Origin of the sequence: Methylocystis iwaonis, assembly GCF_027925385.1 — a bacterium.
Taxonomy (GTDB): domain Bacteria; phylum Pseudomonadota; class Alphaproteobacteria; order Rhizobiales; family Beijerinckiaceae; genus Methylocystis; species Methylocystis iwaonis.
The window spans coordinates 115343-230685 of the sequence record NZ_AP027144.1; the positions used below are offsets into that span (position 1 = coordinate 115343).

Genomic DNA, 115343 nt, shown 5'->3' on the forward strand with positions numbered 1-115343 from the left:
CGACCATACATCGTCCGCTTGAGCGCTTTCAGGCGATTGATCTGTCCTTCCGTCTGGCCGTTGCTCCAGGGCTCAGTGATCGCATTTCTAACCGCGTCGATATCTCTCTGCGCCGTGCGCGCGAACCGTTGCATCGCGTACAAGCCCGACTTCTGTGCGTCCTTCAGCCAGGCGCCAAGTTTGCCGACGTTTTTGCTTTTTAGCATGCCCCTAAATCGCATAGCCAGTCGACGCATCGTCGCAAATTCTGGCCAGTCCTTTTTCATCGCTTCGACTTTTGCAGCTTGGTTGGCAGTCAACAACCCTCGCGGCTTGATGCAGAGCGCCGCAGCCACAATTGGCGAGATAGAACGTCCTGTCACGGGATCGACAGGCCGCGGATTCGGAACAGTCGGTGTGGCCGTCACCTTCTTGCATTTCGGATTTCGCCATTTCGCCAAAAGTCGCTCGAGGTTTGAAAAACTTCCAGTGTAACCGCGCGCTTTGATTTCCTGGAAGAGGCGAGGTCCGCGCACGCAACCTTCTGACCAGCGGCGCGATAAATAATCTTCAAAATGTCGCGGCGACGTCGTCTTTGGCGCGGCAGCGCAACGTTCGGGAAGCTTATCGGCTCGAATCCATTTGGTGATCGTGCGGCGATCGAACCCGGTTTGTTGCACGATCTCACGGACATTTCTGCCTTCGTTCCAGAGGGCGCGAACATGGTTGAAAGCCGCTTGCCTCGAATGCTGGTTCGCCATTCTGGATAAGCGGCGATGCTCGGCGCCGCCGTGCTTATCTCTCACGCTGGCGACCTCGTCGCCGTCCGTCGGCAACAATGGACGCGCAGAAAATCCAGCCGCGCGGCCGAGTTGCACCTGGACTGCTTCGCGCAAATTCTGCACGATATGAAAGCGGTCGGCAATTTGCCGCGCCTGCGGCGCGCCTTCTTGCGCGCCTTGGGCGAACAATCCGCAGCGATCGCGGCTGATGATCTCAACGTCAGGATGTTGCCTGAGCCAATCAGCAGTCATGCCAGCGGCGCGCTCCGGAAAGAGATCGAGCACCTGCCGTCGCTCCAGGTCCACGATTATGGTCCCGTAAGTGGAGCCCTTGCGCCATGCCCAGTCATCGACACCGACGACCCGTGTTTTCCCTTCGGAGCTGCGCTCCTTTACCCGTCGTTTGACACACCGCAGGATCGTATCATCGCTCGTCGGCATCCCCATTCGCTTGATCAAGCGCTCTCCGGGACGCCCGCCGACGCCATGGCCGAAAAGGTAAACGAGCTCGGCCGCTCGATCGGTTCGTCGCGCTCGAGAAGCCGCCACCTCGGGCAGTCGCGTCGCAAATGTCTTACGCTCGCTGGCTTCGTTTCGACACTGCCAGCGCTGGAGACGGAGCTTTACGGTTACAGAGGCGCCTTGCGCCGGCAAATCTTGTAGATGGCGCTCATGCCAGCCATGCCGGCGTGTCGATCGTGCCCCACAGTCTGGACAGACACCAGACCCGATAGCAATCGCCGAAATCAGCCATTGGCCATCGAGCCGCTCCGCGTCCAAAATTCTTACGCCCTTTCCCAGGGACCAAATCGATTTTCTTTCCACACGGCCAAGTTATGGCTCACCGCTCAGATCGGTCAAGCGAGCAACAGAAAGTGAGGAAGACCCATATTGATTGAGCATTGGCGCGCGGATCGGTGACTTTGATGAGATTGTCGTTGTTGTCGTAGACGAATTGGTAGCTTTGCGAGCCCGCGCCGATCGCGCTCACTACGCGCCCCAGCTGATCGAAGGTCTGCGAGCGGGTAGAAGTGCTGAACTTTCATCATGCGGCCAGGCGGGGCTCACCACCCGGCCATTACTTTGCGACAGTGGACACGTCGAAGCGCGAATTGCAATCGCGGGCGCTTCAAGCGCTCCAACATGAAGGCTACGCCGGGCGAGGTGAATTGACGGTGATTTCGGACAGCGCCGAGATCATAAAACGACTGCCAAAAGAGTTGCCGAAGCCCACGACGCACATCATCGATTGGTTTCACATCGTCATGAAAATCCAACCGCTGCGGTAAGTGGCTGACCACATTGACCGAACGAACGCCAGTCGAAATGGTCGGGCCATTTTGATCGGCGACGACATCCGCTTGGCGAACTGGAAACTGTGGCACGGTCAGACAGATCGAGCCATTGATCGCCTTGAAAAGATAGTGGCTGATTTAGCGATCCAACGTAGCCGTGCAGACGCATCATACGGTAACCGGTTGATTACTTCGGCTTGGCGATTTTGGGCCACCAATGGAAACCGGCTCGGCTTTTGATGATGTCGCGCTCGTTCGTGAGCGCGGCGCATCTTTCGCCGATGATTGCGTCGAGTTCGTCGATCGTTCCGACATGTTTGTTGACGATGGGCTCGTCGACGAGCGCCCATAAGGTCTCGGCGGGTTGCAGCTCCGGCGTATAGGGCGGGAGATAGATCAGCCGCACGCCGTCTGGCACGTTCAAGCCCGCCTCGCCATGCCAGCCGGCGTTGTCGAGGACGAGCACGATGGTGCGATCGACGCCGGCCCGAGCTTCGCGCGCGAAGGCTTGGAGCAGCGCCGCGAAAAAAGGTTTCGAGACGCCGTCGTGCACATACCAGAAGGTCTCGCCGCTCGCCGGCGAGACGAAGGCGGTCACGTAAAGCCAGTCGAAGCGGTGATGGCCATGCGCCGTCGGCCGTTCGCCTCTTGCGGCGAGGCGGACTTCGGATTTTTGGGGCGTGGAGCCTGGATCGACATGCCGCAGGCTTTCAACGCCTCCCAGCCGCGTTGAGCCGCGACCTTCTCCAATCCCAATTCGCGCGCGAGGAAAGCCGCGACTTTCCCGCTCGTCCACAAGCCGCCGTCGTCGGGCGGCTCCTTCAGCCGAAGCCGCAATTTGTCGAGCAACTCGGGTTTCAACACCCTCGCCGACGAGCCGTTGCGCCGGCGCAAGTCGCCAAGAGACTCCGGGCCTTCTGCGTTGTAGCGCGCCGCAAGCTGTTCGATCCAGCGCTGGCCAAAGGATGTCATCTCGGCGACGTCGCCGAGCGTGTGGCCCTTGGCGAGCAGCCAGATCGCATGGAAATGCCGCGCCTCGCGCGCGTTCGAACTCGAAACATACCGCTCACGCAACGCATCGACGCTCAAATGCGCAGCTATCGTCGCCATGATCCGCCTCCAGCGATTCATGACGACGCAGCCTAGCTGCTTCGATGCCAAACGGGAATCCCCGCCGCCGACTCAATCAGCCGGAAACCGTATCAGACAAGCGTCGCCTCGATCTTGCGCAGCCCTTGCTCACCTACGTTCGTTCAAACCGAAACGCTATCGTCAATTACGGCGCACGCTACCGATCGGGCCAACGGATTGCGTCCTCGCTCGCTGAATCCGCTGTCAATTCCCTTGTCGCCCAGCGAATGGTCAAAAAGCAGCAGATGCAATGGACGCTCAAAGGCGCGCATCACATGTTGCAAGTTCGCGCTGCCGTTCTCAACGGCGACTTGCGCGAGCGTTTGGCTTGGCGACCTCCAAAGCCGACGCATCGATATCGCTTGGCCTGGATGTTCGAGCCGACACCGCCATTGCTAAAAGCCGCATGAAACCCAGTTAATTTATCGGTCCCTGATCAGCGCGCTTCTGGAGCGATCGCAAGCGAACACGATAGCACGCTACGCCGTTCGAAATTTGTCCAGGCCATAGTCTCGTCCGCTTCGACGAGGCTACCGCTCGCCCATCCCTCGAGGCGCTCTCGCGCTCGATTCCGCTGCATTCATCGGCGCATCCGTCCGAGCCCGCCCTCGAAGATTTGGCGCACGGTGACGAACAGCAGGGGAACGAAGAAGATGGCGAGCCCCGTCGCGGCGATCATGCCGCCCATGACGCCGACGCCGATCGAGTTTTGCGCGGCCGATCCGGCGCCGCCGGCGAAAGCGAGCGGCGCGACGCCGAGGATGAAGGCGAAGGACGTCATGACGATCGGGCGCAGCCGCTGGCGCGTCGCGAGCAGCGTCGCCTCGATCACCGCCATGCCCGCCCGTTGATGGTCGATGGCGAATTCCACGATCAAAATGGCGTTCTTGGCGACGAGCCCGATCGTCGTCAGCAGGCCGACCTTGAAATAGACGTCGTTGGCCTGTCCGAACGACAGCGCCGCGACGAGCGCGCCGAGCACGCCGATCGGCACGCACAGCATGACGGCGAGTGGGACCGTCCAACTTTCGTAGAGCGCGGCGAGGCACAGGAAGACGACGAGGACAGAGATCGCATAGAGCGCCGTGGCCTGACTGCCGGAAAGCCGCTCCTGCCGCGAGAGGCTGGTCCATTCATGGGCGAATCCGGGTGGCAGGCCGGCGACGAGATGGTCGATCTCCGTCATGGCGTCGCCGGAGCTGGCGCCGATTGCAGCCTCGCCCAGGATCTGGACGGCGGGCGATCCGTTGTAACGTTCGAGGCGCGGTGAGCCGAACGCCCAGCGGCCGGTCGCAAAGGACGAGAAGGGCGCCATTTCACCCGAAGCGCCACGGACACGCCAGCGATCGAGATCGTCGGGCTGCATCCGGAAATCGGCCGCCGATTGCAGATAGACCTTCTTGACGCGGCCACGATCGACGAAGTCGTTCACATAGGCGCCGCCCCAGGCCGTCGATAGCGTTGCGTTGACGTCGGAAAGGCCGATCCCTAGGGCGCTCGCTTTTTCCTGGTCGATGTCGATCGCAAATTGTGGCGTGTCGTCCTGGCCGTTCGGGCGCACGCCGTTCAAGAGCCTGCTTCGCGCCGCCGCGGCGAGCAAACGGTCTCGCGCGGCCAAGAGCTTTTCGTGGCCGGCGCCCGTCAAGTCCTGGAGATAGAAATCGAAGCCGCTGCTCGTCCCCAATCCCTCGATCGCCGGCGGCGCCAGCACGAAGACTTGGGCGTCGCGGATTCCCGCGAGCGCCGCCGTCGCGCGCTCCGTCACCGCGGCCGCGGACAGGTCGGACGCCTTGCGCTCCGCGAAGTCGCGCAGGCCGACGAAGGCCATGCCGACATTCTGGCCGAGGCCGCTGAAGGCGAAGCCTCTCACCGTCATGACGCCATCGACAGCCTTGCTCTCCTGGTCGAGGAAATATCGCGTCACCCGATCGAGCGCGCGTTCCGTGCGGTCGCTGGTCGCGCCGACGGGCAGCTGCACGCTGACCATGAGATAGCCCTGGTCCTCCTGCGGCAGGAACGAGCTCGGCAGGCGCGTGAACAGCGCGGCGGCCGCGATTATCATCACGGCCAGAGCAGCAAAGCCTCGTCGCGGGCGCTGCAAAGCGGCGCTCGCGCCGTCTCGATAGGCGCCGGCGCCGCGCTCGACTGCGCGATCGAACCAACGGAACAAGCCGGCCTTCTCGGCGTCCGGCCTCGGCGGACGAAGAAGCGTCGCGCAGAGCGCTGGCGTCAGTATCAGCGCGACGCCGACCGACAGCGCCATGGCCGAAACGATGGTGACCGAGAACTGACGGTAGATGACGCCGACCGAACCGCCGAAGAACGCCATCGGCACGAAGACCGCGGACAATACCGTCGTGATGCCGATGAGCGCGCCGGTGATCTCGCTCATGGATTTGACGGTGGCCTCGCGTGGCGACAGCCCTTCCTCGCGCATGATGCGCTCGACATTCTCGACCACGACGATGGCGTCGTCGACCAGGAGTCCGATCGCCAGCACCATGGCGAACATGGTGAGCGTGTTGATCGAATATCCGGCGACCGCCAGAACGCCGAAGGTTCCGAGCAGCACCACCGGCACGGCGAGCGTCGGAATGAGCGTGGCGCGGATATTGTGCAGAAAGGCCAGCATGACCAGGAAGACGAGCGCGATCGCTTCGATCAGCGTGTGGGTCACCTGCTCGATCGAGATTTTGACGAAAGGCGTCGTGTCGTAGGGAAAGACGACTTTCAATCCTTTCGGAAACATCGGCGCGAGCCGATCGATCGCCGCCTTGACCGCGGTGGCCGTGCGGACTGCATTCGCGCCCGTCGCCAGATTGACGGCGAGGCCGGTCGCCGGCGCGCCATTATAGGTCGATGCGCTAACGTAATCCTCGGCGCCCAGCTCGACGGTCGCGATATCGCCGATGCGAACCAGCGAGCCGTCGGCCGTGCTCTTGAGAATGACCTCGCGGAATTGCTCCGGCGTCTGCAGGCGGCTCTGCGCCGTGACGGTGGCGTTGAGCTGCTGCCCTCTGCGCGCAGGCAGACCGCCGAGCTGTCCTGCCGACACTTGCGCGTTCTGCGCTTGAATCGCGCTCGCGACGTCGCTCGGGATCAGCGCATATTTGGCGAGCTTGTCCGGATCGAGCCATATGCGCATCGCATAGCCGGCGCCGAAGAGCTGCGTGTTTCCGACGCCTTCGACCCGCTTCAGCGTGTCGTTGAGGGCGCTTTTGACGTAATCCGACAGATCCGTGGCGGTCATCTTGCCGTCGGTCGAGACGAAGCCGACGACCATCAGGAAGGCGTTCGACGATTTGGTGACGGTGAGGCCATTGGACTGGACCATGGTCGGCAGCAGCGCGGTGACGAGCTGCAGTTTGTTCTGCACCTGCATCTGCGCCACATCCGGATTGGCGGCGTTGGTGAAGGTGAGGGTGATGTCGGCCTGGCCGGTCGATGTCGACGTCGAGGTCATGTAGTCGAGATGGTCGAGGCCGGTCATGCCTTGCTCGATGATCTTGGTGACCGAATTCTCGACCGTCCGCGCATCGGCTCCGGGATAGTTGGCGGTGATCTGGATCGTCGGCGGTGCGATCTCTGGATATTGCGAAACCGGCAGGCCGGCGAGCGCCAGCAGGCCGCCGAGCATGACGACGATCGCGATCACCGAGGCGAAGATCGGGCGGTCGATGAAAAACGCCGAAATCACGCGCGTCAGCCTTTTGCCTGGGCTTTGGCCGTCGTCGGCTCGCGCTCGCGCAGCTCGCCGGTGGCCCCGTCGATCACGACCTCGACGCCTCTGGCCTGCTGCCCGGCGCGCACGAGCTGCAGGCCTTCGACGACCACACGGTCGCCGTCGCCGACTCCCGCCGTGACCAGCCAATTATTGCCGATCGTCCTGCCAACCGCGAGCACGCGCTCCTCGATCTTGCCGTCCTTGTCGAGCACCAGAGCCGTCGCTTCGCCCCTGATGTTGCGGGCGACTGCGCGCTGAGGGATGAGGAAGCTGCCCGGCGCGACGCCTTCCTCGACGAACGCCCGGACATACATCCCCGGCAGCAGCAGGCGCGACGGATTGGGGAACGCCGCGCGCACCGTCACGGTTCCGGTCGTCTGGCTGACTTTCGCCTCCGTGAATTCGAGCCGGCCCGTCATCGGATAGACCCTGCCGTTCTCGACCTCGAGCCTCACATCGACATTGTGCCCCGACAGACTGACGCGGCCCTCGTCGATGGCCCGCCTCAGATCGAGCATTCCGGCGCTCGATCGGGTGAGGTCGACATAGATCGGATCGAGCGTGCGGATTGTGGTGAGCGTGTCGGCCTGACCGGCCGTCACCAGCGCGCCTTGTGTCAGCGAGGATTTGTCGACGCGGCCGCCGATGGGCGCCTTGATCGTCGTATAGTCGAGATTGATCTTCGCGCTCGCGACATTCGCCTCTGCCGTCGTCACATCGGCTCGCGCCTGGGCCAGCGCGGCGACGGCCTCCTCGAGATCCTGCGTGCTGACGGCGTTCTTCTTGATCAATCCCTGATAGCGGTCGACCTTGGCTTGCGCGCTGGGCACGGCGGCCTCGGCCTTCCGCAAGGCGGCGACGGCGCTGTCGTGAGCGGCTCGATAGGGGGCGGGATCGATCTGATAGAGCGGCGCTCCCTCGGCGACCTCGCCACCCTCCTGGAACAGCCGCTTCTGAATGATCCCCGCGACCTGCGGCCGGACTTCCACCACGAGCGAAGCGACGATGCGGCCAGGCAGCTCGGACGTGATGGCGACATTTCGAGGATGCAAGGTGACGACGCCGACCTCGGGACGCGCGGGCGACGCCTCGCTTCGGTCGCGCGATTGAAAATCGCAGCCGGTGAGCGCGACGGCGGCGGTGACGGCGACGATCGTCGGGCGAATATCCATGGGGCGCGCTTTCGAGGACGTGGCTGGATCGCCTCGGCCGGAGCCGGGGCGAGAGGTGTTTGTCTTCGATCGTGACCTACCCCGCCGCTGTTCGTGGATCGTGCAGATTCGATGGAGATTTGATGGACACCCTGGAGCCTGACCGGACAAATGATTGCTGCGATGTCTATGTTTCATTACTGACAGTTGAAGTTGATCCTTCATTGACTCGTAGTTGGGTCGAACCGCGGACGCAGCCTGCCTGTGAAGCCGTACCAAAACGGTCATTTGTCTGGAGGCGTGGTGCAAGAAGCGATACGGACGATATGGCGGCGCGTCTGCGTGATCGCAGCAAACGAATCGACATTTCAGGCAGGAATATTCTTCCTATCGTCGTTGCAGGATATGCGCGCCGCGGCGGCCTGGCTGAACTTTCTCGAGTATCTCAAAGACAAACATCCGTTTGGAGCAGCTCCGACGCAATGTATCAGAAAGCCATTTTTCAATTACGCCATGTATCGTCTCTCACACTCCCAGCGCGTGTCGATTTTAAGAGATCACTATAGCCTGATCTGCGATGCTATTCCATCTCTGATCGCCGTTTCTTGGGGAGTATGTAGTGCAGAGCTCGGCCTCCTATGCGGCAAGAACGGTGAAATTTATCGGTTGTCGCTACGCAGCGCAGAATATTGCTACAAAGAGGGGGAACTGAGTTTCGTATTGACCGACACGGCGGACGGTCTCGAACTCGCGACTCTGACCTTTGTGCTCGGCAACGGAGACGAGGGAGCGCCCTCCGTTTTGATCGGGGGACTGCAAGGACCATCGTCGCATTGCGGCCCTGACGCCAAGGCGCGGATCGTGAAAGCGACGCGGGCTCTCTGGGGGTTGCGTCCCAAAATGGCGGTCTTTCTGGCGGCGGCGGCCTTCGCCCGAGCCTTGGGCGCCCGGCAGATCCACGCGGTATCTAATGACACGCATTCGATCAACGCCGACGCCTGGTGGCAGCGCCGGCGAATGCGCGCCGATTACGACGCTTTTTGGCTCGAACGCGGCGGATTACGCGCACGTGAGGGCTTCGTCTTACCCGTAATATCGGCGACGAAATCGCAGAACAAGCGACGTGAAGAGCAGCGGGCGCATATCGACGAGTTGGTGGGTCGACTTTTCACGGAAGAGCCGTGCCTGGGTATCGACATTCGTGACAACTCGTCGATACCGGCAAACGGAAACTTACGGGTTATCAATCAAACATTTCCACAGACCCATTTCTTGGCGGGATATTCAGGGGCGTCTCCAGCAGCCGGAAATTCGGCCATATATCGACGCGGGTGACCAAAGTCGTTCCGCGAAACGACATTGTCCGATGTGCGGGGGAACGATATGAGGCCAGCCAGCAAAACGCCGAGAGCTCGACAATGAACGAACTCGTTCTCATCGCCGATGACGAGCCGGAAATCACCGCGATTCTGGAAGCCTATCTAGCGCGGGAAGGACTGCGAACGGTGAGCGCGGCGGATGGGCGGATCGCTCTCGATCAACATGCGATTCTGAAGCCGGACATCGTCTTGCTGGATGTGAACATGCCGAATGTCGACGGCTGGGAGACGCTGGCCGAGCTGCGACGCCGCGGCGACACGCCCGTCATCATGATCACCGCGCTCGACGAGGACATCGAGCGTCTTCAGGGATTGCGTCTCGGCGCCGACGATTATGTGGTGAAACCGTTCAATCCAGCGGAAATCGTCGCGCGCGTGAAAGCGGTTCTACGGCGAACCAATGCTCGCGCCGGCAACCCCGTCTTGCGGATCGGCAAGCTCGAGATCGATCTCGAAAGCTTTCTCGCCAAGGTGCGAGACGGCGATGCGACGGCGCCGCTGCCCCTGACGCTGACAGAATTCCGGCTCCTCGCCCATATGGCGCAGTCGCCTTCGCGGGCGTTCAGCCGCAGCGAGTTGGTCGACGCCTGCCTACCTGGCGGCGACGCGCTCGAGCGGACCGTCGACAGTCATATGAGCAATCTGCGCCGCAAGCTCGACGAGGCCGGCGCGACCGGCCTGATGAACGTCGTGCGCGGCATCGGCTATCGGCTGACGGCGCCATGACCCGCCATCGTTTGAGCCGACAGATCACGCTGTCGATGAGCGCGGTCGTCGCCGTCGCCGTCATGATCGTTTTCGTCGGCTCCTTCACCTTCTACGGCATCTATCTGACCTACTACCCGCCGCCGCCGGGGCCGCCGCCGCTTCTTCCCGAGGCGCCCGACTTCGTCTTGATCGCAGTCCTGCTGCTCTTCACTCTCGTCATCGCAATCTTCGCGGCGCTTCGCTTGACGAAGCGGATTCTCGTGCCTCTCAATTCGCTCGCCGAAGGCGCGCGCAGGATCGCCGCCGGCGATCTCACGGCGCGGGCCTCGCCCGGCGACAGATCGCTCGGCGAAACGGCTCGACTGGTGGACGACTTCAATGCGATGGCGCAACGCCTCGAGGATAGCGTCGCGGCGATGGCCTCCTGGAACGCCGCGATCGCGCATGAGCTCAGGACGCCATTGACGATCCTACGGGGCCGGCTGCACGGCCTCACCGACGGCGTGTTCGAGCCGAGCGACGAATTGTTCCGCAATCTCCTGTCGCAAGCGGAAGGCCTCTCCCGCCTCGTCGACGATTTGCGGATCGTCACTTTGTCGGAGAGCCACCGGCTGGAGATGCGTTTCGAGCCGACCGATCTCGAGCAGGAGATTCGGCAGGCCGTCGACGCTATGCGGCCCGGCCTCGTCGAGGCCGGCTTCACGATCGAGCTTGATGTCCGCCGCGTCATTCTGACCTGCGACGGGGTTCGTTTGCGGCAGGCGCTGCTCGCCCTTCTCGAGAACGCAAAACGCTATGCGGCGCCGGGACTCTTGCGCGTTTGGACGAAAGCGGAGGAGGACGAACTCGCGATCGCAGTCGAGGATCGAGGGCCGGGCCTCAGTCCCGACTTCGCGCCCTATGCGTTCGATACATTCAGCCGGGCGGAAGCCTCGCGCTCGCGGCGCCACGGCGGCGCCGGCCTCGGGCTCTCAGTGGTGCGCGCCATAGCGGAGGCGCATCGTGGCCGCGCGCAATACAGAACATCCACGGCCGGCGGAGCGATCTTCGAGCTCGTTCTGCCGCTCCCCCGTGCGCACGATCGTATCGGCGGCGACGAGCCCGCCGAATGACGGCGCGCCACGATGCTAATCGAACAAACACGGACGATCGAATGACCGCCTCAGCTGCAATGGACCGGCCCGAGAACAATTACGAGAAAGTCGCCGCAACGCATGTGTCTCTGCGCCGCGTTCTCGAACTATTCAGGCCTTACCGCGCCAAGATCGCCATTGTCGTTCTGTTGATGCTCCTCGGCGCGGGCGCGGGCATGTCGTCGCCATTTCTCCTGCGCGCGATCATCGACGAGGCTCTGCCCAGTTCCGATCTGCGCCAGCTCGTCGCGCTGGTCGTCGGCCTGCTGCTCATCGTTGTCCTATCGACCTGCCTCAACACGGCTCAGGTGATTCTGTCCGTCCAGATCGGGCAAGCGATCATGCATGATCTGCGGGTGAGGGTCTATTCGCACCTTCAATCCTTGTCTCTCGGCTTCTTCACGGCGACGCGGGCGGGGGAGATTCAGTCGCGCATCGCCAGCGATATTTCCGGGCTGCAATCGCTCGTGACCACCAGCGCCAACGAGCTGGCGCGGTCTTCGGCCACAGTGGTCATGACCGCCGCGGCGATCCTGCTGCTCGAATGGCGATTGGCTCTCTTCGTCTTGCTGATCGTTCCCGGAACGGTCGCGATCAGCAATCGCGTCGCGCGAATGCGCGAAAAGCTTCTTTTCGAGCGGCAGGAGCGCATCGCCGACATGTCGTCGGCCATCCAGGAAACGCTTTCGATTTCCGGGGTGATCCTCGCCAGAACGATGAACCGCGGCGAGCATCTGTCGCACCGCTTCTCGAGACTTTCTGGAGAGGTGGCGAAGCTCGAAGCCCGCGCGCATACGGCGGGCGAAGGGCAATGGGCGCTCATCAACCTCGCGCTCTCGGCGCTTCCGGCGCTGACGCTGCTCATCGGCGGACTGCTGATACAGGCCGACACGCCAATCAGCATCGGCACGCTCGTCGCCATGATCGCACTGCAGGAGCAGTTGCTGTGGCCGCTCGAGCAGCTTCTGGAAATCGGGCGGGAGATGCGAACGACTCGCGCGCTCTTTACGCGAATCTTCGCTTATCTCGACAGGCCGGTCGAGATCACACAACAGGCAAACACGGTCACTCTCGACCGCGCGAATATGCGCGGCGCGGTCAGGGTGGAAAATGTCTCCTTTTTCTATCCTGGCGCCACGACTCCGGCTCTGCGCGACATCTCCATCGACATTCCGGCCGGCAGCCATGTAGCCATCGTCGGCGCGACCGGTTCCAGTAAGACCACGCTCGGCTATCTCCTCGCCCGACTCTATGATGTGGACACGGGCGTCATCTCCTTCGACGGCGTCGATATTCGCGCGCTTCGCTTCGAGACGCTCGCCGACATGCTGGGCGTGGTGACGCAGGAGCCTTATCTGCTCAATGCGACCGTCGCCGAGAATCTGCGCTTCGGCTGTCCGGAGGCGTCCGACGATCAGCTCGCAAGGGCCGCGCGCATCGCCCAGATCCATGAGACGATCATGGCCTTGCCCGAGCGCTATGACACGCTTGTCGGGGAGAGAGGCTACCGCTTTTCCGGCGGCGAAAAGCAAAGGCTGGCGCTCGCGCGCGTCATTCTCCGCGATCCGCCGATCCTGCTGCTCGACGAAGCGACCAGCGCCCTCGACGCCAAGACGGAACACGCGATGGCGTCCGCGCTGGCCGCGCTGTCGCAGGGGCGCACGACCATCACGATCGCCCACCGCCTCTCGACGGTGCGGCAGGCCGATCAAATCATCGTCCTGCAAAAGGGCCGGATCGTCGAGCGCGGCACGCATGACGAGCTCGTTTCGCGGGGACGAGCTTATTTCGAACTCGTGATGCGATCGCATCTCGATCGACAAGAGGTATGACTTCTTAGCCAGTCGCAAATCCTCGGCGAGCGCTGCGAACACGCCTACCGCCATCCAGAGGCGCCCTGCTGATACCCAGCGGACCATGGCGGAAGATCATTGAGCATGGCGCGCTAGACCATACGGTTTGCGAATAGCAGCCACCCCATTCCATTAATGCAATCAATTACAGAAGTACCTAACGCCCTCTAGACGACCTACCGGAACCAAACATTATTCCCTGCTCCCGCTCGCACCAAATCCGAAGCGGAATCGTGAGGAAACGCCGCCCTCTCACTGTGAGAGCCGGCAACGGCATGTAGACGCGCGACGGCGGTTATACCTTGCACGAAATCGAAAACCGATTCTGGCGGCCGGCCCCTCTTCCGCCAACTCCGTTTAGATGATCTTGCTGCTCTTCGCTTTCGGAAGCGGTATTTGCGGCATTTCGATCGAGGGCCCCCGCAGACGCGATCGACGTGTGAAACCTGTGCTCCTTTTGCAGAGAGAGAGAGAGACGGTTAGGCGCGATGGCCATTTCCGCTGTCGGGAGCTATTTTGGTGTAAGAATAGGCTCTTAGGGAAATCAAACACTTAATCAGAGCCAGCATGCTTGGGGAATATGCATTAAATTCAACAATATCGCTGGGTTCGACCTGATCTTAGGTTCCCATTCGCAGTTGCGCGCGCTGGCTGAGGTCTACGCATGCGCTGGCTCGGCAGCGAAATTCGTGAAAGAATTCGTAGCCGCATGGACAAAGGTGATGAATCTCGATCGATTCGAATTGGCGTGAGTCGTTCGGACTTTGGCGGCGATATAAGCAGCCATGTCGGAAGACTCGTTTCGACATGGCGCACATGACCGAGAATGTGGAGGACAGAACATGGCGAAGAAAAAGGACTCGATCGACATAGGCATCGCGGAAGACCAACGCGCACGTATCGCGGACGGCCTGTCGCGTCTGTTGGCGGATTCCTATTCCCTCTACCTGATGACGCACAATTTCCATTGGAACGTGACAGGACCGATGTTCAACACGCTGCATCTCATGTTCATGCAACAGTACACGGAGCAGTGGGCGGCTCTCGATTTGATTGCGGAGCGCATCCGTTCCCTCGGATTCCACGCCCCCGGCACCTACAAGGAACTCTCGAAGCTCGCCTCAATACAGGAAGTTGAGGGAACTCCGAAGGCTATGGATATGGTTCGTCATCTCGTGAGCGCGCAGGAAGCGACTGCGCGCACGGCCCGCGGGCTGTTCCCGTTAGTGGAAGAGGCGAGCGACGAGCCAACATCCGATCTCCTGACGCAGCGCCTGATGGTTCACGAAAAAACCGCGTGGATGTTGCGCAGTCTACTGGATGAATAAGGGTCGCTAGTTGTGAACCCGTAACGTCGATGACTCAATGCTTCCGACTTTGACCTGCCCCCGAACTTTCATCCAGCAGCAATTAGAGTCCCTGCATTTGATACGCCCGAGGGCGCAGATGTAGCAACAGGCGATCGGCGGAGCTGGTCGGGGTTGCGCAGCCGATCGCCTGTTGCGGTGAGATTGGCCGCATAGTCCGCTGGCGTCGCGTAGCCGAGCGAAGAATGCGGGCGTCGATGATTATAGTCGCTTACCCATTCGCCGATCTTCGCCCGCGCGTGGTCGAGGCCGAAAAACAGCGTCTCATTCAGAAGCTCATCGCGCATGCGCCCGTTGAAGCTCTCGCAAAAGCCGTTCTGCATCGGTTTGCCCGGCGCGATGTAATGCCATTCGATCCTGCTTTCGCTTGCCCAGGAGAGAATGGCGTTTGAGGTGAACTCCGTCCTGTGATCGGAAACGATCATGCCCGGCTTGCCGCGCCGCCGGATCAGCGCCGACAGCTCACGGGCGACGCGCTTGCCGGAGATCGACGTGTCGGGGATCGCCGCCAGACATTCCCGCGTCACGTCGTCGACGATATTGAGGATGCGGAAACGCCGGCCGTAGGCGAACTGGTCATGCACGAAGTCCAGAGACCCAGCGCGCATTCGGCTTCGCCTCTGCGAGGATCGTCGCCCGCGTTCCGACAGCGCGGCGGCGGGCGCGGCGCTTGCGCACCGTGAGCCCTTCCCCACGATAGAGCCGGTAGATGCGGTTCTTGCCCGAGCGCTCGCCTTCCTGACGCAGCAGGACGAACAGCCGCCGGTAGCCGAAGCGGCGGCGCGCGTTGGCGAGTTCCCGAAGCTTTTCGCGCAATGTCGCATCGGCTTGACGCTTCGCGACATAACGAACCGTCGTGCGGTCGACGGCGACGATGCAGCAGGCCCGACGCTCCGACAGGCCCATCACGGCCCGCAGGTGCGCGACGGTTTCGCGCTTGACGGCGGGCCCTACCATTTTTTTCCCAGAAGCTCCCGGAGCGCTGCCGCCTCGAGCATCTGATCCGCCAGGAGCTTCTTCAGCTTTGCGTTCTCCTCCTCCAGCGCCTTCAGCCGCTTCGCTTCCGAAACGTCCATGCCCCCGAATTTGGCTTTCCAATTGTAGAGCGTCGCTTCCGAAACCCCGTAACCTGCTCCCGACTTTCATACAGCGGCGAGTTGAGTCCTTTGGGTTGTTGAAGCGCATGGGAATGGAACCGCGCCGTAAAAACGCCGATGCTCAATATTTCGGCGAAGTGCTTTATATATGTAATTGAAATACATAACGCGTAGACTTCAGATGCGCCGGCCGCCGGTCGAGATCTTCCGTTCCCGGATCGGCGACGATAAGGGGTGAACACAATGGGCCGAACAGCCGGCATTTCGATCGAAGGCCCCCGCATACGCGATCGACGTGTGACGCCTGTGCTCCTTTTGCCGAGAGAGGGACGGTTTGGCGCGATTGGTATTTCCGCCATCGGCGTGAGTCTCGCGACGCTTTCGATCTCGGCGGTTCGTGCGCAGGTCGCACCGACCGAGCTCCCGACCCTCGATGTCGCCGCGGAAGGTGCACCGACCAACACCCCGACGGATGTCGCCGCGGGAGACGCGCCGACCAACACCGCGACCGTCGAGGGCGGTTATCGAGTCAAAAACGCCTATGTCGGGCCATTCGGCGAGAGGGCCCTGGTCGACACGCCGTTCTCGATCAACGTCGTGCCGCTCGATCTCATGAAGAACCAGCAATTGCTCAGTCTGCGCGAAGCCTTTCGACTCATTCCCTCGGTGCAGGGCGAAAATATCCGTCCGCAGACGCGCGGCATGCAGGCGGGAGTGGTGCAGAACACGCGCATCGACGGGCTGAATATTGCAGCGACGACCGATTATCCCCTCGAGCAATTCGAGCGCATCGAAGTGCTGAACGGTTTGTCGAGCGCGATCTATGGCCCGTTCAATCCGGCAGGCACCTTCAACTACGTCCTCAAGCGGCCGACGGAAGCGCCGTTGCGCGAAGTAACTTTATCCTATCTGTCGCGAAGCGCCTGGTTCGGTCACGCCGATCTCGGCGGCTTTCTCGACCCCGAACGCCGTTTCGGCTACAGGCTGAATCTGCTCCAGCAAAATGGCGAGACCTATGTCGACGGCAGCCAGTCGAAGCGCCAACTGGCGAGTCTCGCCTTCGACATTCATGCGACGCCAAACACCGTGCTCGAAACCAATGCGAGCTTCTACAATTTCGTGACCAAAAATCTGCCGGGCACATTCACGCTCGGTCGCAAAGCCACGATATTTCCTGCGGCGCCCGATCCTACTCGGCAGGGCTATGGACAGACCTTCGGGGGCGACGACAATCAGACGGCGATCTTCAGCGGCAGGCTGCGTCATGATTTCGATCAGGACTGGCGTCTGACATTGGGCCTCTTGCGTCAATCTAACGATCGCGCCTCGACTGTTCCGACCAATACGCTGACCGACAATTTCGGGAACTATACGACGACGGCCGCGACGACCACATTCTCCTTGGACACGGTGCTCAGCAATCAGGCCGCCCTAAACGGGCGTTTCTTCACTGGCCCTGTCTCTCATGATGTCGTCTTCGCCAATAATGGCTTCCTCTGGGACCGCTATAGTCCCTATGTGCTCGGCCCCGTCACGCTCGGCAGCGCCAATCTCGCCAATCCGGCCCTGTTTGCAGCCCGTTCCTTTCCCGATTTCAAGAGTCGCTTTCTTTCGGTCGAGACCTTGCAGCAATCGTTCACCGTCGGCGACGTCATCGGCTTCGGCGAACATTGGGGCGCGCAATTCGCGCTATCACAGAGTTGGATCAATGCGCGGAACCTGAACAGCGCCGGCGTGACGACCAGCGCCTTTAACACGAGCGGCGTGAGTCCGACGGCGAGCCTATTATTCAAGCCGCTGCGCAATCAAACCGCTTATCTGACCTATTCGGAAAACCTGCAGCAAGGCGACACGGCGCCAAATGGCGTCGCCAACGCCGGGGCCGTTCTCGCCCCCTTCCGCGCCAAACAATGGGAGCTCGGCTATAAGATCGATCTCGAGCGCATCGATCTGCGAGCGGCTCTGTTCCAGATCGAGCGGCCCTTTGCCTATACAGTCAACAATGTCTATGGCGTCAATGGTAAGCAGATCAATCGCGGCGTCGAGTTGACGGCGTCAGGAAAGGCGACCGACGACCTCACCGTCTTCGCCGGTCTCTCCCTGCTCGACCCGAAACTCTATGACACCGGCTCGGCGCTAACAAGCAACAAGCAGATCCTCGGCCTGTCCCACATAGTATTCAATATTCTGATGGATTATAGGATCCCGTTCGGGCCCGGACTCGCAGCCAACGCTAATATCAATTTCGCCAGCAACCGGCCCGGCAATTACGCGAACACGACCTTCGTCGACGGCTACACCGTCGCCGATCTCGGTCTACGTTACAGCACGCGTCTGATGGACCGCGAGGTGACGTGGCGCCTAAATGTCTACAATATTACGAACGCGCATTATTGGGCCAATGTCGCCCCGACTGGCCAGAATGGTTACAACAGCACGGATTTCGGCACCGGTACGCTCGGCGCGCCACGCACGTTGCGTTTTTCCATGCAGATGGAGTTCTGATCATGCGGATCTCACGAGTCCGGCACATCGTCGCGATGTCACTCCTTCTTTCGCCACTCCCGCCATGCGCCGCGGAGGAGGTTCCTGGCGACCCCTCGCTTCACATTCATGCCGCAGGCAGCCTCGGCGGCGCCCTGCGCGCCATCGCCGCGCAGTACCAACTGGAGACGGGCGAGAAAATCACCATGGTTTTCGGCCCTTCAGGCCTGCTGCGCGAGGGCATAGAAAAGGGGAATGAGGCCCATCTCTTCCTCTCCGCGGACCGACAGCATCCCGAGAGGCTCGCCGCTGAAGGAAAGGCGGCGGCGCCGGTTATTTTCGTCCGCAACACACTCTGCGCCACGGCGCGCGCCGACCACACGCTGACTACGGACGGGCTTCTCGATTATATGCTCGATCCGGCAACAAAGATCGGCACATCGACTCCCAAAGCTGATCCCGGGGGTGATTACGCGATGGCTCTGTTCGCCAAGGCCGAGACCGTGCATAAGGGCGCAGAGCAAATCTTGCGAGAGAAGGCGCGAGCGCTCGTGGGCGGAGCCCTGCCGAAGCCATCGGATATGCAGCCAAAGGCGGGAGGCGAACAAGGCGCCCCGGCGCCGACAAAACAATTTCTGCTCAACGGAACGGTCGATCTCTTCATCGGCTATTGCAGCCGGCGGGAGACGCGTCGCGATCCAGATCTCATCAGCGTGCCGGCGCCGAAAGCGCTTGCCGTACGCGCCGATTACGCCTTGGCGTTGCTGCGCGACAAATCGCCAGAACGGCAGGCAGCGGCGGCTCGTTTTGCTCTGTATCTGATGACGCCGCGCGCGCAGGCGATCTTCGCCGACTACAATTTCACTCCAATCGTCGCGCCGTCGCACCTCGACTAAGGCGTGATCCACGCTTCCGAAATGGGCGCGCGGATCTCCAACAATAAAATGGGTGTCGGGGCGCGTCATCGAGCGGAATTCGCCAACCCCCGAAGCCCAAAAATGTTGCCCCACGAAATTGCGGCGACGTTCCGCATAAACTCGCGCCAAATGGATCGCGCTCTTACCCTTGATGTAACCCACGACCTGAAAAACCGCGTATTTCGGCGGGATCGCGATCATCATGTTCACTGATCGGGTGAAACGGACCGATCGATAACGCGCAGCCCATGATCTCATGGCTATTCGCGGAGACAGTTTGAATTATATCGTTTGAGTCTTTTAAGCCGAACAATTGGACATATTTGCATTTCCTAAGATGGAAACGGCGATCGAAATTGACCATGGAATCGACCATCGATAGTGAGTTACCTGGGCCGTAGACTCATAAGCGATGGAGCCACAACCGCATTGAGGCGAGTTGGACCATAGCAAGGAAGTTCTCGGCCAATTTGTCGTATCGGGTCGCGACCCTACGGAAGTGCTTCAATTTGGAGAAGAAGCGCTCGATCAGATTTCGCTCGCGGTAAAGCCAGGTGCTGAAATATGGTTTCGACCGTCGGTTGGCCTTGGGCGGGATATAGGCGAAGGCTCCTTTTTCGCGGAGGGAGGCCCGGATGCGATCGGCATCATATGCCTTATCGGCCAGCACGTTCCGGCGGCAACATGATCGAGCTCGCCAGCAGCTTGGCCGTCATGGTTTTGCTGGCGGTCAGGCTCAGGCGGATCGGGAGGCCTTGCCCGTAGACGACCGCATGGATTTTGGTCGTGTGCCCGCCTCGGGAGCGACCGACACAAAGATCTCGATCCCCCTTTTTGCCGTCGCGGCCTGCTGGTGAGCGCGAACAGAAGTGCTGTCGATCATGTGGATGTCGCCATCGTGCGGGGCGGGGATGGCATCCATCATTCGATCCCGCACGCCTGCTTTCCGCCATCGCACAAAGCGGTTGTAGCAGGTTGTGCGCGGTCCCTAGCGTTCCGGCAGGTCGCGCCACGGCGCACCGGATCGCAGAAGATGCCATTCAGCACGCGACGGTCATCAACGCGCGGCACGTCTCGCGGTTTGTTAGGCAACAGCGGTTCGATCACGTGTCATTCGAAGTCTGTTAGGTCCTATCGGCTCATTCCGCGGCTGAGTCAGAGTTTCGGGCGAAGGGAAGACGTCCTCTGCCGTCCTGATTGTTAAACCCCTCAGCCCCATCTAAGCTTACCATATGAGTACCTCTGACGCCGAATTGCTGATCACCAAAATTGTGGCGAGAGTCGAATCAGCCATCGAACTGGCACGCCATCGCCTCGAGACCGAGACGGTGGATTGGCGGAGCAATTGCTACCGGAATCTCGCAACCATCCTGGAAACACACAAAACATCGTTGCAGCAAGGGCAGCTCAGTACTCCCGGCGCTGGGGTAGGCTGGGGGGCTGGCAAAGCCATTTCCGAATGGGGACTGGATGATGCCGAGATCAGCGCGGCCGTTGAGGCGGCAGAAGGACTCTATCGCGAGGGCCGTTGACATTCCCGCATGCGCCTGCCGATTACTTTAATGAGTTCACGGCCTAGATCCTTCGCCCCCTTTATATTTGTTTATTAGGCCCCTCTCCCCATTTCTGACGCTCGGCGCCGGCCAGCCCGGCGCAACCCTCGATTAGGACATCCTATGGAGCGGGCACCATTGCTTTTACCCGGCGGACATAGGGTCTAGCGCGGTAGAAGATGCCCTATGCTGCGCTCTACCGCCAAAGCAATGCGCGCCTCGAGTCCCTCGTTGCTGACCTCGTAATTTGTGAAATCGCCGTCATTTGCAAAAACGCCGATCGGCAGTGTCAAGGACTGGAAGAAGCTGAACAGCGGTCGAAGCTGATGATCAATGACCAACGCATGGCGATCGCTGCCCCCGCAAGCCGAGAGCAAGACGGGCTTACCGATCAAGGCTTCGTGGTCTATGAGATCGAAGAGATGCTTGAAAAGCCCAGTGTAGGATCCCCGATAGACCGGCGTCGAAACCACGAGCGCGTCTGCCGACTCAATTCTACGGATTGCTTCGGCGATGAGCGGGGGCGCGCCTTTCGGAGAGAGGACGCCGCCTAGTTCGGGGGCCAGATCGGCGATCTCTACGGAATGGATGTCGAAAGGTCCGTGACTGGCGAGCTTTCTCGCAATGGTGGCGGCGAGGGCAGCCGAGCGTGAAGGCCGACTCAAGCCGCCCGAGACTGTGACAAGTTTCACTATGCTCATCTCTATCCTTGGTCTGTTTCAGTTTCAGGCGTTTTGGAGTTGAGCCAAGGCGGAAGAGGCGACTCGAGTGAGGTCGAGTTGATGACGCATCCGTCGGCTCTTGGTTTCCAAATAGCGGATGTTTTCATGCGTTGCCGCCGCATGGAGAGACACAACCTCCTTGACTGCGACGCCCAGCGACGTCAGCGCTTCTGTCTTGGCGGGATTGTTGGTCATCAGGCGGACGCTGGTCACGCCAAGGAGACTCAGGATTCCCGCCGCGGCGGCATAGCTTCTGCCGTCGACCGGCAAACCGAGCATCAAATTCGCATCGACTGTGTCCGCTCCTTGATCCTGTAGCTCGTACGCGCGTAATTTTTGCGTCAGTCCAATCCCCCGCCCCTCGTGGCCTCGGAGATATATCAAGACTCCTCTGCCCTCCTGCGCGATACGCTCCAACGCGAGATTAAGCTGGGATCCGCAATCGCATCGCAGGGAGCCAAGAAGGTCGCCCGTCAGGCACTCTGAATGCATTCTGACCAACGTACCGTCCCCTTCGACTGGCCCCATGACAATCGAAAGGTGTTCTGCCCCGTCCGCAGCTCTGAAAATATGGGCGGTAAAATCGCCATGACGCGTCGGCAAACGTGAAACGGATATGCGCTTGGGCAGCTCATTTTGCTTTTGCCGATAGGCGATGAGATCACCAACTGTGATTATTGGAAGTTCATGACGTTTCGCGAATTCGATTAGCTCCGGCCGCCGCGCCATTTCGCCGTCGTCGCGAACGATTTCACAGAGTGCGCCAACGGGCGCGAATCCGGCGAGGGAGGCGAGTTCGCTGGCCGCCTCAGTATGCCCAGGGCGACCGAGGATACCATCAGGGTGTCGCCGCAGAGGAAAGACATGGCCTGGACGCAGGAAACTGTCAGCCCCTCTCGCCGAGGAGCCAAGCGCGCGCACGGTGGCGCTCCTTTCGCTCGCGGAGATGCCGGTGGTAGAGCCCTGAAGATCGACCGAGACTGTAAAGGCGGTGCCATACGCGTCGTCGCTCCGAGGAACCATCAATGGAAGCTCCAAGCGGTCCGCCCATTCATTCGGCATGGCGACGCAGACGACGCCACTCGAATGACGAACGAGAAACGCCATTGCTTCCGCCGTCATTTTCTCCGCGGGGAGAATGAGGTCGCCCTCGTTCTCCCGGCTCTCGTCGTCAACGACGACGACAAATCGCCCGAGCCGTTGCGCCTCGATCGCCTGCTCAATTGTCGAAAAACTCATGCCTTCGTCCTTAGGAATAAAAGGAAGGCGTTGGATAGACGCCATTCAGCGCCCAATCGCCGATTTCTTTGAGTTTGTGATCGAGCGGATCATGCAGCGTATGCGTTCGCGCATTTCGCCAGAAACGGTCCAGCCGAAGGCGCGCCGTCGTCGCTCTAGCCCCCATCACATCGAACACACGGCTACCGACCTCGAGCGCTGCACGCGACCCAACGACTTTCGCGCTGGCGATCTCAATCGCCAAGGCGCCCCGCTCATCGGCCGAGATGGCGTCGCGCCTCGACCATGCATGTTGAAAGGCGGCTACTGCGTTGCTAGCAAGAGCTTCCGCAGCTTTAACCTGCGCCGTGAGTTCACCGAGCGTATGTAGGTTGAATGGATCCGAGCCGATGCGAGCGGCGCCGTCCGCGGGCAGGCCAAGGATATATGCAATTGCTTCACTGAGCGCGCCACGCGCGAGTCCCGTGTAGATGTTGACGAGAATGAGCTGGGCTAGACAGGGCCGCAAGGCGCCAAAGGGTGAACCGAGCGGCCCGGGCGAAAGGAGGAGCTCGTCCGAAGTCACGCTGACATTCGAGAAGGAAACCGAGCCGCTATCGGTCTGCCGTTGTCCCATATTGTCCCAATCATGATGAACGGTAACTCCCGCTCGCCGCGTCGGGAAGGCGGCGACTTTGAGTTTGCCATCTACATCATGCGCGGAAACGATGAGCATGTCAGAATCAGTTGCGCCCGAGCAGAAGCTCTTTTCGCCGTCGAGTCGAAATCCGTCTGCGTCAGCCCACAACTTGAGGCGCGCATCCTTCGGATTGAGCGCGTTGCCCCAAAACCAATTCTCGCGCGCGCTGCACGCCATCAGATTGCGGGACTGTTCGGCAGAGCCGAAAAATTGTAGCGTCGCGATCATGAGATGATGAAACGCAAAGAGATGCGCGAGCGAACTATCAACCGCGGCGATCTTTCTGACGATCTCGAAAATGTTGATCCAGTCGGCCCCAGCCCCCCCGAGTTCCTTCGGAATCGACAGTTGCAGCAACCCGCTCTCACGAATGAAATCGCGTTCGCGCTTCGCCGTCCCGCCTTCACGATCGCGCTCGGCGGCCGTCTTCGCTAAAGCGAAGAGAAGCTTGTCGAGAACCGCTGCTTCGTCGCGAGCGTCGCGGCTTGAAGATCTCGTCATCTCTTTTCTCCGCTTATACGGCCGATGGCGCCGCGGCGGACGAGGTCTTCGCGGTCGCGGCGATGCTTCCGAACGGGCCGGTAATTTTGCGACCCGGCAGAACCCCACGGGGACCAATCCCAAACCTCGGGAAAAGTAATTCGGCAAAGCGATAGGCTTCTTCCAAATGAGGATAGCCCGACAGCACAAAGCTATCGACGCCGAGCGCTTGATATTCGCGCAGCCGGGCCTCAATTTGATCGGGATTTCCGACGAGGGCCGTCCCGGCGCCGCCGCGCTTCAGGCCTACGCCGGCCCAGAGGTTTGGACTGACCTCGAGATCCTCCCGCGCGCGGCCTGCGCCTTTCCGCAATTGCAACATGCGTTGCTGGCCCACGGAGTCCATGCGTTCGAAGGTCGAGAGCGCGTCTTTAACCGCCGCGTCATCAAGCCGGCTGATCAACTGCTCTGCGGCATGCCAGGCTTCTTCTTCCGTTTCCCTTACAATCACATGCAGGCGAACCCCGAAGCGCAAGGTGCGCCCATATTGCGCGGCGCGCGCCTTGACGTCGGCAATTTTTTCAGCAACCGCGGCCGGCGGCTCGCCCCATGTGAGATAAGCGTCCACCGATCGGGCGGCGAGATCATGCGCCGGCGCCGACGAACCCCCGAAGTAAAGCGGCGGCCTTGGCTGCTGTACCGGCGGGAATAGAAGCTTACCTCCTTCAATCGAGAAGAACTCGCCCTGAAAGTTCACGCTACCTTCCACGTGGCTCGCGCGTAAAATTTCATCCCAAGCGTCGACGAATTCAGCGGAGAGGGCGTAGCGTTGCGCATGATCCAAAAACAGACCGTCTCCTGCGAGTTCCTCCGGATCGCCGCCAGCCACGAGATTGATTAGCAGCCGACCCTGCGAAAGACGATCTAGCGTCGCCGTCATACGCGCGGCGAGCGCTGCTTGCATGAGGCCAGGTCGCAGCGCGACAAGGAACCGAAGGTTTCGAGTCGAGCTGATGAGGCTAGAGGCTACAATCCATGGATCTTCACATGAGCGACCACTCGGGATCAAAACGCCATAGTAGCCCAGATTATCCGCAGCGATTGCGATTTGCTGATTATATTCAAAGTTCGCCGTACGGGCGCCTTCCTCCGCGCCGAGATACCGAGAGTCGCCATGCGTCGGAATGTACCACAATATTTCCATGATGCGTTCCATGATCGAGGGGAAGGCCTGCAGCCGCCGCGATTGTTGCCTGAGCATTCCAGGCTATTGGCGCAAGACTTGGGCCAGCATCGAAACCTTGCAATTGCGGGAGGAATCAATATGCGCTGCTGCAAATGCAGCAGCGCATATCGGGCCTCTGCGGCGCCTGCAACAGTAGCGCCTATGCGATATCGAGGCCCAAGACTCTGACCGCGTTGCGCCATGCAACCTTCTCCGCAATTTCATCTGGCAGACGAAGCCCCGCGAACTCCGTGATGCTCTGCCCGATCGGTCGGAACGGGTAAGACGAACCGAACAGAAGCTGGTCGCTCAGAAATCCCTTTGCAGCCTCGGCATAACGCTTGCCGCCCGGCGCAAAGAGATACATGTCGGGGGAAACGAAAACATTTTCATGCCGGAACGCCACGCCAAGCATGGCATCGATCTGCGGATAGAAGGCATGACAGCAGATGAGCGAGAGATTGGGAAAAGCCCTCGCGACCCGGTCGACAGCAAGCGGGTCATTGTGCCGCAAATCGGGTGTGGTCGGACCTGACATCAAAAACACCGGCGCATTCTCCTTTTCGCAAGCCGCATAGATCGGAAAGAGCGTTTCGTCGTCATGAGCGATCGGCCGACCGTAAAAACCGGGATCCACATTGATGCCGATCAACTGCAGGGAATCCAAGCAACGGTGAACCTCTCGAACCGCCTCGTCGCCTGGAAGCGCCTGAGGATCAACCGAACCAACGCCGAGAAGACGCCCCGCGGAGCGTTGAGATAATCCCGAAAGCGCATCGTTCGAAATTCGCACCTGCGGCGTGCTTCGGCCGACCATGATCGCGACGTCGATCGACGCCTGCTCGATCTCTTTTATGAACGACGGCAAATCAGGCGACCGCGTGAAGTGGTCTATATCCCTCGAGCCCAAGCGCCGATTGACCCAGCGAACTGTCTCAAATTCCGGGGAAGACGGATCCGCCCCGAAGAATGGATGAAGAAAAGAGGGCCGCGCGCGCATGTCCACGACATGCCGCGTCAATTTTTGTGAAGTCATTTCGCCTCTTGATCTTTCCCGTTGATTTTAGCGCGACGCGCGCTCTGCGGGCCGACCAACTCAGCAAGCATGGCGCCGCGCGAACGACGCCGCAATTTTCGGGTCGCAACAGACTTCTCCGAAGCGCTGCTGCTGCAAATGCAGCAGCATAACCGGCGCCCGTTGTTGCAATTGCAAATTACGCCGCTCGAAGGTCGGGGTCATCCCATTGATTTTACGCAGTCATAAGCTTTGGCACGCCGCCTGCTGTTACCGACTGACACACAGGCCGCTCCTCCTCAAGCGCGTAGCGCATGAAGCCGCGGTACGGATTCCATGCGGCTCTCACGAAAGGAGACGGTTATGACTGGCGCGTCCTCGCCTTCATCGCAGCAGGATACACAACCCATTAAATTCGCCTATTGGGTTCCCAATGTTTCCGGCGGTCTCGTGATCAGCAAGATCGAACAGCGGACAAGTTGGGATATCGACTACAACCGAAAGCTTGCTCAGATCGCGGAAGCCTCCGGCTTCGAATATGCTCTAACGCAAATTCGCTTCACTGCGGGATATGGAGCAGAGTATCAACACGAATCTGTAAGTTTCTCCCATGCTCTGCTTGCCGCGACGGAAAAACTCAACGTCATCGCCGCAATTTTGCCGGGTCCTTGGCATCCCGCGGTGATCGCGAAGCAAGTGGCGTCGATCAGCCAATTTACCGGTGGTCGGCTTGCGGTGAATATAGTTTCAGGATGGTTTCGCGGTGAGTTTCAGGCGATCGGCGAACCTTGGCTAGATCATGACGAGCGTTATCGCCGTTCAGAGGAATTCATCCGAGTCCTTCGTGGCGTCTGGTCCGAGGATAATTTCACCTTCGCGGGGGACTTTTATCGCTTCCGCAATTACACATTGAAACCCAAACCTTCATCCCCGCCGGAAGTCTTCCAGGGCGGCAGCTCCCGCGCCGCCCGCGACATGGCGTCGCGTGTGTCCGATTGGTATTTCACCAACGGCAACACGGTCGAGGGCGTCAAGAAGCAGGTCGACGACATCCGCGCCAAGGCGGCTCAGAGCGGCCATCATGTAAAGATCGGCGTCAACGCTTTCGCAATCGTAAGGGCGACGAAGGAAGAGGCGAACGAGGTCCTCGACGAGATCTTGTCTGGCGCTGATCCTGAGGCCGTGCGCGCGTTCCAACACGAAGTGCAGAACGCCGGCAATGCTTCCCCCGAGCGCGAGGGCAACTGGGCGAAATCGTCATTCGAAGATCTGGTGCAATACAACGACGGCTTCAGGACAAATCTCATCGGCGCGCCTGACGAAGTGGCGCAACGCATAGTCGAACTGAAATCCGTCGGCGTCGATCTCGTTCTCCTTGGCTTCCTGCACTTCCAAGAGGAAGTCGAGTTTTTTGGCAAGCACGTGATCCCCTTGGTGCGTGCCTTGGAAGCAAAAGAAGCGGCGCGGACCGCCGCCTGAACCCGGCAAGCATGCCGGGCAAAGCGCATATCTCCCTAGGAAGGCGTGAAAACATGTCGGACAATAAAAAAGAGGCTTTCGCGAAACTCGACGACGTCATCGAGAAGGTCGTGGCAGCCAATGCGGAACGCAACGATGAGCAATCCATCTTTCCTAGGGAAAACCTGGATGCGCTCGCGGTCGCAGGTTGGACGCGTGTCTTGATCCCCGAGGAATATGACGGACTGGGCTTCGATCACCTGGCCTTTTCCGAGGCGGCATACCGTATCGGACAAAAGGACGCCTCGACCGGGCTCGTCTATGTCATGCATGTCGGCGCCGCTCAGACGCTCAATCTCTATGGCACGCATGATCAGAAGTTGCGCTGGTTGAAACCGCAAAATGGCAAGCATTTGCTCGGCACCTATTCGACGAGCGAACGCGCCTCAGGTGGCCATTGGTGGTATAATTTTTCGGAAGCATCCCGCGATGGCAGTGACTATATCGTCAACGCGGAAAAGTCCTTCACCACCTCCGCGGGCAAGGCGGATTACTACATCACGCAAACGCGCACGCCTGGCGCACGTGACCAATCCGACATCTCTTTCTTCATCGTGGATAGCGCGACGCCTGGAATCACGCCTGGTCCGTGGAACGCGTTGGGCGTGCGTGGCAATCACTCTGGCCCCATTCGATATGACGGCGTGAAAGTGCCGCAACGGGATCGGCTTGGCGCGGAAAACCAGGGAAAAGACATTATCTACAACGGCGTTTCGCCGGTCTATCTGATCGGACTCGGCGCTGTTTGGGAGGGCGTCGCCCGCGGCGCCTATGATACGGCGGTCGCGCACATCAAGAACTCGATCCATAGGGACACCAACAAGCGTCTCGCGGATTATCAGGCGGTCAGACAAGAACTCGCAAAAGCGAAAGTCCAGATCGAGTCGCTTGGCCCCTGGCGCCGCGAGCTCGCCGCGCGGCTCGACGCGCTGTGGCGCGCCAACGCTCCACAAGCCGAGCTGTTGATAGCTCTGACGGAATTCAAAGTCCACGCTTCGGAAATCGCGAATCTTTCCGCTGGCGCGGCCCTCACTGTCACTGGAGGATATGGGTACAAGAAGGGCGCCTTGGAGCGCTATTTCCGCGACGCCCGGGCCGGCATCGGAATGGGACCCTCCAACATCATCGCGCGGGACTGGATCGGCAAGGCATCCGTGGGGCTGCCCTTGGAGTTGTTCTACGAAAACGGTGAATAAGGCTTCCCCAACATCCACAATTTTACATCAAGGAATGGAGGCGGATTCCTTCATTCCATGACCTCCAAGGAAAGAGTCCATGAAAGAACTCGCGTTCTTATCGTTCGCGGTATACGCTCTCGCATCCAACGTTGCGTCGGGAGCGGATCTGCCGAGCAAGAAGCTTGCGCCCCCGCTACCTGCCGTCGCCGTCGATGATTATCAACCGTTCCAAATTCGCTTGCGTGCGACGGCGCTCATCCCCGACGGCTCCTTTACGATTTTCGATCGTTACGGAATTGTGCCCAGCGGCACAGGCATCGTGTCGGGCGTGCCTGGCGGAAAGATTTTTGGGGCCGGCGTGGATGTATCGAACTCGGTTATTCCGGAGATCGATCTCAGCTATTATTTCAATAAGAATTTCGCCGTCGAAACCATCGCGGGATATACGCGGCATAAGCTGACGGCGACAGGTCCGCTCGCCAATATCCCCGTTGGCTCGACAAACCTGCTCCCGGTGTCCTTACTCGCGCAATATCACTTCACTAATCTCGGCGCGTTTCAACCCTATATCGGCGTCGGCGTCACTTGGGCCGTGCCTTACGCTTATGGGCCCGGAAACGGCTGGACCCCGCTCGTCACCGCGCTTGGCTTCACCGGATTCAATTCTGTGCGAGATTTGCAAATCGGCCAATCCGTCGGTGTGGCCGGTCAAATTGGGTTCGATTATATGATCACGCCAAATATTGGCATAAACGTCGATCTTAAACGCATCATGGCTCAGCCCACAGCCTACGCGACGATTTACAACACTGCGCTTAATCAGAATATTTATGTCCGGGTGCAATCCAATCTTGACCCATGGCTCGCGAGCGTCGGCGCGACCTTCCGTTTCGGGGGCGCCTCTCCGGCGCCCGTGCTGGCAAAATATTAAGGAGGCGTCGCGGCTCGCTCTACGAGCCGCGCCACACCGCATCGGCAATAGCGGCTCGGGCGGGCAATTGGCCCGAGCTGAGGTAAGCGTCAGCGATTGCTTGCTGCTCCTCGATGATCTCATCGTCGAGAGGCTGCGGTCGGAACTCTAGCCGATTCAAATGACGCTCTGCGGCAGAGTGGTCGAGGTTCAAGCAACGGGCAATCGCCCTGAGATCGTTTGGCTGGCGGTCCGCTCGGCTCGCGCCCAGGGCACGAATCTCCGTGAAGATCGCTTCGATAATTTGTGGATGCCCGACGGCGAATAAGCGGCGCGCAACATAGAATTGTCGATTTACGACATGTTCTGAGCCATCGAGGAGAATTCGCGCGGCGTCATTGTCCCGCGCCACACTCAGGAGGGGCTCCCAAATCCCCCAGGCGTGGATAGCGCCGCCTTTGAGGTCGTCGAGCAAATCGAGACTGGGAGGGATGTATATTGGTTCAATATCCGCGCGCGAAAGCCCCCTCCTCTTCAGGGCCGTCATCAGGAAATAATCCGCATTCGACCAGCGGCTGAACGCGACTTTTTTTCCTCTCAAATCGTCGACGGTGCGGATGTTTCGATCTGCGACGACAATCGCGACGTCGCTGGGCGCCGGTGGCTCGAATCCTACGTAGAAGAATGACACCCCCATAGCGACGGCGAACACGGTTGCTGCTTCGCCGGTAACGCCAAAATCAATCTCACCGCGGCCTATTGCATCGAGTATGTCGGGCCCGGAATTGAACTCCCGCCATTCAGCGTGAAAGCCCAAGGACGCCAATCTGGCGTCGAGAGAGCCTAATGCTTTCAGGGCCGCGAGAGTGCCGAATTTCTGATAGCCCAGCCGGGTGACATTTACGTCTCTATCTCGGAATGAGCCCGTTTTCCCGGTCGGCGCACGGAATTTCTTGCGTGGTGCTATCATGCCCATATGAGCAAGATGCGTGCGCAATGCGTTGCGTGTCAGTCCGAGCTTTTCAGCGGCGTGCACTTGATTTCCGCCCTCGCGTTGGAGTGCGGTTGAGACAAGCGACCGAGTAACGAGCTCGAAAAGATTTGTTTCACCCCGAGAAATGGCCCCCTCGAAGAGTTGGCGAAGTTGTTCTTCGAAATCTATCGATGGTTCGAATTGAGCAGCCGCCGACTCGACGATCGGCACGTGCTGAACGAGCGAGCCATTCGTTAGTAGAAGTGCGTTGTGTAGAACGTTCTCAAGTTCGCGAATATTCCCAGGCCAACTATAATTCATCAGCTTTCGTAGCGCGTCAGGGGTCAGCTCGACATCACGTCGACCAAGCTTCTCTCCGTAAAGCTTTAGAAAGTATTCAGCTAGCGGCTTGACGTCCCCTTTTCGCGCGCGTAATGGCGGCAAATGAATCGTCGCGACATTCAACCGGTAGAATAGGTCGTTGCGAAAGGTCTTCGCTTGCACGGCCGCATCAAGATTGACGTTGGTCGCAGCGATGAGCCGAACATCAATTGGACGCGGGCGACGTGAACCGACACGAACGATTTCTCGCTCTTGCAAGACGCGCAACAACTTCACTTGCATGGGCGGCGGGAGGTCTCCGATCTCGTCAAGAAGCAGCGTGCCTCCGTTGGCGGCCTCGAACCAACCCATCTCTGTCTTCAAGGCGCCCGTGAACGCTCCTTTCTCATGCCCGAATAGTTCGGCTTCGATGAGCGTTTCACTGAACCCCCCGCAATTCACGGCAAGGAATGGTCCGTTTTTACGCTTGCTGTGGGCATGAATGTAACGTGCGACCAGCTCCTTTCCGGTCCCAGTCTCTCCGATGACCAAAACGGTGGCGTCACTTGGCGCGACTCGGAGGATGTCATCCTTCATCTGCAGCGACAATGGATCTTCGAACACAATCGCAGTGGCGCGACTTGTGGCGCCGCGTGGCACGCCGGAGACGGTCTCCACGCCCGCCCGGCTCTTGTCCTGAACCACAACAGAGAGGGACGAGGGGTCGCAAGCCATTTTTCACGCTCCGAATTGTTTATAATTCCTATAAACTAACTTTGCATCTATTTCAAACGGTTCTGTCGCAAATTTCCCATTCGGCAGGGCGCGAGGCACCAGTGCTCTCGAGGCCTACGCCGCAACAGCGTAGAATTGCCTCGTTCGGCTCATGTCCATGAGCTCGACGCAGGCGAGCGTCGTCGCGGCTGAGCGGCAGATCGGACGATGGGCGCGGCCTCTCAAGCGCAAGATCAAACACGCAGCCGTTGCGGCGCTGCCCCTCTCTTTCCTTCCGGCGCTTCTGGCGGGCCGTGGCGCAGCCGAATACGAATCGACGCCGATTTCGAGGCTACGCGGCCCGGACGCCGCTAGCGGCGCCCGACATTAGCGCCGAGCTTCGGGGTGCAGATGTCTTTCGTCCGTGCGCCCAAGGCACTTCGTTCGGTTCGTTACCACACCCCGCACGCGGCTTCGCACGCGCGCTCACAATTCGCCGCGCAGCGTCACCATGAAGTTCCGTGGATCGCCCGGCGTGTTGTAAGTGTTGGCGCCGCCGACGCGCATGTAATATTTCTGGTCGGTTATGTTGTTGAGATTGAACTGCAGCGTCAGATGGTCGTTGATCTTGTACGACGTCATCGCATTGATGACGGCATAGGCCGGCCCATGGCGGGCCTCGTTCAATGTATTGATCGCGCCGGACAGCCCGCTCTCCGCGACGACGCCTGCGCCGATCGTCAGCCCTTTCCACTCCCCCTCGAAATCATATTTGCCCCAGATCTTGAACATATGGGTCGGATACCACGAACTGATCGGACGCCCTGGACTGTTTTTGTCTACGAGGAGCTTCGTGCGCAGATAGGTATAGCCTCCGACGACGTCGAGCCCTGGCAACGGACTTTGGATGATTGGCAGTTCGATATCCGCAAGAGGCTTCCCGGAGAATTCTACTTCGACGCCAGTGGATTCTGCCTTGCCGGCTTGGAGATAGTAGCCCGGGTTGGCGGGATCCGCGTAAGGACGATTTCGGTCGTTGATCTCGAACCACGCGGCCGAGGCGTTGAGCTTCTTGTTCAGGAACTCGCCTTTGACGCCGGCTTCGAACTGTCCGCCGACCTCCGGATCGAGTGTCGCTCCGTCAGCTTTCTGTTTCGTCTGCGGAATAAAAATATCCGAGTAGCTGCCATAGATATTGATTTCATCAGTCACCCGGAAAATGCCGGCGAGATAGGGAGAGAAGCGGTGGTTGGACTTCGCGCCATATGACCAATTTGTAGGCGCACTCGGAAAAACGTTGCGGTTCTTGGCAAAGAAATTCGTCAATCGACCGCCGAAGACGAAAGTCAATGGCTCGATCGGCGTCAAGCGGAGTTGGCTATAGGCTCCGTGCTGCAAAGTTTGATTCTGACCGCCCGCCGTAAAGGGGTTGAGATTCGGACCGATTGCATTCGGCCAAAAGACGGGGATGTTGTTCACATAGACGCGCGGGGCACCCTTATATTCATAAGTGAACCGGTCGTAGTTATAGCCGATGGTCAATGTGTTCTTGATCATCGCCCAAGGCAGCGTGCCGGACAGATAGGAGTCGAGACCCGTACGATGATAATAATACATGTAATGGCGGCGCGCATATTGCGCCGTCCAATTGGAAGGATTGACACCGCTGCTTGGATAGGCGTCCGCGAATTCGTCGTTTATGTCGCGTCGATTGAAATTCACCTTCGCCACCCAGTCGTCACCGAACCGATGTTCTAGACGGACATTCTTGTCCTCCGTGTCCCATTTGACTTGGGTCCAATCTGGATAGGGATTCCAGGACCTGGGCACATTGAGGAAATAGGGGCTCGTCCCGCCGAAATAAGAAAGCGAAGCGACCGGTTGCCCGCTGTAGGCGGGGTCACTGGTGCGCTGGCGTGTGTAGGCGACGTTCAGCAGCGTATTGGGCGTGATGTCATATTCGAGCGAGCCATAGCCCAGCCATTTGTCTTCAGGCTGCGACGGCGTGAAGAAGAAGTGCTTGTCCTGGTGGAGCACCAGCGCGCGATAGCGAAGGGTCCGCTCTTCGTTTATCGGGCCTGTCACATCGATTACGCCACGATAATTATCCCACGAACCGGCGCTGAATTCCGATCTGAGCTTGAATTCGTCCTGCGGCCGTTTTCTCACAATATTGACGACTCCCCCTGGATTTCCTGATCCAGAGAGCAGGCCCGACGGACCTTTCAACACTTCGATGCGATCGTAGACAGCGAGATCCAGCTGCTGATAGCCGGCAAGACCATCGTAGGTCGGGACGCCGTCATAAGCGACGTCGAGCGTGTAGCCCCGTGAGGCCGGCCATCCTTGCGTAGCGTCGTTAGCAATCGTCGAGACACCGGGCACCCAGAACATCGCATCCTGCACGGTGGTGAGCTGCATGTCAGTCATCTGTCCCCTCGTCATCACCGAGACAGACTGCGGTATCTCCTTTCTGGGCAGCGGCACCTTGCCGGCGACCGTCACGAGCGGCGTCGTGTAGGTCCGCGTTCCTTCGGTGATAGCGCCGCGGTCGGCGCTATAGGCCTTCTTGTCGTCCGGGCTCGTCGCATCGACGTCGGTCCGCTTCGTCGCGCCCACGTCGATCGGCGGCAGCGCCTGGAATCCCGCGTCACTGCGCGCGCCCCTATCGTTCTGGGCGAGAATGATCGACACCGCCTTTTCGTCCGGCCCCCCGAAGCGATAGGACAGACCGGTTCCCTCGAGCAGCCTATCGAGCCCTTCGCGCATCGAGAAAGCTCCAGAAAGCCCCGTCGTGCGTAGCATCCGCGTCACGCGCGCATCGTAGAGCAGATGCAGCCCGTTCTTCACGGCGAAGGCGTTCAAAGCCGTCGCCACCGATCCTGCGGGAATGTCGTAGACCATTACGACGCCGCTACGCTCTTGCGGCGAGAGGGACGCCTCCGCAGGTGTTCCTCCCAACGCGAAGGCGCCGAAGGTCATTGCCGCAATTGTCGAACCCAACGCCGCACCCTCGTAACACAGACCTTTTTTCGTCATCGCCGCTTTCCACCGAATGTGCCCCGGCCGTCTCCGCCCGTGACCAACTCGACGCTCTCATGACGATTTCGGAATGTGGGTTGACAAAAAAGATTTCGGGAAATGCGGGCGGCTCTTGGTCCGGTGCGTCACTCGGTTAGAAAAATCAGGTAATTCGTGAGATGGATCGCGCGCAGGCCGAGGAAAAATTCGATCTCGCGCAGCGTCGTGAGCGGCTCGGCGGTCGAGAAGACGCCGCTCACCCGTCGCGCGCAGGTCGAGGCGCGCAGGCAAAACACATATCCATAGCGATAGCGGCCGAGGATCGTGAGCGCCTCGCCGAGCGAACGGTCCTCGACGACAAGCGCGCCGCGCCGCCAGGCTGCGACATTCTCGGCGGCGACGCTCACGGGCGCCCGCGCCGGCGTATCCGCCTCGTATGAGGTCTCCTGTCTCGTCTCGACGATCAGCCGCTCGCCGCCGCTCGCGACCGCCACCGCATGTTCGCTCACAGCGACACGCGCGCCGTTTTTCTGGAGCGCGACGTCGAAGGCAGTGCCGAGCGCCGTGACCGTGCCGCCCGCCGCCTCCACGACAAAGGGACGCGAGGCGATGGGCGCGACCTCGAACCAGGCCTCTCCCGAGAGCAGCGTCACGCGCCGCAATCCCGCCTCGAAGCGCACGGCGATCGCCGAATGGGAGTCGAGCTCGACACGCGAGCCATCAGTGAGCGTCACCGTCCTGCGTTCCCCGACGCCGGTCGAATAATCAGCCGGATGACGGTTCGCGAATTCGGCGAGCCAACCGAAAAAAGCGAGAGAGGCGGCGAGCGCAACGCCGGCCGCCGCACGCCAGGTCCGTCGCACGCCGTGTACCTGCCGATAGCGGGCGCGCCGCAGCCCCTGCGCCTTCGAGAACATTTCAGTAATGTCCGTATAGGCCTGAGCATGGGCGGGATCGGCTGCGAGCCAGGCCTCAAAGGCAATACGGCGCTCGCCGTCGATTTCGCCGGCCTTTTCCTGCAACCACCATTCGATCGCCGCGTCATGGCCGTCGTCACGGTCGGAGGCGTCATCGTCCATTCTCTTCATCATGCCGACGTCGTCCCCCGCTCTCGGACAACCTCCACCCATCGCCCAATACGACGCGCGGATGCGAAAAAAGGAAGGTCGAACCGTAAATCTGTCATCTGATCGCCGCCCAGCAACGCTGCATGGCTATCCTCATATGTTGGCGCACCATGCGCTCTGTGACGCCGAGCCGCCTCGCGACATCCGGGAACGGCATATCCTCGAAGGCGCAGAGCTCGAAGACCTCGCGGCAGCGTGGCGGCAGCGCCTCGATCGCCGCGGCGAGACGTTGCGCCCGCCGGTCACGATCGGCGATCTCGTCCTGGGGCGCGTCCCAGCTCGGCGGATCGCCGAGGATTCGGTCGAAGCTCAGATATTTCGCTTCTGTCCTACGGCGACGCCCGAAGTCGCGCGTCAGATTTGACGCGATCCTCTGGAGAAAGGCCGGCGGATCGGCGACGTCATCGAACCGGTCGTGGCGCAGCGCGCGCACGAAAGTCTCCTGCAACAAGTCGTGAGCGGCCTCGGAGCCGACGCGACGCGCCAGATAAGCCGTTAGCGCGTGTCTGTTACGCACGAACAGCTCGTGAATGAGATGGGATTTCTTTTCCGACATACGCCGCCGCCTGCAGCGGTCGTCGACATCTGCTCGAGGCGGATATCGAGACCAGCGAAGAGATCAATAGAGTCGAGAGCTCGATCAGGCGGCCGGCGGCGGCGCACGGGACGAAAAGACGCGCGACCCGCCGGTCCCCTCCGGCGGCGGCAGGCGGTTGCGGGAGAAAACCGGCTCGCCGGAGGCGCCCGGATAGAGGAAGGCGATCACATAATGAAAAAACGCAATCGGATCGGCGTCGGCCGTGTCTTGGTGCGGGCAGATCCGGCACAAGACGCAATGGCCATGGCCGTCAGCATGGTTCCGCGGCTCGCGATCGCCGGAAGGCGCGCTGCAATCCTGTCCCGCCGCCGCGACGGCGACATCCGCCGAGCCGATGCGCAAAGCATGCGCCTCCGCCACAACGGCAAGGAAGAGCTGGAGGAGCAGCAGCCAAGCCGCGGCGCCCGCGGCGAGCGCGCTCCTCAGCCGGCCGTGATGCGCCCAAAACGAAGCCATGCCGCCAGTGGAAACAGGCGCGACCTCGGCCGTCAAGGGGGCATCGCAGAATCTGCGGGTCGGTCGCGAGATTTTTCGACTTACCCTAGCGGCGCTTCATGAAGCGCTCGCAAGAGGAGCCCGAATATGACCCCTGAACGTCGTGGCGAGCACCGCTAGCAAGATGATTTCAAAGGGCTGCATTCCAAAGCACCATTCAGGCGATAACGTGGTATCTGCCCTATCCATCGAGCTGCCGTGATCTCGAAAAGATAAGTCAAAAGGCAGCGTCTAAGCCTGGGGTTTGCGCTCCGATAATCCACCGTCGAAGCTGGCGTCGGAGTGACAACACCCTCAAAGAGCGGGAGGTGCTTTCTCAAGCCTCGATGTCGGGTTCGTAAAGCTCATTTTCCGCTGGCTCGTCGTCCGCTTCTGCCCCGATGTCCACCCCCAGCATGTCATCGAGCGCCGCATCGACGTCTTCATCCGGCTCGGAGCGCGTGAGCCCGCCCGCCTCCAGCGCTTCGAGATCGGGCAGATCGCGCAGGCTATCGAGCGCGAAGATTTCAAGGAAGCGCTTGGTCGTCACCCAGGCGATCGGCGCGCCTGGCGCCGGGGCGCGCGGGCCGGCGTCGATGACCCCGCAGCTCTTCAGCCGGCCGATGACGTCGCGGCTGATCTCGCGCCCGGCAAAGCGGGAAAGGTCGGCCCTTGTGACCGGCTGCAGATAGGCGATGGCCGAGAGCGCGATCATCTCGAGCCTGGTGAATTCCGGCGCCCCGACATGCTTGGCGCCGTCGAGCGCGCGCAGCGCCGCGGCGTGGCGCGGCCGCGTGCGGAATTGCCAGCCCCCCGCGACGCGAACGATCTCATAGGGCCGCGGGCGGAGCTCGGCGTCGATGTCGGCGAGAAGATCGTCGAGCCGGCAAGCGGCGCCGACGAGCTGCGCGAGCGTCTCGCGCGGGACGGGCGTCGGGGAGGCGAAGATCGCCGCCTCGACGCGCCCCATCCACTCCCGCCAGCGCAATGCCTCGGGAAGCTCGGCGAGCTCGCGATCGAATGCGGCGGGCGAGCTGCTGCGGCGGCTCATGCGTGCTTGCTCGGAAGGAAAGCGGGCAGACGGACTCTTTGTGGATTCTGGCCCGCGCGCGTCCGTCGTGGTTTGCTCATCACAGTCCGTAGATCCTAAAAGTTTCGCGCCCGGTCAGCTCGCGCGCGCCGCCGAGGTCAACGAGCCGGTCGAACAGCCGCCGGGCGGCGCGATCGGACATGCCGGTGGCCCGGGCCGCGGCGGCGGGCGTGACGCCGTCGTCGGCCAGCAGCAGCGCGACGACGCGGCCGGCGCGCTTGGCGCGCAGCTTCGGCAGGAGGGCGAGCAAGGCTGAGGCGCGGCGCGCGAGGTCGACGGCGGCCAAATGCGCGTCCGCGGCGGCGCGCGCATAGGCGCGCAGCGCCGCGCTCGGCCATCCTGCATCGCCGGGACGCAGGCGGCGCCCCGTCGCATCGCGCATCTCACCGACCCGCGGGGCGAGCAAGGCGAGCGGTCGGTCCCAGCCGAGTCGTTTTGCCAGCACGAGATCGGCCGCCCAGAGCGCCAGGAGCTCGACGGTCTCGGCGCGCGCGCCGTCCGCGCCCGCCCAGCGCGCGATCGCCTGCGCCGCGGCGAGCGCTTGCCCCAGCGGGTCGCCAGTGGTGGCGGCATGGGCGCCAATGATCTCGGCATAGCCGGCCGTGTCGCCGGTGAGGCCGAGCAGCTCCCCGGCGAATTGGATATCGCCGGCGTCGCCTTTGAACCGCGGCGTTCCGAACAAGCGAAACAGCGCGTGCAGGCGCCCGGCGGGGCTAAGCGCCGCCCCAGGGGCGGCGAGCAACAGCGCGTCGCGCAGCGCGGCGTCATCCTCGCGCAGACGCGCCGCCTGCGCGCAATGCGCCGCTGCGGCGCGCGCCTGGCGGGCGCGCAAGACGCCGAGGAACGGCGGCGCTTCCCCCTTGCCCGCTCGTGACGACGGCGTGGAGCGCCGCGAGGCTGGCGCCGGCGAGGACGGCGGCCGCGACGTCGGACAGGCTGTCGAGCGCGGGGAGGGGGGCGCGCGCCCATTTCGGAAAGCCGTTTGCCGGCAAAGCGTCGCGGCCCGCCTCATCTGCGGCGGCGGCGGTTTTTTTGCGGAGACGGTGAGCGAATGGCGCAAGGGCGGTCATGGGAGCGGCGCGGCGAATCGACGCTCACGAGACTAGCCAACTGCGGCGCTTCTGCAAGCAATTTCGAACAAAAACCGCCGCGCTTGTCGTCTGCTATCTATGTCCGATAATGTGCGCTTATCGGACACAAATCGAGAGGCGCGGATTTCTGGGCGGTAAGCCCGCTTTTCGACCTTCCAAAGCCCGCCGAGGCGTCGGATTTTTCCGCCCGAAACCACGCCCAGCGCCCCAAAAGGGCGCTAAAACGAGGACGAGATGGCCAAGAACGACGACACTCCAGACGCCGACGACCCCAGCGGCGCGCCGCTCACCGAGCAGGCCCCCTCGCCCCATCTCGCCGCGCTCTCGGAAAAAGCCCGCGACTACGCCCGCGCCGCGCGCTCGGAAAACACCCAGCGCGCCTATGACGCCGACTGGCGACACTTCGCCTCCTGGCTGCGCCGCCAGGGGCTCGATCCCCTGCCCCCGGACCCGCAAACCGTCGGGCTCTATCTCGCCGCCTGCATGGAAGCGGCCCCAGGCCGCAATCCGTTGAGCGTCTCCTCGCTCGAGCGCCGGCTCTCGGGCGTCTGCTGGCGCTATCGCCAGCTTGGGCTCCCCCTCGACGCCTCGGATCGCCATATTGCAACGGTGCTCGCCGGCATTCGCCGGACCCACGGCCGCCCGCCGGTCCAGAAAGAAGCGATCTTCGCCGAGGAGCTGCTCGCCATGCTGGCGACGCTCCCCAACGATCTGCGCGGCCTACGCGACAAGGCCATTCTCGCCATTGGCTTCGCCGGCGGCCTGCGCCGTTCGGAAATCGTCGGACTCGATTGCGGCGCCGGCCAAAGCGAGGACGGGACCGGCTGGATCGAAATTTTCCGCCCCGCGAACGGCGGCGAGGCGGGCGCTCCAGAAGCCTCCGGCGAAGGCGGCCTGCTGCTCACGATCAATGGCAAGACCGGCTGGCGCGAGGTCGAGATCGGCCGCGGCTCCTCGCCCCTCACCTGCCCGGTCGCCATGCTGGAGACCTGGCTACGGCTCGGGCGGATCAGTCACGGGCCGGTGTTTCGCCCCGTCGCGCGCAAGAATGGCGGCGTCGCGCCGGAGCGCCTGACCGACAAACATGTCGCGCGCCTCGTGCAAAAAACCGCGCTTGCCGCCGGCCTGCGCGGCGACCTCCCAGAAGGCGAGCGCCGCCTGGCCTTCTCCGGCCATTCCTTGCGCGCCGGCCTCGCCTCCTCGGCGAGGATCGAGGAAGCGCATGTGCAAAAACACCTCGGCCACGCTTCGCCGGAGATGACCCGGCGCTACCAACGTAAGCGCGATCGCTTCAGGGTCAATCTCACCAAAGCCGCGGGGTTGTGAACGACGCGGACCAATCAGCTCGTCGAATGTTTCCCGATGGCGGCCGGCACAGCCGCGCACGGGATGCTCGACCCGCTCGGATCCGCCGAAAGCCTTCTAACCGGCCTTGGACAGGCCCCTACCGGCCGCCGGGACAGCCGCAACTTAGCCGGGTCGGCCGGCCTATCTTGGCCGTCAGCCGCGGCGACGTCCTTGCCGAGCGGCGCTCCTTGGCGCAAATCATCCACCATCACCCCGCCCTTCTCCGCTCGCGCGCCTTGCCGCGCAGCAGCGCCATCAGCACTGGCCCGAGCGAAAACTCCCCTGCCCGCGCCTTGGCGGTCAGAACGCGCAAATAGCCGCCGGCCGATTTGATTTCATCGCCGCGCTGCAGGATCGCCGCAACGACAATCGAGGCGTCATGTTCGCCCAACGCCTTCAGCGCCTGCGACCAGGCGTCTGGCGAGACGCCGAGCGCCGAGCGGACGGTCGCCGCGGTCGAAACCAAGTCGCGCCAACATGAAATCTCGCCGCCCTTGGCGTAATCCAAGATATCCGGACAGGCTTGCAGCACCATCCCCAGCGGATAGGTTTTCGGCGCCGTGGTCGAAGAAGCGGCTTTTGGATTTGAGCTCGAGGTTTCGGGAACGCCGGTCGGGCCGGTGTCCCTTTCCCCGGGTCTTGTCCCCAACGGTTCAGCCCTGCCTTCTTGGAGGCTAGGTTCAAGGTCAGAAATGTTTGTGATTTGATTCTGTATGTGGCGCTCAGTTTGAGACTCATTGGCGCTCTTTTGTTGGCCATTCACGTGAATTTCCAGCGCCTTCTGGATTTCCGCCGCAAACGCAGAAAGATCCCCCGCCAAAATGACAAGATTGGCGCGCGAGAGATTGCGCGCGTAACGGCTAGACAGCGTCACATAACGTTTGTGGAGCCCAGCCCAATCCCGGATTTGGACGCCGTCCCAATCGATCCCGGGGACGGCGACCCCCTCCTCCATCCCCGTTTCGATCATTTTGACAATGTCGCGCCGGACGATCGTGATCTTCTCGCGCAGCAACGCGATGGCGCGGTTCTCGGCGCGCACCTCTTCGGCGAGATTTTCAATCTCTTGCGCGCGCGCGACAAGCGGCGTCAGATCGAAGCCATAGGCCTCGTCGATTTCGCCGCCCTCTCCACGCCGCGCGAAGCGTTTGCCGTTGGGCGAGTCGCGCCGGATGATCAGGCCAGCCTCGACCAACGACGCCAGATGTCGGCGCAAAGTCGCCGGCGCCATCCCATGGGCGCGGATCGACAGTTCTTTGTTGGAGGGGAACACCACAAGGCCGGGGGGCGGCCCATCGTCGCCCTTCCCTTCGGCCTTTGAGTTGCTCTCAGGGAGAGTCAGCGCCGTCTCCTGATGGAAACTCAAGAGCGCATGCAGCACCGATAGCGCGCGGTCGGTGACGCCGAGCGCTGCTTTGGCTTCGGTGAGGGCGCGAAACAGCCGCCATTTATGGACGACGGTCTCGGATGCCTCGGCCTTCGCTCGGAAATCGCGCGTGACCGTCTGCGCCTGCACCATGGCAAGCGACAGCGATCGCCGCCCGAAGGGCGTCGTTGGATATGTGCGCATGATCCTTTGCCTCGTTCAGGCAAAAGAAATCCGCTCGCCGAAACGGCGCCGACCCTTGACAGAAATTTGCGGAAGTGATTCTCTTTAGCTGCTACACTTACAGAGAGGCTTCCGGGCGGGAACGTTTCGGGGGCCTTTTTCTTTTGCGAAAACACCTCGCTTGGTTGATAAGAGAACTAATTACCCTCGACCGGGTAGACGCTTACGAGAAACCGGTCACGCATCGGGTAAGACAGGGATCCTGTTTTCACTCGGCCCCATGTCTCTCCTGATATTCGCGGTAGATATTCGGCAGTTCGTTGAGCAGGAACTCTCCGAAGTCGGGGGCGGCTTTTTCATCGACAACGAAGGTCGTGCGGCCGGGTGAACGGTGGTACGTCGCGATTCGCCGCCCTTCCTGATCGCTCCAGATTTTTTTCTCTGCGATGACTCGAGGTTTTGCATCGAGCGCCGCCAATAAGGATACGAATCGCGCGTCACTATCAGCCGCCATAAAAGCTTGATCGTCGGCGAGTTTTATTAGGAGCGGCCTTATGTCTTGTAAGGCAAGCTTCTCAGCCAACAATGCCCAGCGAGGGCGCCCGGTCCTCGGGGCGGGACCAATCAAACGGACAACTTCGGAAGGGATCGCGCGGCCTATCGAAATCAGCCGGGAAAGTTGCGTTTTTTCCACGCTGAGAGCAGCCATTATGACTTCACGCTCGAACCCACGATCTTCGATTGTCACAGCGAACATCGCGCGTTCAATATAACTAAGTTCCAGGCGCGCCGAGTTCTCCTGTCCCTGCGCAACGACAAGTTCAGAGTCAGAGAGTTCTCGCACAACAGCGCGCACTGGCTTGCCGATTTCGGCCGCCGCTCGCACGCGCCGATGGCCGTAGGCTACTTGATATCGGCCTGCCTTCTCGGAGTGGGGTCGGACCAAGATCGGAACTTGCTGGCCGTGTTCGCGAATCGATGCGACCAAAGCTGCATGCTCATCAGACGGCATTCCCAGCCTGTCTGTTATGAAAGATGACTCAATAAGTGCGGGATCTATCTCTACTACCGTGTCGCCGGCAGCTATAAGCGCTCGGGCTTCCTCGGCAGCATGGGCTAGCTTCCCTAGGGAGCGGCCCATCGCGCCGACGGCACCTGACCGAACCAATTGCTTCGGGGAGTCATCGATGCTTGTGACGCTCGGTTCAGGGGAGCTCGCGGAGTTGCCATCTGGCAACCGCCGTTCCTTGGTCATCAACAGAGTGCGAAGAGTGTCTTTGCGGCTCACGGCTCACGCCTCCACGCTCGTTGCATCAAATTTTCGATTTCCGTATTGACCGCATCCAGCGATTCCAGGGCCCGGTCGTACGTAGCCCGTGTAAAGTTCTCGCGTCCGACTTCGTAAAGCGTCTGTTTAGAAAGGCCGGCATCCGAAATCGCGGTGGATTTCAGCATTGTGTTGGTGAGGACTCGCTCGCGAAACAGCGAACGCATAAATCCCACCATTTGTGTTTGCGGACCATCGGACGGCTCGAAGCGCGTCACGACATAGCGGATAAAGTCGTAGTCTAGGTCAGCACCGGCCTCCTGGACGACTGATAGCAAGTCGGACGCCATCAATAGAAACTGGCACATCGACATCACGTCCAACATTTGGGGATGAACCGTGATGAGGATCGATGAGGCGGCACACAATGCCCCCAACGTCAAAAATCCCAACTGAGGAGGACAGTCTAAAACCATCACGTCATAGCGATCTTCGACCTCCCCCAAAGCGGTCGCGATCCGGCCAAAAAACGTTTCACTTTCACCTTCAACGAGCGCTTTGGGCGTATCGTGCTCAAACTCCATGAGTTCGAGATTCGCAGGGACAAGATCGAGCCCTGAAAAATACGTCGACCGCACCACCTGGGCGAGAGGTCTTCTTTCTCGATCGTAGCGGATTGCGCCGTATAAGGTCTCATTGGGTCCGATGTCGAATTCAGGCTGATAGCCGTGCAAGGCGGTGAGCGACGCCTGCGGATCGAGATCGACCGCGAGCACTCGGTAACCCTTCAATGCAAGGAATTGCGCAAGATGCGCCGCAGTTGTGGTCTTCCCCGAGCCGCCTTTGAAATTAACGACCGAAAGTACTTGGCACCCCTCACCATTGGCCCTCCGGGGGAGATATCGTTTTCCCTTCCCGCCCTCTTCCAAGAGCTTTCGCAATTCGTTGATTTGCTCGAGAGTATAAGAGCGCCGTCCGCCCGGGCCGATATCTGGCTGCGGCCCCTTGCCGCCCAAAGATAGTTGGCGCAGATAGCCGTCTGCGACACCTATCAGTTTCGCAGCTTCGCCCGACGAAAAGCTTCTGAGTGCCTTTTTCGACTCTGGCGGAAACAACGTTTTGCGTAACTCATTAAGCTCTTGCGACAATGCGCTGCCGTCCCCCGCAATGACCGAGGTCATTTTTGGCTTGGTAGCTTCCATGGTCGATCGTTTCTCCGCTTTGGCAACATATCTACGCCGAAATAGCAAATCGCGCGTGTGGTGCGTAACTATGACAACCTGATTCTTTGATTCTTGCAACATTTAAAGGGTTAATAGATCCTTACCGTCTTACCCCGCCTCTTGAGTTGCCAGCTGGCAACAAAATTGATACGCGGGTCGATCAGGACACAGGCGCGGCTCGCGAAGAAGGCGCGGCCAAACCTAAGAGCCTATCATCGTCCTTCGGCCCGGGGGGCTCATACGCCACCCTTCGCAAACCTCCACGCCGGAACCCACATCTTCCGCGCCTTGTCGGTGAGGTTCTCGACGATCCCCGATCCGAGAAAGACGATAACCCCGATGGGAAGCGCTTCGAGCATCGCGTCGTTGCGCTTGAATGGCGCCGCGCTCTTGTGGAGTCCATTCCAGTTTGGAGGCGACCTGCGGAGCTTTGCGGTTGTCCGCCCAGCGAGCGGCGATCCGCTCCGCGCCCCTCGGGTCGGCTTCTTGAAGGAGGATGTCCGTGTGCTACGCACGCACCTTGTCGAGCGCATCCCAGATCCGACGAGATCGTTGCAATCTGCTCCCGCCGGCGAAAACAATGCGAAGACCGGGGGGCAGTAGCACCTGCATGTCTGCAAGCTTTCTGGCGTTCAGGAAATCTCGGCTGTCGGCCGCCGACAGGGCGCGGTGATTGGCTTGCGACCCTGAGCGCGGGCACCGGGAGGAGCCAATCGCGGTCGCGTAGAGCTCCGCGAGATGGTCGCGGAAGAATTCGAAGGCGTTGCGACGCTCGACCAGCGTCAGCCCTTGCGCGATTAATCGCTCCAGTTCGACCGATCCGGATTTCCGAGCCGTCTTGTTCGGCCTGCGAGGCCGTTGCGCGGTTTCATTGTCGTCGAGTTCGCGTTCAATGCGCTCGGCCTTGCGATGGAAGAGATTGACGAAGGATCACAGGAAGTGGGTAGATCGGCCTCGAGGCGGGGTGTCGAGAAGGAGGCCGGACAGAGCGTCGACGGCGGATTCGAGCGCAAGAGACGCGGCATCCGAAGAGGGCAGGGGACGCGGATCAGGCTGGTCGTCCAGGGGGCGGTAGCCATGCAAAGCCAGTTCATCGAGAAGGTGCGACCAAGGCGATTGGACTTCGTGATCCGAAGCGAGCGTCCCGAAGGGCAGGGAGGCGACTTCTTCGTCCATGGCGTGGCTCTTTCGCTTGAGGCCGCGCCGATCCGCGCCCTGACAGCGATTCGGAGCCACGGGCGGATCGCGCCGCACCCGAAGGGTCGAAGCAAAGCGAAGAACGCTCCCCGCCGACTTCTCTGGGTCGCGAGGAATGCCCGAAGCGCTAGCGTAGGGCAGGGGAAAGAAGTCGGCGGGGAGCGTTGCGGTAAGCGAGCCGTTTGTGGCGACATCGCTGCTCTCTCAGGCCGGCGCGCGGCCCTCTCGAAGAAGTCATGCCGAGACGTTGGGTAGAGCACATCCGCCAGCGAGCCATCGCGCGGTCAGGGTAGGTTGAAGCGTTCGCGCCCAGAGAACAACTGCTTCGCGCTGAGCGCCCACTTGGCTCAAGGCTCGATCATCCCCGCAGCGGAGCCGTCCCTTCGCCCAGAATGTCGAGATAAGCGCGGTAGCTGAAAACGCGTCCACGCCGACGGCCGGTTATCTCATCGACGACGCCAAGACGCTCGAGATCGGCCAGCGCGGCATTGACGGTAGGCGCGGTCAACCCCGTGCGCATGACGAGGTCGTTTGCGGTGGCGAATGGATGCTGCTGGAGGAGATCGTGAATTCGCAGCGCGGAACCCGCCCGGTCGCTCTCCATCGCAATGCGCTCCCGATCCTTCGCGAAGAGATCGGCGATGCGCACGGCCGCTTCGAAAGCTTGGTTCGCCGTCTGAGCGACGCCGTCGAGAAAGAATTCGAGCCACGCCTCCCAGGCCCCATTCTCGCGGACCTCCTGCAAGAGCCGGTAATAGTCCGCGCGATGCGTCTTCAGATAAAGGCTGAGATAGAGGAGCGGGTTGCGCAACACGCCATTGGCGCAAAGAAAGAGCGTCACCAAGAGACGCCCCACGCGACCGTTGCCGTCGAGGAACGGATGAATGGTCTCGAATTGGACGTGAAGCAGGCCGGCTTTGATCAGCGGCGGCAGCTGCGATTGGGTTTCATGGATGAAACGCTCGAAAGCGTCCAGGCAGGCGTCGAGTTCGCTCACAGGCGGCGGAACGAAGAGCGCATTGCCCGGCCGGGTGCCCCCGATCCAATTTTGGGAGCGACGAAATTCGCCGGGATCTTTCTTCTCCCCGCGACCGCTTTGCAGAAGACGAGCATGGAGCTCACGGATCAATCGAAGCGACAGCGGAAATTCCTTGAGTCGCTCCAAACCGTACATCATCGCGTCGACGTAATTCGAGACTTCTCGAATGTCGTCGATCAGCTGACCGGACTGAGCCTCCGTCTCGAAACGCAGGAGGTCGGCGAGGGTCGACTGCGTGCCCTCGATTTGCGACGAAAGCACCGCCTCCTTACGGACATACATATAGAGAAAGAGCTCCTGCCGCGGCAGCAAGACCGCGGCGCCGTCGAGCCGGCCGAGCGCGCGCTCCGCGGCGCTCAATCGACCGAGCAAGGGGAGGAGGTCGATTTCCGGGTTTGGCGGCAACGGAGGGGGAACGAAGGCGCGTACTATTTCGCCGCCGACGGGCGTCTCCACGTGGCGGCCGAGGCGGGTGATTTCAGGGGCTTGAGCGCTCATAGTTGGAACATGCCCGAGTCGCGTTATTTAAGCAAATACCATTTCGATTAAATAAAGAGCCGCCATATTTAACGCTCCTTACTTTGGCGCCTCGCCGCTCAGTTTCTCCAGCCTTCGCCGAGGTTGTCCGGCTCTGGTGCAAAATTCCATGAAAGAGACGAAGTGGTGTTTGGTCGTTCCATTTAATCAGGCGGCAAGCACGGCGGTCCAAATTTCCGGCACCGTCTTGCCTGCTACTCGGAGCTTACCCAACGCGAACTGACATTTACGAGTCCGATGCATGAGCTCGACGCCTGCGATTGTGATTGTGATTGTGATTGACGCATTACGAAATCTCTCACGAGCGCTGGGTCGAACTTAAGCAAAAAGCTCTTCACGTCATCTCTGTTGACGCTGGTTAAAAGCGCCTTCTGATGAAAGGGCCTCTGAAAATATCTCTTACGCGCTCCATTTTAAGGGAAGGCGCGGAGAGTACGATGGCAAATGAAGTGACGCTGAGTCTAAGTCAGACGGATGCGGCTGAGCTTTTACGGGTTTTGCAGCTGCTGGCGGAAAGACTTTCCGATATTCGACAACCACTCTGCGAGACGGAGCCAGCCGACGAAATGGAACGCGAGGAGGCCGGCTTTTTCAAGGTCGAAAGCGCAGTCGTAGAGCGCACGATGGTGGTGTTAAAGGATATCTTGAAAAAGAGAGGCGTTGAGAGTTAGCCCAAGGCGGCGGGCCTGGTTGCCAAGAACGAATTCAAAGTTCCCAGCTGTGAGGCCCTTGGGTAAAAGCCAGTGATGTCGGAGTTACGCTAGGCCCATCGCCTTTGCGTATCAGACGAGGATGAAATGGCGCTTGGATCGCGCCGAGAAGCGGCTAGCGCCAGAGCCACGGAACTCTCCGGGCCCGACCTGCCACTGTTTCCCTTAATCGGCTTCAAAGGCCTTTAGGGAAACCCCGCTCAGGGGGCGCATTGCAAAAACGGCACGCTCAAAGACGCGGGCCGTTTAGCGTTCATGACAACCCGGGTAATTTAGCGGTCCCCCGAGTAGAAACCATAGAGCGCGCGCGCGTCCGGAAGGGACTCCGCGCGAGACAGGCTTTCCCGTTACCTCTGGCATCTGTCTCGCGCCGCTGCAGGCATATGCGTCAACAGCGCACAAACACAAGGGTGCCGAGCAGGCACGGGAACGGCTTCGTTCTCATTCTCTCTCGCTCGGCAGAATGCTCGCGAAGACCTGTCGCGCCGCGCCGACGATGAGCGCGCCCTCCTTGGGGTCACCCTTAAAGAGCGTGGTCGCGAAATTGCGCGCCTGCTCGAAAGAGATATGCGCGGGCAGCGGCGGTACCTCGGGGTCCGTCTTCACTTCGAGCACAACGGGCCGATCCGAGGCCAGCGCTTCCTCCCAGGCGCTCGCAACACGCGAAGGATCGTCGACGAAAATGCCCTTCAAACCGATCAGCTCGGCGAAGCGGTGATAGGGAACGTCCGGAATGCTCTGCGTCGCCTCGTATTTAGGATTTCCCTCCATGATGCGCTGCTCCCAGGTAACTTGATTAAGGTCTTCATTGTTGAAGACGCAACAGACCCATTTCGGGCTCTCCCAGTCGCGCCAATATTTCGAAACCGTGATCAGTTCGGCCATATTATTCATCTGCATGGCGCCGTCGCCCACGAGCGCGATCACCGGCCGTCCGGGATGGGCGAATTTCGCGGCGATGGCGTAAGGCACGGCGGCGCCCATGGAGGCGAGGCCGCCTGAAAGCGAGCACATCATTTCGCCCCTAATCCTGAGATCGCGCGCATACCAGTTGGCGCAGGAGCCGGAGTCGCAGGTAATGATCGCGTCCTCCGGCAGGCGGGGCGAAAGCTCCCACGCAACCTTCTGCGGATTGACCGGATTGGCCGGAGCCAACGCGCGGTCTTCGAGCAACTCCCACCAGTCGCTGACTTTGCGCTCGATCCAGTCGCGCCAGCTCGCATCGGTCTTTTCGTCGAGGCGAAGCAGCAGTTCGCGCAATGTGACGGCGGCGTCTCCTTGAAGATTTACCTCCATGGGATAGCGCATGCTGAGCATGGATGCGTCTATGTCAATCTGAACGCCACGCGCCTGTCCGTCCAGCGGGAGGAACTCCGAATAAGGGAAGCCCGAACCGATCATTAAAAGCGTGTCGCACGCCATCATCATGTCATAGCTCGGCTTGGTGCCGAGAAGCCCGATGGAGCCCGTGACCCATGGCAGCGTGTCAGGCGCCGCCGCCTTGCCTAGAAGGGCCTTGGCGACGCCTGCTTTCAGCTTCTCCGCGACGGCGATGACTTCTTCTCTGGCGCCAAGAGCGCCGGCGCCGATCAGAATCGCCACCTTTCGCCCGGCGTTCAGCACGTCAGCGGCACGACGGATATCCTGAGAACAGGGAACCACCAGCGGACGCGAATAGCCCACACCCGTTTGCACGGCGCCATGTTTGCGGGGGGGCTCGTCATATTCGAGATCCTGCAAATCGCCCGGCAGGACGATGACGGAAACGGCGTTTTGCGCCTTTGCTATCCGGACCGCGCGGTCGGTGAGCATCCGCACTTGCGAGGGCGTCTCCGCCTCTTGCACAAAGGCCGCGACATCGGAGAACATGCGATCGAGATTGAGTTCCTGCTGATAATGCGCTCCTCTCGATGCACGCGGTGCCTGGCCTGTGATGGCGAGGACCGGCATGTGATCGCATTTGGCGTCGTAGAGTCCAGTGATGAGGTGAGAGGCGCCTGGGCCGCCGGTCGAGAGGCATACGCCGATCTCGCCCGTGAATTTCGCGTGGGCTGAAGCCATGAAGGCGGCCATTTCTTCATGACGCACCTGAACGAATTCAATCTTCTCCGTCGCTCGCTGCAAGGCTCCGAGCACGCCATTGATGCCGTCGCCCGGATATCCGAAGATGCGGCGGACGCCCCATTCATAGAGCCGGTGCACAAAGAAATCGCCGACGGTACTGCTCATGGTGAAGCTCTCGACAGGCGGGGATAAGCGCGACCACTTTACTGAAATAACAGGCGGGATAGCCCCTCGTTCCAACTGCGAAGGCCGTCAGTCATTGGCTTTGGCGCCCCGCCGCCCGCAAAGTTGCAAGCCTGTCCCGGACGATGCGGAACCATGAGGTCCGAATGTCAGCAGGCCAACAACGGAACGCAAAGAAAAAGACACGCTGCGACGCTCGCGATCTCCCACTCGAACGACCTTGCAAACGCCCCATCGGCAAAGACTTGTGTTTTGCGCCTCATGGAGTTTAGCCAGCGCTGCCTCACGGGCGGCGACTGGTATCGAGCTCATTCATCAAATTCGGAAACGTCAGTTCGTATTAGCTTCGAGTAGCAGGCAAGACTGGGTCCGAGATTTGGACCGGCTGCTTGCTGCCTGATTAAATTGAACCGCCCAGATACCACTTTGTGTCTATGCGTGGAATTTTACACCAGAGCTGTCGGGAGCCATCTTGGCTTGAGAATACGCGATGTCAGGCTAACTCCAACGTAGGTAATTCCGGGCGATACGGTCTCGAATGAGCGACTCAGCTCCTACGGCGCCGCCCGGCGCAAGGTCATGCCGAAAGTAGAGCATCGCCAACACAAGGGCCTCAACAATCGCGCGGAAACCTCGCATGTTCCCATCCGAAAACGCGAGCGGGCGATGCAAGGTTTTCGTTCACGGAGCGGACTCCAGAGATCCGTCGAAACCTTTTCCGCCGTTCGCAGTCACCGCCCCGCAGGGCTCCTTCCTTATGAAGAGGTAGGGGTGGCTGCAAGAAGTTGAACGACATCCGGATACGCGACGCGGGAGCAGACTAGTCTTCGAAGCGCTGCCGTCGCTAACTTTACCGCCAAACACCAGCTTTAGTCTTTTGATCCCCCGGAGCGCCACAGCACCCCGAATACGAAGCCGGCGCCCACCGCCACAAGAATTGTCATTAAGGGGTTCTCGCGCGCGGACGTTTCCACGGCTTGACGGATATTGCCGGCCACGTTTGTCGCCTGATCGACTGCCTACCCGCCAATTTCTTTGGCCGATGTGACAGCCGCGTTAGCGGTCTGCATCGCGGCTTTCGTACCTTTGCCGATTTGCTCGGCTGCATCACCGGCACGCTCTGCTACAATTGAGCCCGCTTCGTTGATCGGATTCTCAGCACGTCGGACTCGTTCGTGCCTGTACTGGTTGCCATTGGTTGGTTTCCCTTGACCCGGTTCCGTTCGATCGCCGCGGCGCGAGAACGTCGCGCCACCTGAATTTCACGCGAAGTATGCGGTTACATTATCCGGGCCTCTAACTGACGTAGCCCGGTGGCCGCACCCACGTGCAATTACAGCGCTGGGCCAAGCGGTCGTTTTTATCAGCAGCGCCACACCCAGCCGGCGATGGAGTCCCACTGATAGCACGGCCCGCCGCCATACGGGGCGCCAGAGCCAAAGCCCCCAGCGCCGTAGCTAGGATAGCCGCTGCCGTAGCCCGAGGCGCCCGCGATCCCGGCGCCGAGAAGACCAGCTGCGGCGCCAGCGACGGCCGCCCCGGGGCTATATCCATAGCCTCGCTGATAATAGCCGCCGTAACCTGGATAATAACCGCGGCGATTGCCCCGATAGTATGCTCTTTCGACCGGCGTGGTTATTCCCAGGCTCCCTGGGGGCGCCGCGGTCATGGGTCCAGCCAAAACTTCAGTTGGTAAGACAGCCAGCGCGGTCGCCCCGCACAAAGCGGCAGCCAGGGCAGATTTCACATTCTTCTGCATTTTAAACCTCCGATTCAGAGAATCGTGCATTATCGTTGTCATGAGTGATCCGTTCGGGTTTCCTGATTAGCTGCTTCGAATTTCTCTAAAGGACGCCGTGCGCAAAGGATCAGTAAACGAGCGACGCATCGCCCGCCGACATTCCGTATGAGTTAACGGTTCTTTTTGATCGCATCGGCAACCTTGTCGGCTCCAGCCTCAACGGCTGCCTTAGCCTCGCCAATCCCCTTCTGCACAGCGCCCTTCGCTTCTTGCGCCACACCTTCCGCTTCCAACTTGTCGGATCCGACGAGCTTGCCCGCCTCCTGCTTCACATTGCCAATCGCCTCATTGGCCACGCCCTTGGACTTCTCGGTCATACTGTTCATGTGAGCTCCTGAGTCGTATGCAAACGAGAGGGAAAGAACCACTCGCACGGTGACACTCAACGAGTTTCGAGTCCGGGATTTTCTTCGGAAGTGGAAGGCTCAAGCCTCGAAGTCGCCGACTTGCACGTCGCTGTCCCACCTTTAAGCATTTGAGAAGCAAATTGTTCCGTATCCGTTTTGCACGAAGCGCTCTATGCCTAGGAAGCCGAGCAGCAGCACGTTGGGGTCTTTGCCTTGCGCCTAGATTGAACCCAGCCTTCAACGCTCGTCGACGGACCTCTTCTTGACCCCAGTCACTGAGGGCGATCAGAACGAGATTCGGGCCGTTAGGAAGCTTCCGGATTTCGCGCGCCAGCTCGTAACCGTTCATTCCTGGCAACCCGAGGTCCATGATGACTTTCTGGGGCTTTGTCGCAAATTTTGTTTATGGAATGAGGATGACGTGGGCTCGCGCGGCCAAGGCGCAGAACTGCTGTGCTGGACGCAATATTCCCCTGGCCCGCGACTGTCCCTTTCGGATCATATGCATGAGCTCAATCCCAGAAAGTGTCGCAGCAGCCGATCGAAATGATTTGAAACCCAACATCGGTCGCGTCACTCGCTTCACCGCTGGATGGTCCTGTTCGACAATATTATTGAGGTATTTGATGCGGCGGATTTCAATCGCCGTTTCATGCTCCGCACTGTAGCTTTCGATCGCCGCGGTGTTGGCGCCGCTCTTGTCGAACGTGATCTTCTCCGGCGCATCGTGCTGGCCGATCACCTTGCGCAAAAAGCGCAACGCGGCTTTGCAGTCCCTCTTGGCCGTCAACAAGAAATCGACTGTCGTGCCGGCCTGGTCCACCGCCCGATAGAGATATTTCCAGCAGCCTTTGACTTTCACATAGGTCTCATCGAGACACCAGCTCGACCCGACCCCACGCTTGCATGCTCGAAACTGTTTCTCCAGCATAGGCGCATATTTGACGGCCCAGCGGTTGAGCGTGGAATGGTCGACTTCGACGCCTCGCTCTTCCATCATTTCTCGAGTTGACGATAGCTCAGCGGATACGCCACATACCAACGGACGCCCCACAGGATCACCTCGCGTTCAAAATGGCTCCCCTTGAAATCGATCATCGCACTATTCCGCCTGCCCCACGCCCGGCGAGCATAGCCCATACCGACCTGCGAAAAAATTGCGACAAAGCTGACCGAGCATATAGGCCTTGTCTCGCGAGCGCTTCGGCGGGTGGACCAAGTCCGTGATCGCGCACTATCATGGAAGATGCTTTCCCGCCGCGAATTCACCGCCGCCGACGCCAACGCGATCGTCGTCGATCCCAAGCCGCTGTTCGAGATCTCGCCGTGGCTCTACATGCAATTCATGGAGCCACTTGGCGCTACTGATGGCTCGGTCGAAGCCTGTTGGGACTATGATGCCGATGACTGGCGCGAGGATTTCGTCGAAGCTATGCGCGATCTCGCTCCCGGCGCCATCCGCTTCGGGGGGCTCTTCAGCCGTTACTATAAGTGGCGCGAAGGGATCGGCCCGGCTACCAAGCGACCGCCAATGCGCAACTATGTCTGGGGCGGGTGGGAGAGGAACCGCATCGGCACGGACGAGTTTGTCGATCTCTGCCGCCGCGTCAACGCGGAGCCGTTCTTCTGCGTGAACTTCCTCAGCGACGGGGAGAAGCGCTATGCCGCGCGCACCGGCGGCGCTAAAGAGGCGGCGGAGTGGGTGCGGTACTCGAAGCTGAAACTCTGGCAGATCGGCAACGAGACTTCGTACGGAACGGGGTGCTTCACCAGAGAGGAGGCGATCGCACACACAATCGAGTTCGCCAGGGCGATGCGGCAGGTCGATTCGTCGATCAAGCTCATCGGGTGGGGCGACCGGGGCCGTGACGGAAAGCTCTGGGCGACGGACATGGAGAAGCAGGCGGGCGAGCTCCTCGACTTCGCCGCCATCCACATGATGGGGCAGAGCCCGACGCGGCCGGATACGGTGCTCAAGGGGCTCCGCTATGAGCAGGACCCGGCGCGCGCGTGGGAAGAGCTCGTGGAGCTATCCGATGCGGTGGAGCGGCGCGTGGTCGAGATCGAGCAGGCGACGAAGAAGCCGATCGCGATCACAGAGGGGCACCTCAGCCTGAGCCCGCACAACACGAACCCGATCCTCTATGAGTGGCTCTCGGCGGCGTACCACGCGCGGTCGATGAATATTTATCAGCGTCACGGCGAGCGCATCCGCATCGCCACCGCGGCCGACCTGCAAGGCAATCGCTGGACGACCACGGCGGTGATGACGCCGACGCCGCGCGGCAGGAGCTATTTGATGCCAGCCGGGTCGATCGCGCGGCTGTTCCGCAAGCACAATGGCACGCACGGAGTGGCGGTGACGTCCGCGCCGGCGGGGCTGGACATCGCGGCGAGCCGCGCGGGCGACAAGCTGTTCCTGCATGTCGTTAACGTCCAATACAACCGGGCGGTGGAGGCGAGCTTCCCGGGAATGAAGAGCGGCCGCGTGATCGAGATCGCGCCGGAGAACCTCAGGAGCTATGTCAATCAGGATCAGCCGGACGTGTTCTGCCCGCGGGAGACGGAGTTGAAGGCGGCGTCCTGGCGATTCTCCGCAGGCTCGGTTTCAGCCGTCGAGTTGGAGCTATCGGCGGCGGGCTAACGGGCTCTGGTGCAAATTGTGGAAACGGCCATGCGATGTAGGATGCGTCATAGCGTTGGGATCAGGCAGCGAGCACCGCGCTCCAGATTTCCGGCGAGGCTTTTCCCGCGGTTCCAATTTGAATTGACCTTTCCTGATGCGATGCATGAGTTCGACGCCCGCGATGGTGATCGCGGCGTGTCTGAAGCGCTTGAACCCGAGCATCGGGCTCAAACGCAGCTTGACGGAGTGGTGATCCTGTTCAATGAGATTGTTCAGATATTTGGAAGATCGAATACGCATGCGCTGGCCGCCTTGACGCTGCGCCAGTAGTTCACGCGCCGCGCGATGCGACGCCTGATATGCGTCGAGCGTGATTTTCTGCGGCAAGCGTCCGTGCTTCGCGAAGGCGCGACGGAAAAACGCTTTGGCGGCGGCGACGGCTCGCTTGGCGCGCAGCAAAAAATCCACGGTCTTTCCCGCTTTGTCGACGGCGCGGTAGAGATAGGTCCAACGGCCCTTGATCTTGACGTAGGTCTCGTCGACGCGCCAGGAGCCGCCGGCCGGGCGCGCGAAGCGGTTCCAGCGCTTTTCGAACTCGGGGACATAGCGCTGAACCCAGCGCATGATGGTCGTATGAGCAAGCGACAAGCTACGTTCGGCCATCATTTCCATGAGATCTCGGAAACTGAGCTTGTATCGCAGATACCAGCGCACGCAGAGAATGATGATCTCGCGCTCGAAATGGCGGCCCTTGAAAAGCTCGTCGACGCTCAGCATCAAAATCACCCGGCCCAGCTAACCCTGCCGACTATGCCCCGTTCACTCCCTTCGCACCAGAGCCGGCGACAGCGCGGATTTCTCAATTTAAATGTGCTACTAGATCCTGTTCACAGGGGCGCATAGGGAGACGCATGTCTGATATAGTGACTGAACCTTTGCTGTTCGTCGGCATCGGCGCTTCCGCGGGTGGTCTCGATGCGCTCAAGACGCTCCTTCCCGCATTGCCAGGCGACAGCGGCATCGTTTTTGTTATCGTCGTTCATTTGAGCCCTGACCAGCCGAGCCTCATGGCGGAGGTCCTGACTCCCTTTTCTCCCATGCCGATCACTCAGGTAGCCGAGGAACTCGTCGTCGAGCCGAACCATATCTACGTTATTCCGCCCGGAAAGGATCTCTCTTTCGTAGACGGTCGCCTTCGACCTTCGAAAATCGATCGGCGCAAGCAGGAGCGATCGGCGATTGATCATTTTTTCGAAACGATGGCGAAGGTCCACAGCGACCGTTGCGTCGGCGTCATTCTCTCGGGAACCGGGGCGGACGGCAGTTACGGGGTGCGGATCATCAAGGAATTCGGGGGGTTCACAATCGCACAGGAGCCGAGCGAATCGCAATTCGGTTCCATGCCCCAGAGCGCGATCGCAACCGGACTCGTGGATCTCGTTCTGCCGGTCGAAGAGATGCCGGCGCACATTATGCGTCTCGCGACAACGCGACCGCGAATCGAGCTTCCAGACAGTCCAGACGCGATAGAAAAACACAGTGATCGCCAATTCCTTCAGGAGATTCTCACCGAAGTTCGAGCGCGCACAAATATCGATTTCTCCCAGTACAAGCATTCGACCGTGGCCCGCAGGATACGACGTCGAATGCAGCTCAATCAGAAAGAGCTTCTCGAAGACTATCTCCAATTCCTGCGCAGCGATCCATACGAAGCCAGCTTGCTCGCGGAGGAGTTTCTTATCACCGTTACGCAATTTTTTCGTGACGCCGACGTTTTCGTCTATCTCCAGAAAGAGATCGTTCCCGAACTGTTCAAGGGGAAGACATCCGCCGACACTATCCGCGTGTGGTCGGTCGGATGCGCAACGGGTGAGGAAGCCTACAGTCTCGCGATGCTGCTGCTCGAGCATGCAGGACTCGTCACCGATCCGCCCCGTATCGAGATTTTCGCGACAGATCTTCACGAGCCGTCGCTACGCCTTGCGCGTGATGGCTATTATCCCGAATCGATCGACGTGGAGATCCCTCCGGAGCGTCTGCGACGGTTCTTCGTCAAGGAAGACAGCGGCTATCGAATCCGGAAAGAAGTGCGGGAAGTCGTCGTCTTTGCGGTTCACAATCTGCTGCGTGATCCCCCTTTTTCGCGGCTACACCTTATCGTTTGCCGTAACCTCTTGATCTATCTTCAACGTAATTTGCAACACGACGTCATCGACCTTTTTCATTACGCGCTCAGGCCTGAAGGGTTACTTCTTCTCGGTCCGTCCGAATCCATGGATCGAGGCGGGCTTTTCCATCTGGAGAGCAAACAGCATTGTCTGTACCGCCGCCGTAATGTGCCGGCGCCGGAGCCGAAGCTACCAGTGTTTCCGCAGACGTTGCGACGCTACGGCTCCGTCGAGGCTGCAAACTCGCGAGTCGAAGGAGCCGGAAGCTACGGCGTGCTACACCAGAAAATTGTCGAGCGTTTTGCGCCGCCGAGCATCCTTGTCGATCAGGATTTTCGTCTTGTGCATGCGTCTGAACGCGCCGGCCGATATTTGCGTATCCCCGGAGGCGAACTTTCGGGGAGCGTTTTCAGGCTCGCGCGCGAGGAATTATGCGTAGAATTGCGCGCGGCGTTACACGCCGCGGTCGAACACGGCGAAAGCCGTAGGACAGGGCCTATTCCGATCCAGATTGAAGGCAGGCCAAAACAAGTCGTTCTCTATGTTCAGCCCTCTACGGGCGCCGACCTCGGCAACCTGAATATGGTCATTTTCCTCGAGTCCGAAGCGTCCGAAGGAGTGCCAGCCGTCCCATTAAGTCAAGACGCAGCGGAGGCGCGCGCCGAACTCGAAGAAACCAAAGACCGTCTGCATACGGTCATTGAGCAATATGAGACCTCTCAAGAGGAAATGCGGGCGACCAACGAAGAGCTGCAATCCGTCAATGAGGAGCTACGCTCCACGATGGAGGAGTTGGAGACCAGCAAGGAAGAACTGCAGTCGATGAACGAGGAGCTGCAGACGGTCAATCAGGAGAACCGAGACAAAGTTGAAGCGCTGAGCCAGCTCACCAGCGATCTGCAGAACCTGATGGCGGCGACGGAGATCGCAACTCTCTTTCTAGACAAGGATTTGCGCATTATGCGCGCGACGCCGCGAGCGCAGGGGCTGCTCAATATTCGCACGAGCGACCAGGGGCGTCCGTTCGCGGAATTGCGCCATGGCTTTGGATACGACGTTCTCGACCAGGATGCGATGCGAGTCCTCGAAACGCTGACGCCCGTTGAGCGCGAGATCCAGAGTCGGGGGGGCGAATGGTATCTTAGCCGGGTCAATCCTTACCGATCCTCCTCCGACGAGGCGCAAGGAGTCGTCATCACTCTGGTGGACATCACTCAGCTCAAGAAAGTGGAGTTCGACGCGCGGAACAGCGAGGAAATCTTCCGGGTCCTCGTGGCTGCTTACGCCCAGACAGTCTGGACCGCCGACGCCGAGGGCAAGGTTGTCGAGGACTCGCCGAGCTGGCGAGCGTTCACCGGTCAATCTGCAATGGAAAGACGGGGAGAAGGGTGGCTCGACGCGGTGCACCCCGACGACCGGACGGCATTCCTCTCTGAATGGCGCCGCCGCATGAAGACGCACCAGCCACTTGAAGCCGAATTTCGCATGCGACAGAAAAGCGGCGATTGGCGCTGGACCCAGATACGCGCCGCACCTTTGAGTTCGGAGACCGGCGCCCTTCGCGGCTGGGTCTGCATGAACACGGATATCACGGAAAAGCGACTTGCGGAGAACTCCCGGCGTGAGGCGGAGATGTTGCGCGAGGCAGACAGGCGGAAAGACGAATTTCTGGCGATGCTTGGACACGAGCTGCGCAATCCGCTCACGCCGCTTCGCAACGCGTTGGCGATCATCGAAAGACGGCTGCCGCAAGACCCAGAGTTTCGGCGCCTGGAGGAGATCTGCGAACGTCAGTTGACGCATCTCGCGCGACTTGTGGACGACCTGTTGGACATCGCCAAGATCAGGTCGGGCGAGGGGATGAATCTCACAAAGGAGCGGGTCGATCTTGGCGAAGTCCTCAAGGCGGCGCTGTCCACGGTCAAATCTTCGATCGATCAGCGCGGCCAGGAACTTGCCATTGAACAAGATTCGCAGCCGCTCTTCGTCGATGGCGACGAAGTGCGGCTCGTTCAGATTCTTACGAACCTGCTCGACAACGCGAATAAATACACGCAGGAAAAGGGTCGAATTTGGGTAGCCTTGCGGCGGGACGGCGGCGACGCGTTCTTGTCGGTGGCGGATAATGGGATCGGGATCGCGGCGGAGACTTTGCCTCAAGTCTTCAACTTCTTCATGCGAGCTGATCCTTCTTCTCAAAACCGGATCGGCGGCCTCGGCCTCGGCCTCTCATTGGTGCAGCGTCTCGTCGAACTGCACGGAGGCTCCGTCATCGCGAGAAGCGAGGGGCCCGGTAAAGGAGCGGAGTTCATCGTACGACTGCCGCTCTCAAATTCGGGTGAAGAGAAGGTCGAGCCTCCGCGCGGAGGCTCGATTGCCGACAAGCCTGGCGTAGCTCGACGCATCCTTCTCGTTGAAGACAATTCCGACGTGGCAGAGACGTTGAAGTGCGTGCTGGAGCTTGATGGCCATCAGGTCTTCCTGGCGCGTGACGGACAAAGCGCCTTGAAGACCGCGGCCGAGAAGCGTCCTGATATTGTCCTGCTCGATATCGGCCTGCCTGATATCACGGGATACGAAGTCGCAAGACATCTGCGCGCTGATCCCGCGACGGCGAATGCCACGCTGATGGCCATCACCGGACATGGTACGCCCTCGGACGTCACTCATGCAAAGGAAGCGGGAATCGATCACCATCTGGTGAAGCCGGTGGAGATATCGGCCCTCCTGGCGCTCATTAACGATGTTCAGCCAACCCGCCGATAGATAAGAGCGTCGCGAGACTTTTTCGCTCGGTTAGCGCGGCGCTACCGTTAGCAGCCTGACGTCCGCGTAGCAGCCTTGCTAAGCACAGTCCCCAATAGAGAAGGACCAGCCTTTCCATTATCGTGCACAAATCGATGGGCTGCATAGAATAAGCCCCGGGCAACTCCCCAACTTGGCGCCGCGGGATGCAGCGGTCTCTGTTCTCCATGAAGGGACAAAACGATGCCTACGAATCCAGCGTGGCGCTATTACGAAGGTGACGACGTCCTACAGCAGCTGATCAGGGACGGCGTGCCGATCACGGTCGAAAATTACATATCGGCGGTATGGCGGTCGGAGCTGCCTGAAAGCCTCACCCCTGAAAGCGCGGAGTTTCTCGCTGATTTGTCCAAATATGAGAAGAGTATGCGCGAGCACGTTTAAATCCGACGGGCGCGGGCAAGCGACCCCTTCCGCCCAATCGGGAATGGAGACGGGCGCAAAGACGCCCGCCTGAAGTTCAGCTGAAACTCGACCAGGAAGAGGCAGCCTCCTGCTTGCGATCGGTCGTCGCCGGCTTCCTCCCCTGGCTCCCCACACGATCGACCGCTGACACGACCTGGTCTGGCGCGGTATGGTGCGCCATGTGGCCGGCGCCAGGGATCACGATAAGTTCGCTTTGCGGCACCTCATCGTGGAAGCGCTTCGACTGGCGATCGATATCGACCATCTTGTCGCCATCTCCCACCAGGATGATGATCGGGAGCTTCAGCTCGCCATAGCGCGCTTCCAGCTTCATCGCCGAGGCCACCATCAGAACGCTGTCCTCCGCTTCCGCGCCAATTTGGACCGGGCGCGCAGCGAAGGAATTGGGGAAACCCTTCTCAAATCGCTGCGTAACCGGCGCTGGCGAAAAGAGCCACCTCAAAACGCCCGGCAGGAAAAGCCGCGTGAGCGGCGGCGTGATCGTGTAGCGCATGATGTCGCCAAGTCCGGGGATAGCCGCAAAGGACATGAAGAACACATCCGCTCGCGCCGTCGGATAGTAATAGCCCGCGATCAGCACCAGCCCTTCGACCAGCGCCGGATATTGGAGCGCGAGGTCCAGGGCGATGAGCGACGCGAAAGAATGGGCGACGACCGTCACATGTTCGACTGCGAGCTGCGAAAACGCCTTCTGCAACAACTCCGCATAGGCGCTCGGCGTCCAAACACGATGGGGTCTCTCGCTGTACCCAAAGCCTGGCCTGTCGAAGACGATGACCCTGTAGCGCTCCGCAAGCTTGTCGACGATGCCGCTCAGCAGGAAATCCTCCGCCAGCGTGAGATTGCCGTGTACGAGAGTCACGACATCGCCCTTGCCCTTGTCGATGTAGTGCAGGCGCATGCCGTCGACGTTGATAAACTGACCAATTGGCGGATGCTCCATTTCGTCCTGGCGCGTTTTGCGGATATTGTAATAGGCGAGCGCGCCCATCGCAGCCGCGACACCAAGCGCGGCCGAACCGAGGACAGAAGGACGACTCCAACTCGGCCGGGCTCCTCCAGTAAGCGCGGACCCGGCGCGCGCTACCGCGTTCTTGACAGGCCCACGTCGATCGAACCACTCCGAAACACCGGCCCCGACTGCGGACGCTGAGTCGGTCACGTCTTTTTGAATCGATTTCATTAAGCCCATGATTTTCTCCTCTGCTCGAATGCGCTTAACGCGCCCGGCCCGACGTAGTTTCAAACTACCGTTGTGAAATGGGCGCCGCGCGTCATTAGGCTCGATGACGATGTTCGACGAACTCGTGCTCGGAGTTTGCTGATCGTGCTCGCGTTCCATAGACCGTGAAGGGAGCCGCGCGGCTGTCAAGCATAAGAACGGGTCAGCTATACGCGAAGCGGAACAATCGGTATCAAGCGAGAGGAGCGCGCATGAGCCGGCATTGGTGGACTTGGCTTGGGTACACTGTGATTTTCCTGTTGATATGTACAGGGCATGTCGCGTGGTTCCTCGCTACTTATGAACCTGAGATCGGGTCGCGTTTTGGTGCAGCCGTGACATGCTTGGGAGTCATTGTGACCGCACGGCCATTCTTTCGGACGGGCCTCCAGGAAACCGTCGATCGCCAGTTGCCAACTGGCTTGCTCGACGCCGTCAGCCCTTCGCCTCAGGCTCCCTCGTCGGGTTACTCTTCACGTCAATTTTTGCAGCGGAAGCGAGCGGAACACAAACTTGTGCGCCGGGGCGTTGTGCATGACGTTATTGCCGAGAGGGTCGTCGGCGTCGCCGTCATCCTACTTGGGACACTGACGCACGGTTATGGTGACTTGGCGCTGAAGTGGATGGTCGAAAGGTAGGCCAGCTCTGATCTTCATGCCCGCTCCCATCCTTCGTAATCGCCTATAGAAGCGTATAGTCGTGCTTTGCGCCACCGAGCGGCGTTTGGCGTATGGACGAGAACCTCGGCATTTAATGGCCCTTGTCAAAGGGGCAAAGTTTCTCAAGCATATTAGGTCCGGAGTGTAGCAACGTAAATGTATTTATGCCCGCCTCTCCGGGAGAGGCTTTGGCCAAGTCGACGAGTATATCAGGTATTTTTTTGATAGCATCCTGTTGAATCTCTCGCAGCCCCTCATCTTTCGAGGGCCAAGGCTCCATTCCAGTTGGCAAACGCCACCCCGGGTGCGGGTCGTAGACGATCGCGCTCACAGCTGCCACAAGGATTTGTTGCACTTGCTCGGGCACCCTGACGCCGCTTTGCTTCTGCCACTCCCTAATTTCTTTTCGTATTTGTTCTGTGATGTCAGACATGCCTGCACCCAAGCATTGGCGGTTGGCCTCATTATCGCGGCGGTGTCGTCTAAAGCAGAGATTGGTCGCTTGAATTTCCGTAGGATAGATATAGGTTTCAACCTTGCTCGCGCCAAGTGCGGGGAGGGCGCATCCCTCGAACGCTGAAGTGGTCCGCAGCGAAGTCCGCGCTGCCTTCTTTGGCTGTAATCGGGAATGCAATTTGACGGCTCCGCGAGAGGACGAGTCTTCACGCGTCTCCTAATCGCCGAATGCTGCGGTTCTTTTGACGAGTGCTGCGCGGACATCGACTGGTCGAACGCTCGTTTCAGCAGATCCGCAGTGGGCGCTGGTAAGACGTTTCGGAAAGTGCCCCACAGATGCCGCGGTGGCCTGGCTCTCTCCTCATCTGCCGGGGGCGAGGGCGGTTCTCTTCGGCAATGCTTTCTTTAGGAACGGCGCTAATCGAGAGCACTTTGCGCAGCCCCGAACGCGGTCGTCCTGAATCTCATGAATTTCAACGGCGATCTCAGATTCGCCGATCCGGAAGTTCATAATCCTAGGCGTAGCCGAACGGATTCGGCCAACTCCTCGGCAAAGCGAAGCGTAGATCGCAGGGCAGCTACTTCATTCCGCTCCGCACTTCCTTCATCCTGCACCGCGATCGGAAATTCCATCCTACCCCCGCTAGCCTGCGCCCGAACGCTAAAAAGCAATCTTCCGTTTGGATGCTGCTCGATATTCGCTATTTGGATATCGGCCATGGGTCACCTCTTAGGGATATTTGTCGGCGTGCGCACGCTCGCCTTAATGAGACACTACCAGCCGGGCCCTTTCAGCGTCTAGACGTGTTTGTGCCGAAAGCCCTTATGGCCGGCCTTGAGGTAAAACGGATTGCGCCTCAATATGTAGCACCTTGACGCATATGAACAAATGCCCGTCGACTCACGGGGCTTCTGTGAGGGATTTATTCGCGCGTCGGCGGGGATCGCCGGCGTCTCCAGGCCAGGCTGCGGCGTATCCAGAAATGGGGCTCTAATGACTCTCACCAGTTTCGCCGTCGTGCCGATCCACGCGGGCTTGATCGTGCCTCGATTCCTCTATTACTTTGTTGGCGTATATTTCGTAGCCTTCGTTGCCTTGTGGGTGACTCATCGACTCCTTCTCTGGAAGAAATCCAGCGCAACATCCAAGGTCCAGCCTGAGGAAGCTGCTTGGTGGCTGAAGCCACTTGCGAACCACGAGGCCGAATTGGCTACCGACGCGGCTGGCTTGACGAGCGCAGAGGCGCGTTCGCGTCTCGCCGAGTTTGGCTCCAACCTATTTCGCGACCGTCAACAACAGTCACTGCTTCTGCAATTTCTCTCTCGCTTCAAGAACCCTCTCGTCGTTCTTTTGCTCGTGGCCAGCGCGATTTCAGCGCTGACCGGCGAAGTCGCCAACTTTCTAATCATCTCGGCGATGGTGCTGTTCAGCGTGACGCTAGATTTCGTTCAGGAGCACCGCGCCGGTAAAGCAGCAGAAAGCTTGCGTCAGTCCGTATCGCTGCGGGCCACGGTGATACGCGACGGCAAACCATTGGATACGCTGGTGACCGATGTGGTTCCAGGCGACCTCGCCGTGCTCTCCGCCGGCGATATGATCCCGGCGGATGGCTTGGTCCTGGAAGCGCGCGATTTATACGTCAAGCAGGCGCTGTTGACCGGGGAGCCCTATCCTGTCGAAAAGCGTTCCGGAATTCTATCGGGTGATGCGGTCGATCTGCAAGACGCCGCCAATGCTGTGTTCATGGGCACAAGCGTCATCAGTGGCAGCGGCAGAATGCGCGTGGTGAAGACAGGCGCCAACACGGCCATTGGGGCCATTGCGGACAGCATTAGTCGCCGGCCGCCGCCCACCGCCTTCGAGATCGGCACGCATCGTTTCGGCCTGCTCATCATGCGCCTCACGATCTTGTTGGTGCTGTTTGTGCTGCTGGTTAATGCGCTACTGCACAAGCCTTGGCTTGAATCCTTTCTGTTTGCAGTCGCGCTTGCGGTGGGCTTGACCCCGGAACTCCTGCCAATGGTGGTGTCCGTCACCTTGTCGCGGGGCGCGCTGCACATGGCGAGGAAGCGCGTCATCGTCAAACGCTTGGCCTCCATCCAAAATCTTGGGTCGATGGATGTCCTTTGCACGGACAAGACCGGCACCTTGACTGAGGCGAAGATAAAGCTCGAACAGCATGTGGATGGGGAAGGGAAGTCTAGCGACCGTGTTTTGGAACTTGCCTATCTCAACAGCTTTTTCGAGACCGGCCTGAAAAGCCCCCTCGACGACGCGATCCTCGACCACCACGACATCGACGTGAGCGCGTGGAAAAAGATCGACGAAGTTCCCTTCGACTTCGAGCGGCGCCGCATCTCTGTTTTAGTTGAGAAAGGCGACGACCGATTGCTGGTGGTCAAGGGCGCTTCCGAGGAGATAGTGGCTCTTTGTAATCGGTATGAAGAACAGGGGAATAAGACCCAGCCTCCACTCGATGCTACCGGAATTGGACGGATTCAGGGACTACGCATCGCCCTCGAAAAAGAAGGCTTTCGCCTCTTGGGCATCGCTTGGCGGCAGGTCCCGAAGGACCATCCTCATGCCGTTGTCGGCGACGAGGCGGAGTTGGTATTCGCGGGGTTCGCGGGATTTCTAGACCCGCCAAAGGAAAGCGCCGGCGCGGCGCTCTCGGCGCTGGCCCAAAGCGGCGTAACGGTGAAGATCGTCACCGGCGATAGCGAATTGGTCACCCAACACGTCTGCACGACCTTGAACATCCCCGTTACGGGAGTTCTGACGGGGAAAGAGATCGGAGAGATGGATGATTCCGCCTTGCGTGTCCGGGTCGGACAAGCCAATTTGTTTTGTCGGGTCAATCCATCGCAGAAAGATCGAGTAATCCTCGCGCTCAAAGCCCGCGGTCATGTCGTCGGGTATCTGGGCGACGGCATCAACGATGCTCCGTCCTTGCACTCGGCCGATGTAGGCCTGTCGGTGGATTCAGCCGTCGACGTCGCTAAAGAAGCAGCCGATATGATCCTGCTGGATCAGGATCTGCATGTCGTCCACGACGGCGTGTTGGAAGGTCGTCGCACCTTCGCAAATATCATGAAATATATAATGATGGGCACCAGCTCCAACTTCGGCAATATGTTCAGCATGGCGGGCGCGGCGCTGTTTCTTCCCTTCTTGCCGATGCTGCCAACTCAGATCCTCCTCAACAACATTCTCTACGATATTTCGGAGGTGCCGATCCCTCTTGACGAAGTAGATACAGAGGACGTACGCAGTCCGCAGGTCCTGGACATGAGCTTTATTCGCAACTTCATGCTCGTCATCGGACCGATCAGTTCCGTGTTCGACTTTCTAACTTTCTACGTTATGTTAGTCGTGATGAAGGCGAATGAAGCGTTGTTCCAGACCGGCTGGTTCGTTGAATCGCTATCCACTCAGGTTTTGGTGATCTTCATCATTCGCACGCGCGGCAATCCTTTCAAAAGCCGTGCGCATCCCGTCCTCGTCGCGACATCCCTCACTATCGCTACGATGGGCGCGATACTTCCCTTTACTCCTTTGGGGCCCTATTTCGGGTTTGAGCCGCTCCCTGGTCGATTTTATTTCATATTGTCCGCGATGGTGATTGTTTATCTGGTGATTGTCGAATTCGCCAAGAAAAGCTTTTATCGCTGGCTTGGTGGAACCGGTGGTTCGAAACGCGACGAGTTCCTCCGTAATTTAGCGCTCGCTTCCGGTGGGTTGTCGCGAGAAAAACTCCAAGAGAAGAGCTGAAGCGAAACAGGGGAATATCCACAATGACTGTCGTGGGGCGTATAAGGATATGGATGCGGACCGAATGGAATACGCGCTGCTGCAACGGCCAGAGTATGGAATATGCCCCTGAGATAAGCTGGGTATTCTTTTTCGGAGGATGTATCGAATGTCGCGAGGAGCTTTCCTGACCATCATTGCGGCTATGATCACTGGGGCGATCGGATTTGGAATAGGCGTCTATGCGGTGCCGCTCGAAGAGATCGTCCAATTTCGTGCTCTGGTTAACGCCGGAATTGCCGCGATCTTTACTACTAATCACCCAGCTAATGACGATACCACTGTCGAACATCCAACAGCGCCATCGAAGGCTTCGACAGAATTCGACTCACCCGAGCGAGATCGGAGTGCTGCTAGTTCAAGTTGTGATCCACACAACACGAACTGCGTCGGCGGGTCTCCCACCAAGGGACCTATGCCAGACGAGGTTCCTAGCCGCGATGAAGCTACGCAAAATAGACCAACAAATGAAAGTGGCGGTGCCCTGCAAGCTCCGACTCCGACAAATGAGCCTGCGAGGGTCCCGTCTTCGTCGCCAAACTCAGGGAGCGAGAAGGCGCACGTAGAACCGGGCGCTCATTTAAAACCGCGCGCGAAAAAGGCCGGAGTGAAAAATTCTACACCGCGCCTCTGAGAAGTGAGGGAAGGTCGTGAGCCTCAAGAAGCGGGCATGCTCCGCGCGCATTGAGATAGCGTCAAAATTAATCGTCGCCTATAAGTGCTACGGGGTCGTGGAGGCCATTGCTCGACGCGCAATTATGGACATGTCGCCCGCCATCAGCCTTTCGAAGTAGCCGCAAGCGCTAAGCGGGTCAGCTCCGGAAGAGATTTAGCGCCCATCTTCTTCATGATCGAAGCGCGATGGTTCTCGACGGTGCGTTGGCTAATGCCAAGATCGGCCGCGATATTCTTGCTAGGGTGCCCAGCGAGGACCAAATCGAGGATCTGGCGCTGTCGCTCGGTCAGACCAGCCACGTGAGCGGCGGCATTCTCTTGCCATTCCGCCAACTTGTTCGCATCCCGCGCGTGTTCGAGCGCGCGCTTGACGCAGGCGAGCAGGTCGTCGCGGCTGATCGGCTTCTCGACGAAATCGAACGCTCCTGCCTTCATGGCCTCGACAGCCATCGTTACGTCGGCGGCGCCAGTGAGCATGATGGTCGGCGGATGCGCGCCGCGCTCCTGCAGCCGTCTCAGCAAGTCGAGTCCGTTCATCCCAGGAAGATAGGCGTCGAGCAGGAGACAGCCCTCTCGGCCCGGGTGATAGGTTTCGAGAAACTCCTCGCAGGCGTCGAATTCTTTGACGACCCGGCCATCGTCTTCGAGCACTTCCCGCAGCGTCTCGCGGACTCGCTTGTCGTCATCGACGACGGCGATGACGCCCAGCTCCCGGCCCTTGGTATCTTCGCCTGTGTTTGGAACAGGCGTGGGTGGCGACGCTGCGAAACCGGACTGCGCGAGAAGCCGTTCGGCGACCCGCATCAACTGGGCTGATTTTACGGGCTTGTTAAGCTGGACACAGTCTCCGATCGCGATCTTGTGCAAGGCGCTCGTCGATATGTCGCCGGTTAAAATAATGACCGGGATCTGGCGTTGAAGTCTTTTCCGAAGCGTCCCGGCGGCGTCGAGCCCGTCCATGCCGCTTGGAAGATTGTAGTCCGCGACAATGAGATCGGGGTGGAAGCCTTCGAGCAAAACGAGATCGAGCGCCGCAATTCCATCGGGCGCCGTCATTGTGCGATAACCCTCGTCTTCAAGGAGAAGTTTGAGGAGGTCGCAAACCTCTGGATCATCCTCGATGACCAGAACCGCGCCTGTGTGCGGAGCGCCTTTGGCTACTTCGATAATCTTGTCGCGAACGCCCCCTCCTGGCAGCGGCGCGGACTCGTCTGTCGGGACTGTGACCTCAATGGCAAAGACCGAGCCCTTCCCAATTTTAGAGGCGACGCGGACCTGATGGCCGAGCAGACCTCCTAGGCGCTGCACGATGGAAAGACCGAGCCCAAGTCCCCGTTTGCGTTCGCGCGCCGCGTTGTCGATCTGATGATACTCGTCGAAGACCGCCCGAAGTTCGCCATCGGGGATCCCGATTCCGGTGTCCCAAATCTCGATGCTCAGCATTCCCTTCCGCCGACGGCAACCGAGCAACACTTTGCCTTTTCGGGTGTACTTCAGGGCGTTAGACAACAGGTTGCGGATCATCTGCTCGAGCAGCGCCGGATCGGTGCATATCGAAAGCTTGCATGAGACCATCCGGAAGGAAAGTCCCTGCGCTTGCGCGTGAAAGACGAACTCTCCTTTCAGCCGCTCGAGAAGATCGCTGATCGGAAAGCAGACGATTTCCGGTCGGATCGTGCCTGCCTCGATTTGGTTAATGTCGAGCAGCGCGTTCAACATGCCGGACATGGCGTTCAACGTTTCGTCGAAGCGCGCGACCAGCCTCTTTGCCTTCTCTCCCTTGACGGTCTTGGCCAACAGCCCCTGCAGCAGCACGAGCGATTGTAGCGGTTGACGGAGATCATGACTTGCAGCGGCGAGAAAGCGCGACTTTGCCATATTCGCCTGTTGCGCTTGACGTTTTGCTGCTTCCAGCGCTTGCAGCGCCTGACGTCTTTCGGTGACATCGGTAAAGGTGACCACAACGCCTTCGACACGATCATCCTGGGCGCGGTAAAGCATGATCCGGCGGCTATACCAGGAGCCGGTCTGAGCCTCTATTTCTCGTTCGATCGGCAAGTGGTCTTGCAGCACCGTTTGTGCGTCCGCTAGAAGCGCGTCATCCGCCGCCAGAGACCGGAGGTCCGCCAACGGCCGGCCAACGTCTGTGGGGATGACGCTGAACAGCAGTTTGGTGGTCGGTGTAAAGAAGCGGATATTGAGATTGGCGTCCAGAAAGAGCGTCGCCACATCAGTGCTGTAGAGAACGTTTTGCAGATCGTTGGATAATATGCGCTGTCGTTCCAATGTTTCTTGGAGCTGGGCGTTGAGGGCAGTCAACTCTTCATTGAGAGATTGCAATTCCTCCTTGGAGGTCAGAAGCTCCTCGTTCGTGGATTGCAGTTCCTCATTGACGGACAACGCTTCTTGGTTGGCCGCTTTCTGCTCGTCGCTGGAAATCTCCAAATTGTGAATCGCGCCCTGAAGCTCGATTTTCGTGGCCTCGAGTTCTTGCTCAAGTTCAGCGATCCGTGAAAATTCTCCGGAAGCCACTTGGTGGCCTTGCCCGGGAGCGGGCTCAGGCTGGTCGATGAAGCAAACCAGCAGCAGCTCTTCCCCTTCGCTCACAACCGGCTGTACGTCGATGCTGAATGAATGCGTGTCACCATTTCGCTTCATCTTCCCGCCGGCGACGAAGATGCGTCTATTCTCCTGACCGGCCCGTTGAAGCGCGGCCCTGAGCTTGGTCCGCAAGCCCTCGCGCGCCATCGTGAGCAGGTTTTGAACGGGATGACCGGGCGCGACTTTCAGATAGCTGTCCGTCGGCCCGAGAAAATAGAGACAGTCATACTTGCGATTGATCAGCACAGCCGCCGGCGCGTAGGTCTCGATGACCAACCGTTGGCAAAGGTCGGCTAGGGCCGCTGGGCGCAACCCTTTCTGCTCCTGGTCCTGACGCCGGGGCGGCCCGCCTCCATAGGCGGCGCCTATCAAAGCGCTGAGGTCGCCCGGTCGGCTCCGACCGATGCGCCGATAGATTCGGTCGGATTTGGAGATCGCCTCGAAGCGACCGTCGACGTTACCAATCGTCTCGGCGCCGCCTAGGAGAACGATGCCCCCGTCGCGCAATGCGAAATGGAGCAGCGCAATCACCTTCTCCTGCGCCTCTGGACGTAGATAGATTAGAAGATTGCGACATGAAATGAGATCGAGACGCGAAAAGGGAGGATCGGCGAGTATATCCTGAACAGTGAAAACCACTGTCGAACGCAGCTCTGGCGTCACCCGGTAACAATGATCTTCGCTTGTGAAAAAGCGTGCAAGACGCCCTGCAGACACATCTTTTTCGATGGCTTCAGAGTAAAGACCTTCGCGCGCGCTGGCGACCGCGTCTGGGTCGACATCGGAAGCAAAAATCTGGAGCTTGAGGCTGCGGTTTTCTGCAACGATCTGCTCCAGGAACAGCATGGCGAGCGAATAGGTTTCTTCGCCCGTGCTACAGCCTGCGACCCATATGCGAATGTTTCGATCAGGCGCATGGTTCCTGACAATATCCGGGATGATCTTCTCGGCCAGCAGCGCGAACGTCCGAGCGTCACGAAAGAAACTCGTTACGTGGATGAGCAAGTCCTTTGCCAGAAGATCAAGCTCCTTGGCGTCGCCTCGAAGCAGGTCAAGATATTGATTCATGTCGGCGGCCTTGCCGCCAATCATCCCCATCCGCCGCTCGATCCGGCGCTCTAGCGTGCCCGGCTTGTAAAGCGTGAAGTCGTGGGCGGTCTTTGTGCGCAATAGGTCGACGATCTGCCGAAGATAATCTTCTGGGCCAGCTCGGGAATTTCCGGATTGCTCGTTTAAACCAGCCAGCCGCTGGTCATATGCGACGAGCGCCTCTCCAATCGTCGCTACAGGAAGCACCAAGTCAACCACGCCGGTCATAATCGCGCTGCGCGGCATCCCGTCAAACGCCGCTTCCGCGGGATCTTGCACGATAACGTGGCCGCGATTTTCCTTGATCGCTTTCAACCCCAGGCTGCCATCGGTTCCGGTTCCCGAGAGGATCACGCAGACAGCGCGCGGGCCGAAATTCCTGGCCAGCGTATGCAGCAAAAAGTCGAAGGGCAGACGCGCGCCATGAGGCGCAAGCGGTTGCGAGAGGCGCAGGACTCCCTCGTCGACAGCCAGATATGACCCCGGAGGGATCACATAAAAATGATTGGGATTAATCGGCATGCGGTCGTTTGCCTGCACGACGGTCATCGAGGTGTGTGCCGAAAGCAGCTCCACCATCATGCTTTCGTGCGTGGGATCGAGATGTTGGACCAGGATAAACGCCATGCGATCTGAGGCGGGGAGGTTGCCCAGAAGCTTCTTGCATGCGTCGAGGCCGCCCGCCGAAGCGCCGATCCCGACGACCAAAAAATCTCCGCTTTCGCGGGGGGAACTTGGAGCCGAAGGGATGTTCTTCTGCGGCTGTGTTCGAGTCGTCATGGTGTCCTGCGGGTGAATTTACGGGATTCCCTCTTCTGGTCTTGCCACACGACACAACTGTTTATGCTTATCATGCCGCATCTTTTGCGTCGACTTGCGACGCCTAGCGCGTCCATTGAAACAGGCTGGCGGGCGGTCGTCATTTGCTCCACGTGGTCTGGTTGCCATACCGGGCGATAGTCTGAGTAGTTTCCGTGCCTTCTCTTGGCACAAAGCATTTGGCTATCGTCGAGACACAAGACTGTGGGATTTCGCTCGTGTCATCTGCGGCCACGACGCCGCCAAGTCGCAAATGGTCCCCAAGCCCTCGGAGCTTCACCTGTGCGCCAGGCCCATAACACATTAACCCAAAACATTCCGTCCCGGTCCGTTGAACTTCTCAACAAGCATCCGGCGGCAATGGATTTGCGCGCCAAGGTGAAGCAGCCTCATTGGAATGCGCCCGGAGCTGGTTTCATTGCGACCCACGAGCCAATCGACAGAGTCTCGGAAGAGGTAGAAGGGGTTTCCGATCTCATTGCCGAGCGCGCCGGCGTCATCGGAGCCGAACGATCGAGGCGAAATCGGGGTGAACGAAGGCGGAACGGGAGGCGAGACCGATGAAAGCACTCCGTATCCTCCTCGTCGAGGATGACCCAATGCTCGGCGATCTGCTTGCCGAAACGCTCGAAATGATGGGCCACGAGGTCTGCGGCATTGAGAGCACCGAAGCGGACGCAGTGGCAGCCGCCTTTCGTTGCAAACCAGAACTGATGATTATCGATGTAGGGCTGCGCGATGGAAGCGGCGCCTCCGCAGCGGAGCAAATATGCGACACCGGATTCATCCCCCACTTTTTTGTGAGCGGGGATATTTCAAGAATTAAAGCGTCCAGGCCTACCGCTGTGGCGGTTCAAAAGCCCTTTGGCGAAGCCGACCTCATATACGCCATTCAGCGTGCGCTCGAAGGCTTGGGAGCATGAGCTAGGCAAACACGACACTTTCTCCAAACTTAAAACGTCCTGAGGCGGCCTAAGGTCACGACGCCGGTCAATGAGTATTTTCCGAATCTTGTCGGCCTGCACATCGGGGATCGATCATGCGGACACAAAAGCCTGTCGCCGGGGTTCAATTCGGCCGCCAGGCGGCGCAACGTCACATTTGCCCGAGCATTACAACAGGCAACAAATGGAAAGGCATTCTCATGCTTGGAACAATCGTCCTTGTGCTCCTCATCCTGTTGCTCGTCGGCGCACTTCCGAATTGGTCGCATAGTGCGAGTTGGGGCTATGCACCTTCGGGGACATTGGGAACTGTTCTCATCGTCGTCCTGATCCTCGTTCTTCTCGGCAAAATCTAGGCGCGCCGCCTCGCTTCAAAGGTTATCGCGTCAAGGCCATGCCATATTCCGTCGGTAAATGGATTCCTCCAATCTGCGGAGAGTGATTATGACTGTAGGCTTAGCGCACCTTCAACCGATCGTATCCTTGATCGCCGGCATCCTCATCCTGATCATGCCGCAATTACTCAATTATATCGTGGCGATCTTTTTAATCGTCTCGGGCATATTGGGCCTGGGGCTCATTAAATGATCAAACTTTTCCGTTTCACAATTCGACTGGCCGAGACGCGCATCGCCTAGCAACAACCGTTAATCATGTTGTGGACGCCAGAGATCATCGGTTGGCAGATTCTGGGTGCGCTCCCGGCCGCGTTGCGGAATAAATATCCCAAGCCGCTATGAACATTGCCGCGATCACTGGCCCGCTGACAAAGCCGTTGAGTCCGAACATTTCGATGCCGCCCAATGTGGAAATCAACACAACGTAGTTAGGCATCTTGGTGTCTTTGCCTACCAGGACCGGACGAAGAACGTTATCCGCAAGCCCCATTACGAATGCGCCATAAACAATCAGAACGATACCCTGCCAAATTGCGCCCGTCGTCAGGAAATAGATGGCGACCGGGCCCCAAACCAAGGCGGCGCCTACTGCTGGGACCAGAGATAGAATAGCCATTGATGCCGCCCATAACAGCGGGACGCTGACTCCGAGGATCCAGAAAATGAGGCCGCCGAGCGCTCCTTGCAGGAGCGCCACGAGCAGATCCCCCTTTACCGTAGCCCGAATGACGACCGCGAATTTGCGGAAGAGAGCATCTTTCTCGTCAAGGCGAAGCGGAATCGCGTCCCTGATTTGACGAGCCAGCGCCTCTTCGTCGCGTAGCAGGAAGAACAAAAGGTAGAGCATCACGCAAAGATTCACGATGAAGCTCAACGCACTTTGTCCAATGACGACCGCCTCTGCCGCAAAAAACTGGCTTCCCTTGATAAGGGCGGCGGACAACCTTTCCTGAGCCTCTCCTAGGCTCGTCAGACCAAAGCGCCGCAGGAGATCCGCCGCCCATGAAGGCAAGGCGTCGAAGATTTGCCGAAAGACGCGTACGAGGTCTAGATCGCCTGATTGGAGTCGATCGTATACGCCGGATGCCTCTTGCGCCATTGACGCTGCGAGCAGACTCAATGGAAGGATCACCACTAAGACAATGATCATCACCGTCGCAACGGCGGCGAGATTTCGCCTTTGCTGCCATGCCTTCGAAAGGCGCCGATACATTGGCGCAAACACGATTGCGATCACGGTTCCCCAGAGGATCGCTCCGTAGAAGGGCCAAAGTATCCAGGCGAAGGCGACGGATACCGCCAACGTCAAGGCTAGAAACGCTGTGTCTTCAGTGGCGCGCATCCGCATGGTCCGTCATTGTGTGGCCTTGTATAGCGGACACTTTATCGAAAGTTTGGCGGAGAACGTTCGCTTCTTTAGAATGCGCCTGATTTATTCGTAGGTGTTTTCCGAAGCTACCGATGCCTCTCCTTCGCGAATACACTTTTGTCGTCGAGAAATCGACCGACGCAATGCCGGTCCAGTGCCGATCAATGCACTGGTCATCTTTTCCATTAGGAGACGACCTATGAGCGGTACAACAGACAAGATCAAGGGCGCAGCGAATGAAGCGGCCGGCGCGGTCAAAGAGGCGGTCGGGAAGGCCTTCGGCAATCCGAGGCTCGAGATCGAGGGTGCCGCGCAGAAGCTCAAGGGCGAGGCTCAAGGGGCTGTCGGTAACGCCAAGGAAGCCGTTAAGAAGATCATAGATAAGGCCTGATTTTCCTTTCGGCTCGAGTAAGAAAACGCCTTTCAGAGCGGGCCGAGGGGATCGGCTTTGAAGGGCGCCGAGGATACAGTCCCGCCGCAGTGCTTCAGCTCGGCCGTGGAGAAGGCATAAGGAGGGCGTCCGCGCCCGACCAGCTTGACCCACCTCGCAAGCGGATCCCGATAACAACTTATTATGAACGGCATCATCTACCTCGTCGGTCTGATCGTGATCATCCTGGCCATTCTTTCGTTCCTCGGCCTGCGCTGAGCAGTGACGCAGCTAGGTCAGCGCTTTTTCCGGAGCGAAGCGTACCTCAGCGGCCAAGTCTTAATGACTGCCTTTTGCTCCGCCATTGGCCCCTCGTTTGTCTCACCTTCCATCATTCTAGCTGGTCGGCGCTTCGCGCAGATCCTGCAATACATCGGATGACAACGCTCGACGAAAATCTGCAACTCCTTGGCCATTCGAGGCGGGTTTCGCTTTAAGCTGAATCTCGCGGTCGTAGAAGCGTTCGTCGACGTTTCGTCTTGCGGCGTGGATGATGGTCGAGTTGGGTGCTTCTTCGCTAAGCAGTTCCATCAGCCGAGTCTGACTGAGATCGTCGAGGGCCGAGGCGGGTTCGTCCATGATGATGATGTCGGGTGGCTTCAACAGCACACGCGCGAAACCAAGCTGTTGCTGTTCGCCGCCCGAAAGCACATCGGACCAGTTCTGTTCCTCGTCCAATCGCGACACGAGATGAGCGAGCCCGCAGGTGACGAGGATTTTTTCTATGCGCGCGGGGTCCGGCGGGGTGGCGTCATGGGGATAGTTGAGCGCATCCCGCAGAGTGCCCCGCGGCATGTAAGGCTGCTGCGGCATGAATGCGACGCGCGCGTCCCTCGGACGAAGAATGCTACCGCTGCCCCAAGGCCACAATCCGGCAATTGCGCGAATCAGCGTGCTCTTGCCGGCGCCGGATTCTCCCTCCACGAGTATTTTCTCGCCGCGTCTGATCACTGCATCGGTGTCAGCGAGCATCTGCGCGCCATCATGCTGGGCGATGGATAGTCCACAGAGATGCAATGCGCCATCGTTGCTGAAGGCGAGATCGATCATCTTGTCCTCGACTCCGATGGCGAGCTTGTCGAGATTGTCGAAGAAGAGGTCGAGGGCCGCGACGCGTCGCGCCGAGGCGAACCAGTCGGCGAGGCGCATCGAGTTGTCGGCCAGCCAGTTGAGTGCTAGTTGCACTTGTATAAAGGCCGCCGCCGCTTGCATGATGTCGCCGAGCGACATGTCTCCGGCGAGATATTTGGGCGCGCCCAGCATGAGCGGGATGACGGGCGCGAGAACGTTATTGCCACTCGACAAGAACAACATGCGCGCCTGTCGTCCAATTACCGCAACCCAGCACAGAGCGACTTGATCGAATCGCGTGCAGTGACGCTCCCGCTCTGTGTCGTCGCCGCCGATGAGTGCGATCGTTTCGGCGTTCTCGCGCGTGTGCGAGAGCTCAAAGCGAAAATCTGCCTCAGCAACAGCCTTCCCCTCGACGCGCGAGACGAGCGGCCTCCCCAAAAGCAACATGCCGTAGGACGTGCATGCGGAATAGAACACGACGGCGATCACAAGATAACCGGGGACCGTTACGCCCCAGAGGGTTAAAGAGCCGCCGATGAACCACAAAACGCTGACGAAGGAGGCCGCCATGAGTAGAGCATTCGTGACGCCGGTCGCAAAATCGACGAAGAGCTCAATGGCAATCCGCCCGTCCTCAGCGATGCGCGCTTCCGGATTATCGACAAGCCGAAGGACGGTGAGCTGATAAAAGCGGCGGCGCTCCATCCAGCGCCTCACAAGCGTTCGCGTCAACCATTCTCGCCAGCGCAACTGAAAGCGCATGCGCATTTGCAGCAGCGCGACGCTCGTCATTGACGAGGTCAAGGCAAGCGCCAGCATGAGGCCCATGCCGAGAAGGAGCAGGCGCTGGTCCTTGCTCTGCAGCGCGTCAAAGAAAAACTTGTTCCACCGGTTCACGGCGATAGCAGGGAGGAGATTCAAGACCAGGCAGCCAAAGAGGCCAAGTACAAACAGGGCAGCCTTGCCGCGTGTTGACCCTGTCCAGAAGCCGGACGAGAGAGATACGAAGTGACGTAGGAGCCATGCGTCAGCGGTTGAACGAAGAGCTTCAGACATAGAGAACCTCAAACGCACGCGTGGTCTGTCATAAGCTCAACAGCTGTTGTCATGCGGCGCTTGCGATGGCGCCTCGAAAGCACGTTCAATTCCGATTTTCTCGCTTGCGCTCCTGTCGTTCGTTGGAAATGCGACACAGCGGAAATTGATATGGCTGACAGCGCGTCCCTCTGACGGTCTGAGAGCGGCAATGTGTCATGCCCGGACGTCAGTAATGATCATGGTGTCAGAAGGCTTCTCATAGGGTTCGCCTGACAGTGAGGAATCGAGATCCTCCACTGCAAGAACGACGGCCTTCGCCATCGGTTCGGACATAGGAGGGATTGGTTTCACCATAGACGACACGAAGTGACGATTCAGCCTCGGAATCTACCTACGGCCGCTACGCTGTGCCTTAGCGTTCAGAATGGCCTCTGAGCTGATTGTCCAGGAACGACTTTACGGTCTCTAGAGTTGTGCCCGTGGCGAAAAGCCAGTGATATCGGCGCTGCGCGAGGTCAATCGCCTGTGCGAGGCAGAGGAGGCTAAAATGGGCCTTTTGGATTTTATAACAGGCAAGGGTAAAGCCGCGCCCACCGCAACAGGCGCCATCACTCCGGTTGCTGCCGAAGACCTGAAGAAAGAAATCGCGAAGCAGGGTGTCGATGCATCCAAGATCGACATTAAGATCGACGGTGACAGGGTGACGCTCAGCGGCAGCGCACTCACGTCGGCAGATGTGGATAAGATTGTTCGCGCTGTCGACACAGCCAAGGGGGTGGCTAGGGTCGAGAACAACATTGTCGCCGCGAACGCCAACGGCGAATCCAAATTCTATACCGTGCAACGAGGCGATACGCTCTGGAAGATCGCTGAATCGCATTATGGCCACGGCAAGGGCGGGAGATATAAAGAGATATTCGCGGCGAATAAAGAACTGCTAAAGGACCCCGATAAAATTTATCCGGGGCAAAGGCTCCGCATCCCCTGAGCTCGAGGTGCGAGCTTGCAATCGGCGGTCCGTCCGAACGGAACAGAGGAAAGTGGAGTTGTGAAGCTTCACCTTTTCCCAGAGGTTCGGACGAATTTGCGCGCGGGTTCTGGAAGGCGGACGATCAGTCAAGGTTGGCGCCCTGGACGATGCAGTATGTCACGGCATCGCGCTCGGGCGCCGAGCGATCAAGGGCCTAATAGCGAGGGCGATCGTAACCGCGATCGCGACGTCCGTAATAATCGCGGTCCCGGTCGCGACGTCCATAATAATCGCGGTCACGGTAGCGGCGCCCATCATAGTCGCCGTCTCGGTGCCTGTTAGAACCCCCAAGACCTCGAATAACCCTACCGGCGATGTCACCTGCGTCGTCGTCGCGCACCTGTGTTGCAGTCGTAACACCCGGCACGCTGAAGATCGGCAATGCCGAGGCGCTGGTGATAAGACAGGCTCCGCTGAAGGCAACAGCGAGCATTACGTTTTTGACATTCATTAGAGAACCCCATGAATTTGTGCGCGCGCTCGCGATGGCAGATGCGCGGTCGTCCGATATATGGGCGCCTGGTATTGGGTTTCCATAGTATGTAAGCAAAGCACGCGGTCGTTATCCGGCGAGGGGGCGAAAGCCGTGCGCGTTGTTTTCCATGCCGCAGAACACGGCCTAACTTCCAGCTTGCTCTTATCTCGATGGCTGCTCTCCAGCCTTGGCGTAAGCATTGCGGTCCGTGAGCCGTCGTTCCACGCGGGGTTCAGAAACATTGCCGCCCAGGCAGGTTATCCACCGCAGGGGTTCTGTTGCGTTAGCGGAGGCGGCGCGGTTTGGGTAAGCTGTGGGCTCGCCCAACACCGTTTAGATCGGCCCCCATGATCAACTTCAAAGGACACCGCTTTGAAAAGACCGTCATCCTGCTTTGTGTCCGTTGGTACCTCGCCTATCCCCTGAGCGACCGAAACCTGAAGGACATGATGCTCGAGCGGGGCGTTAAAGGTGATCATTCCAACATCTACCGCTGGGTCCAGAAGTTCACGCCGCAGTTAGAGGTCGCCTTCCGGAAAGGCGAAAAGCGGGCGGTCGGCAACAGTTGGCGGATGGACGAGACCTACATCAAGGTCAACGGTCAGTGGAAATACCTCTAGCGAGCCGTCGACAAACACGGGCACACCATCGACTTCTTGTTGGCAGCCCATCGCGACAAAAAAGCCGCTCTGCGCTTTTCCAAGAAAGCGGTGGGGCAACACGGTCTGCCGGAACAGATCACGATCGACAAGAGCGGGGCCAATGCCGCAGCCATCGATGCGCTCAAGGAGAAAACCAGCCAAGAGATTGAGATGCGGCAGAACAAATACCTAAATAACATCGTCGAACAGGACCACCGAGCCGTCAAGCGAGTGGTGCGGCCGATGCTAGGTTTCAAATCTTTTCGCTCGGCCCGAACCACCTTGCAAGGTATCGAACTCATGCACATGATCAACAAACGCCAGATGATTTCCAATGCGGGCGGAAATCTTTCCGTCGCAGAACAGTTCTATTCGCTTGCCGCCTGAAACACCCCCGAGGAGCAACCTGACTACACGCTAAAAAATTAACGCAACAGAACCCTTTTTTCTGAGGATACAAACCTTGTCACTTGCCTCCCAAGAGAAGCTCCTCGGCGACATTAGGGCGCTCATCAATGCAGATGCCGCCGAACTCAGCTCGTGGCGGAGGGGAAGGGGCCTCCGGCGCAGCCGAATAACCGGCGTACCTACTCCCTCGAGGACATCGAAACCTTGCGTTCCGATCTTGACAGGGCCGGGAAGGGATCTCGGCGCTACGTTCCGCCGGCGAGCGTCGCCGCGGCCGAGCGAAAGGATTTAAACCCCAGCGCCGGCCGCACCACCCGCTTGATCGCTCAGTGGTCCTGTTCGACGATGTTGTTGAGATATTTCCTTCGCCGGAATTCGATGCCCGCCTCGTGCTCCGCGTTGTAACTCTCGATTGCCGCGGTGTTCGCGCCGCTCTTGTCGATCGTGATCTTCTTCGGCGCGCCGTTCTGACCGATCGCTCGCCGCAGGAACCGCAACGCCGCTTCGCGATCCCGCTTGGTCGTCAGCAAGAAGTCCACCGTGGCGTCAGCCTTGTCGACGGCCGGATAGAGATATCTCCAGGAGCCTTTGATCTTCACATAGGTCTCATCCAGCCGCCAGCTGGAGCCGACAGGCCGCTTGTGGGAACGGAACCGACGCTCCAGCTCGGGCGCGTATTTGACGACCCAGCGATTGAGCGTTGAATGGTCGACCTCGACCCCGCGCTCTTCCATCATCTCCTCCAGCTGCCGGTAACTGATCGGGTAGGCGACATACCAGCGCACGCCCCAGAGGATCACGTCACGCTCAAAATGGCTCCCTTTGAACTCGGTCATTGCGCTGTTCCGCCTGCCCCGCCAGCCAGCGTAACCCAGGCCGACGTCAGATAGAAATTTGCGACATGTGTGGACGCCCGCTTCAGCGCAAGAAAAATCTTCCGGATCGCTACGGCGCGTAGTCAGGTGCTGACATGTGTCCGGCCTCGAATGCGACTTTTCACATGGACGCCTCCCTCGAGTGAGATTCAACACCTCCACTCTGGCACATCGAGGCCGTCGGGGGGCGTCCACATGGGGTAATCGCGGGAGCGAGTCGTCCCAGGCTATGCGGATACTGCAACGTGGTGGCTGTTCTCCGATAAGATCGAAACACGGGCTCACGACCGCACGCCGGGCCCAAGCATCTGACGGAGAACGGCCTTGGAAGAATATATTGGTCTGGATGTATCGATAAAAAGATACGGCGATTTCCATTCGGCGCGGAGGCAAACGCGTCTGGCGCGGGAAATGCGCCTCCGACCCCAAGCTCATCGCCGACATTGTTCGCAAGCGGGCGCCTGCGGCGCGGCGTATCGTGTTCGAAACAGGCCCCTTGTCCGTGTGGTTTTATCATGCCCTTCAAGAAGAAGGATTGCCGGCAATCTGCATTGATGCTCGTCATGCGAAGGCAGCTCTAGACATGGCCACGAACAAGACCGATGCGAATGATGCTGACGGCTTGGCACATCTTGCCGAGGTGGGCTTCTTCCGTGAGGTTCGCGTGAAGGGGTTCGATAGTATGCTTTCCCGCACGCTCGTAGCAGCACGCACCCGCCTGGTCAGGATCGCCACTGAACTTTCGAACCAGATCCGTGGCATCATGAAGACGTTCGGTTTAATCGTGCCACCAGGCAAGGGCAGCTCATTCGAGAAGAATATCCGTCCCCTTCTTGCTGATCAGGACGGGCTGGCGTCGATCGTGCTGCCGATGCTGGAGGCATGGCGAAGCGTTCGCATCCGCGCCGCCGAACTTGGACGTCAGCTCATAGCGGCAGCACGACAAAGTCATGCTTGCCGTATCCTTATGTCAATTCCTGGCGTGGGCACGATCACAGCGACCTCCTTCGCGACTGCAATCGAGGATCCGAATAACTTCAAGAATTCGCGCTCGGTTGGCGCTTGGCTTGGGTTGACGACCCGACGCTATCAGTCAGGTGAGGTGGACTATGACGGCCACATATCCCGACGCGGCGATCGCCATTTACGAGGGCTTCTCTACGAGGCGGCGACAGTCATCCTGACGCGCAGCTCAGCCGACAGCGGCTTGCGGAGATGGGGGCTCGCGCTCAAACAGAGGCTTGGCTTCAAGCGAGCTGCAGTCGCAGTCGCGCGCAAGCTGGCGGTCATAATGCACGCAATGCTCAAAACCGGGACCCTCTTCGACCGAATGGCGGGGATAGCCGCATGACAGTTTAGAGATAGCGTTCGCACCGAGCGCGCCAGAACGTCCCTGCCGGGACGTGGGCCGAGCCATTCCGTCTGATGGGATGCACCGCTGCTTCAGCGAAGTGCGTCGTCCACAATTGAAGGCTCTTCCCGCGAAGCCCCATCGTGCGGCGACCGATGTCGACCGCGAAGACGACCCTGCACCCGGCATACGCGTTCGACGCCTCGCAAAATCGCTTGACTCTACAACCGCGATTAGACGACCCCATCAGAACCCTATAAAGCGCATCAACCACCGTCGCCGTTTGCTTCAGGGAGGCGGTCCCATACGCCTACGGCTCTGATCTCACACCGAGCTTTCTTAAGCATGTTCTTGCGAATGCCAAACATGCGGTCTCACCCTCATGACGACGACCTGCGCCATATTCTTCGAACGCGCCCGCCGGCTGATAGCAAGCGACGGAGCCCCGCTGGCCCTTTGCCTCGAAGCGCTTCACCCATTTCCGGGCGGTTCGTTCGCTGATCCTGGACCTGCGTCAGCTGAAATCCGGAACCCCGGTACAGGTGGAGCGTTCCAGTGAGGAATCTCGAGTTACGTCTCACAGGGGTCTTCAATGTCACTCGATTTGAGAAGAAAATACGGGAAACCCGTGGCGGGGATCACTCCTGCGGTCGCACTCGGCGCTCTGGTCGGCAGCGTGGCGCTACTTACCGCTCCCCAGAGCGCGAGATCTCAATCGCCCACTGACGCAGCGCGCGCCGATGCAATCGCAGTGGCGCAGACTCCCAAGGAAGCTCCGGTGGAGCGGCCGGAACAGAAGAAAACGGCCCACGACCTCTCCGATGTCTTCAAACCGAGCAATGCGGCGCCCTCGTCGGAGGCATTGGTTGGCCAACAAGATCGCGGACAAATGCTCGGTTTCGACTTCTACCGTGATCCCCTTGGCGCGATGAAGCCTGGGGTGACGTTTGAGGACATTTATAAGGCGGGCGTCGCGATTAAGCCAAAGGTCATGGCCGCCCAACGCAAGCTTCTCGAAAGCCGTTACAACCTTGAACCGAAACTCGACCCGGCTGTCACAATGTCGCGCGGCAAACCCCTCGCGGTGGGTCCTACGGCGAAATTGTCGGCGGGAATGAAATGGGAAGCGCTGGCCGAGTTGAGCCCGGCCGAGATTCGCGAGCGGGACATCTTCCCTTACAGGGCGCTACCTCACGTAGCGCAAGGAGGTGGGCTGGGCGGCCAAGTCTTTCCCCAGATGCAAATCAAAATGTTTCCGCGGTTGGAGCGATACGACGTCGAGTTCGATCTTCCCGAGGCCTTTCTGCCCGAGTTTCCTCCGGCGATGTTTCTGCAGAACCGGCCGGAGCTCGGCGACGTCTCAAGAGGTGAAGTGGTCTCTATCAACAATTACTACAACTTATTCAAAGACATCTTGACGCCCGTGCAGCTCGATGGCTTGCGTCTACTGCTGACGCCGTTCCCTCAAGAAGAGTTCAACCCAACGGACGATCGGAAGACTGCTCAGCCCACCTTGGGAGTGACGTGCCTTGATTGCCATGTGAACGGCCACACGAGCGGTCAGTTCCACATTAATCCAGACATACGGCCTGAGCAGCGGCGCTTGCGGCTCGACACAGTCAGTCTGCGCGGGCTGTTCAATCAACAAATTCACGGGTCGAAGCGTAGCTTACGTTCGGTGGAGGACTTTACCGAGTTTGAGCAGCGAACCGCTTACTTCAATGGCGACGAAATTCACGCCATCAAGAAGGGCATGAACATCCTGGACCGGATCCAGGTGTCGCATATGGCCCAGATGCAGAACATGTTCGATTTTCCGCCAGCTCCGAAACTAACTGTGACGGGCAGACTCGACCTCGCGAAGGCCACTGCCAGCGAAATCGCAGGTGAGAAACTGTTCTTTGGCAAAGCGCAATGCTCCACCTGTCATCCGGCGCCGTTTTACCTCGACAACCAGATGCACGACCTCCACATTGAGCGATTCCTGAAAGAAGAAGCTGGAGATGGACCAGTCAAGGCGTTCACACTGCGGGGCATCAAGGACAGCCCGCCGTATTTCCACGACGGCCGGCTTTTGACCCTGGAAGACACAGTGGAGTTCTTCAACCTCATCCTTGAACTCAAACTCACTCCCGAGGAAAAGCACGATCTGGTTGACTTCATGCGACAGCTGTAGGCTCGCTCAAGAAATAATTCAGCTGGCGTTACATTCGCGATTAGCCGACCCGATCAGATCAGATCACGGAAAAATAAAAGGACTTGTGTCAGCTTGGGCCTCGACAGCTTCAAGTTTGGGCTTAGTTATCTAATTTCGGGCGCAGAAGCGGCGCTCGGCTTGCGTACGGGGGGAGGGGATCGACCCGGCGCGCGCCTGAAAAACGGAGGTTGAAAATGCGTAAGAGTGTGACGTTTATCGCTGCCGCGTTATGCGGAGCGACCGCGCTCGCGGCTCTACCGGCCGAAGTTTTTGGCGGCCCCATGAGCGCTGCGAGTCCGACGAGCGTCGGCCTAACCGCGTCGCTCGAAAAAGCTTACTATAGGGGCTATCGCCGGGGTTATTATCCTCGTTACGGTGGTTATTATCGCCGCGGCTACGGCCTCCCGGGCGCGGCGGTTGGCGCCGCCGCTGGCGTTGCGGGTGCCGCAGCTGGAGTTCTGGGCGCGGGAATCGCAGGGGCCACGGGCTACGGCTACCCCGGCTACGGCGGTGGGTATGGCGGCAGTTCTTGCTGGCAGTGGGACCCCGGTGCTGGTTGGGTCTGGGGCTGCTAATAAAACGACCTCCGACCCGCAATTATCGCCCCATTGTGAGGGCGCGGGTCGGTAGCTCTTTCCAATAATAAGTTAGCTTTCAAGATTATTTCAATGGCGTAGATGAGACTGGAATGCCTGCTGGGGCACTTCAATTGAGACGCGCTCAAGCTTTTTTGGATCGGCGGAGGGCTAGCGGACGTCTATGCGTCGCCTTGCGCTGCTTTGCGATCGTATTGCGCTTTTGCGTAACCGCTGTTTTCAGGCCACCTCTTTGAAGGCCGCGGCGGATTGTGCATAGGCCCAAGGCATCAGTTCGTCGAGCTTACTGGCGAGATGGCCGTTGACGATCTTAGAAAGAGCGTCAGCGATGTAGGCCAGCGGATCGACGCCATTGAGCTTGCAGGTCTCGATGAGCGAGGCGACGATCGCCCAGTTTTCGCCGCCTCCGTCCGAACCCGCGAAGAGAGCGTTTTTCCGATTGAGGGCGATGGGACGGATTGCACGTTCGACGACATTGGAGTCGATCTCGATGCGCCCGTCGTCGATGAAGCGTGTCAGGCCGTCCCAGCGCGAGAGCGCGTAGCGGATCGCCTCGGCGAGCTTGGTCTTCTGGCTGATCAGCGCGAGTTTTTCACGCAGCCATGGCTCGAGCGCGTCGAGGATGGGGCGGGATTTCTCCTGCCGCGCGTCCCGACGTTTGCCGGCGCTTTGGCCGCGGATGTCGCTCTCGATGGCGTAGAGTTCGCCGATGCGCGCCAGAGCCTCGCCGGCGATCGGCGCGGGACCTGCTGCGGCGAGTTCGTAGAAGCGCCGGCGGACGTGAGACCAGCAGGAGGCCAGCGACACGCTGTTCTTCTGCGTCAGCGCGCGATAGCCGGCGTAACCGTCGACCTGCACGACGCCCGTGAAGCCAGCAAGATGCGTGAGCGGCTGCTCGGACTTTCGGTTTTGCGCATAGACATAGACTGCGATTGGCGGATCGGCGCCGCCCCATGGCCGGTCGTCACGCGCATAAGCCCAAAGTTGGCCAGTCTTGGTACACCCGCGCCCGGGGTCGAGCACCGGCGCCCTTGTCTCGTCAGCGAAGATTTTCGTCGACGATCTGATGTGTTCCAGAAGCCGCTCGTGCACGGGCCGCAAATGCCAGGCGGCGCGACCAACCCAGTCGGCGAGCGTAGAACGGTCGAGGGCGATCCCCTGCCGGGCGTAGATCTGTGCTTGGCGATAAAGCGGAAGATGATCGGCGTATTTGGAAACGAGCACATGTGCGACTGTCACCTCCGTCGGCAAGCCGCCTTCGATCAGCCGCGCCGGGGCCGGCGCCTGCACGACCGCGCCCTCGCAGGCGCGACAAGCGTATTTGGGTCGACGCGTCACCAGCACGCGGAACTGCGCCGGCACGACGTCGAGCCGCTCAGAGACATCTTCGCCGATCGGGTGGAGCGCGCCCTTGCAGCAAGGACAGGCTTTATCCTCGATGTCGACGATGGTTTCGATGCGCGGGAGATGGGCAGGTAGCGCGCCACGGTTCGTGCGGCGCTTTCTGGCCGCCTTTTCACGTTCGGCGGCGGACTTGGCTTCCCCCTCCGCCGCGGCGCCCGCTTCCGTCTGCTCGACCTCTTCGAGCGCGAGCAGCATCTGGTCTTCGGGAAGGGTCTCGGCGCGCCGTCCAAAGCGATGGCGCTGCATCTCCTTGATGATCTGAACGAGACGCTCGTTGCACGCCCGCTCGGCAAGCAGCATCGTCTTCAGTTCGTTTGGATCGTCGGGAAGCGTCTCGATCGCCTGCGCCATAGTCGCAGAAGACCATATTTTCCACCGCCTTTCGCCGTTCTTCGATGCCCTTGATTCACTGTGTCGCGGCTTATCCCGGCAAGGTCGGCGCCGCCGTCTCTTTCGCTGCGCGCACGCGGCGAAAGTCGAGCCCCTCCAGCAGCGCCGAAAACTGCGCCGCGGACAACCGCATCACCCCGTCTTCGATCTTCGGCCAGCGGAACTCGCCATCTTCCAGCCGCTTGGCAAAGAGACAGACGCCCGTGCCGTCCCAGAACACCAGTTTGATGCGATCAGCCCTTTTCGCGCGGAACACATAAACAGCGCCGTCAAAAGGATCTGCCTGCATCGTCTCTCGGACCAGCGCAGCCAAGCCCTCGGCGCCCTTTCGGAAGTCGACGGGCTTCGTCGCCACCATGACGCGGATCGCGCCTGTCGGCCCGATCATGAACTCGCCTTCAAGGCGTCGATAATCGCCGTGACCATGCCCATGGGCGCGTCACGCCAGATCCAGACGCTTGCACCGTCAATTGCGAGCTCAATCACGTGCGGGCGAGCAACCGGTCTGCTCTCCGACCCCAGAGCGACGGGCGCTTCCTCTCGTCGCTCGACAACAACCGGCGCAAATGAAACAGCATCGAGTTCCGCTTGCCGTCGCGCCTTTTGTCGCCACGAAAACAATTGCTGCGGCGCCAGCCCATGCCGTCGCGCGACAACTGAAACCACCGCGCCAGGCGCAAGCGACTCTTCGACGGCTTGCGCCTTCTCCGCAACCGACCATCGTCGACGACGTTCGCCGCCGCCCGTGATCACTTCGATCCGGCGCACCGCTCCGCCATTAGGCTCAAGCGTAGGGTCAAGTCTGGACACAAGCCTTATCTCCAAATCAGGAGATCAGACTCGCTGCTTTCAGCATCGGTTGGAAGGTGGGACCGCAACAGCGCTTACGCTTTTGCGAGAATCTCATCGCCTCAATCCCATTTCGCAGGGCAACCGCTGACGACGGGCATCGTCTATCCCTTGTCTAATCCGTCGTCAGCGGCGGAGTGGCATCACTTGCTACCGTTATCGGTCTTGCCATTGTTATCCATGTCATGGTGGTGGTGATGGTGATGATGGCACCCATGCGCTGATGCTGCAGCTGGGGCCAAAGCCACAGCGATGGCGATCAAAGCTGATGATAGAATTTTCGTAAACATATCCGACTCCCTTGAGGACTTCACCTCATCACGCGAGTGACAAGATGTAGATAAGCCCTTCAAAGGGAGCGGCAATAACAGCTGGTCTGGGCCAAGAAGAAATCTGCGACATGTGTGGACGCCCGCGCGACGCGCGACTTCGCCTTCTTTGGCGCGCAGAGCAATTGCGATGTCCAGGAGCTTTATGCGTTGATCGAGCAAACCCAGTATATCAACTAGGACGCAAAGGATGCGACGCGCCGCTTCCGGCAGAGGCAGCTTGGGATCCTGCACTGCCATGAAAAGCTTGCGGCCGAGATAAATAATCGGTCGCAGTTTTTCGTTATTGTTCAAGGAGAGCTGGCTTCGGTTGGACGGACGGCATGAGACGATCGACGTTTGTGTGGCTGGGAACTTAGTATGGCCGGCGCTTGTCCTTGCTGGCGCGGCTGTGCGCTTCTTGAGCTCCAATCGCCGCCTCGATCCCGAGCTGGGCCAAGCTATCGATAACCTCGGCCGCCACAGTGCGATCGACTCGCATGCCGCCGAACGAAATGCATTGTTCGCCGCCGGGCTTTGTCGCAAATTTTCACCCAAGACGCGATGAGCGCAGCGAGGATGATCTGGCTTACCCTGCCAGGGCATAGAACTGCTGCGCTGGACGCAATTCGCTCGTCGTTCCGAGCTGTCCCTTGCAGAGCGTGTGCATGAGTTCGATCCCCGTGAGCGTCGCCGCGGCTGATCGAAAGGATTTGAAGCCCAGCATCGGCCGCGTCGCGCGTTTGACGGCTCGGTGAGCATGCTCGACAATGTTATTCAAATATTTGATTTGGCGGATTTCGTAGCGCCGCCGTGTTCGCGCCACTCTTGTCGATCGTGATCTTTGCCGGAGCCATGCTGACCGATCGCCTTGCGCAGAAACCGCAACGTGGCTTTGCGGTCCCGCTTTGACCGTCAGCAGAAGGTCCACCGTTGCGCCAGCCTTGTGGCCCGATACAAATATTTCCGCCAGCCCTTGACCTTCACGTAGGTCTCGTCCAGTCGCCAGCTCCCGCCGATGGGACGCTTGCGGGCGCGGAACTGACGCTCCAGCAATGGCGCTGGCGCGCGCGGGTGCCACCGTGCACTCCCAGCTCAGGCGCCCGTGCGTGAGCGGAGAAGTCGCCCGCGTAGCGCCAGCGCAGATCGGCGTGGGGGTCCCACAACGACGCCGGATTAGACGCGTGGTGGGTGGCAACCATGTACGGTCCCTCAACCGGCGCCGCCAGCGCCGTGTTTCAGGAACGCCCGGCTCGCACGATGCATCGCGGCGGTGTTCACCGGGCGCACGTACTTATGCCACCCCGTCGGGCGGCGTCAGATGCGCCGGTAGTCGCTCATCCGGTGCGGCGCCGTGCTGGATTTTTACTGCGCGGCCGCCGATGCCTCCCAGTAAGGCCGAGCGTGGTAATGTTGATGCACCCGTGCTTCCCATTCACGGTCCGTCCAGCTTTCGTCACTATATTCCGGCGCGCTCTCGACTAACTCTTGGCTCACGTCCGTCACGTAGCCACGACGATCTCTGTCGAATTTTAGCGAGGTCCAAGGCATCGGATGGTGTCCTGGATGCAGGCACATGAAGCCGCAGAAGTTAACGACCGCGTAAAGCACTCGGCCCGAGACCATATCAATCATGAAATGGTCGATCTTGCCGATTTCCTTGCCAGCCATGTCAAAAACGGCCGCGCCATCGATATGCTGGCTCGAGATCAGGTTGATTTTTGAATAAGGAGCGGCGGTAGCCATTTCACTCTCCCATGCGTGCGACGGCCACCGCTCGCCTTCCTGCGATATGCCGTGCTCACGCTCTTTGTAGGGGCTGAACATCTCGCATAGATCCCGAGCTCCGGCGGCGTCATGTGCGCCGTGAACGCGTGGGCCAGCGTATCGTTCCTCCCTTTCTGATTGGGGTAGTTGAAGTCAAGCTGTCCCGCCCTGATCAAATCTCGTACCGTTCCGTGGGTCGCACGCTCTCTTTGCGGTCGGCGCTCGGGCCGCCGCCTGATGGGGTCAGGAAGGCGAGGCGTCTCAATCTGTCACGACCTTGCCGGCAGCTGCGGCAGGCCAGCGCCATGCGAGCGAGTTCGTCGCCGCATCGGCTGATCCTGCCCAGGATGTCCGTCTCTCCGGATTGGTAGCGGGCCGGCGTCAAGCCGAGATGCGCGCCCAGGTCCCTCGAATGCTGGAAGAGATCCGCTCGGTCGATCGTGGCGCGGAAGGCGAGCGCCGTGATTGGACCTACGCCGGGAACGCGGCGATAACTTTGGCCCATCGTAGCGCTGTGCTGCACTAAATGGAGGGATACTTATCTGAATAGCCTTGTCCTGCGCCCGGATGAAATCTCTGCCATACGGTGATGATCAAAATCGAGCCCGCGATGGCAGCAATAAAATGCCCAAGCGACCCCCGCACGACAATACCTAAGAGGTCCGCGAGCTGCGATCCGATCCATGACCCTGCAACCCCCACAAGGATGTTCGTCAGTACCCAATTACGCACCCCTGTGTAACCATACCCGCTATCCAACCGGCTAACCCGCCAATGACGAGAAGGGCGAAAAATCCTACGTCGGGCGTTCCGAGAATACCTAGCGGCTGGTTCATCGCGACCTCCTGACACCCCTGGCAGGAGTGACAAATGGGTCGCTCTTGCTGATTGGCCCGACATCGTGAAGAAAAAAATTTCTTCATGCCAGATAAGCACAGATCGCCGAATGCAAGGCCCGCGGCGATGCATGTAAAAAATACGCCGACGCGTGCCGCAAGGCTTAGGCTAGGGTCTAGCTGACTATCGCGGCGATGCAGACAGCGGCGAGGAAGTCGGCTGCGTTCCGACCATAGCGTGTGGCGATGCGCGTGAAGTCTTTCAGCCGGCAGAACATGCGCTCGATGGCGTTGCGGTTGCGGTAGAGGAATGGCGAGAAGCAGTTCATCCACTTTCGATTCGCCTTGGGCTGTTGGGCATGGCTCTGCCGGCCTCGATCTGCCGCCGGATATATAACGGTTGTAGAGCGTCTTCCTCGGCCCGTATTCTGGCGGCGCGTCGATCCAGCGCCCGCCGGATTTCAGCACATGAACGATGCCGCTGATCACTCGCCGGTCGTCGACCCGCGCCTTGCCCCTCGTGTCGGTGGGACGGTGTGGCGCGATCTTCGCGAACTGGGCGTCCGTTAGCCAAATGCGGTCCGGAATCATTGGCGCTTCCTCGGAAGCTGTGAATCACGATGCCGCCCTCACGCCGGCAACTTTATAGACGAGCTCATAAGAGCGCGCACGCAATTCCTCCGGCAACATCGGCCCGACGAGGCGAGCCCGCGTCTAGCGCAGCACAGGCTCCCGGGAGGCAAGGTCGAGCAGAATCGCCTCAAAGAATAGTGCATCGGCTTCGGATGCCGATTACCCAGACGCTCGCTGCAGCGGATCAGTTTGCAATTCGACGGATTGACGGCATGGAAACCGTCTCCGTCAGAGACATATTATGCGCATGACAAAAAAGAAAAAACCTGTGACTGACGCCGACCCCGAAGCTGTCGAGAGTTGGGATAATGAGGGTGGCGCTCCGGCGTCAGGCGACCGGTCGTCGGTCCATCCCAAAAGCCCCCCAAAACCAATCGGCTCGCGCCACGAGGAAAAAAAGCTGGGTCCGCAGGAACCCTGCCGAGTGAACGCGCCAAACCCAGCCGAGGGGCGAGATAGGGCTCTGTCGCAAACTTTTCGGGGCTGAGGCTTGGCGTATAATCGCTAGAATCAAATTCGGCGAGACGGCGCGATGATCGAGTTCAAAGGCAGCCATTTCGAACGCGAGGTGATCCTGTGGGGCATCCGGTGGTATGTGGCATATCCGATCAGCTATCGGCAGCTCGAGGAAATGCTGGAAGAGCGCGGCGTCGAAGTCGACCATTCCACGCTGAACCGCTGGGTCGTCAAATACGTCCCGCTGCTGGATCAACAATTTCGCGCCCGCAAGCGTCCGGTCGGCGCAAGCTGGCGATTGGACGAGACGTATGTGAAGGTCAAAGGCAGCTGGAAATATTTGTATCGGGCCGTCGACAAAGTTGGCGCGACGGTGGACTTCCTGTTGACGGCCAAGCGGGATCGTAAAGCCGCATTGCGGTTCCTACGCAAGGCGATAAATCAGCATGGCGTGCCAAAGAAGATCACGATCGAGAAGAGCGGCGCCAACACGGCGGCCATCGAAAGCTACAACGCCGAACATGAGGCGGAAATCGAAATCCACCAAAACAAATTTCTGAATAACATCGTCGAACAGGATCACCGAGCCGTCAAACGAGTGGCGCGGCCAATGCTAGGGTTCAAGTCCTTTCGAGCAGCTATGGCAACCCTCGCAGGAGTCGAGCTCATGCACATGATCCGAAAGGGGCAGTTGCGGACGACGGGCGAATTGTGTCCCGCACAGCAATTCTACTCGCTGGCGGTGTAAACCTCGTCGTTGTTCCAGGCCCACCTCGGCCGCACAAAAAATTTGCGACAAAGCCAATTTCTGCCTTCCGCATTTTGTATGCGTGTCATGCTCCACGCATTGCCGGCCAGGACGCCCTTCTCGCTCTTAAGGCCTGTCAGTATTCTTAGCCTCCGATAGAAGCTTCATAATATCTTCTGGAGTCTCCATGACGTCTACGTAATTTTCTTCGCTCACCGCGAACGTGATCCGAGATCCTTTTTTGTGAGGGACTATCGTTCCGGCACTCGCAAGATTGACGAAGATGCCCGTCTCGCCATCATCCGATGTGCATTTTACCCATTCGGAAGGCATGCCAATCTCCTGCTTTGCGTTAGCCCTAGACTGATCGCCGGAAGCTGCTCCGCCCTCATTATCCCATACGGCAATAGCCCTTGCCTTCAACTCTGAGGCGGTCATCGGCTTTTTCAGATTATCGATCATCCCCTAAATATGGCGCGCCAGCCAAACAAATTCCAGGAAAGTGGATCTCCGGTGAGGCCTCAGTTGGAAATTCTGGACTCTTGGCGAGGCGATTGCGCTCGCCACGATCATGGCCGCCGCCGTTGTGAAGATCGCGTTGAACGCAGTCGAGATCGATTAATGACCGGCGCGGGTATTGTAGCGTGGCAAAAGGACAAATGTTGTCAAGGATACTTGATATCAAATGCAATAATGTGAACGTGTTAATTGTTCGTCCCGTCGGGCGATTTTTCGGCTACTTCATCCAAAAGCGTCGGGAGCTTCTTAATTCCGTCCTGCTGAATTTCTCGAAGACCGGTCGCGAATGACGGCCAAGGCTCCATTCCGCTCGGCAAACGCCAACCTGGATGGGATCAAAGATTATGGCGCTTATGGCAGCTACAATAATCTGTTGAGCTTGCTCTGGAATCCTGGCTACCCTTTTTCTCTGCCAATCGTGCAGCTCATAATGGATTTGCTCTGTGATATCGGGCCTGGCGCACCCAACTTTCTAGGAGGAACAGAAAAGGCATGACCTAGCATTACAGTTGCGATTTCAGGTGAGCACGCTTTGCCTGGGCTTGATGGGCTCTTCGCCAAAGCGACCAAGCGATGACGCACTCTGGTCGGATGCGCTTTCGAGCCAGCCGCGTTGCGATGCGGCGGATTTCCTGCATGGACCAGCGGATAAGCGACGGGCTCGTCAGCTCTGAGGCGGACTGGACGTCGTCGGCTTGCGCCGCATTGTTTTTGGGGGCGACGCGACCGTATTGGCGTGAACGCGGATCGCCGCCATCATGGCAAAGGCGAGCATGACCTGCGACACGTAACGACGCCAACCATGCCAGGAACGCGTCTCGTTGTGATCAAGGCCGAGTTCATTCTTCGTCGTTTCGAAACTGTCTTCGATCGCCCAACGACGCCCTTCGATTTTCGCCAGTCTTTCAATCGATGTTCCGGTCGGCGCCCATGCCGTGAAGAAGGCGAGATCGCCATCGGCGATTTTGCGCCGGATCAGAAGGCCGCGCGTCCATGCCTGCCCGGCGAGAGCCTTGTTGTATTCGCCAGCGTCGAGATCAGCGAGTTCGAGATAGGCCCAGTCGTGAAAGCGCTCGCCTTTCGTTCCCGCGCCCGCCGAAAGACGCCGCCACGCGGAGGCCGGCAAGCCCTCGGCGATCTCCTTCGCCGTTCCGGCGACGGTCTGGGGCCTGTCCCAGGAGTGAAAAGGGTCATTGGATTTCACGCCAAGCACATAGCCCTTGCCGGCGCGCCGCAACGCCATTTCGATGTCGCCGACGCCATAGACAGTGTCGGCGGTGACGAAGGAGAAGGGAACTTTCGCCGCGATCGCACGCTCGATCATAACACGGGCTCTGTTGCAAGCCCTGAAGCGGGGCGCAGAAGCGCGACTGTCGTAGCTGGCGGGGTATCACGCCGCCTTGAGCTCGATCCGCTCACTGACGAATTGCATTGCCTCGGCAAGAACGCAGGAGCCGATTCCAAAAGCGCGCTCGACAATACGGGCCTCGCCTCGCATGTCGCGCGTGAGGTTGAAGATCGCCGCCTGCCCCTTGCGCAGCGCCCTCATGACCTCGAACCGGGCGGATCAGCTGCTTCAGCTTGCCGTGGTCCGCCTCGACGACATTATTCAAGTACTTGACTTGGCATGCTCTGTTTCCTTTGGGCATTTGCCTTCCCTCTTCAGCTCGGCAATCGCCGCCGCGTAGGTCGGCGCCTTATCGGTGTTGATGACCAGGGGCTTCTCCCAAGCCTTGAGCCCGGTCAGCGATTTGGACAGAAAGCGATTGGCGGCTTGGGCGTTCCGCGTCGGTGAACGGTAGAAGTCGATGGTGTCGCCGTGCTTGTCGACGGCCCGGTAAAGATACGCCCATTTGCCGCCGACTTTCACGTAGGTTTCGTCAACCCGCCAGCTCGTCGACCGTGGGCGGCGCCACTGCCAGCGTAGCCGCTTCTCGATCTCAGGAGCGTATTTCTGAACCCGGCGGTAGATGGTCGAGTGGTCGACCGAGACCCCGTGCTCGCCCCATCATCTGTTCGAGATCGCGGTAGCTGACGCCGTAGCGGCAATACCATCGCACCGCCCAGAGCACGATCTCACCTTCAAAATGGCGTCCCTTGAAGTCCGACATCGCTTGCCTCCCCCGCGCTCGGACCCATCAAGCCGCAGAGCCCACGTTTTTGCAACAGAGCCAGCCAAAGAGGCCCAGTGCGAATAAGGTCGCCTTGCTCCGCGTCGGTCCAGTCCGGAACCCGAAGGAGAGATTTACGACGTGGTGCAGGAGAAGGACTTGATCACCAGCTCAAAAAGACAGGCGCAGATCGGAACCACTATCGAGCCCTTTATTCTTGAAATCTTAGCGTTCGACTCGAGTTAATGCGAACGGCGCATCGTCTTCGCGTTCAAGCCGCGTTAGTAGGCGGCCCAGAAAAACCGCGGCAGGACAAGCAAAAGCGGGAGTGGAGGTCGGACGATGACAAAGGATCAAATTGGCGCAGAACGTTCGGTGACCGTTTTTGGCGGATCTGGTTTTGTCGGACGCCATGTTGTGCGGGCGCTTGCGCGGGACGACTGGCGCGTGCGTGTTGCCTGCCGCCGGCCTGACCTCGCGTATTATCTGCAGCCACTGGGCGCCCCCGGACAAATCGCAGCCGTTCAAGCAAATTTACGCAATCCAGAATCAATCGTGGCTGCTCTGCGTGGCGCAGACGCCGTCGTCAATCTCGTCGGAATTTTGGCTGAAACTGGCACGCAAAAATTTTCAAGCCTTCACGTGCAAGGGGCTCGTATCGTCGCCCAGGCCGCCAAGGCCTTGGGAATCACCAATTTCGTGCAAATTTCTGCAATCGGCGCCGATCCTCAATCGTCTTCCGTCTACGGCCGCACTAAGGCTGAGGGGGAGGTGGCCGTTCTGGAAAACATTCCGTCCGCCGTCATCATTCGTCCCTCAGTGATTTTCGGGCCCGAAGACGACTTCTTCAATCGCTTCGCTACATTGGCGCGCTATTTCCCAATAATACCGATTGTTGGCGGCGAAACGAAATTTCAGCCCGTCTACGTCGAAGATGTCGCCGATGCTGTGGCGCTCGCGCTTGGCGGCGGCGCTAAACCAGGAGAGATCTATGAGCTTGGCGGACCGGAACAAAAGACTTTCATCGAGCTTGTCGAATATGTTTTGGAGGTAACCGAGCGGGATCGAAGGTTAGTCAGCCTTTCTTTCGGATTCGGCAAGGCCGTCGCGTCTATCATGCAACTTTTAACGACCCTGTCGCAGGGTCTTTTCCCCAAACTTCTGCGAATGACCACAGACCAGGTCGAACTGCTGCGCCACGACAATGTCGTATCGGAATCAGCCAAGGCTGAAGGCCGAACGTTCGCAGGTCTCGGCATTCAGCCAGAGGCGATAGAGACAATCGTGCCTTCCTATCTTTTCCGATACCGCAAGACGGGGCAGTATCAGGGACAGCGGAGCTAGTTTGTCTAGCAGGCTGTTGAAGAATCCTCCCGCTTCGCTTTGAGAGGGCTTCGTCGCCGCTGTATTCGAATTGGATCTCGATTGAGGCGTCGTCGCGCAATTCGGCGTTCCCATCGCCGGAGACTTCATCCATTTCGTCGAAGCCGATCCAGGCAAAAGCGATCGAGGTCGGGGCGTATTCGACATCGAGAGTCGCCTGCATCGCGCCGAAGGCGATTTCCCCGCGGCCGTCGGCGCCGATGACGATCGTCGCCGATCCGCACAGGTCGAGATAGTCTCGATCCCAAATGTCGGCCTCGACGATCCGCCAGCGACCAACGAGCTTGCACCCGGCGGGCGCGCTCATGTCGGCGCCGCCATCAGTTTCGGCAGCCGCACCAAATTGTAGGCGGCGGCCGCAAAAGTGAACGCCCAGCCTACCCGCGCGCGACCTCGGAACTTTGTCTGCTCCTGACCAGCGACGATCTTGATCCAGCCGAAGCCTTCTTCGATCTTCTTGCGGATGCGCTGGCTGATGGCGTAGCCCGCATGCTGCGTCGTGCGTCCGTCGATCGTCGAAGCGCGGCCGCTGGTGTTTTGCGCGACATGCGGCGTCACCTTCATCGCGCGCAGCTCATTGACGAAATCCTCGGCGTCATAAGCCTTGTCGGCGCCGATCGTGATGGCCGTTGGCCGATCGACGCGCGGCTCGATCATGTGCAGCGCCGCGATGCGCTCGGCGTGGCCATCCGCCGGCGTGAGGCAGGCGTCGACAAAGAGCGCATGCCGGTTCTCCATCAGCGCGTGGCCGATGAAGCAAAGCTTCGCCTCCTTGCCGGGGCCTTTGCGATAGAGACACGCCTCGGGGTCGGTCGTCGAGGCGTGCGTCTCGTTCGAGCGCTTCTCGCCGCGGAAATCCGCCTCCTTGTTGCGCCCGCGGCTCTGGTGCAAACAGCGGAAGCGGGGCATATTTTCAGGAGAAGGTGCTGAGCAGAGGACCTAATCCATATGCTGAGTATTGATGATCTCTTCAGAGGCCGCCATTTCGACCGAGAGATCATCATCCTCTGCGTACGGCGGTATCTGCGGTTCAAGCTAAGTTTTCGAGACCTCGTCGAGATCATGGCCGAGCGCGGAATTGATTTGGCGCCGCGTCTCGGCTTAGCGAAGGATCACCTGGCCGAGGCCATCAGCCAGACGAAGGAGGCCATCGCCACCGGGGAGCAAGGACAGGCGGACGTACTCGTCACCCACGCCGAAGCCGCGCTCAAGCATGCCGAGGCGGCCGAGAAGGTGAAATCCAATACGCATACCGAGGAAGGCATTAAGCATCTTGAGGCGGCGATTGACGAGGGCAAGAAGAAAAATGCCGGCGCTGCTACAGGGCACGCCAAAGAGGCATTGACGCACCTAGAAGCTGCGACGAAATAAGACGGATAAACGAGAGCGGCCCGGCGTTATACCCACGCTCGGGCCGCTACAGGTAAGACGAATTCTCATCGGTGATGCTCGCGCTGTTAACATTCTTTCGACGGCGCCAAACCCACCCTTTTCAGTATCACGACAATAAATGATGCCGCTGGTCATCACGTCGCGCGCGGTAAGCTGGGAGAGTTCCTTGTCTTCAGCAACGGCTCTGATTGTGATGTCGCGATCGGTAATCATGCCGACAAGTCGATCGTTTTCGCCAACCGGAACCGCCCCAATGTCATGTTCCCGCATCTTCTGCGCCACGTTGGCGACCGGCGTGTCGGGAGAAACCCATTCAGCGCCTTGTGCATCACATCCTTTACCTTCATGGGGAACTCCTATTTAACAGGCGGGCCTATCGGAGGGCATCCGCTGTTTCCTCCCAACACTCTTGGCTCGCCTTGTCGCCGTTTTAGGCTGTTAGTAAGATACTCGACCCCGATGTAGCTGGCGCCTGACCCAAGCCCTTGGAGAGAAATCATGTCTGAAGAAAATCACGTTTTGGTTCTTATCGCCGAGGCAATTCACAAGGCGAATTTCATAGACCCAAGCTCTACCACAGGCGTGAAAGATGCTCATCATAGGAGCAATGAAGAAGATAGTGCTCATTTAGCCAAGGCCGTCGTGGCCGCACTTCACGCTGCGGGCTACAAAATCGTAAAGGGCTAAAGGCCTGCGGCTTGTATGGCGGATATACGAAACGGCGCGCTGTCGATGCGCCTCAGTCATGGGGATTGTGTCGCTTGCGAAAACGCCGGAACACGGTAGCGCTACCCCAGCCGCGACCTCCTTTCCGTTTATAGCCACACAAGGACTCGTCATTGAAGCGGATTTCGACAGACCTGCAGGGCTTCAAGCGCCGCGGGGGTAGTTTTGCGGTTCAAGTTGTTCGCCTCGGGAGCGCAGAGCCACCCAAGCGCCAAACTCAGGGGCGCCTCTCTCAACTTCCGGGGCCGGCGCCGTCGAGCGAGCCACTCGCCCCCAAATTCACCGAAAAGGCTGACGGAATCTCGGCAGCCCGCCCATGGCAGGCAGCCGGCACAAGGATCATCGAGGTCCTCGATCAACCGCAACACCTCGAGAAGCAGCCCGAGCCGGGACCGCGCCGCGGCCGCCAGAGCCACGAAAAACTCGAGCATCCCCCCAATACGAGAAAGGGGCCTCAAGCCGGGCCAGCCGCCGACAAGCGACAGCCGCGCGCCGTCCCAAGCCACGAGTCCTCGACCGCGCCAAAAGCAGTCCCGGTGCCTCGTAAGGCGCGCCGTAGCGCCGAGGAAATCCTTGCGAGCCTTGCAGAAACGACTCCCGCGCCGGCCGTTCCCGCGCCGATAGCTGCGCCCCCGAAGGCCAAAAGAATGCGCCGCAGTAAGATTGAGGCCCTTGTTGCGAAGCTCGCCGAGGCATCCACGCCAAGCCGTGTAAAGCGCGATGCCAGGAAGGCAATCAGCGAGGCTGGCGTCCGGCTCACATTCCGGCAGCGCTGCGCCTTGCGCCACAAGTCGACGTAATGGCGGGCGTTTGCTGTTCGTCACCGAGGCTTATACCAGGGGACGAAGAAGCCAAAAATGCCTGAAAGCACCGCGAACACGATGACAGTCGATGCAATTATTGGGATGTCAGAGGTACCCCACCGGGCGAGGATGAATCCGAGAACCCCGCCCGCCCTCCTAGCCCCATTTGTTTGGTGAGGAGACTGTCTACTCGATGCGGGCTGTAGACGCCAGATAGAGGGCTGTGGTGCAAAATTTCCGTGACGAAACAACGAATGGCCAGAGGGCATGAGCGGAGGTCATGCAACGAGCGCTGTGTTCCAGATTTCCGGCGCACGGGTGTCTTTGATGCGAAGCGCTCCGAGTTTGAACCGACCTTTCCTGATCCGGTGCACGAGCTCGATACCAGCGATGGTGATCGAGGCAGTTCGGAACCGCTTCAACCCAAGCATTGGGCCCAAGCGAAGCTTGATCGATCGATGATCCTGTTCAGTGAGGTTATTCAAGTATTTTGAAGATCCAAATTGAGTCCGCGCGCCGCCTTGATGCTCGGCGAGGAATTCGCGCGCCGCTCGATGCGAAGCCTGGTAGCCATCGAGCGTGATGGCGCGGGGCAGTCGGCCTGGCGATGTCAGGTTAACTTCGGCGTAGGTAGTTCCGGGCGATACGGCTCGGATGAGCGAGCCCCCCGTCAGCTACAAGCGCCACCGCTTTCCGCCGCAGATCATCGCCCACGCAGTGTGGCTGTATTTTCGATTTCCCCTGAGCCTACGGCTGGTCGAGAAATTGCTGCTCGAACGCGGGATCGTGGTTTCCTACGAGACCGTTCGCGTCTGGGCTCACAAATTCGGACCGGACTATGTCCGGTGCTTGAGGCGAAAGAAGCCGAGCCGACAAGACATCTGGCATCTCGACGAAGTGGTGGTCACGATCAACAGCGAAAAACGCTACCTCTGGCGCGCCGTCGATCAAGACGGATACGTGCTCGACGAAATCGTCCAGATCCGCCGCGATACGCGAGCCGCCAAACGGTTGTTGGAGCGGCTTTTGTGCAAGCAAGGTTGTCCTCCCAAGCGCATGATCACCGACAAACTCGGCTCCTACGGAGCCGCCCGGCGCAAGATCATGCCGAAAGTAGAGCACTGCCAACACAAGGGCCTCAACAATCGCGCGGAAAACTCGCATGTTCCCATCCGAAAACGCGAGCGGGCGATGCAAGGTTTTCGTTCATGGAGCGGACTCCAGAGATTCGTCGAAACTTTTCCCGCCGTCCGCAACCACGTTGTTCCACCGCATTCACACCGCTCCGCATTCGCTACTCATCTGCATCGCCTCGCGGCGATGGCGGAGTGGAAATCCGTCACGCTGACCGCGGCCTAAAATTGACCCGCGCGGGGCATCTGCACCACGTTTAAGTTAATCTGACATCGCCATCTCGACGAGGTCGTCGTCTCGATCAATGGCGAGAAGCGCTATCTCTAGCGGGCCGTCGACCAGGACGGCTACATTCTTGACGAGATCGTTCAGGCTCGCCGCAACGCCACGGCCGCACAGCGATTGTTAAAACGCCTTCTCCATAAGCAGGGCTGTCACCCCCGGCGCATGGTCACCGACAAGCTCGGCTCCTATGCCGTAGCGCAGCGGAAGACTCTGCCGGATGTCGAGCATCGATCCCACAAGGGTCTGAACAATCGTGCCGAAAATTCCCATGTGCCATTGCGAAAAAGAGAGCGAGCGATGCAGGGGTTTCGATCATGGGGAGGGTTGCAGCGCTTTGCCGATGTGTTCTCCGCGCTCCGCAACCTGTTCGTTCCGTCCCGACCTTCCCGCCGCTCCGCCATCTCCATCCATCTGCATCGCCTCAGGGCGATCGCGGAATGGAGATCCGTGACGCTACCCGCTTAAAATGAAGACCAAATACGCTTCGCTACACCGTGTGCGAGTTAACGTGATGGTGTGGACGGCGCCGCACCGGCATCCAGCTCCGAGAGAGTTGTGCCAAGATGGTTGCTGTCAAGCAATCCATCTGCAAGGAGCGCCGTCCATGGGCAAACATAGCATCGATTTATCTTGTGTCACGATCGTTGGGCTCGATTTGGCCAAGCATGTGTTTCAAGTCCACGCCGTCGACGCTTCCGGAAAGGTCATCCTCGCGCGCGCAGTGAGACGAGGGCAGCTTTTGGCATTTTTCCAATCTCTTCCGCCTTGTCTCGTCGGCATGGAAGCTTGCGGTTCAGCGCATTATTGGGCGCGCCAGCTGATAGCGCTCGGCCATGATGCCCGGCTGATGCCGCCAGCCTATGTGAAGCCCTTTGTGCGCCGGCAGAAGAACGATGCGGCGGATGCAGCGGCGATTTGTGAGGCGGTGGCGCGGCCTTCGATGCGTTTTGTTGGCGTGCGCACGGAGGAGAACCAGGCAGTGCTGATGCATCACAAGGCGCGCGAGATGCTTGTGGGTCAGCGCACGCAGCTCATCAACGCCTGCGCGGACATCTGGCCGAGATCGGCGTGATCACGGCGCAGGGGCATAACGCTGCACGGGAACTGGCCAGGCGGATTGAAGCCCGCGACGAGACGATATCGCCCTGCGTCTGCGAGGCGCTGGCCCCGCTGGTTCTTCAACTGCGCACGCTCGACGAGGCCATCGACACAATCGACCGGTCGTTGATGAAAAAGGCGAAAGCCGATGCGACTGCGCGGCGCCTGATGAGCATCCCGGGCGTCGGCCCGATCACGGCCCAAGCGATAGCGGCAAGCGTCCAGGACGCCTCGAGCTTTGAAGGCCCGCGCGAGTTCGCGGCTTTCCTCGGCCTGACGCCGAGGCAGAACAGTTCAGGCGGCAAACAGAAGCTTGGGCGGATTTCGAAGATGGGCAACCGCTATTTGCGCAAATTGCTCGTCGTGGGCGCACATGCGGTGCTGTACCATCGCAAACCTCACACCGACGCGTTGCGCACATGGGCCAAAAAGCTCATGGAGACCAAGCCATTCAAGCTAGTCGCCGTGGCCCTTGCAAACAAACTGGCGCGCATCGTCTTTGCGATCCTGCGCAGCGGGGCGAGTTATGCTGCGGTGACGCAAACGCTGGCGTAAGTGGGAGTAGCGGTTCGGCTAGCGATAAATCCACCGCAAACGGAGTCGAGGGCGACAAAGAACTGATGCGAAGGCAAGCGAATTGATCTCAAAGCCCGCGGCGATGTCTGCGCGGAAGAGCGCGCTAATGTGATCGGGGCAAGGGATCAGCGGACAACATCAGGGCCAGCGGGCGAAGTTCCGCTGCGAAAGGCCGAAGACATGACCGCGCTCACGAACCATCGCAGAGATCTCAAAGTCGCCTTGACGGGAAGGCGCCGTCCAGACATGACATCGCCATTCGGAATGTGGACGCCGGATCATCGTAACCTACACCCGCGTCGGCGGGCGTTACCCCAGCGACATGACGGATGCGGAATGGGCCGTGCTCGTGCCGTTGATCCCGGCGGCCAAGTACGGCGGTCGACCGCGCAAGACCGACATGCGCGCGGCGATCAACGCCATTCTCTATTTGCTGCGCACGGGTTGTCCGTGGCGCTACCTTCCCCGCGACGGCTTTCCGCCACGGTCGACCGTCTACAACATCTTCCGCAATTTTCAGAAGGACGGCGTCTGGGACGCGATCTGGGACAAATTGCGCATGGAGCTGCGTGAAGACATGGAGCGCGAAGCGAGCCCCACGGCGGCGGTCATCGACAGCCAGTCGCTGAAGTCGACGGAAAAAGGGGCGGTCATGACGGCCTGACCGGCTACGACGCCGGCAAGAAGGTGAAGGGTCGCAAGATTCACGCGCTGGTCGATACGCAAGGCTTGCCGTTGCGCGTCGTCGTCCACTCCGCCGGCGTGCAGGATCGCGACGGCGCGGCGCTCGTGCTCGATAAAATCCGTAACAGCTTTCCCTGGCTCGAACTCGTCTGGGCCGACAGCGGCTACAACGCCCATCAGGTCAACACGGCGGTCGCCAAGGCTCCGTCGCTGCGCATCGAAATCGTCAAGCGCAGCGACGACATGAAGGGCTTCGTTCTGCTGCCGCGCCGGTGGGTGGTTGAAAGAACGTTCTCATGGTTCGGACGCAACCGACGCCTCGCCAAAGACTGGGAAAACCTCGCAACGACCCTGCAAACCTTCGTCGTTCTGGCGTCGATCCAGATCGCTATCAGGCGGCTCGCGCGATAGTTGTCTTTTGAGTCAGGTTCTTACACGATTTCAAGGTCGGGTGTGTTTGCTACCTAATACCGTACAATTGCGCCCCGCAAAGAAGCAGCCCGGTTATCCGGTATCAGGTAGCAAACACACCTAGTAAAATTAAAGCAAGGTAGTGTCCTAATTTGAAGCGTCGTCCTCAAATTTCTTCAACCGTTCAATCAGGATGCCAAGCTCGGCCTGGCATAGCTCTAAATGGGTGCGTATCTCATTTCTCTCTGCCTCCCGAAGAGGATTTGAATAAAGCTCGCCCCAATCGATTTGGATTGACTCCCTGAGCGTATGGATATCCCGGAGGAGTTTCTCTATTTCGCTCATTTGGCTCCCCTACGCACCACCGCGATTGCGGCTTTCAACGTGTCCTGCGGCGATCATACGCCGCTCAAATGCAATATTGCGAATTTGCGCCGCATGTCGGTTCCTTCAATAGGATCCGACCACACATCGTCGCGGCTTGCTTTGGGGTTGCCTCTGGATTGGAAACCTCAACCACGCCTTCCCACACGGCGCGGCGCTAGGTAGCAAGCAGGCCTAGTCCATTGCGTAAAATATAAGACACTGATTTACGTGCAGTTTCTATTTAATCTGGACAGTTATCCACATCCTGATGGTCGATTTCGCCGCACCGGCGCCCAAGGGGGGCGGCGACGCACTGACTGGCAGGCCTGATGACGCCATCCGAGGATTAAGGATCGTTCGAGCTATGCCTACCCCAGCGCCGTTGCCGCAGCCATAGGGTCTGCCCCTAAGAAGCCACGCGCGAACATCGCGCCGACGCCAATCGAAAGAATACGCCAGAAGGCCTGCTCTCGCATCATGTGCGTGAGCCCTCCCGAAGTGGTGGAGCCCCACACCCCCATTTAGGATGACAGGCCATCAAATCGAGCGGCGCCTTGGAGGCGCGCGGACAGATGTTCTACGGCTGTGGATACGGCTTCCCGAGAGGACCGCCGATTGGCAGCACCGTAAACAGAGGCTCGTTAGCGGTGATCGATAAGAACTCGTTGGCGATCATCGTCCGATAAAAGAAACGCATTTTCTTCTCGTAGGGGTCGAACATCGACCAGCCAACCATGCCGGTGTCTGGCCCCCATCCGCCCGTCGGATAGTGATGGTTGTCCCTGAAGCCCGGCGCGCTCTTGATCATATACTTAGCCAAAGGCATACGCGCGATATCCAGCAAATGCCGTTCAGCATAGCCGAGGTCATACACGCTCAGAGGAATGGTCGGCGTTTCGTTGCTGCTCAGCCATACGGAGCTTCTAATCCCGCGCTACCCATAGTAGCGGCGCGCGATTACGCCCTTCTGCGGCCAGCAGCATCGAGCATGAATAAGGCGGCCGCCCGAAGCTCACGGGGCAGCCGCCGGGTCGAGCGGTCGTCAGAGGGCCACCTTGGCGGGGCGGTCTTGGAGCTTCATTCCGTCCGCTCGATCACAACGCCCGAAAGCGTCGCTCACTATCAACCCTTTGAACACTTTTCGGTTCGCGGCTGTGGCAGCAATTTTCCGCGGGCTCCCCCGCCCATCCGGCTTGTCGCCCCATCTAGGGAGCAAGGCCTTGCCTTCCCCGAAACGCTCGCGTAGCTTCCCCGCAATGGCGTCGTGGCGCGGCGCCAAAGAGAAACGCCCCGACCGTGGATGTGCCGGCGGGGCGTTTTGCTTATAATGCTAACTCTTCTGTGGATCGTCTTTTTGAGCGATAGCGCAATATTCGGCTTTCCACGGCAACGTGTCGAAATCCGGCTCATAGCCCTTGTCTCGATACTCTTGCTCAGGAATGTCTATCCCGATCCTCCCAATTTCGACGAGAGCGGTATTTGGTTGACCCCGCTCGCCTGACGTCCGGTAACGTCCCTGCGGTTTTTCTGGCATAGCTCATCCTCCCGCTTTCTGATCTCAGGAGAGCAGCGATCACTCATATTCATCTGCCTCAGAAAGGCCGATGCGGGCTTCCTGGGCGAAGGAAACGAGCCCGGCACCCAAGAACAATGTTGCCACGACGAAGAGCAGGCCCGCCCCATACGCATATTTAAGGCCGAAGAACTCGGACGTAAAAACAATCGCTAGGAGGATTGTTGCGCAAATCCCGCTGACCAGAGAGGCGACTATGGCTCGGTTCAAAAGCCGTGCACGCCGACGTAGTCGATCAATGTCGGTCTTGAGATGTGCGCGGGCGGGGTCATCTCCAGGTATCCCATTGAGCCCGCGAATCCGGGTCACCACTGCGGAAAGCCGCGAGGACATGAGCGAAACGAATCCCGCGACTGCGCCTAGAAAGAAGGTTGGCGCGGTCGCCTGAGAAAAGATCATGGTCAACCGTGGCAGGTCCGGCACAAACTCAAGCATTGGATCCGCCTTACGCTGCTGCGTCCCGTGCGCCTGCTGACGTCGATTGACGTATCGGCGCTCTCTAAATCGGTAGAAGCCCCGTCGTTGAAGCGCCGGGCTACCGCAGAGCTTTACCGTTCGATCAACAATCCGAGGACCCCGCCAACGATTGCGCCGCATAGGGCGCCGACAGGCGCTCCGGAGAAACCGGATCCTGCTCCAGCCAGTAGTGCGCCTAACGCCGCACCGACCGCAGCGCCAATGCCAGAAAGTGCTAGGATACCGGACGTCTGGTCGTCGCGGTTATGTGTATCTGCCATGTGAGGATGCCTTGGTAGCGGTCTGGCGACAAACCAGACGCCCTTTCCATGCATAGGTAGGGCGCTGTTAGGCTATACGGCTGCCGCCGTCTCGCTTGCACCGTTTTGCAGCTGCTCTCCGCGCTGCGCCCATTCTCGCGGATGAAGATCGCGCTGACGGCTTTCGAGTGCGGCGCGGACTTGCCCTCCGGCTGGTCGACGGCGCGCATCAGGCGGAAGACGAGGCGCTGGCCGAGAGAGCGCGCAAAAGTAGCAAGGTCGAAAACTGAGCTGATGGACGTCCACCGGGCTGGTCGCAGCCGGGCGAGTGGGCTCCAACCTAAGCTGCCTCATCCTGCATTTGTGGAAACGAGGACTCAAAACGCTTCAGGCCTCGGCCAATTCTGAAGCGTAACCGCGGGCTCCCAAGTCGATAAATCGGGTGATGTCGTCTTGGATCATCTTCCGAAGCGCCAGGGGACCTCGCTTCCGGTTGAGCAAATAACCTGCGAGAATACGGGCGGGCCTGTTGCTTGGACTAACGCCGTGAGCCATAGGGGCGTGTTCGAGATTCGTCATCTCTCGCCTCTTCTTTGCGATCTGAGCTAGGGATACGCCCACCGCCTACGCATAAGATCATGCTGCGATGCGCGTGCTTCAAATGCCTATACCGCCCTCACATGTCACGTTGATGTCGTACGGCGGAGTCGGCAGCAACGGACGAGCAAGTGGAGGCGGTGCGGGGCGGACGTCCGGCCGATTACGGCAGAGGCCGGAACAAAGTTCTTAGAGCCAGAGTTGGATTCTCAACTTCTCCTACTTATCAGCGCCCGCACTCCCAGGTCGGGCGCATTTTTTCGGCCTATCCATGTCGCATCCATGTCGCGCGGGGCCGCCGGGATTGCCGGGGAATCGTTGGAAACCAAGGGAATTTGTTGCGAGCCGATGCAACATGAAAAGCAGCTATTTCGAGCCCCTGCCAACTAACTGGGGGCGCGAAACACCGCCTTCCGTGGGAGCTGCTTGTTCGCTCGCTCTTTTCAGATCAGGAAAGACAGAACCCCCGCCTGCCTGGCCTTCCCCAGGAGGATTGGAGAGAGGCACGCGGGGCGGGGGCAGGCGGGGGGCTACATAAACGAACCAATAATGGCTCCTCCGAGCCCGCCAATTACAGTACTCGCGAGAGCAGCCGGAAAGCCGATTGTCGCGCCTCCCAGCGCTGCGCCGAATGCCGCACCGACAAGAGCGAGAACCGTCGCCATAGTCATGTGTTCTTTGGCGGTAACCATCGTCGCCTCCACGATCGCGCCCCGCCAGCTCGAGGCGAGGTCTACCGTAGTACGGTAGCGCTCTTCCGCTGCCAGACAAGCGCTCGCCCTTCAGTTTTCTACGGGTTCCCACTAAGCGTTTCCCTTACCTTGAAGCGAGCGCTTATCTGGGCGTATTCCCGCCGCTCCAATGTGCGGAAAAACAAGGAAAAGCTTGCCAATGGGTCGTCTTGCTGTGTCCGTCCTCAACGAGTTGGAAGCGCCCGTTTTCTCAGCCGAATTTCCCACGCACACGACCGCCAAAAATTTCATCGAGTGGCGAATTGAGGATTTGCTGGCGCAGGGCGCGAAATATTTCGACATGATCGACAAGGATACGCACGCCGAAACCCGCTACAGCGCTGCTGCAATTGCCGATGGCGTTTTCGCCACCATCAAAACGGATTGGCGTTACGCCCTCATAAGGAGGGCAGCCTAGCGCTTGCTCCCGAAGCGCTCATCAAGAAGCGCCGGTGAGAGGGCGAGGCGAGGCGGTCGAATCGGGAAGTTCACCGCCTCCCTCGCGACTCAAATAGCAGCATTATCGCCCCATCCCGCTCGCCTGAAGCTGCGACGAATCGGGCAGCACGTCGCTCGGCACCACGGAGGGAGGCAAACAAACAAGCTATATCAACCGGTATTTAATATAAACAGCATGTTTGGATGGTTCGACTAGCCCTCAATCCGGTTAGCGCACTCGTCTGGGGGACAAGGGGTCGTGGGTTCGAATCCCGCCACTCCGACCATCTAACATTCGGAAAAAGGGCCAAGCCCGCTCGCCCGATATTGCGTCCAATCCTGGCCGAAGGTCGATCGTCCGGCCACTATGCGGCAGCTTTCCAGCTCTCCCAATAGAACTTTAATCTTGTGATCTTGGCGGCGGATTTAGGAGCGCGCCAATGGCTGAACACACAATCGCCCTTGCAGCCCTAATTTTGGGGGCATGTCTCATCCTGCGTATCATGCTGAGCGCCGGGCCATAGGCCGGGAATGAGCCGGAGAGGCTGTCCAGCACTGCCCGCGCGCAGGGCGGGCGCCTTAATGGAAAGACGGCCCGCCGCTAAAGATGCAACGGGCCGTCAGATCAGGCCAGGCGCCTGCGACAGTCTCACACACTCAAATCCTGTGAAGGGCGCGGGATTCCGGCCGGCCGATATTTCTAACCGAGCCACTCGACGCGGTCGTCTGACGATCTAACTGGCGGGTCTCCAGCACTCTGCAGGAGGCCCAGATGTCTAGTTTGAGAGCCATGGGTTCGACGGCTGCGCTTTGCGCCACGGTTGCCGTTTCCCTCGTGCCGACCTCATCGTTCGCCGGCGTCATGAGCATCACCGACAAGGCCAGCGTCAGCCTGTCGTCATCCACCAATCAGGTTGATTGGCGCCCCTATCGGCATCATCACCATCGTTGGCACATGGGCTGGTATTACGGCTGGCCACGCTATCGCATCGGAACCTACGCTGCTGCGGCGCCTTTAGCTGCCTACGGATCCGCCTATCCAAGCGGTTGCGGAGTCCACGGCACTGCCTATCCAGCATATGGCGGTTGCGGCGCGTGGGGTTATGGCGGAGGTCTGTTTGGCATGGGGCTTGGCCCGTTCTAGCCGCCCGGCCTACTCCATACTTCAAGCAAAACGCCCCGCCGCTGCCTTTGCGGTCGGGGCGTTTCTCGCTCCGGGTTCCTGGCAGGGGCCGGAACGAATGAGTTCTCAGCGCCCGCTGTGACGAAAACAAGGCCTATTCCGCCCGGGGCATGGCCGTCGCGCAACGTGAGCGCCGGGATGCGCGAAGCGAGCGAATAAGCGGGTGCGCGGCGCCGCGGTGACCGTCGCAAAGGTGGAGAGAAAAATGGCGGCATTGACCGACCTTGCAAAATTGGATGGCGTCGTCCTCGCATTTGAGTTCGCCCCGGACGGCCGCCTGCTTAATCACGAAGCGACCGCCGAGACGCCGCCCGGGATGACTGAGATGGCTGCGGCTGCACAGTTCTGTGCGTCTGTAACGACCAACTTCAACGCGCTTGCCGAAGCATTCTCCAAACTGAGCGGCATGCAATGGATACCCCAACAGGGGTGGGCGTATTCCGGGGGTGAGTATACGATAGCCATCGGCTGCAACGGCTATCGCGGGGTTTTCATCAAGACCGAGAAGGCCGACTTCAACCAACTGTTTGAGCTACTGGTTGCCAGCAAATAGCTGGCTTGCGATGGGCACAGCGCGGGGCTATGGCTGGCGCAGCCGCGCGGATAGGTCCGGCCCCGCGATCGGCACGCAATAGCGCCGATGAGAGTGCGGCGTTAATATCGACCCCATGTGCGGACGGTTCACGCAATCCTATACATGGGCGGAGGTCGAGCGCTTCCTGAGCGTAATCGGCCCGGCGCGCAATCTACGGCCGCGCTACAACATTGCGCCTACCACGCCGATCGACGTCCTACGGCTTGGGGGGCCGGCCGCGAGCTCGTCTCGATGCGCTGGGGCCTCATCCCATCATGGTGGAAGAAGCCGCTCAACGAACTGCCGTCGACCTTCAACGCCCGCGCCGAGACACTTGCCGAAAAGCCGATGTTCCGCTCGGCGTTCAAGTCGCACCGCTGCATTATCCCGGCCTCGGGCTTCTATGAGTGGACCGGCAAGCCGGGCGCGAAGACGCCGCACTATTTCTCGGCCCCAGACGGCCGCCCGCTGGCCTTTGCGGGCCTTTTGGGAGTGCTGGCGCAATCCGGAGACGAACGAGCCTATCGAATCCGCAACTATCATCGTGGGGCCCGCACATGAGTGGACGCAGCCCTTTCACGACCGCATGCCGGTCATTCTCGACTGGTGCGACGCGGGGGCATGGATGCACGGCGACTATCCGCCCGCGCTCCTGCACCCGCCGCCCGAGGACGCCTTGCGGGAATGGGTGGTGTCGACCCGGGTGAACCGGGCGGGCGCCGGGGACGATGATCCGGCGCTGATTGAGGCGGTCGAGCCGGCTTGATTATGCTCTCCGCCACTCGCCCCCTACTGCGACCTGTCCGGACAGAAGTCGGGCAGCCCGGCGCCTTAGGGCTCGCCCCTCGACCCGCTCGCCCCATGTGTCAGGCAACTGGAGAGCAGACCATGGCCGACAGCGATCGCAATCCCAACCAACAGAAAAATCGCTATATTTTCGCAGGGACCGGTGCGGTTCTGGGCGCAGTAGCGGGTCTCGGCGCCGCCGGCGCGATTGCGGCGCTGGGGGGAGCCGCGCTCGGCGGCCTGTTGGGTTATAATCTCTTGGCGCGGATCGGGGCGCGGAAACATTAACGTTCCGGCGGTTGCTTCTGCCCAATGGGATAGGCCACCGAGGCGCATCTTCTGACGGTCGCGCCGCAGCCGCCGGCTGCAGCGAGGGAACCTCGGCCAATTTAAGAAGGCGAGAGACGTCGTCCTCGCCCGGCGCGCACGGCCGGAGAGCGCTCATCCCGAGGTCGCGCATGTTCCTGTGGTCCATGGCGGGGAGGGTGCAACAAGATGTCCTGAGCAGCCGCAGCGATGTCAGTTTCTAGCCTGGCCGCTTTCGCTCGCTCGCTTGGCGAGCGCTTCGTCTATCAGCGCCCTGATCTCGGGACGAACTTTTCTGCTGCCTTTTTCGAATAGTCCGGCGATCTGGCCAGCCCGAATTTTGGCCGCTCTGATGCGGCGTCTTTCTTCTGCCAATCTGGCCGCTTGGGTCTTGATGAGGGTCACGTTCCCGCCTCCGCAAGGATCAACGGTGGGGAGGCACTTTCCCAAGCGGGTCGGTCTGCGCAACATCCTTGCCTAGATCGCTCGCTGGTTGAACGCCTTGCTCTAACGCGGCGTCTTTCTGCCGCCCCTTTATTCCATTGAGCTCAGTCTTGCTTATTCGAATAATTTCCTGCGTCGCTTCAAGCGCCGCAGCCGTCATTTCCAATTCGCTTGCCATTAGCGGCTCTCCCGCCATCGTATGAGATGGGAACTTCACTGCAGGCTCACCGTTCCCTCCGCAACGAACTTTGTTGGAGCCATCTCTCGCGTCCAAGTCGGCACAACAAAAACGCCCCGGGCTTACATCCGGCGTCGGGGCGCTTCTCAGCCTACCCTCTTGCCAACAAATCAGCTCAGAGCTCTGCGGGTGCGCCAGAGCCTTCTCGGCTACCAAGGTAGTGCCCTGGCCATTTTCGCGCACCCGCGCCCCGCTCTGCCCGGCGCACGGCGTTACCGGCGCTCCCCGTCGCATAGGCGTCCAGCACTCTTCCAGTCCGTCCAAATAGCCTGCCGCGCGGCCTCGAGGTCGATCGTCCCGGCGCAGACCGCGCGGGCGAGGCAGACCTCGACGCGGTCTTTCGCTTCCGAGTCGTCGTGATCCTGCAAGATCAGGTTGCGCCGATCGGCGGGCGCGCCTCCCAAGGCCGGAGGGATGCGATGGTCGAGCACGAAATCTGCCATCAGCTCGAGCGGCAATCCCTCCCGCTGGAGCATCTCGCGTTTCACGTCGTTAGTGTAGGAGACAGGCGGTCGGACGGCAGGGGTATTTTGCGTTTTCAGGACGAGGCTGCATTCTCTTCCCGCGTCGCCCGAGAAGCGGCAGGCGTCGAGTTCATCCCCGAGCGGCGGTGGGGCGGGGGTGCGGCTGGAAAACAAAGGCCCCGGTCATTTTCAAGTTAGATAGGTGCAAGTCATAGGAGGCCCTGACTATGAAGATTTTCCTTCAAGATACAACGAGAAAGACAGTATTCACTGTCGCGTGTGCAACGAGTTTCTCCCTGCCTGCGGCAGCGGCCCAAAAACAACCCAACTCAGAATATGGACTGCTCATTTCAGCCCTCGTTCATCAGAACCTTGCTTCAGTCCTCGCGCGGCGCGACCCAGGCTCGAATGCGGGTCCCGGCCAAGGGGCAGCCTCTTGCTCATTCTGGATAAAGCCAACTGCACAGGTAACACGGCTGAAATGCTCAGGCTCGACGCCTGGACAGGCTGCTGTACTGCGGCAGACGATAAAGGCGACACAGTTCCCCCCCGCCTCCAGGACCTGGCTTCGCGGCGGAGCAAACGGTCAAATTTTCCTGCCGATTGTGGCAGGGCGGTCCACCATCCGAAATGCAACTTTCGTCCAACTAGCTATAGGTTGATAAGGCATGAATAGCGTCATTTTCTGTGTGTAATTCCGCGCGCTTATCGAGATCGATCCCTACGATGGCGGAATAGTTGTCGCCTGGGACTTCTCCGCGAGGGGCGGCGGCGGATTGTGCGCTCGTCTTTGTCGGTTGCTTCGGAAGAGCCCCGCCGCCAGGTGGCCGGGGCACGAGGATCAGGCGGACGGCGGGTTGGTGATGAGATGCGCTCAAGCGCTCGTATAATCTGCGGCGTCACAGGCCAGCGATTGGAGGGCCGCAGCGTCGCGCGGGTCCGATAGGTCCGCCTCGCGAAGCGCCAACCGCATGGCGCGGGCGAGCCCGGCAGCTTTGACGGCGTGGTCTTCAAGCGACAAGAGCACGCCGCAGCGCGCGGGATCGTGAAGAAGCGTGTCAGTCATTCGGGGTTTCTCCTTGGGTTTGCGGCGGGGCCGCCGGGTAATGGGCGCGCGGTCAGGCGCCCCAGTAGGTTTGCGCCGAGAGGGTCACGGCGAACGCATAGGCCACGCGGGCGGCGAGCGCTTCGTCCGCAGCTCACACGAAATCATTCGGGTGCCGGCCTCGTAGCGCCTCGCCCATTCGACGGTGAGCGCTCATCATCGCGACAAGCTCCACGACCGTCGGGCTCTCTGCTTCGGCCCAGCGGTCATTACTACGCCTCGGCGCCGGCGAACTTCCAGAGGGCGCGGGCGTGCAAGGACGCGATCGGCTAGAACTATCGATTGCGCGGCGTGCCTGCCACGCGCGGCCGGTGCCATCAAAGCCGAAATAAACCGATCCGACGCGACCATTATCTTTGATGTTCTCGGAGAGCGACATGGGCTGGTCTCAGTAAATCCGCGGGCGATGAGTGGACGCGGGCTCGAACCGCGAAATGAGGTCGTCTCGAATCGGCTATCTCGCGGAGCATGTAGCCCACGGGCGGGTCCGCCGAGGCCCTCCGCGCCTCATCGGAAGTCTAGGGTGGCGGCAGGCAACACATCCACGTTGGTTTGCAGCGCCAAGAGCACGCATTCGGCCCGGAACGACGACAAGCGGTCAGCAGTCAAGGCCGTCTGAAAGTTGCACATGGAAAGGTCCTCTTGCGCGCGAGAGAAACCGGGCGCGAACATATCGAGGCGGTCGCGTGGGGGTGAGTGACGAAAGTCAGTTGCGAGCGAAATTCCCGAGGCGCGAGACGATATTGAGGATGATCCGGCCGGAGGCTTGGAGAACGTCGAGGGCCGCGATGATCACGACGCAGACGAGAAAGACGCCTTACCCATTCAGCGCTGCGCTCTTTCATAATCTTGCGGTACTTGATCGAAACTGGCGCAATCAGCAGGGGCATTTTCGCGGCCATGTCTGACAAACGACTCGCGACAGTCCTGCACCCATTGGCGCATGCAGATCGCCGCCCGCCGGCTTGTCGAGACCAGGATTACGGTTGATCGCTTGGCGGAACACTGCGGCTATGAATCGGCAGCTTCCTTCAGCCGCGCATTCAAACGGACTTTCGGCGTGTCTCCCGCGACGTTTCGCAAGAACCAGGCACAACGAGCTGATTGATAGATGATCTCCAGACGCCGGGTCGCCAACCGGCAAAATTCGTCTTCCGGTAGCCACTGCGGCTTATTCGAGACTGCGTAATCGTAGCCGTGGGGCGATCAATCATTCCGCCTTCGCCTTCCGCAACCGGACGCCCGCGTCGCCACCGTTCTCGGGGATAAACTCGACGCCTGCCGCTGCCGGTCGGCAGCAAAAGTAATTAGGGGGTAACGCGTTCGGACGATGGCCGCTTGATCGTCTTGTTTTCACAGAATCATAGGCTTAGGTTTCAAACGATCCGGGCACCCCCTCCGCGCTCGGCAAGAGAAACGCCCCGACGCCGGATGTAAGCGCGGGGCGTTTTTGTGGATATTAACAGGCGAGAGCGCCCTAGTTATTCATCCATGCGATCTAAAGACATGCGCTCCAAAGACCACGCCCTCTGGCTTGCAGAAAGAAAGCGCCGCGCGACGGCTGCCCAAATTCGGGCCGGCAAAGTTCCGGGTCTCTTCGAGCAAGGCAGCAAAATAGTCCGTCCTGAAATCAGGACGTTGATAGACGAAGCGCTGGACAAGAGAGCGCGCGAGAGCGGCGAGACCGAAAACTGATCTCTAGGAGCCCTCAAAGAGCTCGAACGCCCGCCCGCGACTTGCCCTACACTGTGACGAGTGGGCCGAATAGACGAAGGCCGCTCAGCGCGAGTGTGACTGAGCGGCCTTCTCAACCCCTCAAAAGCTTCCCCCGCTGTACACCCGCCGAGCATGGGGAGCCGGAGAGGTGGAGGTTTTAGGTAGACCTCTCCGTCCAGGCCGCAAGCGCCCCTTAGCAGGAAACAGCCGGCTCCGGATGCGCAAGGTTGAATTGTTTCAGGACCTCGGCCAGATCCGAAGCGTATCGGTGAGCGCCGAGGTCAGAAAAACGGCCGATAGGCGACATAGCCTTGAGCAGACTTGGTGGCAGGCCGGGGAATATCAAGAACTTTTAATAACTGCAGTACCCTGCGGAGGGGTGCCGTGGGCTGTGCCTCACCTTCGTGAGGAAGTGGCTCACGGCAGCTAAATCAATCGCCCGCGCGGAGTTCGCCGAACGAAGGCGAAGTAGGCGCAGGATGTGGCCGGGCAGACAGAACGGCCAGACCCGAAGGATCATGGTCGAGCAACGCCAGTGCGCTGCCAATCGCACGGCTGGGCAGAAGGTCGCCCGCCTCGTATTTCTGGAAGGCGCGCGGCCCGCCGCCGATCAGTTCGCCCGCTTGCTCTTGGGTCAAGCCCAGCTTCGTGCGAATGCGCTTGACCTCCTCGGGTGAAGGCAAGCCCTCTCTCTCGGCTTTGAGCCGATTAAGGGCGCGGTCGGAGACCTTCATGTCCTCGCCCGTGTGGATGCTTTCGCCGGACTCCTCGCAATACCAGCCGGGCATGTCGAAGGTGATGCTCGCGCCCTTGTAGTCGAGGGTCATGGGACGCACCCCGCGCTGCATAGGTGCTCCCGTCGTCGGACAGACTGGATTAGTCATTGTCTTTCTCCTTGAACGACAGCAACAAAAACTCGGTCACGGCGTCGGCCGTGAACTTGACGTAAAGCGCGCCGACCGGCGAGGGCACGTGATAGACGTCCTGCCAAATCCGATGATCTGCGTAAGAGGTCATGGATTTGTAGAAATGCTCGCGCTGCATGGTCTGAATCGTTGCGGCGATGTCCTCTCGGCCGAACCCCAAGGCCGCAGCGCTTCGCACAGCCGTGCCCGTAACATTGAGCTTATCGGCGTCCCCGCAAGCCGCCTTAAAAGCTGTCAAATCGTAGGTCGGCTTCCGCTTTTCAGTCATGGGGTATGATACACCATAATGGTG

The 115343-nt window shown here is 59.7% G+C and carries 88 protein-coding genes and 21 pseudogenes (1 of these 109 cut by a window edge); 46 read left to right on the top strand and 63 right to left on the bottom strand.

Features of this window, described 5'->3' with window-relative positions; translation table 11 throughout:
• Nucleotides 1-1586: the 5' portion of an ISL3 family transposase gene (locus QMG84_RS19720; protein ID WP_434086002.1), read on the bottom strand. The gene continues 43 nt to the left of window position 1, outside the view; only the first 1586 of its 1629 coding nucleotides appear in the window; the start codon lies at nt 1584-1586; the stop codon falls past the left edge of the window.
• Nucleotides 1587-1816: 230 nt separating this feature from the next.
• On the opposite strand from QMG84_RS19720, the pseudogene QMG84_RS19725 reads away from it, so the two are divergent.
• Nucleotides 1817-2047 (top strand): annotated as a pseudogene (locus QMG84_RS19725) (ISKra4-like element ISMet1 family transposase); the annotation flags it as partial.
• A gap of 196 nt (nt 2048-2243) precedes the next feature.
• Here the strand turns inward: QMG84_RS19725 and QMG84_RS19730 are convergent.
• Nucleotides 2244-2762, bottom strand: a complete 519-nt coding sequence (locus tag QMG84_RS19730; RefSeq protein WP_350356536.1) for a transposase — start codon at nt 2760-2762, stop codon at nt 2244-2246.
• Nucleotides 2651-3166, bottom strand: a complete 516-nt coding sequence (locus tag QMG84_RS19735; RefSeq protein ID WP_281932511.1) for a helix-turn-helix domain-containing protein — start codon at nt 3164-3166, stop codon at nt 2651-2653. Before QMG84_RS19735 ends, QMG84_RS19730 begins: the two co-directional genes overlap by 112 nt.
• Before the next feature lie 113 nt (nt 3167-3279).
• Here QMG84_RS19735 and QMG84_RS19740 point away from each other — a divergent pair.
• A pseudogene (locus QMG84_RS19740) lies at nt 3280-3597 on the top strand (hypothetical protein); the annotation flags it as partial.
• Between the two features lie 170 nt (nt 3598-3767).
• Here QMG84_RS19740 and QMG84_RS19745 read toward each other — a convergent pair.
• A complete protein-coding gene (locus tag QMG84_RS19745; protein ID WP_281932702.1) occupies nt 3768-6881 on the bottom strand; it encodes an efflux RND transporter permease subunit in 3114 nt (1037 codons plus the stop codon).
• Nucleotides 6882-6889: 8 nt separating this feature from the next.
• The gene (locus QMG84_RS19750) at nt 6890-8083 is read right to left on the bottom strand and encodes an efflux RND transporter periplasmic adaptor subunit (protein WP_281932513.1); all 1194 of its coding nucleotides are present in this window, start codon (nt 8081-8083) and stop codon (nt 6890-6892) included.
• A gap of 282 nt (nt 8084-8365) precedes the next feature.
• Between QMG84_RS19750 and QMG84_RS19755 the strand changes: the two genes are divergently transcribed.
• From QMG84_RS19755 to QMG84_RS19775, 5 genes are all read left to right on the top strand, one after another.
• Nucleotides 8366-9397: a DUF535 family protein gene (locus tag QMG84_RS19755; protein WP_281932515.1), complete on the top strand. Its 1032-nt coding sequence runs from the start codon at nt 8366-8368 to the stop codon at nt 9395-9397.
• A gap of 83 nt (nt 9398-9480) precedes the next feature.
• Nucleotides 9481-10167: a response regulator gene (locus QMG84_RS19760; protein ID WP_281932517.1), complete on the top strand. Its 687-nt coding sequence runs from the start codon at nt 9481-9483 to the stop codon at nt 10165-10167.
• Nucleotides 10164-11261, top strand: a complete 1098-nt coding sequence (locus QMG84_RS19765) for an ATP-binding protein (protein WP_281932519.1) — start codon at nt 10164-10166, stop codon at nt 11259-11261. Before QMG84_RS19760 ends, QMG84_RS19765 begins: the two co-directional genes overlap by 4 nt.
• Before the next feature lie 41 nt (nt 11262-11302).
• A complete protein-coding gene (locus tag QMG84_RS19770; protein WP_281932521.1) occupies nt 11303-13114 on the top strand; it encodes an ABC transporter ATP-binding protein in 1812 nt (603 codons plus the stop codon).
• 863 nt (nt 13115-13977) lie between these two features.
• Nucleotides 13978-14463, top strand: a complete 486-nt coding sequence (locus tag QMG84_RS19775) for a Dps family protein (protein ID WP_281932523.1) — start codon at nt 13978-13980, stop codon at nt 14461-14463.
• 68 nt (nt 14464-14531) lie between these two features.
• Here QMG84_RS19775 and QMG84_RS19780 read toward each other — a convergent pair.
• Nucleotides 14532-15629 (bottom strand): annotated as a pseudogene (locus tag QMG84_RS19780) (IS3 family transposase); the annotation flags it as partial.
• 213 nt (nt 15630-15842) lie between these two features.
• On the opposite strand from QMG84_RS19780, the gene QMG84_RS19785 reads away from it, so the two are divergent.
• Together QMG84_RS19785 and QMG84_RS19790 are read left to right on the top strand one after the other, a co-directional pair.
• The gene (locus QMG84_RS19785) at nt 15843-18104 is read left to right on the top strand and encodes a TonB-dependent receptor (RefSeq protein WP_281932525.1); all 2262 of its coding nucleotides are present in this window, start codon (nt 15843-15845) and stop codon (nt 18102-18104) included.
• A 2-nt stretch (nt 18105-18106) separates the two neighbouring features.
• Nucleotides 18107-18979: a substrate-binding domain-containing protein gene (locus tag QMG84_RS19790; RefSeq protein WP_281932527.1), complete on the top strand. Its 873-nt coding sequence runs from the start codon at nt 18107-18109 to the stop codon at nt 18977-18979.
• A gap of 87 nt (nt 18980-19066) precedes the next feature.
• Here the strand turns inward: QMG84_RS19790 and QMG84_RS19795 are convergent.
• Nucleotides 19067-19210, bottom strand: a pseudogene (locus tag QMG84_RS19795) (transposase); the annotation flags it as partial.
• 193 nt (nt 19211-19403) lie between these two features.
• Nucleotides 19404-20107 (bottom strand): annotated as a pseudogene (locus tag QMG84_RS19800) (IS5 family transposase).
• A gap of 125 nt (nt 20108-20232) precedes the next feature.
• On the opposite strand from QMG84_RS19800, the gene QMG84_RS19805 reads away from it, so the two are divergent.
• A complete protein-coding gene (locus QMG84_RS19805; RefSeq protein ID WP_281932528.1) occupies nt 20233-20532 on the top strand; it encodes a hypothetical protein in 300 nt (99 codons plus the stop codon).
• Between the two features lie 185 nt (nt 20533-20717).
• Here QMG84_RS19805 and msuE read toward each other — a convergent pair whose 3' ends face one another.
• The 5 genes from msuE to QMG84_RS19830 all read right to left on the bottom strand — a co-directional run bounded on the left by msuE (nt 20718) and on the right by QMG84_RS19830 (nt 25898).
• Nucleotides 20718-21254, bottom strand: coding sequence for an FMN reductase (gene msuE, locus QMG84_RS19810; protein WP_281932530.1), 537 nt, complete (start codon nt 21252-21254; stop codon nt 20718-20720).
• Between the two features lie 24 nt (nt 21255-21278).
• Nucleotides 21279-22514 carry a 3,4-dihydroxy-2-butanone-4-phosphate synthase gene (gene ribB / locus QMG84_RS19815; RefSeq protein WP_281932532.1) on the bottom strand — a complete coding sequence of 412 codons (1236 nt, stop codon included), beginning with the start codon at nt 22512-22514 and terminating at the stop codon, nt 21279-21281.
• Nucleotides 22515-22524: 10 nt separating this feature from the next.
• Nucleotides 22525-23694: an acyl-CoA dehydrogenase family protein gene (locus tag QMG84_RS19820; protein ID WP_281932533.1), complete on the bottom strand. Its 1170-nt coding sequence runs from the start codon at nt 23692-23694 to the stop codon at nt 22525-22527.
• A gap of 13 nt (nt 23695-23707) precedes the next feature.
• Entirely contained in the window at nt 23708-24877 is a 1170-nt protein-coding gene (gene ssuD / locus QMG84_RS19825) for an FMNH2-dependent alkanesulfonate monooxygenase (RefSeq protein ID WP_281932703.1), read from the bottom strand.
• Nucleotides 24878-25058: 181 nt separating this feature from the next.
• Nucleotides 25059-25898, bottom strand: coding sequence for an amidohydrolase family protein (locus QMG84_RS19830; RefSeq protein ID WP_281932704.1), 840 nt, complete (start codon nt 25896-25898; stop codon nt 25059-25061).
• Nucleotides 25899-26276: 378 nt separating this feature from the next.
• Here QMG84_RS19830 and sfnG point away from each other — a divergent pair, with 378 nt between their 5' ends.
• The 3 genes from sfnG to QMG84_RS19845 all read left to right on the top strand — a co-directional run bounded on the left by sfnG (nt 26277) and on the right by QMG84_RS19845 (nt 29540).
• Entirely contained in the window at nt 26277-27392 is a 1116-nt protein-coding gene (gene sfnG / locus QMG84_RS19835; RefSeq protein WP_281932535.1) for a dimethylsulfone monooxygenase SfnG, read from the top strand.
• A 53-nt stretch (nt 27393-27445) separates the two neighbouring features.
• The gene (locus QMG84_RS19840; RefSeq protein WP_281932537.1) at nt 27446-28627 is read left to right on the top strand and encodes an acyl-CoA dehydrogenase family protein; all 1182 of its coding nucleotides are present in this window, start codon (nt 27446-27448) and stop codon (nt 28625-28627) included.
• A gap of 79 nt (nt 28628-28706) precedes the next feature.
• Complete coding sequence (locus QMG84_RS19845; protein ID WP_281932539.1) at nt 28707-29540, top strand: OmpW/AlkL family protein; 834 nt, start codon at nt 28707-28709, stop codon at nt 29538-29540.
• Nucleotides 29541-29559: 19 nt separating this feature from the next.
• Here the strand turns inward: QMG84_RS19845 and QMG84_RS19850 are convergent, their stop codons facing one another.
• The 7 genes from QMG84_RS19850 to QMG84_RS19880 form a co-directional block, all read right to left on the bottom strand.
• Nucleotides 29560-31548, bottom strand: coding sequence for a sigma 54-interacting transcriptional regulator (locus QMG84_RS19850; protein WP_281932541.1), 1989 nt, complete (start codon nt 31546-31548; stop codon nt 29560-29562).
• A 465-nt stretch (nt 31549-32013) separates the two neighbouring features.
• The gene (locus tag QMG84_RS19855) at nt 32014-34566 is read right to left on the bottom strand and encodes a TonB-dependent siderophore receptor (protein ID WP_281932543.1); all 2553 of its coding nucleotides are present in this window, start codon (nt 34564-34566) and stop codon (nt 32014-32016) included.
• 128 nt (nt 34567-34694) lie between these two features.
• Entirely contained in the window at nt 34695-35639 is a 945-nt protein-coding gene (locus tag QMG84_RS19860; protein ID WP_281932545.1) for a FecR family protein, read from the bottom strand.
• A 91-nt stretch (nt 35640-35730) separates the two neighbouring features.
• Nucleotides 35731-36231: an RNA polymerase sigma factor gene (locus QMG84_RS19865; protein WP_281932547.1), complete on the bottom strand. Its 501-nt coding sequence runs from the start codon at nt 36229-36231 to the stop codon at nt 35731-35733.
• Between the two features lie 84 nt (nt 36232-36315).
• On the bottom strand, nt 36316-36765 hold the full coding sequence (locus QMG84_RS19870) for a hypothetical protein (RefSeq protein ID WP_281932549.1): 450 nt from the start codon (nt 36763-36765) through the stop codon (nt 36316-36318).
• Between the two features lie 319 nt (nt 36766-37084).
• Nucleotides 37085-37798 carry an SMC-Scp complex subunit ScpB gene (scpB, locus tag QMG84_RS19875; RefSeq protein ID WP_281932551.1) on the bottom strand — a complete coding sequence of 238 codons (714 nt, stop codon included), beginning with the start codon at nt 37796-37798 and terminating at the stop codon, nt 37085-37087.
• Nucleotides 37799-37877: 79 nt separating this feature from the next.
• Nucleotides 37878-38669 carry a DUF1403 family protein gene (locus QMG84_RS19880; protein ID WP_281932553.1) on the bottom strand — a complete coding sequence of 264 codons (792 nt, stop codon included), beginning with the start codon at nt 38667-38669 and terminating at the stop codon, nt 37878-37880.
• A gap of 493 nt (nt 38670-39162) precedes the next feature.
• Here QMG84_RS19880 and QMG84_RS19885 point away from each other — a divergent pair, with 493 nt between their 5' ends.
• The gene (locus QMG84_RS19885) at nt 39163-40254 is read left to right on the top strand and encodes a tyrosine-type recombinase/integrase (RefSeq protein ID WP_281932555.1); all 1092 of its coding nucleotides are present in this window, start codon (nt 39163-39165) and stop codon (nt 40252-40254) included.
• A gap of 229 nt (nt 40255-40483) precedes the next feature.
• Here QMG84_RS19885 and repC read toward each other — a convergent pair whose 3' ends face one another.
• From repC to QMG84_RS19910, 5 genes and pseudogenes are all read right to left on the bottom strand, one after another.
• Nucleotides 40484-41845 carry a plasmid replication protein RepC gene (repC, locus tag QMG84_RS19890; protein WP_281932556.1) on the bottom strand — a complete coding sequence of 454 codons (1362 nt, stop codon included), beginning with the start codon at nt 41843-41845 and terminating at the stop codon, nt 40484-40486.
• A 247-nt stretch (nt 41846-42092) separates the two neighbouring features.
• Complete coding sequence (gene repB / locus QMG84_RS19895) at nt 42093-43112, bottom strand: plasmid partitioning protein RepB (protein WP_281932559.1); 1020 nt, start codon at nt 43110-43112, stop codon at nt 42093-42095.
• Nucleotides 43109-44293: a plasmid partitioning protein RepA gene (gene repA / locus QMG84_RS19900; protein ID WP_281932561.1), complete on the bottom strand. Its 1185-nt coding sequence runs from the start codon at nt 44291-44293 to the stop codon at nt 43109-43111. The genes repB and repA overlap by 4 nt, the downstream gene beginning before the upstream one ends.
• A 257-nt stretch (nt 44294-44550) precedes the next feature.
• A pseudogene (locus QMG84_RS19905) lies at nt 44551-45490 on the bottom strand (DUF2493 domain-containing protein).
• 379 nt (nt 45491-45869) lie between these two features.
• The gene (locus QMG84_RS19910) at nt 45870-47048 is read right to left on the bottom strand and encodes a Fic family protein (RefSeq protein ID WP_281932563.1); all 1179 of its coding nucleotides are present in this window, start codon (nt 47046-47048) and stop codon (nt 45870-45872) included.
• 476 nt (nt 47049-47524) lie between these two features.
• Between QMG84_RS19910 and QMG84_RS19915 the strand changes: the two genes are divergently transcribed.
• Nucleotides 47525-47758 carry a hypothetical protein gene (locus QMG84_RS19915; RefSeq protein ID WP_281932564.1) on the top strand — a complete coding sequence of 78 codons (234 nt, stop codon included), beginning with the start codon at nt 47525-47527 and terminating at the stop codon, nt 47756-47758.
• A gap of 480 nt (nt 47759-48238) precedes the next feature.
• Here QMG84_RS19915 and QMG84_RS19920 read toward each other — a convergent pair whose 3' ends face one another.
• Nucleotides 48239-50026: a thiamine pyrophosphate-requiring protein gene (locus QMG84_RS19920; protein WP_281932566.1), complete on the bottom strand. Its 1788-nt coding sequence runs from the start codon at nt 50024-50026 to the stop codon at nt 48239-48241.
• Nucleotides 50027-50590: 564 nt separating this feature from the next.
• On the opposite strand from QMG84_RS19920, the pseudogene QMG84_RS19925 reads away from it, so the two are divergent.
• A pseudogene (locus tag QMG84_RS19925) lies at nt 50591-50776 on the top strand (DDE-type integrase/transposase/recombinase); the annotation flags it as partial.
• A gap of 631 nt (nt 50777-51407) precedes the next feature.
• Here QMG84_RS19925 and QMG84_RS19930 read toward each other — a convergent pair.
• The 4 genes from QMG84_RS19930 to QMG84_RS19940 all read right to left on the bottom strand — a co-directional run bounded on the left by QMG84_RS19930 (nt 51408) and on the right by QMG84_RS19940 (nt 53290).
• On the bottom strand, nt 51408-51713 hold the full coding sequence (locus QMG84_RS19930; protein WP_281932567.1) for a hypothetical protein: 306 nt from the start codon (nt 51711-51713) through the stop codon (nt 51408-51410).
• Nucleotides 51714-51955: 242 nt separating this feature from the next.
• Entirely contained in the window at nt 51956-52171 is a 216-nt protein-coding gene (locus QMG84_RS19935) for a CsbD family protein (RefSeq protein ID WP_281932568.1), read from the bottom strand.
• On the bottom strand, nt 52131-52562 hold the full coding sequence (locus QMG84_RS21515) for a response regulator (protein WP_350356530.1): 432 nt from the start codon (nt 52560-52562) through the stop codon (nt 52131-52133). The genes QMG84_RS19935 and QMG84_RS21515 overlap by 41 nt, the downstream gene beginning before the upstream one ends.
• 33 nt (nt 52563-52595) lie before the next feature.
• Nucleotides 52596-53290 (bottom strand): IS6 family transposase gene (locus QMG84_RS19940; protein WP_281932569.1). Its coding sequence is split into 2 segments (ribosomal slippage): nt 52596-53197 and nt 53197-53290, totalling 696 coding nucleotides; the frame shifts between segments, so codons are not numbered across the junction.
• A gap of 148 nt (nt 53291-53438) precedes the next feature.
• On the opposite strand from QMG84_RS19940, the gene QMG84_RS19945 reads away from it, so the two are divergent.
• Complete coding sequence (locus tag QMG84_RS19945; RefSeq protein ID WP_281932570.1) at nt 53439-54836, top strand: alpha-L-arabinofuranosidase family protein; 1398 nt, start codon at nt 53439-53441, stop codon at nt 54834-54836.
• Here the strand turns inward: QMG84_RS19945 and QMG84_RS19950 are convergent.
• Nucleotides 54819-55595 (bottom strand): IS6 family transposase, encoded by a 777-nt coding sequence (locus tag QMG84_RS19950; protein WP_413661935.1) that lies wholly within the window; start codon nt 55593-55595, stop codon nt 54819-54821. The genes QMG84_RS19945 and QMG84_RS19950 overlap by 18 nt on opposite strands.
• A 134-nt stretch (nt 55596-55729) precedes the next feature.
• Here QMG84_RS19950 and QMG84_RS19955 point away from each other — a divergent pair, with 134 nt between their 5' ends.
• Complete coding sequence (locus tag QMG84_RS19955; protein WP_281932571.1) at nt 55730-59752, top strand: chemotaxis protein CheB; 4023 nt, start codon at nt 55730-55732, stop codon at nt 59750-59752.
• Nucleotides 59753-59974: 222 nt separating this feature from the next.
• Nucleotides 59975-60175, top strand: a complete 201-nt coding sequence (locus QMG84_RS19960; protein ID WP_281932572.1) for a hypothetical protein — start codon at nt 59975-59977, stop codon at nt 60173-60175.
• A 76-nt stretch (nt 60176-60251) separates the two neighbouring features.
• Here QMG84_RS19960 and QMG84_RS19965 read toward each other — a convergent pair whose 3' ends face one another.
• Together QMG84_RS19965 and QMG84_RS19970 are read right to left on the bottom strand one after the other, a co-directional pair.
• Complete coding sequence (locus tag QMG84_RS19965) at nt 60252-61208, bottom strand: alpha/beta fold hydrolase (RefSeq protein ID WP_281932573.1); 957 nt, start codon at nt 61206-61208, stop codon at nt 60252-60254.
• Nucleotides 61209-62189: 981 nt separating this feature from the next.
• Nucleotides 62190-62531: a hypothetical protein gene (locus QMG84_RS19970; RefSeq protein WP_281932574.1), complete on the bottom strand. Its 342-nt coding sequence runs from the start codon at nt 62529-62531 to the stop codon at nt 62190-62192.
• A 1017-nt stretch (nt 62532-63548) separates the two neighbouring features.
• Between QMG84_RS19970 and mgtA the strand changes: the two genes are divergently transcribed.
• Nucleotides 63549-66326, top strand: a complete 2778-nt coding sequence (mgtA, locus tag QMG84_RS19975; RefSeq protein WP_281932575.1) for a magnesium-translocating P-type ATPase — start codon at nt 63549-63551, stop codon at nt 66324-66326.
• An 816-nt stretch (nt 66327-67142) separates the two neighbouring features.
• Here mgtA and QMG84_RS19980 read toward each other — a convergent pair.
• Nucleotides 67143-71438, bottom strand: coding sequence for a chemotaxis protein CheB (locus QMG84_RS19980; protein WP_434086000.1), 4296 nt, complete (start codon nt 71436-71438; stop codon nt 67143-67145).
• A gap of 671 nt (nt 71439-72109) precedes the next feature.
• Here QMG84_RS19980 and QMG84_RS19985 point away from each other — a divergent pair.
• The 3 genes from QMG84_RS19985 (at nt 72110) to QMG84_RS19995 (ending at nt 73081) form a co-directional block, all read left to right on the top strand.
• Nucleotides 72110-72472 carry a response regulator gene (locus QMG84_RS19985; RefSeq protein WP_281932577.1) on the top strand — a complete coding sequence of 121 codons (363 nt, stop codon included), beginning with the start codon at nt 72110-72112 and terminating at the stop codon, nt 72470-72472.
• Between the two features lie 221 nt (nt 72473-72693).
• Entirely contained in the window at nt 72694-72849 is a 156-nt protein-coding gene (locus tag QMG84_RS19990) for a DUF3309 family protein (RefSeq protein ID WP_281932705.1), read from the top strand.
• An 88-nt stretch (nt 72850-72937) separates the two neighbouring features.
• Complete coding sequence (locus tag QMG84_RS19995; RefSeq protein ID WP_281932578.1) at nt 72938-73081, top strand: DUF3096 domain-containing protein; 144 nt, start codon at nt 72938-72940, stop codon at nt 73079-73081.
• Nucleotides 73082-73165: 84 nt separating this feature from the next.
• Here the strand turns inward: QMG84_RS19995 and QMG84_RS20000 are convergent, their stop codons facing one another.
• A complete protein-coding gene (locus QMG84_RS20000) occupies nt 73166-74233 on the bottom strand; it encodes an AI-2E family transporter (protein WP_281932579.1) in 1068 nt (355 codons plus the stop codon).
• Between the two features lie 226 nt (nt 74234-74459).
• Between QMG84_RS20000 and QMG84_RS20005 the strand changes: the two genes are divergently transcribed.
• The gene (locus QMG84_RS20005) at nt 74460-74651 is read left to right on the top strand and encodes a CsbD family protein (protein WP_281932580.1); all 192 of its coding nucleotides are present in this window, start codon (nt 74460-74462) and stop codon (nt 74649-74651) included.
• A gap of 375 nt (nt 74652-75026) precedes the next feature.
• On the opposite strand, the gene QMG84_RS20010 is transcribed toward QMG84_RS20005, so the two are convergent.
• On the bottom strand, nt 75027-76820 hold the full coding sequence (locus QMG84_RS20010; protein ID WP_281932581.1) for an ABC transporter ATP-binding protein/permease: 1794 nt from the start codon (nt 76818-76820) through the stop codon (nt 75027-75029).
• A 529-nt stretch (nt 76821-77349) separates the two neighbouring features.
• Here QMG84_RS20010 and lysM point away from each other — a divergent pair.
• Nucleotides 77350-77790 (top strand): peptidoglycan-binding protein LysM, encoded by a 441-nt coding sequence (gene lysM, locus QMG84_RS20015; protein WP_281932582.1) that lies wholly within the window; start codon nt 77350-77352, stop codon nt 77788-77790.
• A gap of 196 nt (nt 77791-77986) precedes the next feature.
• On the opposite strand, the gene QMG84_RS20020 is transcribed toward lysM, so the two are convergent.
• Nucleotides 77987-78283, bottom strand: a complete 297-nt coding sequence (locus QMG84_RS20020; protein WP_281932583.1) for a hypothetical protein — start codon at nt 78281-78283, stop codon at nt 77987-77989.
• Between the two features lie 371 nt (nt 78284-78654).
• Between QMG84_RS20020 and QMG84_RS20025 the strand changes: the two are divergent.
• Nucleotides 78655-79335: pseudogene (locus QMG84_RS20025) on the top strand (IS6 family transposase).
• A gap of 275 nt (nt 79336-79610) precedes the next feature.
• On the opposite strand, the pseudogene QMG84_RS20030 reads toward QMG84_RS20025, so the two are convergent.
• Nucleotides 79611-80192: pseudogene (locus QMG84_RS20030) on the bottom strand (IS6 family transposase); the annotation flags it as partial.
• A gap of 363 nt (nt 80193-80555) precedes the next feature.
• Between QMG84_RS20030 and QMG84_RS20035 the strand changes: the two are divergent.
• Nucleotides 80556-81582, top strand: a pseudogene (locus tag QMG84_RS20035) (IS110 family RNA-guided transposase).
• Between the two features lie 592 nt (nt 81583-82174).
• A complete protein-coding gene (locus QMG84_RS20040; protein ID WP_281932584.1) occupies nt 82175-83758 on the top strand; it encodes a cytochrome B6 in 1584 nt (527 codons plus the stop codon).
• 836 nt (nt 83759-84594) lie between these two features.
• Here QMG84_RS20040 and tnpC read toward each other — a convergent pair.
• From tnpC to QMG84_RS20085, 9 genes and pseudogenes are all read right to left on the bottom strand, one after another.
• Nucleotides 84595-86130 (bottom strand): IS66 family transposase, encoded by a 1536-nt coding sequence (gene tnpC, locus QMG84_RS20045; protein WP_281932585.1) that lies wholly within the window; start codon nt 86128-86130, stop codon nt 84595-84597.
• A gap of 70 nt (nt 86131-86200) precedes the next feature.
• Complete coding sequence (gene tnpB, locus QMG84_RS20050; RefSeq protein WP_165056354.1) at nt 86201-86557, bottom strand: IS66 family insertion sequence element accessory protein TnpB; 357 nt, start codon at nt 86555-86557, stop codon at nt 86201-86203.
• Nucleotides 86554-86979, bottom strand: coding sequence for an IS66-like element accessory protein TnpA (gene tnpA / locus QMG84_RS21610; RefSeq protein ID WP_413661933.1), 426 nt, complete (start codon nt 86977-86979; stop codon nt 86554-86556). Before tnpA ends, tnpB begins: the two co-directional genes overlap by 4 nt.
• A 182-nt stretch (nt 86980-87161) precedes the next feature.
• The gene (locus QMG84_RS20060; RefSeq protein WP_281932586.1) at nt 87162-87641 is read right to left on the bottom strand and encodes a hypothetical protein; all 480 of its coding nucleotides are present in this window, start codon (nt 87639-87641) and stop codon (nt 87162-87164) included.
• Nucleotides 87642-87915: 274 nt separating this feature from the next.
• Nucleotides 87916-88385: pseudogene (locus QMG84_RS20065) on the bottom strand (IS6 family transposase); the annotation flags it as partial.
• Between the two features lie 306 nt (nt 88386-88691).
• Entirely contained in the window at nt 88692-89153 is a 462-nt protein-coding gene (locus tag QMG84_RS20070; RefSeq protein ID WP_281932587.1) for a PRC-barrel domain-containing protein, read from the bottom strand.
• 238 nt (nt 89154-89391) lie between these two features.
• Nucleotides 89392-89577: pseudogene (locus tag QMG84_RS20075) on the bottom strand (transposase); the annotation flags it as partial.
• Between the two features lie 38 nt (nt 89578-89615).
• Nucleotides 89616-90062, bottom strand: coding sequence for a GlsB/YeaQ/YmgE family stress response membrane protein (locus QMG84_RS20080; RefSeq protein WP_349362234.1), 447 nt, complete (start codon nt 90060-90062; stop codon nt 89616-89618).
• A 43-nt stretch (nt 90063-90105) separates the two neighbouring features.
• A pseudogene (locus tag QMG84_RS20085) lies at nt 90106-90520 on the bottom strand (transposase).
• 574 nt (nt 90521-91094) lie between these two features.
• Here QMG84_RS20085 and QMG84_RS20090 point away from each other — a divergent pair.
• Entirely contained in the window at nt 91095-91766 is a 672-nt protein-coding gene (locus QMG84_RS20090) for an IS6 family transposase (RefSeq protein WP_281932588.1), read from the top strand.
• A gap of 126 nt (nt 91767-91892) precedes the next feature.
• Here the strand turns inward: QMG84_RS20090 and QMG84_RS20095 are convergent, their stop codons facing one another.
• Nucleotides 91893-92228 carry a hypothetical protein gene (locus QMG84_RS20095; protein WP_165056231.1) on the bottom strand — a complete coding sequence of 112 codons (336 nt, stop codon included), beginning with the start codon at nt 92226-92228 and terminating at the stop codon, nt 91893-91895.
• Nucleotides 92229-92571: 343 nt separating this feature from the next.
• Here QMG84_RS20095 and QMG84_RS20100 point away from each other — a divergent pair, with 343 nt between their 5' ends.
• Complete coding sequence (locus tag QMG84_RS20100) at nt 92572-92781, top strand: hypothetical protein (RefSeq protein WP_281932589.1); 210 nt, start codon at nt 92572-92574, stop codon at nt 92779-92781.
• Between the two features lie 168 nt (nt 92782-92949).
• Here QMG84_RS20100 and QMG84_RS20105 read toward each other — a convergent pair.
• A pseudogene (locus tag QMG84_RS20105) lies at nt 92950-93618 on the bottom strand (IS701 family transposase); the annotation flags it as partial.
• A gap of 57 nt (nt 93619-93675) precedes the next feature.
• A pseudogene (locus tag QMG84_RS20110) lies at nt 93676-94396 on the bottom strand (IS6 family transposase).
• 342 nt (nt 94397-94738) lie between these two features.
• On the opposite strand from QMG84_RS20110, the gene QMG84_RS20115 reads away from it, so the two are divergent.
• Complete coding sequence (locus tag QMG84_RS20115) at nt 94739-95740, top strand: complex I NDUFA9 subunit family protein (protein WP_281932590.1); 1002 nt, start codon at nt 94739-94741, stop codon at nt 95738-95740.
• Nucleotides 95741-96082: 342 nt separating this feature from the next.
• Here QMG84_RS20115 and QMG84_RS20120 read toward each other — a convergent pair.
• Nucleotides 96083-96655, bottom strand: a pseudogene (locus tag QMG84_RS20120) (transposase); the annotation flags it as partial.
• A 72-nt stretch (nt 96656-96727) separates the two neighbouring features.
• On the opposite strand from QMG84_RS20120, the pseudogene QMG84_RS20125 reads away from it, so the two are divergent.
• Nucleotides 96728-96868, top strand: a pseudogene (locus QMG84_RS20125) (IS6 family transposase); the annotation flags it as partial.
• The gene (gene smbP, locus QMG84_RS20130) at nt 96842-97150 is read left to right on the top strand and encodes a small metal-binding protein SmbP (RefSeq protein WP_281932707.1); all 309 of its coding nucleotides are present in this window, start codon (nt 96842-96844) and stop codon (nt 97148-97150) included. The pseudogene QMG84_RS20125 and the gene smbP, both read left to right, overlap by 27 nt.
• Here smbP and QMG84_RS20135 read toward each other — a convergent pair.
• A complete protein-coding gene (locus tag QMG84_RS20135) occupies nt 97130-97441 on the bottom strand; it encodes a CBS domain-containing protein (protein ID WP_281932591.1) in 312 nt (103 codons plus the stop codon). The genes smbP and QMG84_RS20135 overlap by 21 nt on opposite strands.
• A 228-nt stretch (nt 97442-97669) precedes the next feature.
• Here QMG84_RS20135 and QMG84_RS20140 point away from each other — a divergent pair, with 228 nt between their 5' ends.
• Complete coding sequence (locus QMG84_RS20140; RefSeq protein WP_281932592.1) at nt 97670-97858, top strand: hypothetical protein; 189 nt, start codon at nt 97670-97672, stop codon at nt 97856-97858.
• Between the two features lie 1120 nt (nt 97859-98978).
• On the opposite strand, the pseudogene QMG84_RS20145 reads toward QMG84_RS20140, so the two are convergent.
• A pseudogene (locus QMG84_RS20145) lies at nt 98979-99302 on the bottom strand (DDE-type integrase/transposase/recombinase); the annotation flags it as partial.
• 52 nt (nt 99303-99354) lie between these two features.
• Between QMG84_RS20145 and QMG84_RS20150 the strand changes: the two are divergent.
• From QMG84_RS20150 to QMG84_RS20165, 4 genes and pseudogenes are all read left to right on the top strand, one after another.
• Nucleotides 99355-100059, top strand: a complete 705-nt coding sequence (locus QMG84_RS20150; RefSeq protein WP_281932593.1) for an IS6 family transposase — start codon at nt 99355-99357, stop codon at nt 100057-100059.
• 51 nt (nt 100060-100110) lie between these two features.
• Nucleotides 100111-100584 (top strand): annotated as a pseudogene (locus QMG84_RS20155) (IS6 family transposase); the annotation flags it as partial.
• A 139-nt stretch (nt 100585-100723) separates the two neighbouring features.
• Nucleotides 100724-101772: pseudogene (locus QMG84_RS20160) on the top strand (IS110 family RNA-guided transposase).
• A 285-nt stretch (nt 101773-102057) separates the two neighbouring features.
• Nucleotides 102058-102888, top strand: a pseudogene (locus QMG84_RS20165) (IS5 family transposase).
• Nucleotides 102889-103035: 147 nt separating this feature from the next.
• Here the strand turns inward: QMG84_RS20165 and QMG84_RS20170 are convergent.
• From QMG84_RS20170 to QMG84_RS20185, 4 genes are all read right to left on the bottom strand, one after another.
• Entirely contained in the window at nt 103036-103233 is a 198-nt protein-coding gene (locus tag QMG84_RS20170; RefSeq protein WP_281932594.1) for a hypothetical protein, read from the bottom strand.
• A gap of 598 nt (nt 103234-103831) precedes the next feature.
• Nucleotides 103832-104098 carry a hypothetical protein gene (locus QMG84_RS20175; RefSeq protein WP_281932595.1) on the bottom strand — a complete coding sequence of 89 codons (267 nt, stop codon included), beginning with the start codon at nt 104096-104098 and terminating at the stop codon, nt 103832-103834.
• Nucleotides 104099-104584: 486 nt separating this feature from the next.
• On the bottom strand, nt 104585-104788 hold the full coding sequence (locus tag QMG84_RS20180; protein WP_165056255.1) for a hypothetical protein: 204 nt from the start codon (nt 104786-104788) through the stop codon (nt 104585-104587).
• 39 nt (nt 104789-104827) lie between these two features.
• Complete coding sequence (locus QMG84_RS20185; protein ID WP_281932596.1) at nt 104828-105262, bottom strand: DUF2721 domain-containing protein; 435 nt, start codon at nt 105260-105262, stop codon at nt 104828-104830.
• Between the two features lie 1769 nt (nt 105263-107031).
• Between QMG84_RS20185 and QMG84_RS20190 the strand changes: the two genes are divergently transcribed.
• From QMG84_RS20190 to QMG84_RS20215, 6 genes are all read left to right on the top strand, one after another.
• Nucleotides 107032-107289 (top strand): hypothetical protein, encoded by a 258-nt coding sequence (locus QMG84_RS20190; protein WP_281932597.1) that lies wholly within the window; start codon nt 107032-107034, stop codon nt 107287-107289.
• 792 nt (nt 107290-108081) lie between these two features.
• Nucleotides 108082-108453, top strand: a complete 372-nt coding sequence (locus QMG84_RS20195; RefSeq protein ID WP_281932598.1) for a hypothetical protein — start codon at nt 108082-108084, stop codon at nt 108451-108453.
• A gap of 244 nt (nt 108454-108697) precedes the next feature.
• A complete protein-coding gene (locus tag QMG84_RS20200; RefSeq protein ID WP_281932599.1) occupies nt 108698-109045 on the top strand; it encodes a DUF2173 family protein in 348 nt (115 codons plus the stop codon).
• A 273-nt stretch (nt 109046-109318) separates the two neighbouring features.
• Complete coding sequence (locus tag QMG84_RS20205) at nt 109319-109627, top strand: SOS response-associated peptidase (RefSeq protein ID WP_281932600.1); 309 nt, start codon at nt 109319-109321, stop codon at nt 109625-109627.
• Complete coding sequence (locus QMG84_RS20210) at nt 109542-109832, top strand: SOS response-associated peptidase family protein (RefSeq protein WP_281932601.1); 291 nt, start codon at nt 109542-109544, stop codon at nt 109830-109832. The genes QMG84_RS20205 and QMG84_RS20210 overlap by 86 nt, the downstream gene beginning before the upstream one ends.
• A gap of 122 nt (nt 109833-109954) precedes the next feature.
• Entirely contained in the window at nt 109955-110140 is a 186-nt protein-coding gene (locus QMG84_RS20215; RefSeq protein ID WP_281932602.1) for a hypothetical protein, read from the top strand.
• Nucleotides 110141-110371: 231 nt separating this feature from the next.
• On the opposite strand, the gene QMG84_RS20220 is transcribed toward QMG84_RS20215, so the two are convergent.
• The 4 genes from QMG84_RS20220 to QMG84_RS20235 all read right to left on the bottom strand — a co-directional run bounded on the left by QMG84_RS20220 (nt 110372) and on the right by QMG84_RS20235 (nt 112370).
• Complete coding sequence (locus QMG84_RS20220) at nt 110372-110563, bottom strand: hypothetical protein (protein ID WP_281932603.1); 192 nt, start codon at nt 110561-110563, stop codon at nt 110372-110374.
• A 19-nt stretch (nt 110564-110582) separates the two neighbouring features.
• Nucleotides 110583-110780, bottom strand: a complete 198-nt coding sequence (locus QMG84_RS20225) for a hypothetical protein (protein ID WP_281932604.1) — start codon at nt 110778-110780, stop codon at nt 110583-110585.
• Between the two features lie 272 nt (nt 110781-111052).
• The gene (locus QMG84_RS20230) at nt 111053-111478 is read right to left on the bottom strand and encodes a hypothetical protein (protein WP_281932605.1); all 426 of its coding nucleotides are present in this window, start codon (nt 111476-111478) and stop codon (nt 111053-111055) included.
• A gap of 700 nt (nt 111479-112178) precedes the next feature.
• Nucleotides 112179-112370, bottom strand: a complete 192-nt coding sequence (locus QMG84_RS20235; RefSeq protein ID WP_281932606.1) for a hypothetical protein — start codon at nt 112368-112370, stop codon at nt 112179-112181.
• A 982-nt stretch (nt 112371-113352) separates the two neighbouring features.
• Between QMG84_RS20235 and QMG84_RS20240 the strand changes: the two genes are divergently transcribed.
• Entirely contained in the window at nt 113353-113517 is a 165-nt protein-coding gene (locus QMG84_RS20240; RefSeq protein ID WP_281932607.1) for a helix-turn-helix domain-containing protein, read from the top strand.
• A 398-nt stretch (nt 113518-113915) separates the two neighbouring features.
• Nucleotides 113916-114104, top strand: coding sequence for a hypothetical protein (locus QMG84_RS20245; protein WP_281932608.1), 189 nt, complete (start codon nt 113916-113918; stop codon nt 114102-114104).
• Between the two features lie 452 nt (nt 114105-114556).
• On the opposite strand, the gene QMG84_RS20250 is transcribed toward QMG84_RS20245, so the two are convergent.
• Nucleotides 114557-114952: a type II toxin-antitoxin system MqsA family antitoxin gene (locus QMG84_RS20250; protein WP_281932609.1), complete on the bottom strand. Its 396-nt coding sequence runs from the start codon at nt 114950-114952 to the stop codon at nt 114557-114559.
• 49 nt (nt 114953-115001) lie between these two features.
• Entirely contained in the window at nt 115002-115319 is a 318-nt protein-coding gene (locus QMG84_RS20255) for a type II toxin-antitoxin system MqsR family toxin (RefSeq protein ID WP_281932610.1), read from the bottom strand.
• Nucleotides 115320-115343 lie beyond the last annotated feature (24 nt).

Bases quoted from the DNA above. Each gene is read 5' to 3' on its own strand.
- QMG84_RS19735 (WP_281932511.1), bottom strand. From the start codon at position 3,166: ATGGCGACGATAGCTGCGCATTTGAGCGTCGATGCGTTGCGTGAGCGG.
- QMG84_RS19750 (WP_281932513.1), bottom strand. From the start codon at position 8,083: ATGGATATTCGCCCGACGATCGTCGCCGTCACCGCCGCCGTCGCGCTC.
- QMG84_RS19760 (WP_281932517.1), top strand. From the start codon at position 9,481: ATGAACGAACTCGTTCTCATCGCCGATGACGAGCCGGAAATCACCGCG.
- QMG84_RS19765 (WP_281932519.1), top strand. From the start codon at position 10,164: ATGACCCGCCATCGTTTGAGCCGACAGATCACGCTGTCGATGAGCGCG.
- QMG84_RS19770 (WP_281932521.1), top strand. From the start codon at position 11,303: ATGACCGCCTCAGCTGCAATGGACCGGCCCGAGAACAATTACGAGAAA.
- QMG84_RS19775 (WP_281932523.1), top strand. From the start codon at position 13,978: ATGGCGAAGAAAAAGGACTCGATCGACATAGGCATCGCGGAAGACCAA.
- QMG84_RS19785 (WP_281932525.1), top strand. From the start codon at position 15,843: ATGGGCCGAACAGCCGGCATTTCGATCGAAGGCCCCCGCATACGCGAT.
- QMG84_RS19790 (WP_281932527.1), top strand. From the start codon at position 18,107: ATGCGGATCTCACGAGTCCGGCACATCGTCGCGATGTCACTCCTTCTT.
- QMG84_RS19805 (WP_281932528.1), top strand. From the start codon at position 20,233: ATGAGTACCTCTGACGCCGAATTGCTGATCACCAAAATTGTGGCGAGA.
- msuE (WP_281932530.1), bottom strand. From the start codon at position 21,254: ATGAGCATAGTGAAACTTGTCACAGTCTCGGGCGGCTTGAGTCGGCCT.
- ribB (WP_281932532.1), bottom strand. From the start codon at position 22,514: ATGAGTTTTTCGACAATTGAGCAGGCGATCGAGGCGCAACGGCTCGGG.
- QMG84_RS19820 (WP_281932533.1), bottom strand. From the start codon at position 23,694: ATGACGAGATCTTCAAGCCGCGACGCTCGCGACGAAGCAGCGGTTCTC.
- ssuD (WP_281932703.1), bottom strand. From the start codon at position 24,877: ATGGAAATATTGTGGTACATTCCGACGCATGGCGACTCTCGGTATCTC.
- QMG84_RS19830 (WP_281932704.1), bottom strand. From the start codon at position 25,898: ATGCGCGCGCGGCCCTCTTTTCTTCATCCATTCTTCGGGGCGGATCCG.
- sfnG (WP_281932535.1), top strand. From the start codon at position 26,277: ATGACTGGCGCGTCCTCGCCTTCATCGCAGCAGGATACACAACCCATT.
- QMG84_RS19840 (WP_281932537.1), top strand. From the start codon at position 27,446: ATGTCGGACAATAAAAAAGAGGCTTTCGCGAAACTCGACGACGTCATC.
- QMG84_RS19845 (WP_281932539.1), top strand. From the start codon at position 28,707: ATGAAAGAACTCGCGTTCTTATCGTTCGCGGTATACGCTCTCGCATCC.
- QMG84_RS19850 (WP_281932541.1), bottom strand. From the start codon at position 31,548: ATGGCTTGCGACCCCTCGTCCCTCTCTGTTGTGGTTCAGGACAAGAGC.
- QMG84_RS19855 (WP_281932543.1), bottom strand. From the start codon at position 34,566: ATGACGAAAAAAGGTCTGTGTTACGAGGGTGCGGCGTTGGGTTCGACA.
- QMG84_RS19860 (WP_281932545.1), bottom strand. From the start codon at position 35,639: ATGATGAAGAGAATGGACGATGACGCCTCCGACCGTGACGACGGCCAT.
- QMG84_RS19865 (WP_281932547.1), bottom strand. From the start codon at position 36,231: ATGTCGGAAAAGAAATCCCATCTCATTCACGAGCTGTTCGTGCGTAAC.
- scpB (WP_281932551.1), bottom strand. From the start codon at position 37,798: ATGAGCCGCCGCAGCAGCTCGCCCGCCGCATTCGATCGCGAGCTCGCC.
- QMG84_RS19885 (WP_281932555.1), top strand. From the start codon at position 39,163: ATGGCCAAGAACGACGACACTCCAGACGCCGACGACCCCAGCGGCGCG.
- repC (WP_281932556.1), bottom strand. From the start codon at position 41,845: ATGCGCACATATCCAACGACGCCCTTCGGGCGGCGATCGCTGTCGCTT.
- repA (WP_281932561.1), bottom strand. From the start codon at position 44,293: ATGGAAGCTACCAAGCCAAAAATGACCTCGGTCATTGCGGGGGACGGC.
- QMG84_RS19910 (WP_281932563.1), bottom strand. From the start codon at position 47,048: ATGAGCGCTCAAGCCCCTGAAATCACCCGCCTCGGCCGCCACGTGGAG.
- QMG84_RS19915 (WP_281932564.1), top strand. From the start codon at position 47,525: ATGGCAAATGAAGTGACGCTGAGTCTAAGTCAGACGGATGCGGCTGAG.
- QMG84_RS19920 (WP_281932566.1), bottom strand. From the start codon at position 50,026: ATGAGCAGTACCGTCGGCGATTTCTTTGTGCACCGGCTCTATGAATGG.
- QMG84_RS19930 (WP_281932567.1), bottom strand. From the start codon at position 51,713: ATGACCGCGGCGCCCCCAGGGAGCCTGGGAATAACCACGCCGGTCGAA.
- QMG84_RS19935 (WP_281932568.1), bottom strand. From the start codon at position 52,171: ATGAACAGTATGACCGAGAAGTCCAAGGGCGTGGCCAATGAGGCGATT.
- QMG84_RS21515 (WP_350356530.1), bottom strand. From the start codon at position 52,562: ATGGACCTCGGGTTGCCAGGAATGAACGGTTACGAGCTGGCGCGCGAA.
- QMG84_RS19945 (WP_281932570.1), top strand. From the start codon at position 53,439: ATGCTTTCCCGCCGCGAATTCACCGCCGCCGACGCCAACGCGATCGTC.
- QMG84_RS19950 (WP_413661935.1), bottom strand. From the start codon at position 55,595: ATGCTGAGCGTCGACGAGCTTTTCAAGGGCCGCCATTTCGAGCGCGAG.
- QMG84_RS19955 (WP_281932571.1), top strand. From the start codon at position 55,730: ATGTCTGATATAGTGACTGAACCTTTGCTGTTCGTCGGCATCGGCGCT.
- QMG84_RS19960 (WP_281932572.1), top strand. From the start codon at position 59,975: ATGCCTACGAATCCAGCGTGGCGCTATTACGAAGGTGACGACGTCCTA.
- QMG84_RS19965 (WP_281932573.1), bottom strand. From the start codon at position 61,208: ATGGGCGCGCTCGCCTATTACAATATCCGCAAAACGCGCCAGGACGAA.
- QMG84_RS19970 (WP_281932574.1), bottom strand. From the start codon at position 62,531: ATGTCTGACATCACAGAACAAATACGAAAAGAAATTAGGGAGTGGCAG.
- mgtA (WP_281932575.1), top strand. From the start codon at position 63,549: ATGACTCTCACCAGTTTCGCCGTCGTGCCGATCCACGCGGGCTTGATC.
- QMG84_RS19985 (WP_281932577.1), top strand. From the start codon at position 72,110: ATGAAAGCACTCCGTATCCTCCTCGTCGAGGATGACCCAATGCTCGGC.
- QMG84_RS19990 (WP_281932705.1), top strand. From the start codon at position 72,694: ATGCTTGGAACAATCGTCCTTGTGCTCCTCATCCTGTTGCTCGTCGGC.
- QMG84_RS19995 (WP_281932578.1), top strand. From the start codon at position 72,938: ATGACTGTAGGCTTAGCGCACCTTCAACCGATCGTATCCTTGATCGCC.
- QMG84_RS20000 (WP_281932579.1), bottom strand. From the start codon at position 74,233: ATGCGCGCCACTGAAGACACAGCGTTTCTAGCCTTGACGTTGGCGGTA.
- QMG84_RS20005 (WP_281932580.1), top strand. From the start codon at position 74,460: ATGAGCGGTACAACAGACAAGATCAAGGGCGCAGCGAATGAAGCGGCC.
- QMG84_RS20010 (WP_281932581.1), bottom strand. From the start codon at position 76,820: ATGTCTGAAGCTCTTCGTTCAACCGCTGACGCATGGCTCCTACGTCAC.
- lysM (WP_281932582.1), top strand. From the start codon at position 77,350: ATGGGCCTTTTGGATTTTATAACAGGCAAGGGTAAAGCCGCGCCCACC.
- QMG84_RS20020 (WP_281932583.1), bottom strand. From the start codon at position 78,283: ATGAATGTCAAAAACGTAATGCTCGCTGTTGCCTTCAGCGGAGCCTGT.
- QMG84_RS20040 (WP_281932584.1), top strand. From the start codon at position 82,175: ATGTCACTCGATTTGAGAAGAAAATACGGGAAACCCGTGGCGGGGATC.
- tnpC (WP_281932585.1), bottom strand. From the start codon at position 86,130: ATGGCGCAGGCGATCGAGACGCTTCCCGACGATCCAAACGAACTGAAG.
- tnpB (WP_165056354.1), bottom strand. From the start codon at position 86,557: ATGATCGGGCCGACAGGCGCGATCCGCGTCATGGTGGCGACGAAGCCC.
- QMG84_RS20070 (WP_281932587.1), bottom strand. From the start codon at position 89,153: ATGTTCAGCCCCTACAAAGAGCGTGAGCACGGCATATCGCAGGAAGGC.
- QMG84_RS20080 (WP_349362234.1), bottom strand. From the start codon at position 90,062: ATGCATCGCCGCGGGCCTTGCATTCGGCGATCTGTGCTTATCTGGCAT.
- QMG84_RS20090 (WP_281932588.1), top strand. From the start codon at position 91,095: ATGATCGAGTTCAAAGGCAGCCATTTCGAACGCGAGGTGATCCTGTGG.
- QMG84_RS20095 (WP_165056231.1), bottom strand. From the start codon at position 92,228: ATGATCGATAATCTGAAAAAGCCGATGACCGCCTCAGAGTTGAAGGCA.
- QMG84_RS20100 (WP_281932589.1), top strand. From the start codon at position 92,572: ATGACGGCCAAGGCTCCATTCCGCTCGGCAAACGCCAACCTGGATGGG.
- QMG84_RS20115 (WP_281932590.1), top strand. From the start codon at position 94,739: ATGACAAAGGATCAAATTGGCGCAGAACGTTCGGTGACCGTTTTTGGC.
- smbP (WP_281932707.1), top strand. From the start codon at position 96,842: ATGGCCGAGCGCGGAATTGATTTGGCGCCGCGTCTCGGCTTAGCGAAG.
- QMG84_RS20135 (WP_281932591.1), bottom strand. From the start codon at position 97,441: ATGCGGGAACATGACATTGGGGCGGTTCCGGTTGGCGAAAACGATCGA.
- QMG84_RS20140 (WP_281932592.1), top strand. From the start codon at position 97,670: ATGTCTGAAGAAAATCACGTTTTGGTTCTTATCGCCGAGGCAATTCAC.
- QMG84_RS20150 (WP_281932593.1), top strand. From the start codon at position 99,355: ATGAGCGAGCCCCCCGTCAGCTACAAGCGCCACCGCTTTCCGCCGCAG.
- QMG84_RS20170 (WP_281932594.1), bottom strand. From the start codon at position 103,233: ATGAGCGAAATAGAGAAACTCCTCCGGGATATCCATACGCTCAGGGAG.
- QMG84_RS20180 (WP_165056255.1), bottom strand. From the start codon at position 104,788: ATGCCAGAAAAACCGCAGGGACGTTACCGGACGTCAGGCGAGCGGGGT.
- QMG84_RS20185 (WP_281932596.1), bottom strand. From the start codon at position 105,262: ATGCTTGAGTTTGTGCCGGACCTGCCACGGTTGACCATGATCTTTTCT.
- QMG84_RS20190 (WP_281932597.1), top strand. From the start codon at position 107,032: ATGGGTCGTCTTGCTGTGTCCGTCCTCAACGAGTTGGAAGCGCCCGTT.
- QMG84_RS20195 (WP_281932598.1), top strand. From the start codon at position 108,082: ATGTCTAGTTTGAGAGCCATGGGTTCGACGGCTGCGCTTTGCGCCACG.
- QMG84_RS20200 (WP_281932599.1), top strand. From the start codon at position 108,698: ATGGCGGCATTGACCGACCTTGCAAAATTGGATGGCGTCGTCCTCGCA.
- QMG84_RS20205 (WP_281932600.1), top strand. From the start codon at position 109,319: ATGCGCTGGGGCCTCATCCCATCATGGTGGAAGAAGCCGCTCAACGAA.
- QMG84_RS20215 (WP_281932602.1), top strand. From the start codon at position 109,955: ATGGCCGACAGCGATCGCAATCCCAACCAACAGAAAAATCGCTATATT.
- QMG84_RS20225 (WP_281932604.1), bottom strand. From the start codon at position 110,780: ATGGCAAGCGAATTGGAAATGACGGCTGCGGCGCTTGAAGCGACGCAG.
- QMG84_RS20235 (WP_281932606.1), bottom strand. From the start codon at position 112,370: ATGACTGACACGCTTCTTCACGATCCCGCGCGCTGCGGCGTGCTCTTG.
- QMG84_RS20240 (WP_281932607.1), top strand. From the start codon at position 113,353: ATGCAGATCGCCGCCCGCCGGCTTGTCGAGACCAGGATTACGGTTGAT.
- QMG84_RS20245 (WP_281932608.1), top strand. From the start codon at position 113,916: ATGCGCTCCAAAGACCACGCCCTCTGGCTTGCAGAAAGAAAGCGCCGC.
- QMG84_RS20250 (WP_281932609.1), bottom strand. From the start codon at position 114,952: ATGACCCTCGACTACAAGGGCGCGAGCATCACCTTCGACATGCCCGGC.
- QMG84_RS20255 (WP_281932610.1), bottom strand. From the start codon at position 115,319: ATGACTGAAAAGCGGAAGCCGACCTACGATTTGACAGCTTTTAAGGCG.